Origin of the sequence: Saccharomonospora amisosensis (assembly GCF_011761185.1) — a bacterium.
Classification (GTDB): Bacteria; Actinomycetota; Actinomycetes; order Mycobacteriales; family Pseudonocardiaceae; genus Saccharomonospora_A; species Saccharomonospora_A amisosensis.
Map to the genome: position 1 here is coordinate 2429751 of NZ_JAAOYM010000001.1, position 112195 is coordinate 2541945.

Genomic DNA, 112195 nt, shown 5'->3' on the forward strand with positions numbered 1-112195 from the left:
CCGCCGGAGTCGACGTCGGGCTCGACGCGGCCGTCGGCCTGCAGGTAGCCGAGGAACACCAGTGGCCCCTTCACCAGCACCTCCCCGTCCTCGGCCAGCTTCACGGCCATGCCGGGGGTGGGCAGGCCGACCGTGCCCGCGCGGTAGCGGTCGGGGAAGTTCGTGGTTGCCGCGCCCGTGGTTTCCGAAAGGCCCCACACCTCCATGATCGTCATCCCGAGGCTGCCGAAGAACTCCAGCACCGAGGCGGGAATGGGTGCCGCGCCACTGCCCAGCCGCACGGCTTCGCCGAGCCCCAGCTTCTCCCGCAACGGTCGCAGCGCTGCCTGGTCCGCCTGCCGCAGCTTGTCGGCGAGTTCGGCGGGCAGCTCGCCGCCGTCCGCCCTGATCGCGTAGGCCTTCGCCGCGGCCTGCCTCGCCGCGTCGATGCCGGCCCGCTGCTCCTCGGCCAGCGCGGCCAGCACTGCCTGCACCCCGGCGGAGAGTTTCTCCCACACCCGGGGAACACCGAAGAACCCGTGTGGCCGCACGGCCTGCAGCGTCGCGGGCAGCGCGGCCGGGTCCTGGCACACGGTGACATGCGCGGCGCTGAACGTGGGCAGGTACATGCCGAGTACCCGTTCGGCGATGTGGGCGAGCGGCAGATACGCCACCAGCCTGGGGTTGGCGGGCGCGGGCTGGATCAGCTCCTGTGCCGCACACTGGTACAGCACGTTGTTGTGGCTGAGCACGACACCCTTGGGGTCACCGGTGGTGCCCGAGGTGTAGATCATGGCGACCGGGTCGTCCTGGTCGACCGTTTCCGCCCAGTCCCGCACCGCATCCGGGTCCCGGCCGTGCAGCTGCGCGCCCGCGGCGAGCAGGTCGGCGTAGCTGATGAACCTCGCGTCACCTTCCGGAATGGCGGAGTCGTCGAGCATCACCACGGCACGCAACGCCGAAAGCGAGTCCAGTACGGGCCGCCAGCGCCGCAGCTGTGAGGCGCCCTCCAGCACCACCACGGTGGCGGCGCTGTGCGTGGCGGCGTGCCGGACCTGCTCGGTGCTCAGCGTGGCGTAGGTGGTGCACGGGATCGCGCCGAGGTGCACCGCGGCGAAATCGACCACCCAGTGTTGCGGCCTGCTGGAGCAGTCGATCAACATGCGGTCGCCGCGATGCAGGCCTGCCGAGGACAGCCCGTGCGCCGCGGCGGCGACCCGGTCGTGCAACTCCCGCCAGCTCAGCGTTTCCGCGTCCTCGCCGACACCGGACGTCAGCGCGGGAAGCTCGCCGTACTCCTCGGCGTTTCGGCGCAGCAGCGTGGGAATCGTCCACTCACTCACCTCGCGCCACACATCGGACGCCGTGACCTGATCGACCATTGTTCGCTCCTTCTTTCCTGGCCGGGTTCGCTGCTCAAAGCAGCGCGACGTCGTCGACGAGCCAGCGGCCGTCCTGCCGCACCAACGTCATCCGCATCCGGTTGCGGTCGATCCGTGGTTGCGGGCTGTTGGTGTTGGTGATCGTCTGGTCCACGAAGAGCACCACGACGGCCCTGTCCTCTTCGAAGGACTGCACCCCCGAGGCCACCACCTCACCCTTGGACACCGCCTGGTGCTTCTTGATCAGCTCGGTGAGCTTGCTGCCCACCTGCTCGTACTGCTGAGCGAATCGGAGTGTGGCGTCCTCGGTGACCCCGCTGAAGTTCTCTTGCAGCTTGTTGAAATCGTAGGAGGACAGGTTCGCGGCGAACCTGCTCGCCGCGTCCATGGCCTGCGTGCGCGCGGCCTCCTGGGAGCGCAGCGAGAAGTATTCCCACGCCAGGTAGCCCGTGCCGCCGAGCACCGCGGCGACCAGCAGTGCGGCCAGCAGCGCCCTGGGACGCAGGCGTGACCGCCGTGCCCCGCTCGAAACCGGGTCGGGCTCCTCTGCCGCGGAGTCGGTGGAGTCGGTGGAGTCGGCGCTGCCGGTCTCCGTGTTCTCCGTGCTCTGCGTGTTGTCCGCGCTCTCCGTGGTTTCGGTGGTGTCCGTGGCCGCCTCGGTGTCGCGTTCGGACTGTTCGGCGTTCTCGTTCTCACCCCCGGAACGGGGCCAGGGCGAGGGGCGCTGGTCGGTTGGGCGGGCGCGACTCATCATTGCACTCCCTGTAGCAGGATCGAGGACCAGGAACGTGGGCCGAGCACACCCTGCTGCCCGCCACTGCTGCCGACGTCGAACGGCAACGGCAGCCCCGAACCCGGGTCGTAGGACCGGTTCTCGGGCGCGGGCGGTTGCTCGGAAGGTGAGCTGTCGGGGCGTGGCGCGTTCGCGGCACCACGCTGCGCGAGGTCCGGCCCAGGAGGGCAGTGCCACGTCAGGTCGGGTTCACGGGGCTCGGTGTCGGTCGGGGTGCGCCTTGGGGTCTCGTTGAAGCAGACCGGACCCTGCGTGGCGATGAGGTAGAAGTTCGCCGTGTCACCTTCGACGATGCTGCCCAGCTTGGTCAGTGTGTCCGGCAGCGAGATCAACGTCTGTTCCACGGCGGGGGCGCGCACACTCACCAGCTGAGCGGTGGTCACCAGGTTGCCGAGCAGGGTGGTGAGCGCGGGCTGGTTCTCGGTCATCATCCGCGCCACCCGGCGTGCCGGGTCGGGAACGTCGTGCAGCAGGTTGCGGATCGCGGGCTCCTGCTCGCGCACGGCGCCGGTGAACTGCCGCATCGCGGTCGCCATCCTGCGCAGCCGGTCGCCACTGTCGCCCAGCAGCTGCCTGCCGTTGTCGGCGAGCCGACGCAGTTGCGGTGTTCGCTCGTCGGCGAACCGCAGCAGCGTCTCGGTGTTGTCCAGGATGCGGATCAGCTCCGGGGTCGCGCCGTTGAGCCCGGTAGCCAGCGCGTCGCCGATCACGGCGACGTCCTCGGCAGGCAGGCTGTCGGCGACCTCCATGAAGTCCACCAGCAGCCGCTCCAGCGGCAGTGGCCTGCGGGTGTGCTGTCCCGGAATGACGCTGCCGTCGCGAAGGTAGGGCGGGTCCTCGTCGCTGGGACGCAGATCGAGGCGAACGATCGCCATCGGTGTCTCCTGTGTCACCACGGCGGTGGTGACGCGCGGGATGCGGGTGCCGGCGTCGAGCTCCAGCCGCACCCGCACACCGGCTGCCTCCGGGTCGAGTTGGACGTCCACTACCTCGCCAACGCTGACGCCGCGGTAGGTGACCTGGGACTGCGCGGTGAGCCCTCCGGTGTCGGGCATCCGGACGGTGACGGTCAGCCCGCCCGTGATCGCGCGTGGCCCGAGCACGTTGGAAAGGACGTAGAAGCTGCATGCCACACCGATCACGAGGAACAGCGCGAGTTGCGCCAGCGCCAGCCTGTTCTTCATCGCGTGCCGCCCTCCAGCAACAGTCCGGCGTCTCCCCGCGGCGGTTGCCGCGGCGGCTCACCATCCGTCGGTGAGGGCACCTCGCCCAGGTCGGGGTCGAGGATCTCGGCGACGGTGAGCGGCACGTTGATCGTGCCGTCCAGCATCAGGTAGTCGCCGGGGGTCGCCTGCCGCAGCAGCCTGATGAACTCCCGCGCGTCGGTGAGCGTCTTGCCGAGCCCGTCGTCGAGCGCACCGAGTTCGTTCAGCAACGGCCGTAGCTGGTGCAGCTGCTCGGTCAGCGCCGTGCCGGTCTCGTCGATCAGCCCTGCGGCGTTCTCACCGAGCGAGGAAACCGAGCGCAGCAACCGGGAGAACCGCTCGCGCTCGGCGAGCAGGGTGTCGAGGGCGGGCCGGATTTCGGTCAGCGCGGCTTCCAGCGTGGGTGTGCTCCGGGCGAGCTGACCCGACACGGCGTGCATCGAGTCGACCACGTCGACGATCTGGTCACTGTGGTCGTCAAGCGTGGCCAGCACGCGGTCCAACCGCGCCAGCAGTTCGCTGACCGTGTCGGCGCGACCGGAGAGCATGGCGTTGGCCTCGTTGACGATCGTGCGAGCCTGGTCGATGCCGGAGCCGTTGAGCAGCGTTCCCACCGCGGCGAGGGTGCTCTCCACGTCAGGGCCACGCGAAGTGCGTGCGAGCGGGATGACCGGTTCCTGCTCTAGGGTGGCCTGCCCGTTCGGCCGCGGCGGCGGCCGCAACAGCACGAACTCCTCGCCCAGTGCGGAGGTGAGTTCCAGCCGGGCCCGGGTTCCAGCGGGCAGCCGCACCCGCGAATCCAGTTCCAGCTCCACCCGCGCGCGGAAATTCTCGGTGCTGATGGCGGCGACCCGGCCGACCGTGGCCTGCCCGACGCGGACGGTGCCGCCCAGCGGCAGCCTCGGCGCGTCGGTGAAGACCGCCGTCACCCGGTAGGTGTCGTCGCCACCACCGCCGAGGCTCGCCGCGTTCTGCAGGCTGAACGCGCAGCCGGAGGTCGTCGAGGCCGCCGCGAGCAGTGCGACGACGGCGCGGGTAGCCCGCCTCATCCGCCACCCCCGTTCATCGCGCCGTCCAGGCCGAGCGCGTCGGGAATCCTCGGCGGGAACGGAATCGGGTTGACAACGCCCGCGCCCTCGCACAACGGCAGCGGGAGTTGCCTGCACAGCTTCGCGGTCGTGGGGAACTGGCTCAGGTTCGTCGAGACGTCCAGCCGGATGCGCAGCCGGTTGTCCTTGACCGCGAGCCCGAAGTTCTGCAGTGCCAGCGGCAGGGTGTCCAGGGTTTCGGCGAGTTCCCGCTGCCGCGCCACGAGCGTGGTGCTCACGTCGGTGAGCTTGGACAGGTCACCGGACAGTTGGTCACCGTGTTCGCGCAGCAGCCTGCCGAGCGTGCCCAGCGCGCGGGAGATGTGCTCCACCGAGGCCGCCACCGCGTCCTGCTGCTCGGCGAAGTCGGCCGCGGCCGCGGAGACGGTGTCGGTCACCGTGTCTACTGTGGATCGATGCTCGACGAGTAGCCTGCTGAGTGACTCCACGTTATCGAGCACGGCCCCGATGTCGGGAGTCTGCGCCGCCACCAGGTCACTGGCCTGCGCGATGTTGTGGATCGCGTCGCGGAAGCGCTGCCCGTTTCCGCCGACGGTGTCCGCGGTGGCACTGACCAGCGCCCCGATGCCACCCGCTCCGGTCTTGTCGGGGCCCAGCGCGTCCAGCAGTTGGTCGAGCGAGGCGGCCAGTTCGTCCCACTTGATCGGAGCGTGGGCGCGCTCGACGGGAATGCCGGCCCCGTCGGGCAGTTCTGGGCCCCCGGTGTAGGCGGGGGACAGCTCGACGAACCGATCGCTGATCACGGCCGGACTCATGATGTAGGCATGCACGCCCTCGGGTATGGCCACGTCGCCGGGCAGTGTCATGGTGACCCGCACCCGGCTGCCGCGAGGCTCGACACTTTCCACCGTGCCCAGTGGCACGCCAAGGATCGCCACTCTGCTGCCAGGGAAGATCCCGTCGGCGGAGGGGAACTCCGCGGACACGCGCGACTCCGATTCCGGGCGCAGCAGGACATGCCAGGCGACGCCTGCCGCCAGCGCGAGCACGCAGGCGATCGCGACACCCCGGGTGATGCGCCGGATCGGGCCGTTGCGGTTCATCGGCAGCCCTCCAGCAGAGCGACGAGGCACAGCAGGTTGTCGGGCAGCGGACCGGCGGGCCCAGCGACATCACCCCACGGGCCGTTGCCCGACGCGTTGGCGAGGTAGCGGCTGCCCGGCCCGAGCAGCCGCAGCGTCTCGGAAATGTCGCGCTCGTTGCGGCTGAGGGTGGCCGTGATGGAGTGCAGGTCCGAAAGCAGCGGGTCGAGCAGTGGTTCGTTGTCCCGCAGCAGTTCGTCGAGTGCCGTGGTGAGTTCGTTGACGTCTCGGATCAGCGCCCGGATCGTGCCCCTTCGCTCGCTCAGCACCTCCGCGACCAGCCTGGCGTCCCCGAGCAGCGCGGTGAGTGTGTCGCGCTGGTCCACCAGGGAACCGGTGAGGGTCCGCACCCCGGACAGCAGCCGCTGGAACTCCTCGTCGCGCTCGGCGATGATCCCGGTCGCGCGGTTTATCCCGTCGAGCGCGCGGCCGAGCAGTTCGCCGTCGGGCGACTGCCGTTGCACGGCGGTGGCGAGTTTCCGAAGCTGGGCCAGGTCGAGCTGCTCGGTGGTGTCGACGGCCTGGGTGGCGAGGTCGTTGAGGCTGTACGGCACCCGGGTGCGCTCCAGCGGGATGGTGCCGCCCTCGGGCAGCTCGCCAGGCCCGGCGGGCGACACGCTGAGGTAGCGGGTGCCGAGCACGGTGGCGAGCTTGACCGCGGCACTGGTGGTCTCGCCAAGCGGCTGCTCGCGGTCGAGCCGGAACTCCACGTGCACCCGGTCGCCTGCCAGCCGCACGCCGGTGACCCGGCCCGCTGGGACTCCCGCGACGTACACCTGGTCGCCTTCGGTCAACCCCGCGGCGTTGCCGAACTCCGCGGCGTAGCCGAGGGTTGCGGTCTGGAACGCCAGCCTCGGCACGGCGACGGCGGTGGCCAGCAGCAGCAGGAGCACGATCGCCCCCACCGCCCCGTCGAAAGCGGGGCCCTTGGCGCGCAGGCGGCGAAGGACACTCATCGGCAGACCTCCGAGTGCGGGCCGGCGTCGAGCTTGAAGGGTTCGCCCCCGATGTAGAGGCCGAGGTTGCACACGTAGATGTTGACCCACGAGCCGTAGTCGAGGGTGCGGCCGAGCGTGGTGGAGAACTCGGGAAGGTCGCGTACCAGCGCCTCGAAATCCCGCTCGTTGTCCACCATGGTCTTGGTGAGCGACTTCAGCGAGCGCACGTCCCGCGACAGCCCCGGCTCGATGTCACCCAGCAACCGGGTCAGCGAGTCGGCCAGCTCGGCTCCGCTGTCCAGCGCGGAGGCGATCTGCTGCCGGGACTCGGCCGCGAACGATGTCAGGTCTGCGAGGCTGGTGATCAGCGCGCGAAGGTCGTCCCTGTGCTGTGTCATCGTGTCCAGCACGCCGGTGAGGTTGGTCAGCACCTCGCCGAGCACCTGATCTCGGCTGCCGAGCGTCTCCGTCAACGAGACGACGGTGGCGAGCAACTTGTCCAGCGAGGTGGTCTCACCCTGGAAAACGGCGAGGATCTCCGAGGCCAGGGTGTTGACCTGCTTGGGGTCGATGGTGTCGAAGAGCGGCTTGAAGCCGCCGAGCAGCGCGGTCAGATCCAGCGCGGGCCTGGTGCGTTGCACCGGGATCGTCGATCCCTCGGGCAGCTGGCCCGTGCCATCGGTCAGCGAAAGGTGGCGGGCACCGAGCAGGTCGGCGTAGCGGATCACCGCGAGGCCGTCCAGGGGCACGCGCTGCTCGGCGGAGATCTCGAAGGTGACCCGCGCCTGCCCGTCCAGAAGTTCCAGGTCGGTCACCTTGCCGACGCGGACCCCCGCTACGGTCACGTTGGCTCCTGGAACGAGTCCCTGCGCGTCGGTGAACACCGCGTGGTAGGTGGCGGTGCGGCCGGGCACCGGATCGGTCAACGTGTTGATCACCAGTACCGCCGACAGCGCGCACACCACGCCGAACGCGGCCAGCTTCAGCAGTGTGGGGGTCAGCTTCCTCACCGGACCACCACCCGGTTTCCCCGCACCATGGGGCCGAGCAGCAGCGAGAGGAGGTCGCCTGAATCGTCCTGTCTGGACTGCCGTGGACCGGTGCCGGGCAACAGCGGAGCCAGTTCGCGAAGCTGTGACCGTTCCAGCTCGCTGCCGACCGGTCCGGCCGTGCCGCCGGGCAGCGGCAGCGGCGGCCGCGGCCTGCGGGCGGCACCGCAGTTGGGGCCCTCCATCCCGGGGTAGCGAGGGCAGTCGGCCGCGGTGTAGGGGTAGGGCTGGTCGAGAGTGAGGCCCGCCTCGATGTTGAACACGCCGGTGGCGAAGGTGCGGTTGGCGCCGTCGAGGAAGAGGTTCGCGGCATCCATGGTGTCGGAAAGGGCACCCGGGTGCCGCGAAAGTGCCTCCGACAGCGGCCCGGTGGCGTGCGTGAGCTGGATGAACCGGCTTGCGTTGTCTGCCAGGAACCGCTCCGAGCGGCTGGACAGGTCGATTCCGGCGGAGAGTACCGCCGACAGCGACTCCCGTTCTGCCACCACGGTGCGCGACAGCGCGACGGCGTCGTCGAGGGAACGCAGCAGTTCGGGCGAGGCCGCCGACAGGTCCCGTGCGATGCCCGCGGCCGTTGTGAGGTCCTCGCCGAGATCGTCCACGAGTGGTGACGCGTCGCGAGCCGTTTCGGCGGCCTGGTCGATCAGCTCGCCGATCCTGGCGCCCCTGCCGCGCAGGGTGTCGGCCACGGTGGTGAGCGCGACCTTCAACTGCGCCGGCTTGAGGTCGTCGATCAGGTCGTAAAGCCGCGAGTAGGCGTCGTAGAGCGCGACGGTGCGCCGGGACTCGTCAGGGGCCAGGTGCGCGCCGTCGGCCAGCGAGCCCTCGGGCCGCGCGCCCTCAGGCACGGCGAGGTCCAGATACTGGTCCCCGAACACCGTGCGCGGCAGCAACCGCACCGTCACGTTCGCCGGAACCCGCCGCAGCAGGTCGGGTTCCATCCGCAGCTTCAACCGGGCGCCGTCGGTGCCGCTCTCGACGCCGGCCAGCCTGCCGACGACGACGCCGCGGTACTGCACCGGCGAGTCGTCGCGGATCGTGCCCGCCGACGACGGCAGCGTCGCGCTCACGACGGCCCGCGAATCGACCACGTCGCCGCCCGCCACCACGGCGGCGACGGCCCCGGTGGCGAGCAGTGCCGCCATGGCGATGCCGCGCACGGCCAGCGTGGCCCTGTTCGGTTCCGCACGCACCCGCTTCGCCATGGCTACGATCCGATCCCCGGCAGCGTGGGCCGGATGCCCCAGAACGCGATGGACAGCAACACGTCCAGCACGGCCACCGACACGATGCTGGTGCGCAGCGCCCTGCCCGCGGCCTTGCCGACACCTTCGGGCCCACCGGTGGCGTAGTAGCCGTGAGCGCAGTGCACCAACGTGATCATCATGGCGAACAGCACTGCCTTCAGCAGGGAGTACAGCACGTCGCCAGGGGTGAGCAGCAGGTTGAAGTAGTAGTCGTAGGTGCCGCTGGACTGTCCCTTGAACTGCACCACGGCCAGGCTCGTCGCCGCGTAGGAGGCGAACAGTCCGACCAGATACAGCGGGATCACCGACACGAACGCCGCGGCCATCCGGGTGCTCACCAGGAACGGCAGTGAAGGCACCGCCATGGCCTCCAGCGCGTCGATCTCGTCGGAGATTCGCATCGCACCCAGCTGTGCGGTGAAGCTGGTACCGACCTTCGCCGCGAGCGCCACGCTCGCCACGACGGGAGCGATCTCGCGGGTGTTGATCAGTGCCGACATCAGCCCGGTCATCGGGGACAGGCCGATCAGCTCCAGCCCCCGATAGCCCTCCAACCCGATCTGGGTACTGGCCACGGCGGACATGGCGAACACCACGCCGATCGTTCCGCCACCCGCCAGCAACGACGCCGAGCCGAAGCTGATCTCGCTGATGTGCCGGATCACGTGCCGCCAGTAGCGGGCCAGTGCCGCAGGCAGATACAGCACGGCGCTGCCGTAGAAGGTGGCGTGCCTGCCGAGCCCGACGAAACTGTCGATGGCGGGCCGCACCGCCATCGCGGAGTTCACGGCGAGCGTTCTGGCCGGCATCAGTACTCACCCCGCGCGGGCACGATCGCCGAGTACAGCTCCGTGATCACGGTGTTGGCGACGAACACCAGGATGAACGACATCACCACGGCCTCGTTGACCGCGTCGCCGACGCCGCGCGGCCCACCCTTCGCGGTGAGTCCCTTGAAGGAGGACACCAGGGTCGCCAGCACCGCGAAAGCCGCGGCCTTCACCTCGGCGACGGCGAAGTCGGTGACGCGGGAGAACTGCGTCAGCATCCCGAGGAAGCTGCCCGGCGAGTCACCGAGCACCACGACCTGGAAGGCGAAGCTGACGCTGATGCCGACGGCCATCACCAGGCACGCCAGTGCTGTCGTCACCAGCACCGCGCCGACAAGGCGGGGCACCACGAACCGTTCCACCGCCGAGATGCCCATCACCTCGAGCGCGTCGACCTCCTCGCGGATGGTGCGCGCGCCGAGGTCGGCGCACATGGCCGAGCCGCCGACACCGGAGATCATCAGCGCGCAGATGAGCGGCGAGGCCTGCGCGACGATGACGAAAGCGACGACGGCACCGCCGTAGCCCTCGGCGCCGAGCTGGCCCGCCATCGAACCGACGTTGAGGGCGACCACGACGCCGAGCGGGATCGTCACCAGCAGTGCGGGCATCGTGGTGACCGACGCGAGGAACCACGCCTGCTCGAGGAGTTCCCGCCAGGAGAACTTTCGCTTGGCCAGCACCCGGAAGGTCGCAGCCATCGCGCGTACCGAGAAGGCGAGCAGCAGCCCGGCCTGGTTGAGCGCGTCGGTAACCGGCCCGCGCGCGGATGGCGTTTCCAAGGCCATCACGCCGCCTGCGGACTCGCGTGCCCGCCTTGCCGCTGCCCGCGGCGCCGCTTGCGTTCCCTGCGCATGATCACGTAGGCGATGGGCGCGTAGCGCAGCGGTTGCGGCAGCCTGCGGTGCACTCCACCGACAAGCCGGGCGAGCCGATCCAGCCTGCGCTGGTCGCGCTCGGTCCAGGTCAGGTTCATCCGCTGCCGCAGCACCGGAGGCAGGGTGCCCACCGTGGTGAGCCGCACCAGCCTTCCCGCGGGGGTGGCCACCAACCACCACAGCGGGTCCGGCAGGAAACGGGACGGTTTGGTGGGCCTGGTGAGGGCCTCCAGCACGTCGGTGGTGCTCTGGTTGGCCTCCAGGGTGTCGCGGACGGTTTCCGCGAACAGTTCCTCGGCCTGCCGCCAGGTGGCGGGCAGGTGATGGCCCTTGATCCCCAGCGCCGCGCCGATGGCCCGGAACTCCGTCCACATCGTCTCCAGTTCGGACTCCGTCATCGGGGTGCCGAACGTGGCCGCGGTGTCCACCATGAACTTCGCCAGTGTCAGGTGAACCCAGGCGTACGCCTGCGGGTTCAGCGCGTGGTAGCGACGCCCCCGCTGGTCCACGCCCTTGATCTGCTTGTGCAGTTCGAACAACCTGCGTCCCTCGGCGTGCGCGCCGTTTCCCATGCCGTGGACGAACCGCAGTGTCGAGATGTGGGTGTTCCACGCGCGTCGCCACGGGTGGTGGCGGAAGTCGGAGTGTTCGAGCACGCCCGCGCCGACGACCGGGTGGGCGACTTGGAGGAGCAGTCCGGTACCGGCCAGAAAGATTCCGGGCGTGGCGGCGAAGTGCTGCCAGGTGACCGATTCGGGACCGGGCAACTGCTGGGTTTCGCCGGTGACCTCTTGGTCCATGTCAGCCTCCGCGGAACCGCATCGTTTGCGAATGGCGATTAACCTAGCCGGTCGATGGCGGTCCTTGTCAAGGTTGTGTTTGCGCGCGGGGTAGAGTCAGATACCTGCTGATAGCAGTGGTTCGTCCGGCGGAGGGTGTGAGAGATGGCGGGGTCCGCGAGCGGATCGACGGCGGTGCCCGCTGGGCGAGTTGACCGCAAATCCCAGTTGGCCAAGATCGCGGCGGAGCTGTTCTGCGCGAGGGGCTACTACACGGTCGGGCTCGGCGACATCGCGATGGAGGCGGGCATCACCGGTCCCGCGATCTACAAGCACTTCCGCAACAAGCAAGCGATACTCGCCTACGCCGCGGGCGAGATCAGCGAAGCCATCGAGGGGATCGTGGCAGCCGCCCGAGAGTCGACGGGCACCGCGGCGCAGCGGCTCGACGCCGTGGTGGGCGAGTGCGTCCGGCTCGTGATCGAGCGCCGCCGTAGCGTCCCGCTGTACCAGTGGGAGAGCCGCTACCTCGAGCCCACCGAGCACGCGAGATTCACCGGCGCGCTGGCCGCGCTGGTCGACGTGCTCGCCGACGCGTGCGGGCGAGCCCGGCCCCGGCTGCCAGCCGCCGACCGGACGACGCTGGCCTCGGCGGCGCTGAGCGCGATCGCCAGCTTCGGAACCCACCGCACGCAGGTGTCGGCGCGGGTGGCCGAAGCCGAACTGCGCGCGGTGGCCACCGCGGTACTGGCTACCGGCCTGCCACCTCGGCTGGAGCGGCAGCCGAGCCGGTCGGAGCCCGCGCCGGGGGAGTTCGTCTCCCGCAGGGAACGGCTGCTGGTGGCCGCGCCACGGCCGTTTCGCGAGCGGGGCTTTCACGGGGTAACCATGGAGGATCTCGGCGCCGCGGCCGGGATCAGCGGTTCCAGCGTGTACCGGCACTTCGCCAGCAAGGCCGACCTGCTGGCCGCGGTCTACTACCGGGCGGCCGACCGGCTCGCTGCCGCGACCAGCGCGGCGGTGGACGACGCCAGTGACCCGGGAGAGGCGTTGCGCAGGCTGGTCGATTCCTATGTCGGCTTCGCCTTCCAGCACAGCGACATGGCCGCGGTGTACCTGTCGGAGTCGGAGAACCTGCCGGAAGCCGACCGGCACGCGCTGCGCAAGGCGCAGCGCGAGCACGTGGAACAGTGGGTGCGGCTGGTGGTGGCGGTTCACGAGGGCAGAAACACCACCCACGCGCGGCTTGCCGTGCATGCCGCGCTGAACATCGTGCACGATCTGTCCATGGGCAGGCGCAGGCTCGCCGACGCCGACCAGATCAAGCACCTGGTGTTCGCGGCGTTGGCGAGCTGACCTCCCGGCATGGTTAACCGGGGTTCGCGTCAGATGAGCGGCTTGCCCTTGCGTAGCCTGCGACGCATGTCCCAGAGGTAGAAGTTGTAGGGGAACTCCCGCAGCACCCTCGGCTGCCGCATGACCACGGCCGCGAGCACCTTCATGAATCGGTCGAAGCGGCGCTGGTGCCGTGGCGACCAGTCCAGCCGCATCTCCTGCCTGAACCGCTGCGGCAGGAACCCGGTGGTGACGAACCGGTTGAACGGGCCGAGCAACAGGCTGAGCGGGCGGGGCAGGAACCGCACCGTGGCCAGGTCGTACAGGTAACCGCGCACGGTGTCGTCGATGGAGATCTTCTCAAGGGCCTGTTCCCAGTACCGTTCGAACGCCGCCCGGTCGGCGGGCCACATTTCGGGGCGCACCTGCAAAGTGGTGCCCAGCGCCTCGGAGGAGGCGTAGATCTCGTCGGCGGTCTCGTCGTCCAGCTCGCCGATGAAGCTGCGGCAGACGTCCTCGATGCCTCGGTACAGGCAGGCCGCCACCCACAGTTGCAGCTCGGGGTCGAACGCTCGGTAGGACACCGGGCTGGAATCGGTGGAGTAGACCTCCTTGTGCTGCCGGTTCACGGCACGCCGGTACGCCTTGCGCTCCTCGTCGGTCCCCAGCATCGCGACGGCGAGGTAGGTCAGTGTGGTGCGGGTCCGCCGCGCCGGGTGCTTGAAGACGTTGCCGTCGTCGACCCGGCTCTCCACCACGCCGTAACCGACACCGGGGTGGGCGAGCTGCATGATCACGTTGGCGCCGCCTGCTAGCAGTCCCGCGCCGACGATCGTCTTCTCGCGGATGTCGCCCCGCGTTCGAGTGGCACTCACGGTCGTTCCCTTCTCCCGCCTCGGGGCCGCCCGCGCTCATTCTGCGAACGGCCGTTGTCAGATATGCAACAGGGTGGCCGCCGGAGATGTCAAGATGGGGTCATGGAATCGACATCGCTGCGGATCTACGGTGGGGTCGCAGGCGCCGACCGCACGGCCGAGCGTCGCGCCCAGTTGATCGAGGCGGGGCTGGAACTGCTCGGGGCGGCCGAAGGGGAGCCGAACCTGTCCGTGCGTGGCGTGTGTCGGCAGTCGGGTCTTGCCACGCGCTACTTCTACGAGAGTTTCGCCGACCGCGACGCGCTGGTGGCCGCGGTGTACGACCACGTGGTGCAGGGCCTCGCCGCCGCCACTCTGGCGGCCGTCGAGGCAGCCCCGCACGACGCCAGGCAGAAGGTTCGCGCGGGTCTGGGTAGGTTGGTGCGCTACGTCGCCGAGGACCCACGCAGGGGCAGGCTGCTGTTCTCGCCCGCGCTGGGTGGCAGCGTACTGGCCGCCAGGCGTGCCGAGTCGGCCCGGTTGTTCGTCCGGCTGCTTGGTCTGCAGGCGCGGGAGTTCTACGGCATCGACGACAGCGCGCGCCTCGCCGTGGTGTCCGAACTCCTGGTCGGCGGGCTGGCGCAGGTGCTGACCGCTTGGCTCGGTGGCGCACTGTCGCTGAGCGAGGAGGAGATCGTCGAGCAGTGCACGGAGGTCTTCGTCGGCGTCGCCTCGCAGTGACGGCTGAGCATGCCGTGCCCGAGCGGTCACCGGCGGTGCATCGCTGGTAGATACCCCGAGGGGTATAGTGGCGGGAAAGGTGAGTCCCGTCCCCCTGGAGGGGTGCATGACCAGCAGAGTCGTCGTTCTCGGCGCGGGTGCCGGCGGACTGTCGGCGGCCAACCGGTTGGCGGCGCGGGCAGGCGGCGGCCCGGATCTCGACATCGTTCTCGTCGATCGCTCGCGGGAGCACGTCTTCCTTCCCGGCTACGTGCCGATGATGCTGGACGGTGCTCCCGCCGAGTCGTTCCGTCGCCCGCTGCAGGACCTGCTGCGGCCGGGTGTGCGGCAGGTCAACGGCGAGGTCACCGGCCTGGACCCGGACGCGTCCTCGGTGCACGGCACGTTCGGCACGCTGGAGTACGACCACCTCGTGGTGGCGCTCGGGGTCGACGTCGGTTGGCCTGGGGACGCGGGCTCGGCAGGTGAGCTGGCGCCGTGGACGCTCGACGGTGCGCTCGCCGGCAGGAAGGCGCTCCACGGCCTCGGCGAGGGCGACCGCGTGGTCGTCGGTCCGAGCGGGGTGTCCTACCGGTGCCCGCCCGCCGTGTTCGACCTGGCCGTGCGCATCAAGGCCGCGACCCGAGCACGCGTCGACATCGTTCATCCCTGGCCCCGGCCGCTGGCGCCGTTCGGCGAGGGTCCGGCCGCGGCGTTCGCCGCGATGCTCGACAGCGCGGGCGTTGGCTTCCACGGCGAGTTCCACCTCGCGCAGGCCGACGGCGGCACGGTGCGAAGCGCCGACGGCCGCGAGCTGCCCTACGACGCCGCGATCCTGGTGCCACCGCACCGGGTACCCTCCGTGGTCGCGCGGTCGCCGCTGACCGGGGAGAACGGCTGGCCGGAGGTCACCTTCCCGACGTTCGGACATCCCCGCTACCCGGCCGTCTCGGTGATCGGTGACCTGGCGGCGCCCGCGCTGAAGGTCGGCATGGCGGGAACTCTCGCCGCGTTTCAGGCCGCACACGTGGCGGACCGGATCGCGGCCGAACTGCTCGCCGGTGACTCCGGCAACCCCGCCTCCCCGCCGCCGGGGGAGCCGGTGATGTCGGCGATCTGCTTCGTGGACCCCGGTGACACCGGCTCGTTCCTGCACTGCGACTTCACCGCGCCCGCGTCGGGCAGGGGGCCCGCCGACTGCACGCTCATGCCCTGGCTGCCGTACTTCCGCCACGCCAAGCGTCTCTTCGCGCGGGAGTGGTTCGAGTCGATGGTCTCCGGGGACGTCGGAGGCCGATGAGCTCGCTTGCGATATATACCCCCGGGGGTATGATTTGAGTATCCGGGAGAACCGAAGGAGGCCACCGATGGCCGACAAGTCTCACAAGCACGTGGTGATCGTGGGAGGTGGCACGGCGGGTATCACCGTGGCCGCCCGGTTGCGACGTGCCGGGATGAAGAACATCACCGTGCTCGACCCGGCGACCACCCACTACTACCAGCCACTGTGGACACTCGTGGGCGGCGGCCAGGCCGACGTGCGCATCACCGGCCGGCCGGAGTCGAGTGTGGTGCCTCGCGGCGTGAAATGGGTCCGCGAGGCGGCGTCGAAGTTCGACCCGTCGGCCAACACGGTCACCACCGAAGGCGGCAGGGTACTCAGCTACGACGCGCTCGTGCTCGCGCCAGGCCTGCAGCTGGACTTCGACCGCGTACCCGGCCTCAGCGAGGCGCTCGCCTCGGGGCCGGTCAGCTCCAACTATCGCGCCGACCTGGCTCCGAAGACCTGGGAACTGATCCGCAACCTGCGTTCGGGTACCGCGGTGTTCACCCACCCCACCGGCCCGATCAAGTGCGGGGGCGCCCCGCAGAAGATCGCCTACCTTGCCGCGGACTACTGGCGCAAGCAGGGCGTCCTCGACGACATCCGCGTTGTGCTCGTGCTGCCGGACCCGGCGATGTTCAAGGTGCCGGTGTGGTCGCGCGAGCTGGAGCGGGTCGTGGAGCACTACGGCATCGAGGTCCGGCTTTCCAGTGAGATGGTGTCGGTTGACGGGGGCGCTCGCACCGCCGAGATCGTGAACAACTCGACCGGGGAGCGGGAGACGCTGCCCTACGACCTGCTGCACGTGGTGCCACCGCAGAGCGCGCCCGCGGTGGTCAAGGACAGCCCGTTCGCCGGGCCCGACAACGCGCACGGCTACGTCGACGTCGACAAGTACACGTTGCGCCACAAGCGATTCGACAACGTGTTCGCGGTCGGGGACGTGGCAGACGTGCCGACCTCCAAGACAGGAGCGGCGATCCGCAAGCAGGCGCCCGTCGTGGTGGACAACCTGCTCGCCGTGCTCGACGGCAAGCAGCCGCAGCATCGCTACAACGGTTACACCTCCTGCCCGCTGGTCACCGCGCGCGACAAGATGCTGCTCGCCGAGTTCGACTACGACAGCAAGCCCGCGCCCTCGATCCCACTCATCGACACCACCAAGCAGCGGCGGGACATGTGGCTGCTGAAGCGCTACGGCCTACCCGCCATCTACTGGCACGGAATGCTCAAGGGCCTGGTCTGAACGGGTCCAACCCTCGGGAAAGGAACAAGAAATGATCTTTACGCAGTACTACCTCGACTGCCTGTCCCACGCCTCCTACCTCGTCGGCGACGAGCGCAGCGGCAAGGCCGTCGTGGTGGACCCGCGCCGGGACGTCACCGAGTACCTCGACGACGCGGCCGAACGCGGGCTGACCATCGAGGGCGTCATAAACACGCACTTCCACGCCGACTTCCTCGCGGGGCACCTCGAGTTGGCTGCCCGAACCGGATCGTGGATCGGCTACGGACAGCGCGCCGAGGGAGTGGAGTACCCGATTCGCAGGCTCACCGAGGGTGAGCGAATCAGCCTTGGCGACGTCACCCTCGAGATCATCGAGACGCCCGGTCACACACCGGAGTCGGTGAGCATCCTCGTCTACGAGCACGCCGACGACGACGTCGCATACGGGGTGCTGACCGGCGACGCGCTGTTCATCGGTGACGTGGGCCGCCCCGACCTGCTCGCCTCGCTGGGCTACACCTCCGCGGAACTGGCGGGCATGCTCTACGACAGCGTGCAGCACAAGCTGATGGGGCTGCACGACGACGTGCGGGTCTTCCCCGCGCACGGTGCCGGTTCGGCCTGCGGCAAGAACCTGTCCACCGAGCGGTCCTCCACGATCGGCATGCAGCGGCTGACCAACTACGCGTGCGCGCCGATGACCGAGGAGGAGTTCGTAGCCATCGTCACCGAGGGACAGCCCTCCACGCCCGGCTACTTCAGCTACGACGCGGTGCTCAACCGCAAGGACCGCGGACTGCTCGACCTCAGTGACCGGCTGCGGTCCCTCACCGCGGCGGAACTGATCGCACGCAGGGACGGCGGGGCAGTCGTCGTCGACGGTCGCGACCCGCAGGAGTTCGCCACCGCTCACGTGCGCGGCTCGCTGAACGTGCCCGCCGACGGCCGCTTCGCCGAACTGTCCGGGATGGTCGTGCGGCCGGACGCCGAGATCGTCGTCGTCGCGCCGGAGGGCCGCGAGGAGGAGATGATCACCAGGCTCGGCCGGATCGGGTTCGACAACGTCACCGGCTACCTCGCCGACGCCGAAGCAGGCTTCCTCGAGGTTCCGGAGGAGATCGTGCCCGCGAGCAGGGTCACCGTGAGCCAGCTCCGCGAGAGCCTCGACGAGCAGCGACCCCCCGTGGTGATCGACGTCCGCAACAGCTCCGAGCGGGAAGGCGGCTTCATCGAGGGTTCGATGCACCTGCCGCTGGCCGAGTTGCCGTCGCGGCTGGACGAGGTGCCGGTGGCCACGCCGCTGGTGGTCTACTGCGCGGGCGGCCTGCGCTCCTCGGTAGCGGCCAGCGTGCTGCGCAAGGCAGGCCACGAGGATGTCTCCGACATCATCGGCGGCTACGGCGCGTGGGAGCGGGCACTGACCCCCGCCTGACGCCCAGAAGTGACCCGTCCCGGGGCGCGAACCGCCCCGGGACGGTTCACGTCCGCAACTTGGGCTGCCGCAGGTCCACCCGGCGCAGCAGTTGGGCGTTGAGCGCGACGATGATCGTGGAAAGGCTCATCAGCACGGCGCCCACCGCCAGTGGCAGCACGACCCCGGCCCACGCGAGCACCCCGGCGGCCAGCGGGATCGCCACGATGTTGTATCCGGCGGCCCACCACAGGTTCTGCAGCATCTTGCGGTAGCTGGACGCCGACAGCTTCCTGACCGCCACCACGGCCCTCGGATCGTCGGAGGCGAGCACGATCCCCGCCGACTCGATGGCCACATCCGTTCCAGCCCCGATCGCGATGCCCACGTCCGCGCGCGCCAGTGCGGGCGCGTCGTTGACGCCGTCACCGACCATCGCCACCGTGCGGCCCTGCTGCTGCAATCGCGCAACCGTCGCGTCCTTGTTCTCCGGCAGCACCTCGGCGAACACCTCGTCGATGCCCAACTCGGCCGCCACCGCGTCGGCCACCTGCCTGGCGTCGCCGGTGATCATGGCCACCGCCACCCCGAGCCGGTGCAGCGTGTCGATCGCGGGCCGTGACTCCGGCCGCACGCGGTCCTCCAGCGCCAGCGCACCGACGACCTCGCCGTCGCGCAGCACGTGCAGCACCGCCGCGCCCCTTTCATGCCAGTGCCGCACCGGTTCGCTCAGCGTGTCCGGCACCGACACCTGCCGCTCCCGCAGCAGCGCGGGTCCGCCGACGGTGACGTCGGCTCCGTTCACTTCCGCGGTGATGCCGCGCCCCGCCATCGAGCGGAATCCGGTGGCGGGCGGGACCTCGGCACCGCGCTCACGCGCGGCCGCGACGACGGCGCGGGCGAGCGGGTGCTCGCTGTCCGACTCGGCCGCCGCGGCGAGCGCCAACAGTTCGGTCTCGTCGCCATCGGCCGCCGCGACCCCGGTGACCACGTGCTGCCCCTCGGTCAGAGTGCCGGTCTTGTCGAACAACACCGTGTCCACCGACCGCATCCGCTCCAGCGCCAGCCGGTCCTTCACCAAAATCCCGTTGCGTGCCGACTTGGCCGTCGAGATGGAGGTGACCAGCGGAATCGCCAGGCCCAGCGCGTGCGGGCACGCGATGACCAGCACGGTCACCGACCGCACGACGGCCGCGTCGGGGTCGCCGAGCAACGCCCACACCGTGACGGTGATCGCCGCGACAGCGACGGCCACGTAGAACAGCAACGCCGCCGCTCGGTCGGCCAGCACCTGACCACGCGAGCGTGACTGCTGCGCCTGGCTGACCATTCGCTGGATACCCGCCAGCGCGGTGTCCTCGCCGACGGCGTCCACCCGCACCCTGATCGAGTTGTCCGTGGCCACGGTCGCGGCCACCACCCGGTCGCCTTCGGATCGTGGTGCCGGGTTGGACTCTCCGGTGATCATCGACTCGTCCACGTCGGCGGTGCCGGAGACGATGGTGCCGTCGGCGGGAACCCGGCCGCCCGGCCTGACCAGCACCAGGTCGCCGACGGAGAGGTCGGTGGCGGGAACGGTCCGCACCGACCCGTCGTCGGCGACGCGTTCGGCCTCGTCGGGCAGCAGCTCCGCCAGAGCGGCCAGCGCCCCGCGTGCCTGGCCGATCGCGCGCATCTCCATCCAGTGCCCGAGCAGCATGACGACGATGAGCAGTGACAGTTCCCACCACACGTCCACGGCGAAGGCGCCCAAGCTGGCGGCCATGCTGGCGCTGTAGCCGACCGTGATCGCCATGCCGATCAGCAGCATCATGCCGGGCTGGCGATCCCGGATCTCGCGTACCGCTCCGACGAGGAACGGCCAGCCGCCGTAGCCGAAGATCACGGTGCCCAGCACTGGGGCGATCAGTTCCGAGCCGGGGAAGTCCGGTGCGGTGTATCCGAGCCAGTGCTGCACCATCGGCGCGTACAGCAGCACCGGCACGGTCAGCGCGAGGGTGAGCCAGAACCGGTCCCGAAACATCGCGGTGGTGTGCCCCGCGTGCTTGTCGTGCGCATGGTGAGCGCCGTGCCCACCGGCGTTCTCGGCCGGCTGCTGCCGCGTCGTCATCGGTGCCTCCACTACCCGCCCCAAGCGTAGGGGGGAGCCGGTGTTCACACCCGATGATCGTCACGGCAGACTTGCGGTGTCGGCGAAAGCCGGGGAAGGAGCAGACGCGATGGCGGCGGACAACACCGATCGGCTCGCCGATTCGGTGAACAAGGTGTCGGTCGGCAGGGTGTACGACTATCTGCTCGGCGGAGTGCACAACTACGCGGTGGACCAGGCTTTCGCCGAGGAGCAGTTGCGGATACTGCCCGACATCAGGGACTTCGCGCGGTCGAACCGGGCCTTTCTCGGGCGCGCCGTGCGGTTCGCGGTGTCCGAAGGCGTCCGGCAGTTCGTCGACATCGGTTCCGGGCTACCGACACAGGGCAACGTGCACGAGGTCGCCGATGAGGTCGCCCCGGGCCAGTGCCGGGTGGTCTACATCGACAACGAGCCGATCGCGCAGGCGCACGCCGAAATCCTGCTGGAACAGACCGCCGATCCGCAGCGGCACCGCGCGCTGGACGCGGACTTCTTCGACGGTGCGCTGCTGTGGCAGCGGGTACTGGACACCGGCCTGATCGACACCAGCGAGCCGGTCTGCCTGCTCGCCGTGGCGTTGCTGCACTTCATGCCACCACAGACACAGCCGCAGCAGATGCTTTCGTTCTACGTCGGCAAGTTGCCGAAGGGCAGCCTGCTGGCGTTGTCCCACATCCACGTCGATCCCGAGGACGCGGAGACGCTGGCGGCGTCGGAGAAGGTCTCGGCGTCCTACCGAGCGAAGGCGAACAACCCGGCGATGCCGCGTTCGCGGGAGGACATCGCGGCCTTCTTCGACGGGCTGGAGCTGGTGGACCCCGGACTGGTGTGGCTGCCCGAGTGGCGTCCTGCCGGGCAGGATCCCTTCGGCAAGGACCCACGACGCTCGCGCGGTCTCGCGGGAGTGGGCCGCAAGGTCTGACCGGACGGGCCCACCTGGCAGCAGCTCCCTTTCCTCGGGCAGCGCCCTCGGCGGCGCCGATGACACCGGCCCTGTGCGTGGTTACCGGGGCAGTCGCACCTCGTGCGGTCGCTTGTCGGTGCGCAGGCCGCGCCAGGACGGGTGGCGCAGCCTGCCCTCGCCGGTCCACTGCCGGTGTTCCACTTCCCCGACCAGCGTCGGCTCCACCCAGGTGGCCTCGCGCGCGCGGTCGCGAGGTACCCCGGTGCCGAACGGGCTCGATTCCCGCCGCAGCGGTCGCAGTCGTTCCCCCATGTCAAGCAATGCCGCGTCGCTGAAACCCGTTCCCACATGGCCGATGTAGACGAGCGTTCCTCGCTCGTCGTGTGCGCCCAGCAGCAGCGAACCGAGCATGCCCGCCCTGCGGCCCTCGCCCGGTGTCCAGCCGCCGATCACCACCTCCTGGGTCAGCCGCAGCGGGGTCTTGATCCAGTGCCGAGATCTCGTGCCGGGGCGGTAGCTGGAGTCGAGTCGCTTGGCGACCACGCCCTCAAGGCCGTACTCGGCGGCGACCTCGAGCAGGTCGGCGCCTGAGGTGTTCGTGTAGTGGTCGGGCGTTCGCAGCAGCGGTGGGTGGTTCAGGCCGAGCCGGGCGAGCCGTTCCCTGCGCCGCTGATACGGAAGTCCGAGCAGGTCGGCTCCGTCCAGCCGCAACAGATCGAACACGTAATAGCAGACCGGATAATCCCGCAGTAGCGCGGCGGTGGGGGAGGCAACGTGCATTCTGGACTGCAGCCTGCCGAAATCCGGCCGGCCTCGCTCGTCCAGCGTGACAAGCTCACCGTCGAGCAGCACGGTACCGGCGATCGGACCCGCCAGTCGGGACAGCTCCGGGTAGGTGGCCGTGATGTCGCGCAGGTTTCGCGAGTGGGCGCGCACGCGTTCGCCGTCCGACCCGACGATGGCGCGAACCCCGTCCCACTTCCACTCGAACGCCCATTGTTCACCGGTGGGAACCCCGCCGAGGGTGGCGAGCATGGGCGGTATCGGCTCCGGCGGTGACACCAGGAACGTCGGCGCGGACTCAGGCCACGGCCCGGTATACGCGCTCGTAGCGCTTGGCCATGGTCTCCACGTCGAAGCGGTCCTCCGCTTCCTCGCGACAGTCCTCAGCCGACAGCCGGCTCGCCCTGTGAATGGCGTCGGCGAGCTCGCCCGGCTCGTCACAGACGAATCCGGTCTTGCCGTGCGTGACGACCTCCGGGATGGCGCCCCTGCCGAGCGCGATGACGGGAGTGCCGCACGCCATCGCCTCGACCATCACGATGCCGAACGGTTCCTCCCAGCACACCGGGAACAGCAGGCAGCGGGCGGCGGAGAGCAGTTCCACCTTTTGTGCCCGCTCCACCTCACCGATCCACTCGACGTCCGGGCCGAGCAGCGGCTTCACCTCTCGTTCGAAGTACTTCAGCTCGTCCGGTTCGCGGCACTTGGCCGCGATCACCAGCTTGACCCCGGCCTCACGCGCGGCCGCGATCGCGTGCGGAATCCCCTTCTCCGGGCAGGTCCTGCCGAGGAAGAGCGCGAAGTCCGACTTGTTCTCCTGGAACGGGAACCGCTCCACCCGCACCGCGTTGTGCACCGTACCCACCCAGTTCAGGTTCGGCGCCATCCGGCGTTGCGCGTCGGAGACGGCCACCAGGTGCACGCTGTCGCCGAGGCCGCGGTAGTACTGCCCCATCTCACCGGTCACCGGCCCGTGCGCGGTCACCACCGTGGGCAAGGATCGGCCGCTGGCCAATAGCGGGCCTGCCAGGCTGTGGTCGTGCACGAGATCGGGCTCCAGCTTCTGCACGATCTCCGGCAACAGCGAGGCGTGGATGATCTCGGGCATCGCCTGTCCGAGTCGATCCTCATTGGGCTGTTCGCACGTCGGGATGAAATCCGCGGGTGTACCGTTGCGCCCCACCCCGACCAGAGTGACCGAAAGGTCGCGAAAGGTAAGTTGCTCCACCAGGTCGGCGCACATGGATTCGATTCCACCGTAGGCCTTCGGCGGTAGCTCGAACCACGGTGGCGCCACCATGGCGATTTCGAGTTGGCTCATGTTCGCCCCATTCCCTACTGAATATGGGGTGAAACAACAGCCCTTCGGACGAGGTACGCACTACCGGACAAGTTCGACATCGTCGCCAACGCCGCGCACGGTCGCTGTCTCGCCCCGCGCCTCGATGGAAATCCGCGCGTCGGCCAGCGGCACGTCGTCGATGACCAGCGCGCCGAACGACTCCGGAAGCACCGGAGCCACCCGTAGCCTGCCGTGCGGCAGGTCGGGCTCGACGCGCAGCAGCGTGCGCAGCAGGTGCACCGGCGCGGCGGAAGCCCAGGCCTGCGGCGAGCACGAGGTCGGGTACGGCACCGGATGGTCGTATTCTTCGCGATCGAACCCGCACATCAGTTCGGGAAGTCGCCCTTCGAACGCTCGGGCGGCGTCGAAGACGGCCGTGGCCACCCGCTGCGCGTGCCGGACGAAGCCGTAACGCAGCAGACCCGCCGCGATCAGCGCGTTGTCGTGCGGCCACACCGATCCGTTGTGGTAGCTCATCGGGTTGTACGCGCCCATGTCCGAGGCGAGGGTGCGCACCCCCCAGCCGCTGAACATGCTGGGCGCCAGCAGCGAGTCCGCCACCGAGGCGGCTCTGTCCTCGGCGAGGATGCCCGTCCACAGGCAGTGCCCGATGTTCGACGTCACCGAGTCGACAGGCCGCTTGTCGCCGTCCAAACCCGTCGCGTAGCGCCCCAGTTCCGGCAGCCAGAACCGCTCGTTGAACCGTTCCTTCAGCCGCGCGGCCCGGTGCCGCCAGTAGCGGCTGGTCTCGCCGTCACCGAGGCCGTCGGCGAGGCAGGCACGGGAAAGGAACGCCGCATAGGCGTAGCCCTGCACCTCGCACAGCGCGATCGGGGCCCGCGCGAGCTCACCGTCGGCGAAGTTGACGCCGTCCCAGGAGTCCTTCCAGCCCTGGTTGGCCAGGCCGCGTTCGGTGGCGCGCTCGTACTCCACGAACCCGTCGCCGTCGCGGTCGCCGTACTTGTCGATCCACTCCAGAGCACGGTCGGCGTTGGGGATGAGCGCTTCGACCCGCTCCCTGCCGATGCCCCACCGGCTCAGTTCGCCGAGCAACATCACGAACAGCGGTGTGGCGTCGACGGTGCCGTAGTAGATGTGGCTGCCGCCCAGCGCCAGCGACGCGTCCGCCCCGAACCGGACTTCGTGCAGGATACGGCCGGGTTCCTCCTCGCTGTCCGGATCGACCTCGCTGCCCTGGTGGTGTGCGAGGGTCTGCACGGTGCCCAGCGCCAGTGCCGGATCGATCGCGATGGACATCAGCGAGGCCAGAATCGAGTCGCGACCGAAAAGGGCCATGAACCACGGTGCACCCGCCGCGATGGCCACGTCGTGCGGGTAGGCGGGGTCGAAGATGCGCAGCGCGCCCAGATCCTCCCTGCTGCGCTGTAATGTCATGGCGAGTGCCCGGTTGTCGGCCCGCCGCAGCACCGGACCCTGCTCTCGCCACCGCCGTGCCCGTACGGCGGGTTCGGAGTTCTCCACCGGGTGTTCCGGAGGGAACAGCGTGGCCGCGGCGGTTTCGTTGACGACGGGAGTAACGGTCACCGACACCGACCACTGCCCGTCGGCCGGGATCGTGGCGCGGAAGGTGAGCCGGTCGCGTGAGTACTCGGCCCCCTCGGCGGTCACGCGCACACCTCTGCTACCGCCTGCCACGTACCGGGTCAGCCGCAGCTCGCTGCCGGTCACCTCCACCGCGTGCTGGCCGATTTCGCGGACCCGGTCCTCCTTGACCTCGAACAGGTCCGCGAAATCGGCGGCCACCTGTAGCGTCACGGTGCAACTGACTTGCCCGCGCCGGTAATTGCGTAACACGATGTCCTCGCGCATGCCGCCGCCGACATAGCGTTCCCTGCGAACCAGCAGGCTGCTTTCGACGCCCTCCCTGGAGTGCGCCCTGCCCACGAACCGGGCGTGGAACGGTTCCGGGGTCACAACGGTGAGGCCCTGCACCGGTTTTCCGTCGATCCGCAGGCTCCAACCCGACAGAATCCGGGTGTCCTGATAGAAGGCGCCCTGTGCGACGGAGCCGTCCAGCTCACCGTCGTCACCACAGACGCAAAACGATGTGCCGTGGACAAGGGTGACCGCCATGCCGGACCTCCTGCGGCGCTCGGTTGCGGCCACGGCGGGAACGTCCCACCGTGGGGCTGGCCACTCATTGTCCCCTCAGTGGGCGTCCCCCGGTGTCGTTTCCCGGGTGTCGTTTGTTCAGTGGTCCGGTCCTGGCCCGCCCTGCCATTGGTGCACGCCCGCGCCGAGCGCGTAGGTCAGATGACCGCCGAGCGCACCACCCACGCCGACCGCGAGCAGGCCCAGCATTCCCCACACCATGCCGGCGGTGTGGGCGCCCGCCGCCCTGCGCCGGTGCGACACCAGGTAGCAGGCCGCCGCGACCGTGTTGGCCGCGGCGTGCAGCGCGCCGACCCGCCGCTGTGTCAGCGACATGTGAGAAAGGTCGGCGACGCCGGCGGCCACGGCGGGCGGCGTGAGAGCCAGCCCGATGCCCACGAGTTCGCGCGCCGCGTCCCGTTGCCCGGTGAGGTCCAGTGCGGCCGAGCAGACCCACGCACCGATGGGCACCGTGACCACCAGCGGGTGCAGCGGGTGGCCGAGCCAGGAACCGCGCAGCGCGGCGTCGGTTCGGGTGCCCGCCAGCACGTTGTGCACGGCTCGCGTGAGTTTCGTGGACGACCGGTCGAACAGGGTGACCGATTCGGCCTTGCGCAACATCCGGTTCAGGTTCATCGCGGGGTGTGGTACCCGCGAGGTGCGGCCTCAACCGCCACGGCCGATCCCGTCACCGATGAGGGGTTGGCTTCGCCGGGTCCGGGTAGCCGCAGTGCGAGTTCCGTGACAGTTATGGAGGCAGCATGGCCGAGACGGTCGCCGACTACGTGCTCCGGCGCCTGCGGGAATGGGACGTCGAGCAGGTCTTCAGCTACCCCGGAGACGGCATCAACGGGATCGTCGCCGCGTTCGGAGCCGCGGACAACCAGCCACGGTTCGTGCAGTCCCGCCACGAGGAGATGTCGGCGCTGCAAGCCGTCGGCTACGCCAAGTTCAGCGGCAAGGTGGGTGTCTGCCTCGCGACCTCCGGCCCCGGGGCGATCCACCTGCTCAACGGACTGTACGACGCCAAGCTGGACCACGTACCCGTGGTTGCCATCGTCGGGCAGACGGCACGCAGCGCGATGGGCGGCAGCTACCAGCAGGAGGTGGACCTGCAGGCGCTGTTCAAGGACGTGGCCTCGGAGTACCTGGTCGAGGTCAACGTCGCCGAGCAGTTGCCCAACGCGCTTGACAGGGCGGTGCGCACTGCCCAGTCCCGGCGCGCCCCGACCGTGATGATCATTCCCGCGGACCTGCAGGAGGAGCCCTACCAGCCGCCGAGGCACGAGTTCAAGCACGTCCCTTCCAGCGAGCCCAGCTCCGCCCGCGCGATCGTCACCCCTGCGGAGGACGAGCTGGCCCGAGCCGCCGATGTGCTCAACGAGGGCAGCAGGGTGGCCATTCTGGCGGGCCAGGGCGCGCGCAACGCCGCCGAGGAGCTGAGGCAGGTGGCCGAGGTGACCGGGGCCGGGGTGGCGAAGGCGCTGCTCGGCAAGGACGTGCTGCCCGACGACCTGCCCTACGTCACCGGTTCGATCGGCCTGCTCGGCACCCGGCCGAGCTACGAGTTGATGCGTGACTGCGACACGCTGCTCATCGTGGGCTCCAACCTGCCGTACAGCCAGTTCCTGCCCGACTTCGGCAGTGCGCGTGCCGTGCAGATCGACATCGACGGCAGCATGATCGGCATGCGCTACCCGACCGAGGTGAACCTCGTGGGCGAGGCGAAGAGCACGCTGCGTTCGCTGCTGCCGCTGCTGCGACGCAAGTCGGATACCGCGTGGCGTTCCACCGTCGAGGGCAACGTCGACTCCTGGTGGCGGACCATGGAGCAGCAGGCGATGCTCGACGCCGAACCGGTCAACCCCATCCGGGTGGTGCACGAACTGTCCGCGCGTGCGCCCCATGACGCGGTGTTCACGGCGGACTCGGGTTCCTCGACCAACTGGTACGCCCGTAACCTGCGGATGCGGGGCCGGATGCGTGGGTCGCTCTCGGGCACGCTCGCGACGATGGGCGCTGGGGTGCCGTACGCGATCGGCGCGAAGTTCGCCTTCCCGCAGCGGCCAGTGATCGCGCTGGTCGGTGACGGTGCCATGCAGATGAACGGCATGGCCGAACTCATCACCGCCGCCAGGTACCGGGAGCTGTGGCAGGACCCCAGGCTGGTGGTGTGCGTGTTCAGCAACGGCGACCTGAACCAGGTGACCTGGGAGCTGCGCGCGTTGGGTGGGGCACCGAAGTTCGAGGAGTCGCAGAGTTTGCCGGTGGTCTCCTACGCCGACTTCGCTCGCGCGGTCGGCTTGGAGGGGGTCGCGGTGTCCGATCCCGCCGACCTGGGTGCGGCATGGGATCGGGTGCTCGCCGCCGACCGGCCCGCCGTGCTCGATGTTCGCTGCGATCCGGAGGTGCCGCCCATCCCGCCGCATGCCACCTTCGAGCAGGTGAAGTCCACCACCGAGGCGCTACTCAAGGGCGACCCCAATGCCTGGCACATTCTGGTGCAGGGAACGAAAACCAAGGCGCAGGAGGCGCTGCCCTCGGTGCGGTGAGCGGCCGCCCAGCCCCGCGAGTCCCCCGCTCCTGCCCGCGAGTCCCCCGCTCCTGCCCGCGAGTCCCCCGCTCCTGCCCGCGAGTCCCCCGCTCCTGCCCGCGAGTCCCCCGCTGCGGTCATCGGGCGTCGAGGACCCCGGAGGTGTTGCCGAACACCTGGTCGCCGACCTGAGCCACCGGCCACCGGCCACCGGCTCGGTGGTTCGTGACCTTGGGCCCTGTCGCGGGTGTCTGCCTTTCGGGCAGCCTCGACGGCGCGTACACCGCGTCGGAAAGGGTCAGCCCATGGGTTTGAAGAACGTCTGGATCAGCACGCTCAGCGACGGGCTGATCAGGGCGGATCAGGTCGTCGGGATCGAAAGCCACCGCACGCCCGAACTGACCGGCAAGGTCTCCAGGTGGCTGCTCGATGTCACGCTTGCCGTTCCCGCGGGCAGCGGGAACACCGACGGCTGGGACGTTGCGGAACTGCACCGGACGCTGGCGCAAAGCGACACCGAACCCCGCGGCGTCCCTGGGGAACTGGCCCGGACGCTGGACCGGCTGGGGGAGGAGGACGAGGGCGGTGTGCTCAGCGTGGTGGCGCGCGATGGGGCGCTGCGGCTGGAGTTCACTCCGTTCGAGCAGGAGCGCGACCGGGACTGATTTCGCGGCCGGGCTCGCCGCCGGGTCCGGCCTCAGCCGCCCGTCGTCGCGCGTTCCCCCGGACGCGGCCGAGCGGGCTTGCGTGCCCAGTACGTCGCCAGCGCCGAACCGGACACGTTGTGCCACACCGAGAACAGCGCGGCGGGCAACGCCGCCAGTGGTGCGAAGTGGGTGGTGGCGAGGCTGGCCGAAAGGCCGGAGTTCTGCATGCCCACCTCGATGCTGACGGCTCGCCGTGCGGACTCGTCCAGCCCGGTCAATGTGGCCGCGAGGTAGCCGAGTACCAACCCCACGGCGTTGTGCGCCACGACCGCGGCTACCAGCAGCGCGCTGCCCGCGGTGACCACGTCGGCGTTGGCTCCCACGACCGCGGCGACGACCACGACGATGCCGGTCACCGATACCAGCGGCAGGTAGGGCAGCACCCGTTCCACGTAGCGCGCCGCCAGCGCGCGCACGACCAGCCCCGCGACCACCGGAACCAGCACGATCTGCACGATGGACTCGAACAGCGCCCAGAATCCGACCGGCAGGTCGGAGCCCGCCAGCCACAGCACCAGCAGTGGCGTCAGCAGCGGTGCCAGCAGCGTGGCCACCGAGGTCATCGTCACCGACAGCGCCACGTCGCCCTTGGCCAGATACACGATCACGTTGCTCGCCGTGCCGCCGGGTGCCGCGCCCACCAGCACCATGCCAACCAGCAACAGACCGGACAGCCCGAACACCCAACTGATGGCCCACGCGGCGAGCGGCATGATCAGGAACTGGGCGGCCAGCCCGAGCAGCACGGTCCAGGGCCGACGCAGCACCAGAGCGAAGTCAGCCACCCGCAAGGTGAGGCCCATCCCGAACATGATCACGCCGAGCAGCAGCGGGATGTAGTCCGCGGCCGCCGCGGCCTGTTCGGGGATCACCAGTCCGGCGACACCGCCGAGTACCACCAGCACCGCGAACCAGCGGCCGGCGAAATCGGCGACCCTGCGAAGCCTGCCACGCTGCGCGGCCATGTTCACCTCACGGAGATCGTCTTGTGCCTCAACCGGGTGAGCACTCTAAACGGAGATCACCGACTGTTCCAGGGTTGTGTGCACGCCAGCACGTCACACGGCGCTGGCGCGAGCCGCCCTCGGCGAGGCAGGCGGGTATGGTCGGCTGCCAGTGGACACAGTCGACGCCGTGGTGATCGGCGCGGGGCCCAACGGCCTGGTGGCGGCGAACCTGCTCGCGGACGCGGGCTGGGAAGTGCTCGTGCTGGAGGCCACCGACCAGCCGGGCGGCGCGGTTCGCACCGCGGAACTGACCGAGCCGGGCTTCGCGCACGACGAGTTCAGCGCCTTCTACCCGCTCGCCGCCGCCTCACCGATCCTGACCGCGCTCGGGCTCACCGCGTACGGCCTGCGCTGGCGCCACGCCCCGGCGGTGCTCGCCCACGTGCTGCCCGACGACCGCTGCGCCGTCCTGCACCGTCGCGTCGAGGACACGATGGCGTCGCTCTCGGCATTCCACGCCGGGGACGGCGAGGCCTGGCACGCCCAGTTCGCCGCCTGGTCGCGGATGCGGGAGCCGTTGCTCTCCGCGCTGTTCACGCCGTTCCCGCCGGTGCGCTCCGGGCTGCGGCTGGCCCGCACGCTTGGCGCGGCGCAAGGGCTGCGATTCGCCAGGATGCTCACCATGCCCTCGGCCGCCGCCGCCGAGGAGACCTACGGCGGCGACGGCGCCAGGCTGTTGCTGGCGGGCAACGCACTGCACGCCGACCTCGGGCCCGAACAGGCGGGCGGCGCGGTGTTCGGCTGGTTGCTGTGCATGCTCGGGCAAGACGTCGGGTTCCCGGTTCCGCACGGCGGAGCGGGAATGCTCACCCGCGCACTGGTGCGGCGGCTCACCGCCCTCGGCGGCAGGCTGGAGTGCGAAAGAGAGGTCACCGGAGTGCTCACCGCGCGCGGCCGCGCGGTCGGTGTGATCGATGTCTCGGGTACCCGGGTGCGGGCCAGCCGGGCGGTACTGGCCGACGTGCCCGCACCGGTGCTGTACCGGCGGCTCGTCGGCCCCGACCGGCTACCCGCACGGCTGCTCGCCGACCTGGAGCGATTCCACTGGGACGCCGCCACCGTGAAGATCGACTGGGCGCTGTCGGGCCCGATCCCATGGCGAAACCCCGAGGCCGCGGCCGCGGGCACGGTGCATCTCGACAACGACCTCGCCGGACTCACCCGCTACAGCGCCGACCTGGCCACGGGCACGGTGCCGGACCATCCGATGCTCATTCTCGGGCAGCCATGCCGGGCCGATCCCTCCCGTGCGCCGCGCGGCGGCGAGGTCGCCTGGGCCTACACCCGCGTTCCGAGGGCCGCCGCGCTCGACGGAGACCGGCTGCGCCGCTTCGCCGACCATGTGCAGGGCATCGTGGAACGGCACGCGCCGGGGTTCAGCGGCCGCGTCCTCGGCAGGCACGTCGCGGGCCCGGCGCAGTTGCGGCGGGCGAACCCGAACCTGGTCGGTGGCGCGATCAACGGCGGGACCGCCGCCATCCATCAACAGTTGCTCTTCCGCCCCGTGCCGGGCCTCGGCCGCGCCGACACCCCGATCGACCGGCTGTATCTGGCCAGCGCTTCGGCTCATCCCGGCGGCGCCGTGCACGGCGGTCCCGGCGCCAACGCCGCGAGGGCCGCGCTGGTCAGGGCCGGACTGGGCGGGCGGCTGTACCGCGGCGTGGTGGCCGCACTGCAGGAGGCCGTCCACGCCGGTTGAGGTGACCGGCGGAGGGGTAGTCCGCGAACATGTCAGGCGACCTCTTGCTTGGGACCTACCTCAACGACCACCACGCCGCGGCTGTCGCGGCCACCGAACTGGCTCGCCGCATGGCGGCCGAGCAGCGAGGCAGCCCCGGCAGTGAGCCGCTGCGGCGACTGGCTCTCGACCTGGAGGAGGACCTGCTCGTGTTGCGCGGGATCATGGCGGCACTCGACATACCCGTCCGGGGGTACAAGGCCGGTGCGGCCTGGGTCGCGGAGAAGCTCGGCAGGTTGAAGCTCAACGGCAGGCTGCTGCGCCGATCCCCGGCCACCCCCGTGATCGAACTGGACGCACTTGCCATGGCGATCGCGGGCAAGGCGGCGGGCTGGCGTGCGCTGCTGCCGGTGAGCGATCGGGACGGCGCGGTCGGCGAGCACCGGCTGCGCGAACTGCTCGCCCGCGCCGAGGACCAGGCCGATCGAGTCCGCGACCTGCAAGGTCATTACGCGGCCGACGCGTTCGCGGCCGCCTGATCTCGCCTTGATCTCGCCGGACCACCCGTCACCTGTGCGGGCAACGCGCCGGGACGCGTGGTCGCAGACGCTGGGGTAGGTTGCCCGGCGGGCGCACGCAAAGCTCACTTCCGTCGGGCAGAAACTTGCCCTCCCGCCGAAGCGCCCTCGGGCGGGAAGAGGCATGATCCTCGTGTAGCCGTAGTGGGAGGCCAGATGAGCATCGTCGGTACCAGGGTGGTCCGCGTCGAGGACGAGAAGCTGATCACGACAGGCGGTACCTACATCGAGGATCTGCGCGAGGAGGCGCTCACCGGCGCCGTCCACGCGATGTTCGTGCGCAGCCCCATCGCGCACGCCCGTATCACGTCGATCGACACGTCGGAGGCGCTGGCGGCACCGGGAGTGGTCGCCGTCTACACCGCCGAGGACATCGACCTCGCGCCGGGTGCGGCGGGGCCCGTGGCCGAGCCGTGGCTGGCCGACGGGGTGGTGCGCTACGTCGGGCAGCCCGTCGCGCTCGTGCTCACGCAGGAGCGTTACCAACTCGCCGACGCCGCCGAGTTGGTGGATGTGGATTACGAACCGCTCGACGCGGTCGCCAGCATCGACGCGGCGCTGAGCGACGAGACCGTGATCTTCCCCGAGCACGGCAGCAACCTCATGCAGGAGCACGGGCACGAGTTCGACGACAACGCGTTCGCCGACTGCGAAGTGGTGATCACCGAGACCATCGTGAATCAGCGGGTCGCGCCCGCGCCGCTGGAGGTACGGGGCGCGGCGTGCGTGTGGGGAGAGGACGGCAGGCTGACCTTCTGGCCGTCCACCCAGAACCCGCAGATGGCGCGCACGATCATCGCGGCAGGCCTCGGCGTCGGTGAGGAATCCGTTCACGTGATCACGCCGGACGTCGGTGGCGGGTTCGGCGCCAAGATCGGGGCGGACCCCGACGCCGTCGTGATCGCCTGGGCCTCCCGCAAGGCGGGCAGGGCGGTGCGGTGGAGCGAGACCCGCAGCGAGAACATGACCGCGATGACGCACGGCCGTGCGCAGCAGAACACGGTTACCGTCGGCGGACGCCGCGACGGCACGATCCTGGCGTTTCGGCTCGACATCGTCCAGGACGCGGGCGCCTATCCGCGAACGCTGTTCCTGCCGACACTCACCGAACTGATGGCCTCGGGTGTGTACCACTTCCCGAAGGTGGAAGCCCGCAGCCGTGGCGTGGTCACCAACACCACGCCGATCTCCGCCTACCGGGGGGCCGGGCGGCCGGAGGCCACCGCGGCGATCGAACGCGCGATGGACCTGTTCGCCGCCGAGATCGGGATGGACCCCGCGGAGGTCCGCAAGGTCAACTTCATCCGGCCGGACGAGTTCCCCTACCAGACTCCGACCGGCGCGGTGTACGACACCGGCGAGTACGCGCAGGCACTGGACAAGGTGCTCGAGAACGCCGGCTACACCGAACTGCGGGCGGAGCAGGCGCGCAGGCGCGACAGCGGAGATCCGGTCGCGCTCGGCCTCGGCCTCGCCACGTACGTGGAGATCACCGGCGGTGACGGGGGAGGGGAGAGCGGCCGCGTCGACATCCACGCCGACGGTTCCGTGACCGCATATACCGGTTCCTCCCCGCACGGCCAGGGGCTGGACACCACGCTGGCCATGCTGCTGTCCGACCAGCTCGGCGTGCCGATGGACAGGATCACCGTCAGGCACGGCGACACCGACGAGGTGCCCAAGGGCGTCGGCACGTTCGGCTCCCGGTCGCTGCAACTTGGCGGGTCGGCCGTACGCCAGGCCGCCGACGAGGTGATCGAGCGCGCCAAGCAGGTGGCGGCCGAGCTGCTGGAAGCCTCCACCGACGACATGGAGCTCAACGCCGAGGCTGGCATGTGGCAGGTGCGCGGCGCGCCGTCGAGCAGGACGGTGACGTGGGCGCAGGTCGCCGAGAAGGCAGGCGAGGGGCAGCTGTCCGCGGACGTGTGGTTCGACAAGGGCACCCCGACCTTCCCGTTCGGGGCGCACCTGGCAGTGGTGGAGGTGGACACCCTCACCGGCAAGGTGGTGCTGCGCAGGCTCGTCGCCCTTGACGACGCGGGGCCGGTCGTCAATCCGGTGACCTTCACAGGTCAGCGGCACGGCGGGCTCGGGCAGGGAGCGGCGCAGGCGCTGCTGGAGGTGATGAACTACGACGCCGACGGCAACCCCACAACGGCCACGTTGGCGGACTACTCGTTCATCACGGCGACGGAGTTGCCGGACTTCGAGCTACTGGACATGGCCACCCCCACCGACCGCAACCTGCTCGGAGTCAAGGGCATCGGCGAGGCCGCGACCATCGGCTCCACACCGGCCGTGCACAACGCGGTGGTGGACGCGCTGTCGCATCTAGGGGTGAAACACATCGACATGCCAACTACGCCGATGCGGGTTTGGCAGGCACTGGCGCGAGTACGGGAGGCGGACTGAGCGTGCGCGTCACGATCGAGATCAACGGACGAACGGTAACCGACGAGGTGGAGGACCGGACGCTGCTCGTGCACTTCGTGCGCGAGAACGCCGGGCTCACGGCCACCAACATCGGCTGCGACACCACTTCCTGCGGTGCCTGCACCGTGCTGCTCGACGGCGAGTCGGTGAAGTCGTGCACCGTGCTGGCCGCGCAGGCCGACGGCCACAAGGTCACCACACTGGAGGGACTGTCGGGGCCGGACGGCGAGCAGCACCCGCTGCAGCGGTCCTTCCGCGAGCAGCACGGGCTGCAGTGCGGGTTCTGCACGCCAGGAATGATCATGGCATCGGCGTCGCTGCTGGCACACAACCCGAAACCCACCCGCGACGAAGTACGTGAGGGCCTCGAGGGCAACCTGTGCCGCTGCACGGGTTACCACAACATCGTCAGCGCGGTGATCGAGGCATCCGGTCAGGAGGTCGACAGGTGATTCCCGCTCCGTTCAGCTACCGGCGCGCGGCGTCGGTGGACGAGGCACTCGCGGTGCTCACCGAGCACGGCGACGACGCCAAGCTCCTCGCGGGCGGGCATTCGCTGCTGCCGCTGATGAAGCTGCGGCTGGCAGCGCCCGAGCTGCTGGTGGACATCTCGCCCATCGACGAGTTGCGCTACGTCCGCACCGACGGTGACGACGTCGTCATCGGCGCCATGTCGCGTTACCACGACCTGCAGGGTGACTCGGTGCTGCGCGAGCATGCGCCGTTGCTGGCGCACGTGTCCGGTGTGGTCGGTGACCAGCAGGTGCGTCACCGGGGCACCATCGGCGGTTCCATCGCACACGCCGACGCGGCCGCGGACCTGCCGGCCGCCGTGCTGGCGTGCGACGGCGTGCTGGTGGCGCGTGGCCCGAAGGGGGAGCGGCGGATTCCCGCGGCCGAGTTCTTCGTCGGCCCGTTCACGACCTCACTGGAGCCCGACGAGTTGCTCACCGAGATCAGGGTGCGCAAACAGGACGGGACCGGCTGGGGCTTCGAGAAGTTCACCCGGCGCGCCATCGACTGGGCGATCGTGGGTGTCGCGGTCGCGGGTGGCTCGGTGGCACTGATCAACATGGCGGGGACGCCGATCAGGGCAACGGCTACCGAGGAAGCGCTGGCGGGTGGCGCCTCCAATGCCGAGGCGGCACGGCTGGCGGCGGAGGGCACCAACCCGCCGGACGAGGCACACGCCAGTTCGCGCTACCGGCAGCATCTGGCGAAGGTGCTCGCCGAGCGCGCGCTGGTCCAGGCCGCGACCAGGGGCTGAGCCTGGGAGCGGACGGCGCTCAGCCGCTGAGCGCCGTCCGCTCCACAACACCGGTTTCCTCGGCACTCGCCACGGTGAGCAGGTCCCGGGTGCGCAGCAGGTCCAGCACCGCGGTGGCCGCTTCCTCGATCGTCAGATCACTGGTGTCTATCCGCAGGTCCGGGTCGAGTGGCTGCTCGTAGACATCGTCGACGCCGGTCATTCCCTTGATCTCGCCCGCGGCGGCACGCGCGTACAGGCCCTTGGGGTCGCGCCGCGCGCATTCCTCCACCGGTGTCGAGACGTGAATCTCCAAAAAGGACGTATCCCGCTGCTCGTGGTGAGTGCGGACGGCCGTCCTGGTCTCGGCGTAGGGTGCGATCACCGGCACCAGCGTGAGCACCCGGTGCCTGGACAGCAGTTCTGCGATGTAGCCGACCCTGCGGCCCTGCTGGTCGCGATCGTGGCGGGAGAAGCCGAGGTCGCTGGAGATCGTTCTGCGCAGCTCGTCGCCGTCGAGTACCTCAACCTCCACGTTCTCGCCCGCGAGCGAGGCGACAGCGCGAGCGACCGTCGACTTGCCCGCACCTGGCAGGCCGGTGAGCCAGACGGTCACGCCGCGGGACAGCCGCGGGCTGGTGGGTGGTGGCATTCGACGCTCCTTCTCGATCCGGTGCCCGTGAATTTCTGGCAGCATAGACACCTTGGCAAGGCCACCTACTACGATCCCGGGCTCATGACCCACCGATCCCAACGTGTCTACGTCCATATCGGGCTGCCGAAGACGGGCACCACCTCCCTACAGGCGTTGCTGTGGCACCACCGTGAAGCGCTGGCCGCGGATGGCGTGCTCTATCCAGGCGCCGATGACACGGCTCAGCACAAGGCCGCGATAGACGTGCACCCGCAACGTTTCCCGCAGTGGAACGAGCCAGGTGTGAAGGGCTCCTGGGACTGGCTGGTGGAGCAGGTGCGCGCGTGGCAGGGCACGTCGCTGATCTCGTCGGAGTTGCTGGCCCCGGCCAGTCCCGAGGAGGCGCAGCGGGTGCTGTCGGCGTTGTCGTTCGCCGAGATCCACGTGGTTTGCACCGTTCGGGACTTCGCGCGCCAGGTTCCTTCGGTGTGGCAGGAAAACATCAAGACCAGGGACGCCACGACGCTGGAGGATTTCCTCGCCCACCTGCGCGGCGGGGAACTGACCGATATCAGCAGGCCGTTCTGGGACTTTCAGGACCTGCCGAGGGTGTTGCGCACGTGGGGCGGCTCGCTGCCGCCGGAGCGGGTGCACGTGGTGACGGTGCCGCCGAAGGGCGCGCCGTCGGAGTTGCTGTGGCGGCGGTTCGCCGCCGTTCTCGGGGTGGACGCCGGCAAGTACACCACCGATGTGCCGCAGGAGAACTTCTCGCTGGGGCTGGCGGAGACGGAGCTGCTGCGGCGGGTCAACGTGGCGCTGGGGCCGGACATGCCGTGGCCGCGGTACGCGGGAGTGGTGAAGGACACCTTCGCGGCTCGGGTGCTGGCGGAGCTGGACGGTTCGACCCGCATCGCGTTGCCCCCCGGTGATCACGAGTGGGTGGCGGACACCGTGCGCCGGTTCGTCGACGCCGTCGCCGAGGCCGGCTACCACATCGTCGGCGACCTCGACGACCTGGTTCCCGCGCTGCGGGCCGAGGGCACCGCCACGGCGGTCGACATGCCCGACGACGCGGTGTTGCTGGAGACCGCCGTGGCGGCGATCGCGCGGCTCATCCATCGAGTGCCGTCTCCGCCCCCGCCGGGGGCCGGGCAGCGCGGCGTCCACCGAATCAAGGGCAGGCTGCGCGTTCTCTCCGAGAAGCACCCGCAGGCGATGCGGGCGCGGCGGTTCTACTGGCGTGCCAAGGCTCGGCTGCGCAGCACCTGACGACGGTGGGGAGCGCAGGACTCGCGGGCGAGAGCGGGGGACTCGCGGGTGGTCAGCGGGTGCGCCTGCGGTACCTGGCGTAGGCCCACCAGTAGCCGCCGCCGCCGAGTAGCAGCAGCCCGCCGAAGAACCACATCAGCGGCGGCACCCCGATGGTCACCGCCGACACCACCCACATCCCCAGGCCGAGGACGGTGAGCACGGCCATCGCCCACAACCGCCGCCGCGAGAACTCCTGCTGTTCCTCGGCTTCCTGTGTCATAGGCCCGATCCTGCCACCGCGGTCGTGGTCGCGCCGCACATCCGGTCAACTCCCGCCGCCGTGGCCGTCGGGTTATCGGCTGTCGAGTTGCCCGCCCGGCGCGCGGCGGTACGGTAGGGCGCCGGAGGCGAGAGGAGCAGGCCTTGCCCGACCTCAGCACGGTGTCCATCGTGGAGTTTCCCGTGGATGCCGCGGGGCCGTACGGGATCGCGGTCGGCGGTGACGACGCGGTGTGGTTCACCTACGTCCATGACGGCCGGATCGGCAGGCTGGCAGGCAACGGTCAGCACACCTCCTACCGGCTGGAAACGCCGTCGGGGCGGCCGTCGATCATCACGGCCGGGCCGGACGGCGCGCTGTGGTTCACCGAGTCGCATGCCCACCGCATTGGCCGCATCAGCACCGACGGCGCCATCACGGGGTTCGCCGTGCCCACGGCCGACGCGGGCCCGTTCGGCATCACGCAGGGTCCGGATGGCGCGCTGTGGTTCACCGAGCCGCACGCCGACCGCATTGGCCGCATCAGCACCGACGGCGCGATCACAGAGTTCCCGTTGCCGAGTTCCGGCACCTTCCCCGCCATGATCACCGCTGGCTGTGACGGCGCGCTGTGGTTCACGCTCAACCAGGCGGACGCGGTCGGCCGCATCACCACCGAGGGAAAGGTCGACATCCACCCGCTGCCAACGTCCGGCGCGGGCCCGGTCGGCATCACCACCGGCGGCAACGGCGCGCTGTGGTTCGTGGAGATCGTCGCGGGTCAACTGGGACGTATCACCGTCGACGGCGCGATCACGGAGTTCCCGCTGCCCGATCGTGAGGGCCGGCCGCACGCGATTACCTCGGCGGCGGACGGCAGCTGCTGGTTCACCGAGTGGGGCGCCAACCGGGTCGGCCGCGTCGGAGCCGACGGCCACATCACCGAATACGCCCTGCCCGCCCGGTTCAGCGAGCCGCACGGCATCGCGGCGGGGCGGGACGGCGCGCTGTGGGTGGCGCTGGAAAGCGGCGCGATCGCCCGGGTCGACGACTCTGCTGTATAACGACCTATACAATCGGGCTCTTAACTCACCTCCCTGCCGGTTCGTGCCCGGAACCTGATGTGGTGTCTGGGAACGAACGCCGTCACGACGGTGCGCCACTCGAGATCGGCCGTGAGTAGTTGATAGGTCACCATCGCCAGTGGTGCGCCGTCGACCGCGGGCATCCAGCCGCGCAGTAACCCCTTGACCTCGTAGCGGTACTGCAGGCCGTCGGCGGTGTCGTCGGTGAAGGTGAAGGCGTCACGGCGCAATGTGGTGCGCAGGTCGACCCACACCCACTGTGGTGGGTCCACCGGGGTGAACGACTCCGGCGGCTGTTCCGTGGGCGTCCATACCGGTCTGGTGGGTGTCGAGCTTTCGTCTCTGCGCCACCACCGGCACGCCGTTCGAGCTGGTTGATCCACAATGCGCTCCCCTGACGGTCTCCCGTTTCGAACAATAGTTCGAATGCTCTCGCGTATGTCAAGGGGAGTGTCGGAACCGACACCGTCTCGGTGGCGAACGAGTCGCGCGAGGATCCGGTCAGTTTCTGGCCGCTTGGTGAGAGATCCTGGGCCCATGGCGAACACGAGTGCCCGGATGCTGCGGTTGCTGTCGCTGCTGCAGACCCATCGGTTCTGGCCGGGCGGTGAGCTGGCCCGCAGGATGGAGGTGAGCGAGCGGACGTTGCGCCGCGACATCGAACGGCTGCGTGACCTCGGCTACCCGGTGGACGCCAGCCGCGGCGTCGCGGGTGGGTATCGGTTGCGATCCGGTGCGGCCATGCCACCACTGTTGGTTGACGACGAGGAGGCCGTTGCGATCGCGGTGGGGCTGTGCACGGCGGCAGGGGGTGTGGCAGGGGGTGTGGCGGAGCCGTCGATCCGGGCGCTGGGCAAGGTGATGCAGGTGATGCCGCCCAGGCTGCGACGCAGGATGGAGGCCCTGCGCGGCTACACCGTGCCCGCCTCGCTGTGGCAGGGCCCGGTTGTCGACGCCGTCGCGATGACCGTGCTCGCCCAGGCGTGCCGTGACGACGAGCGGCTGCGGTTCCACTACACCGCGCGGGACGGGCAGCACACGACACGGTTGGTGGAGCCGCACCGGCTGGTTTCGCTCGACCGCCGCTGGTACCTGGTGGCCTGGGATGCCGAACGGCACGGCTGGCGCACCTTCCGGGTCGACCGTCTGTCGGTACCCGAACTGACAGGCGCCAGGTTCCGGCAACGGGAACTGCCCGGCGGCGACGCGGCGGCGTTCGTGCGGCGAAGCATCGCGTCGTCGATCCCACGAAACGAGATCGTGCTGGATGTGCGGGCGCCTGCCGAACGGGTGCGCGCGGTCGTGGCGAGCTGGGGAACGGTGGCCGAACGCGACGCGGCGAGCTGCCGGTTGCGGATGAATGTCGACAGCTTCGCCTGGCCGGCTCTCGTGCTGGCGGCGGTGGGAGCCGACTTCGAGGTGGTCAGCCCGCCGGAACTCGGCGACTACCTGCGTGAGACAGGACAGCGATTCCTGCGAGCGGCCCAGCGGGCTAGGTCATGAGGCCGGGCAGTCCCGCCGCGGCCATCGAACGCCGTCGCCGCAGCCATACCCGGCGCGTACCGTCGGAGTACAGCCGCACGTTCGACAGCTCCCATCCGGAGAACTCCGCCTGGATGGAGAGTTGCACCGCGGCGGAAACGCGGGAAATCCCGGGTGGCAACTGCACCCTGCGGTACTCCCAATCCTCGTCGACCACCACTTCCGCATTCGTCATAAAGCGATCACCTGGATCCCTTCCCCGGCTGCCGAGCCGATGACGACCCGCGAGGTTCGTTCATCGACCGTAACCGAATTCGGCTGCCTAACGGTGGGGTAGCGGTACTTTTCTCGCGGCTCGCCGCCGCGCACGTCGAAGGCCACGACCTCGTTACGGCGGGTCAACGTCACCCAGACCAGGTCACGCCGAGAGTCGTAGGCGATGCCGTAGGCCCCGCCCGGCACCGGGTAGCGCTGCCGCAGCAGCAGCGGGTCGGCGGAGAAAGCCAGCAACGCGCCACGCCGGGTGTCGACCACGAACACCCGGCCGTAGGAGTCCGCCACCGCGTTGGTGGCTCCTTGCCCGGCCCGCAACCCCTCGCCGATGTGACCCTCCGCGACGTCGATGCTGAACAGGGCCGTGCGCTTGCGATCGAGCACGACTGCCGCGCCGTCGGCGACCAGCACGTCGTCCGCGCTGTAGAGGCCGTCGGTGATGGTTTCGCCGACCCGGTCACCGCGGAGCACCGCGACGCCCTTGCGCTCCCGCAGCGCGACCAGAGTGCGCTCCCCGTCGGCCGCCACCCCGGCAGGCCCGCCGGCCACCGGTACGGTCGTCAGCTCGCCATCGGGCAGCCGGATGCGGGCGAGTTGGCCCGCGTCCGGCAGCGCCGCCAGCAGGCTGTCGCCCGACACGGTCAGGTCTTGTGCCGGCGCGGGCAGCGACACCGACCTCGCCCGCGCGTCGAGCCGGTCGAGGTCGTACAGCAGCACAGCGGCCGGCTCGGTGACCGACACCGCGAGTGTCCTGCTGGCGGCATCGGTGGCCAGCGCGTTGACGGCACCGGGCGCGGACAGTACCCGGCCCGAGGGCTCCACCGACGCCGGTGGCGAGGCGGGCGCGACGGCGGCCCTTGGGTTCTCCACGACCTGCAACTCGTCGCCGCCCTGCTCCGAGCAGGCCGCCAGCGGCGGCAGGAGTAGCAGCAGCACTGCGATGACCCGCGCCCTCATGCCGGCCACCGCTCGGGGTAGCCGAACTCGATGGAACTCACGTCGTCCAGAGCGGACCTGATGGCGCTGGGCAGGACGAGGCCCTCGGCGGCAAGGGAACCGGACAGCTGCGCGGTGTCACGCGCACCGACCACCGGTGCCACCACGCCCGGCCGGTCACGGACCCACGCCAGCGCGACGGCCAGCGGCGAGGTGCCCAGCCCGTCGGCGGCGGTGACGACCGCCTCCACGATGCGCCCCGCACGCTCGGTGCGATGCTGCTCGACGTAGCCCGCGTAGGTGGTGGAGGCGCCGCGCGAGTCGGCGGGAGTGCCGGTGCGGTACTTGCCGGTGAGCACGCCACGGCCCAGCGGAGCCCACGGCAGCAACCCGATGCCGTGATGGGCGGCGGCGGGAACCACCTCGCGTTCGATGCCCCGTTCCAGCAGCGAGTACTCGGCCTGCGTGGAAACGATCCGGTTGTCCCGCATGGCGGCAGCCGCCGTGGCCAGTTGCCAGCCCGCGTAGTTGCACACCCCCGCGTAGCGGACCTTGCCGCTGCTGACGGCGTGGTCGAGCGCGGACAGCGTCTCCTCGATCGGCACGGCCGAATCCCAGGCGTGCAGCTGCCACAGGTCGATGTGCTCGACCCCCAGCCTTCGCAGCGAACCGTTCAGCGCGGACAGCAGCGCCCCGCGCGAGGCGCCGCCGCCGAACGGGCCGCCTCCCCGCCTGGCCACCGCCTTCGTCGCCAGCACGATGTCGTCACGCGGCACCAGCTCACCCAGCAGCGAGCCGAGGATGCGCTCGCCCTCGCCGTCGGCGTAGATGTCGGCCGTGTCGACCAGCGTGCCGCCCGCGTCGACGAACGACGCGAGCTGGTTGGCGGCTTCCTCGGCATCGGTGACGGTGCCCCAGGACATGGTTCCCAGTGCCATGCGGGACACTCTCAGGCCGGAGGCGCCGAGGTGACGGCTTTCCATGCCGCCCGAGCCTAGCGACGGTCACCGAGCGCCACGACACGTGGGCGAGGACGATACCCGTGCGGTGGGCGGCCGCGTCGCCAAGGCAGGTGTGGGCCTCCTCCGGCACGCCGATAGTGTCGGCGCTCGTGCGATTGGGATTGAATCTCGGATACTGGGGCGCGTCCGGCAGTGCGTCCGGCAGTGCGTCTGGTGTCGGGCTGGCGAAGCAGGCCGACACCCTCGGCTACTCGGTGGTGTGGGCGGCGGAGGCGTACGGTTCGGACGCCGCCACGGTGCTGGCGTGGATCGCCGCGCAGACCACATCCGTCGACATCGGAAGCGCCGTGCTGCAGATACCGGCGCGCACCCCCGCCGCTACCGCGATGACCGCCGCGACGCTGGATTCCCTTTCCGGCGGGCGCTTCCGGCTCGGTCTCGGGGTGTCGGGGCCGCAGGTGTCCGAAGGCTGGCACGGGGTGCGGTTCGCCTCCCCGCTCGGCCGCACCCGGGAGTACGTCGATATCGTTCGCGCCGCCTTGCGCCGCGAGCGGCTGCGCTACAACGGAAAGCACTTCCAGCTTCCGCTGCCGGACGGGCCGGGCAAGGCGCTGACACTGACCATCCACCCGGTGCGCGAACGGTTGCCGATCTACCTGGCCGCGATCGGACCGCGCAACCTGGAGCTCACCGGGGAGATCGCCGACGGCTGGCTGCCGGTGTTCTTCTCACCGGAACACGCGCACAGCCAGGTCGAGCGCCTGCGGGCTGGCGCGGAAAGGGCGGGGCGCTCACTCGACGGTTTCGACATCGCGCCCACCGTCCCGCTGGTTCCCGGCTCCGACTGGAAGGCCTGCGCCGATGCCGTTCGCCCCTACGCCGCGCTGTACGTCGGAGGCATGGGCAGCAGGGAGCGCAACTTCTACAACGAACTCGCCTGCCGGATGGGCTTCGAGGCGCAGGCGGCGCGGATACAGCAGCACTACCTCGCCAAGGACTACGAGGCGGCCATGGCCGAAGTTCCGCTGGAGTTCATCGATGCCACCAGCCTGCTCGGCCCCAAGGAGCGCATCGCGGAGCGGATGGCGGCTTTCGCCGAGGCCGGAGTGACCACGCTCACGGTGGCGCCCTACCTCGCCACAACCAACGCCGACACCAACGCCGCCACCGAGGCGCTGCGTACCGCGGTCGCCGCGCTTGAACTGTCGGGGGTGGCGTGATGGGGTGGTTCGAAGCGCTCGTCCTCGGGCTGGTCCAGGGGCTTACCGAGTTCCTGCCGATCTCGTCAAGCGCGCACCTGCGTATCGTCGCCGCGTTCGCGGGCTGGGACGATCCCGGTGCCGCGTTCACGGCCGTCACCCAGATCGGCACCGAAACGGCCGTGCTGCTGTACTTCAGCAAGAAGATCGGCCGGGTGCTGCGCAACTGGTTCCTTTCGCTGTACAGGCGGGAGTACCGGGGCGATCCCGACGCCAGGATGGGCTGGCTGATCATCGTCGGATCGCTGCCGATCGTGGTGCTTGGGCTGGCGTTCCAGGACCAGATCGAGCACACCTTCCGCGACCTGCGGTTGACCGCGACCACACTGATCGTCTTCGGTCTGCTGCTGCTGGTGGCCGACCGCATCGGCCGCAAGGAACGCGACCTGGACCACCTGACGGTCCCGCACGGCCTCGCGTTCGGTATCGCGCAGGCGTTCGCCCTGATACCGGGCGTGTCCCGGTCGGGCGGCACGATCACAGGTGGCCTGCTGCTGGGGTACAAGCGCGCGGACGCGGCGGAGTATTCGTTCCTGCTGGCCGTGCCCGCCGTGCTCGGTTCCGGCTTCTACAAGCTGCTCGACATCGGTGAGGGCCAGGGGCCGTCGTGGGGGCCCACGATCCTGGCGACCGTCGTGGCGTTCGGTGTCGGCTACGCGGTGATCGCGTGGCTGATGTCCTACATCAAGAAGAACAGCTTCCTGCCGTTCGTCATCTACCGGTTCGTGCTGGGTGTGCTGCTGCTCATCCTGGTGTTCGCCGGGGTGCTCGACCCGCACGCGGGCCCGGCTGTCTCCGCCGGAGGGCAGTGAGCCCGTAGGGTGGCGGCTGTGGGAACCGTCATTCTGCTGCGCCACGGCCGCTCCAGTGCCAACGGCTCCGGTGTGCTCGCGGGCAGGGCACCGAAGGTGGGTCTGGACGACCAAGGGCGCGCTCAGGCGCAGGCCCTGATCGACAGGCTCGCCGGGGTGCCGCTGGCCGCGCTCGTGGTGTCGCCGCTGCTGCGCTGCAGGCAGACGCTGGCGCCTCTGGCGAAGGACAGGGGACTCGACCGGACCACCGAACCCCGCCTGTCCGAAGTGGACTACGGGGAGTGGACGGGCAGGGAACTGAAGACGCTGGTCAAGGAACCGCTGTGGCGGGTGGTGCAGGCGCACCCCTCCGCGGCGGTGTTCCCCGGTGGAGAAGGGCTCGCCGAGGTGCAGGCCAGGGCCGTGGCGGCGGTGCGCGAGCACGACGCGCGGATCACCGCCGAGCACGGCGACGGCGCGGTGTGGTTGCTGTGCAGTCACGGCGACGTCATCAAGTCCGTTCTCGCCGACGCGCTGGGGCAGCACCTGGACAGTTTCCAGCGCATCGTCGTGGACCCCGGCTCACTTTCGGTGGTCCGCTACACCGAGACCCGGCCGTTCGTGCTGAGGGTCAACGACACGGGCGGCGACCTCGGCGGCGTTGTCCCCCCGCAACCGAAGAAGCGGCGAAAGAGCCGCAAGCTGTCCTCCGACGCGGTGGTCGGAGGCTCGACCGGCTCGGGCTCGAGGAAGGACCGATCGTGACGGGTACCGACAATCCGCTGCTGCAGCCCAGTGACCTGCCCTACGAACTGCCGCCGTTCGACCGCGTGGCCGACGAGCACTTCGCGGCCGCCTTCGAGGCGGCAATGGCCGAGCACGCCGCCGAGGTGGAGCGAATCGCGGGCCAGGCGGAGCCGCCGACGTTCGACAACACGATCGTGGCGCTGGAACGCTCCGGAAGATCGTTGAACCGGGTGTCCTCGGTGTTCTTCAACCTCGTCGCCTCCCACTCCAACGACACGTTGCGGCGGGTGCATGCCGACATCGCGCCACGGCTGGCATCGCACGCCGACGGCATCCACCTGAATCCGGCACTGTTCGCCCGTATCGAGAGCCTCTATACCCGGCGTGACGAACTCGGCCTCGACGCGGAATCCGCCTGGTTGCTGCGCCGCTACTACCTCGACTTCCAGCGCGCGGGGGCGGCGCTGACCGCGCGCGAACAGCGGGAGCTGCGCGAGCTCAACGAGGAGCTGTCCTCGCTGTCCACGCGCTTTCAGGACAACCTGCTCTCCGACACCGGCGAGCTGGCCGTGCTGGTGAGCGACCCGGCGGAGCTGGCGGGGCTGTCGCAGGACGCGGTGGCCGCCGCGGCGCAGGCCGCCAGGGAACGCGGGCAGGACGGCAAGTACCTGCTGCGGCTCGTGCTGCCGACGAACCAGCCCGCGCTGGCCTCGCTGGAGAACCGTGCGCTGCGGGAACGGGTGTACCGCGCCTCCACGGCTCGTGGAAACCGCGGCAACGAGCACGACAACACCGAGGTGCTGGCGCGTATCGCGATGTCGCGGGCACGCAGGGCCGCGTTGCTGGGGCACCCGCACCACGCGGCGTACGTGATCGAGGATCAGACGGCACGCACGGTTGAGGCCGTCATGGGGCTGCTGCACCGGCTCGCGCCGGTGGCCGTCGCCAACGCCAGGGCGGAGGCAGCCGAGTTGAGCCGCCAGATCGAGGAGTCGGGAGCCGACTTCGAGTTGCGGCCGTGGGACTGGGCGTTCTACGCCGAGCGGGTGCGAAGCCGCCGTTTCGAGATCGACGAAGCGGAGCTTCGGGAGTACTTCGAACTGGAACGCGTGCTGCGTGACGGCGTGTTCTACGCGGCCAACCAGTTGTACGGGTTGACCTTCACCGAACGGCACGATCTGCCGACCTACCACGCGGACGTGCGGGTGTTCGAGGTGTTCGACGCCGACGGTGGGCCGCTCGGCCTGTTCCTGGGCGACTACTACGCGCGAGACTCCAAGCGGGGTGGCGCGTGGATGAACACCTTCCGCGACCAGTCCAGGCTGCTCGGCGAACGGCCGATCGTGGTGAACAACCTGAACCTGGTCAAGCCCGCTGCGGGTGAGCCGACACTGCTCAGCTACGACGAGGTCACCACGGCGTTCCACGAGTTCGGGCACGCGCTGCACGCGTTGCTCTCCGATGTGGAGTATCCCCGGTTCTCTGGCACCAGCGTTCCCCGCGACTTCGTGGAGTTTCCCTCCCAGGTCAACGAGATGTGGGCACTGTGGCCGGAGGTGTTGCACAACTACGCGAGGCACTACCGCACCGGGGAGCCGTTGCCGCCGCGGCTGGTTGACCGGCTCGAGGAGGCCCGCCGCTACGGTGAGGGTTTCGCCACCACCGAGTACCTGGCCGCCGCGCTGCTGGATCTGGGGTGGCACACCATCGGTGCGGACACCCACATCGACGACGTGGGCACATTCGAGGAACAAGCGCTGGAGAAGGCAGGCGTCGCGCTGGCCACCATCGCGCCGAGGTACCGCAGCACCTACTTCGCCCACATCTTCAGCACCGGCTACGCCGCCGGGTATTACTCCTACATCTGGAGTGAGGTGCTCGATGCCGACTCCGTCGAGTGGTTCCGCGAGAACGGCGGGCTGACCAGGGCTAACGGCGAGGTGTTTCGGCGGGCGTTGCTGAGCAGGGGCGGCAGCATGGACCCGATGGAGGCGTTTCGGGCCTTTCGTGGGCGTGATCCGGAGATCGAGCCGCTGCTGCGGCGCCGTGGCCTGACAGGGGCGTGAGGGGTCAGGTGCGCCGGCTGTTCGCCGCCCTGTGCCGGTGCACGGTCCATGGCCACGTCATCAGCGCCCATGCGGCGGCGATGACCGTGATCTCAGGGAGTAGGTACCACGGCCACGGGCCGAGCAGGTCGAGCACCGAGCCGGTGTCCGGCTTGCGGTTGAGGTAGCCGTAGTTGGTGCCGGTGGCCGCGTTGAAGGTCATCGCGACCGCGACCCAGCCCAGTGTCACGGCGACGGTGATGCGGTAACCGCGCCACGTCGGTCGCAACCCCGCCCCCCAGGTGAGGTAGATCGCCGCCCAGATGACGAGCAGGTGCATGCCCCAGAACGCCAGGAACTCGTGGTGAGGGAAGTCGGGACTGGCGAGCACGGGGGAGACAAGGGCCTGCGTGCTCAGCGAGAGGCACCAGTAGTAGGTGAGCGCGAAAGCCCAGTGTCGATGTGACCACAGCGCGTACGCGGCGACGAGCCCTGCCAGGTCCGACAGGTGCAGCGGCACGGAGTCGGCGACGTCCCACCGCGCCGACGACATGGTGTAGGCCTGGATCGTCACGTAGACGGCCAGCAGCACGACGGCGAAACCGCGGCTGAAGTGGCGGTCCGCCGCGGTTTCGCGGTACTTGCGACCGAAGCCGACCAGCGCCGCCGTCCCCGCCGCGAAGATCAGCAAGACCATCCAGTGCGAGGGCCCGTAGGCGTTGAACTGGCCCTGCGTTGCCATGGGTCTCACCCTGGCAGAAGTACCCGTGCCCGGTCAGGTGGATGCGTGGCAGGGCGGAGGTGGGGGCCGGGGCGCTGGTACCCGGCCCCCACCGTGAGGGGTGTCGTCAGACGAGCCCGAGCTTGCGCACGGCGTCGCGCTCGTCGGCCAGTTCCTGCACGGAGGCGTCGATGCGCGGCCGGGAGAACTCGTTGATCTCCAGCCCCTGCACGATCTCGTAGCGCCCGCCGGTGCAGGTGACGGGGAAGGAGGAGATGAGACCTTCCGGGACGCCGTAGGAGCCGTCGGAGGGCACACCCATCGACACCCAGTCGTCCTGCGGGGTGCCGTTGACCCAGTCGAAGACGTGGTCGATGGCCGCGTTGGCCGCCGAGGCGGCCGACGACGCGCCCCGCGCCTCGATGATCTCGGCGCCACGCTTGGCTACCCTCGGGATGAACTCCTCGGCCAGCCACTTCTCGTCGTTGACGGCCTCGGCGGCGCCGCGGCCCTTGACCTCGGCGTTGAACACGTCGGGATACTGGGTGGCGGAGTGGTTGCCCCAGATGGTCATCCGCTTCACGTCGGTGACCGGTACCCCCAGCTTCTTGGCGAGCTGGGCGACGGCGCGGTTGTGGTCGAGGCGGGTCATCGCGGTGAACCGCTCGGCGGGCACGTCGGGGGCGTGTGAGCGCGCGATCAGCGCGTTGGTGTTGGCCGGGTTGCCGACCACGAGGACCCGGACGTCGTCGGCGGCGCCCGCGTTGATGGCCTCGCCCTGCGGCTTGAAGATGCCGCCGTTGGCCTCGAGCAGGTCGCTACGCTCCATGCCCTTGGTGCGGGGCCGCGCTCCGACCAGCAGTGCGATGTTGGTGCCCTCGAATGCCTGCTTGGCGTCGTCGAAGATGTCGGTTCCGGCCAGCAGCGGGAACGCGCAGTCCTCCAGCTCCAGTGCCGTGCCCTCTGCCGCCTTGACCGCCTGCGGGATCTCCAGCAGGCGCAGCCGCACCGGAGTGTCCTGCCCGAGCAGCTGACCGGACGCGATGCGGAACAGCAGCGCGTACCCGATCTGGCCGGCAGCGCCGGTGACGGTGACGTTGACAGGGGCCTGGGTCATGACGTTCTCCTGCTCGCGGTTCGTTGCTTGTGCTGTATCGGGATGCTATCCGCCGTCACGAGGAGCGGTCGGGTGCGTCGTCTCACCTGAACCGATCGAGCCAGACTGTATAACGTCCTATACGGCTTGGCTTGTAGAGACACACCTCACTTCGGCACCGCAACAGCCAAGCCGTACCTCCCAAAACAGCACGGAAGATGACAGTTTCCGCAACGGCTTGCAGCTGAGGTTTCAGCTCAGCAGCTCCCACTGCGCCAACCGCAGCCGTGGCCATGTCGTCTCCGTGATGCGCAGCCGGTGCAGCCGGCAGCGCATCGGCTCTGTGATCCGAAACGCCCTTGTCTGGCGGCGCCACTGGAACACCTCGCCGTGCCGCTCGTCCAGCACGGTCCACTCCAGACCGTCCGGGGAACCCTCAAGTACCCAACCGCTCGGGGTGCCCTCGGTGCTGCCGGAGGTCAGCGTGTACATCCTCACTGTCCCCTCGCCCTCGTGCCGAAGCACCGGGTAGGCCGTGCGGAACGCCACCTCGGTGAACGTGGTGTCGTCGGTGAGCGCGGTCACGTCCGTACCGTCGCAGCAGCTCACGGTGCCAGCGACTTCCTTGAGTGGGCGAGGCCGGTGGGTGGGGCCGCTGACAGCGCCCCACGCCGAAGGGGTGGGGCCGAGTTCGAAGTCCAGTACCGCGCCAGCGGTGAGCACCTCGTGGTCGAGCCACGGCGAGTCGTGCGGCTGCCCGTTGACGCGCAGGCTCCGCACGTACACGTTCTCTGCGCTGTTGCCGGGCGCGTTAACCACGATGTCGTTGCCGTTCTCCAGGTGCACCACCGCGCGGGTGAACAGCGGTGAGCCGATGACGTAGTGAGGGCTGCCTACCGCGAGCGGGTAGAACCCGAGCGCGCTGAACAGGTACCAGGCCGACATCTCACCGTTGTCCTCGTCGCCGGGATAGCCCTGCCCGATCTCGCTGCCCAGGTAGCAGCGGCGCAGCACCTCTCGCACGATCCGCTGGGTTTCGGCGGGTGCGCCCGCGTGCGCGTACAGGTAGGCAATGTGGTGTGAGGGCTGGTTGGAATGGGCGTACTGACCGAGCCGCACGTCCCTCGCCTCGGTCATCTCGTGCTTGACCAACCGGTAGGAACCGGTGCGGGTGCCGGTTTCCGGTGTGGCGAAGAAGGTGTCAAGGGCGGACTTCAACCCGGCGCGGCCGCCGTGCAGCGCCGCCAGCCCTTCACCGTCGTGCGGCACGGCGAACGCGGCGTTCCAGCCGTTGGTCTCGGTGTAGTCGTAGCCCCACACGGTGGGGTCGTACTCCTCGGGACTCCACCTCCATTCGCCGCGAGGCGTGCGGCCCTGGAAGAAGCCGATGCGGTGGTCGAAGTGCTCGACGTAGCCTTGCGCGCGGCTGCCGAAGTAGACGGCGTTGTCGGCCTCTTCGAGCGCCAGTGACCAGTTGGCGAGCCCGAAGTCGTTGACGCATCCCTCCAGCGACCACGAAAGGCCTTCCCGCACCGATGTGGGGGTGAAACCGAGGAAGATCGACTGCGACAGCCCGCGCCTGCCCACGCGCCACCCCGAAGGTGTGACGGTCGCGTTCTTGACGGCGGCGTCGTAGGCGGCGCGCACGTCGAAACCACGCACTCCCTTCAGGTAGGCGTCGGCGAAGGCGACGTCGGAACCGGTGCCGACCATCGAGAGCCCGTAACCGGGGCACGACCACCGCGAGATCCAGCCGCCCTCCCGGTACTGGTTGACGAAGCCCTCCAGCAGCCTGCCGCACAGCGTCGGCGCCAGCAGTGCGTAGGCCGGCCATGCGGTGCGGTAGGTGTCCCAGAACCCGTGGTTGACCGACATCGGTCCTTCGAACACCCGCGCGCCCTGCCGCAGCCTGCGACGAGCCACGGGGCTGGCGTGTCGGGTGCCCTGTGGGGTGTCCTCCTCGGCGCGGTTGGGGTAGAGGAACAGCCGGTAGAGGTTCGAGTAAAGGGTGGTCAGCTCGTCGTCGGTCGCGCCTTCGACCTCCACCCTGCCCAGCAGGTCCCGCCAGCGACTTCGGGCGCGGTCGCGGACGTCGTCGAACGTCAACGGCCGGGCCAGCTCGGTCTCCAGGTTGCGCCGGGCCTGCGGGGCGCTGATGAGCGAGGTCGCGATGCGCATGGTGACCTCGCGTTCGGCGAACCGCACGTACCCGGTGACGGTTCGCCACGGTGGTCGGCGCAACCGCCGTCCCGCGATCGGCGCCTGGTCGAAGGTGGCGTGCAGGTACATCTTGTGCGTGCCTGCCGACGACCGGCTGCGTACCCAGGTGTGCCCGGTCACCGTGCGCTGGGCGGTGTCGATGTTCACCTTGCCGAAGTCGCGCACGTTGTCGAACAGCAGCCACCCCTCCTTGTCGGGGAAGGTGAACCGCATGATGGCACCGTGGTCGGTCGGTGCGATGTCGGTGGTGATACCGCAGCGGAACCGGACGCCGTAGTGGTGTGGCCGGTCGGTCTCCTCGGTATGGGAGAAGGCGAGCGCGCGGTCCCGGCGGCGGGTGCGCAGCGGCCCGGTCCCCGGCATGACATGGAAGGTGTTGCGGTCGCCGATCCATGGGCTCGGCAGGTGGCTGAGCGCGAAGGCCTGTAGTGAGCCATGCTGGTAGTGGTAGGGCCAGGACAGGCTGCCCGCGTCGGTGACCGGAGTCCAGAGGTTGAACCCGTTGGGAACCGCGGTGGCGGGCAGGCAGTTTCCACGGGAGAAGTGGCGGCCGGAGTGGGTACCCCTGGTGGTGTGGACGTAGTCGACCGGGTCTCGGCGGGCCTGTTCGACCTCTCCGACGCGGATGTCGTCGATCCAACCGGTGATCTCCTGCTCGCCGGGCGGCGGTTCGGTGACGAGCACGATCGCCCGTGCGGTGCGCCCTGCCGCGACGGCGCCGAGCCGGTGTCGTACCAGGTTCCACTGATCGACATACAGCGTCTTCGACCGGCCCTGCTGCGCCGCGGCGGCGCCGGGTGTGAGTTCGCTGAGCGTGCTGCCGTCGTCGAACTCGATGTCGACGGCCACGTAGCTGCTGCGGTAGGTGGGGACACCGGCGCCGCGCCCGGACTCGGGCAGCACGACGTAGGACAGCTCGGTGCGCTCGGCGATGGCCAGGTCCACGGTGAACAGGCCGGCACGGGCGAGTCCGGTTGTCGTGGTGGCGTAGTGCAGGGCGTGGGAGCCGGTGAATCCGGTGCCTCGCGGCGCGGCCAGCGGCGAGGCCGGGCCGGAGCCGACGCGAAGCCGCAGCCGCGCTCCTGTGGCGGTGGGGCGGGGTTCGTCGTCCTCGAACGACGTGAAGAACTCCGTGCTGGCCACGCGCCTACCGTAGTGGCGCGTCGCGGCGGTCGCTCGATGATCGGCGACCGCGCCCGCGGGGGCGTCGCGGGCGCGCTGCTCGGGCGAAATCGCTGCTCGCGACACAGCTCGCACCTAAGGCGACCGCGTCCGGTCGCGGTGTGTAACCTCAGAGGTCAGTATGGCGACCACGACCGACCCTGTGCCGAGCGCTGAGAGCGCGGAATCGGCTGACGACGCTTCGCGGACACGGAGCAGCACCCGTGGCGGCGACGTGGCGCGCTTCCCGTTGCGCACCATCGCGATGGGTGCGTTCGGCAGCACGCTGCTGATGCTGGCTTCGCTCGGCGCGGGCGGCATCCTGATCAGAGACCCGATCCTGGGGTCGGGACCGCTGTCGTGGATCCGTTACGGCCACGGTCATGCGCTGGCGACGGCGCTGCTGTATGTCGGGTTCGGACTGGTGGTGTGGGCGTGGGTGCGGCTGGGCCGTTACGTGCTCGCGGGCCGGATCGGTAGCAGGCCGGTCGTGGTCGCGGCGCTGACGTGGATGGTGCCGCTGCTGATCGCGCCGCCGCTGTTCACCAGGGACGTCTTCTCCTATCTGGGCCAGGGCGCGCAACTGCTGTACGGGTTGGACCCCTACGCCTACGGCCCGGCCGAGTTGGACGTGTTGCCCGACGTGGTGCAGAACGTGCATCCGCTGTGGCAGACCACGCCGGCTCCGTACGGGCCGTTGTTCCTGCTCATCGCCAAGGGCATCGTGTCGGTGACCGGCAACGACGTCATCGCGGGCGTGATCGTGACCAGGCTTGTGATCCTGACCGGGCTGGCCGGGCTGCTGTGGGCGTTGCCGCGGCTGGTGCGTCATCTCGGTGGCAAGCTGCCGGTGACGATGTGGTTGGCGATCGCCAGCCCGATGACGGTGATCCACCTCGTGGGTGGTCCGCACAACGACCTGCTGATGTTGGCTTTCCTTGCCACGGGTGTGCTCGCGGCGCTGGAGCGGCGGCATGCCGCCGCGATCGCGCTGGTGACGGTGGGCATGCTCATCAAGCCGACGGCCGCGATCGCGTTGCCGTTCCTGGTGTGGGTATGGGCCAACCACCTGCCCGCGGAACAGAGCCTGGCACGCCGGTTCGGGAAGGCCGTGACCCCCTCGCTCGGGATCTTCGGCGTGGTGTTCGTGGCGGGGACGTCGATTTCGCTTGGGTCGTTCAATCTCGGCTGGGTCGGCGGGTTGCAGGCGCCGCAGATCATCGTCAACTGGCTCAACTTTCCCACCGGTATCGGGGAGATCTTCCACACGCTGGTCAACGTGGTTGTCGAGGTGCCGGCGTCGCCGTTCGTGACGGTGGCCAGGTTGCTGGCGTGGGTGGCGCTTGCCGCCATCATCGTGAGGCAGTGGTGGCTTTCGCGTCACGGCGGTAACGAGGCCATCCTGCGGATGGCGATCACACTGCTGGCGGTGGCGATTTTCGCTCCTCCGACGTTGCCGTGGTACCTGACGTGGGGTTTCGTCATCGCCTCCGCGTTCCCGTGGCGGCGGCTGCACTTGGCCGTCGTCGTCGGGGTGTCGATGGTGCTGGTGCTGGTGTATTACCCGACGGGGGAGCAGAGTCTCTACGACTGGTGGTTCATCGCGGTGGTGCTCGCCGCCAGCGTTTACGGCGCGGCGTCGTTGCTGCGGCCCGATCCGTTGGGTTTGTTGGCCGCGTGGCGGCGGCTGCCGAACGGCGGGGCGGTCGAGCGGCAGGAGCCTGGCGGCGAGGTCAGTCGGGAACAGCCGACGCCGCCCACCCGCGCCACGCCGTGACGGTGGTGCGCACGACCGGGCCGTGTGGCGGGTTGTGCTGGTAGTGCGGGTACTTGCGCTGCAATAGCGCGATGTCGGTCTCGGTCTCGACCGCCGGGTCGTCCCGCGCACGCAGGATCGTGGCCGTGCCGTCGGCGCGGACCCACCACAGGCGAGACCAGTCGTCGTCGTAGTGGTCGGCGAGGAACGAAACGTTCGGGTTGGCGGCTATGTTGCGCAGTCGCCGCAGGTCAGCGGAGGCCTTTGGTTTGGCGTCCACCGCGAACACGATCGTGTCGCCTGCGACGGCGAAGGTGACCGGGACCAGGTGGGGCATACCGCGAGCGTCGGCGGTGGCGAGCCTTGCCACCGGCTGTGCCGCGAAGCGCCGACGAGCTTGCCCCGTTTCCAGCCGCATGGCCCCGAGGCTAGCGGCGCGGTGTGGTCCGGGCAGCGGCGTATCGGCCGACGTGCCGGCGTCGTGTGAAGATCACCGCAGTTGGCCGCGAGGCTGTCGCGCTTTCCGCGGGTGACCACGTCGCGACGAATGGTTAACCTGGTCAGGTGGGGTGTGTGTGCCGTACGGGGCGGTTCGTAGCTCTGCGCTATCCATGCGAATCGGTCGCTGGAGTCCTGCCCCGGACGAGCCTGATCTTGGAAGTTGGCCTAGGGTCGTATATGCCATGGCTCGTGTCATTCACGTCTTCCGTCAACCCGACCGCTTCGTCGCAGGAACCGTCGGGGAACCCGGCGACCGCACGTTCTACCTGCAGGCGTCGGAGAGCACTCGCACTATCAGTGTGACCATCGAGAAGCAGCAGGTCGCGGTGCTCGCCGAGCGCCTGGACTCGTTACTGGAGGAGGTCGCCAGCCGGTTCGGTGCCGACGTGCCGGAGGAGGTGCCCGACGAGCTGGTCGACACCGAACCGTTGGACGTACCCGTTGAGGAGGAGTTCCGGGTCGGCACGATGGGGTTGGGCTGGGACGCCGAGAGCAAGGCCATCGTGATCGAGTTGCTGGCCATCACCGAAGGTGAGATCGACGAGACGGTGGTGCTCGACGACACCGAGGAGGGGCCCGACGCGGTGCGGGTGTTCCTCAGTCCCGCGGCGGCGCGCGCGTTCGCCGCCAGGGCCGACCGCGTGGTCAACGCCGGCCGAAAGCCTTGTCCACTGTGCGGCGAACCGCTCGACCCGGCAGGCCACATCTGCCCAAGGCAGAACGGCTACCGCCGAAACACCGACCTCACCGGCGAGGGTTGAGACCGCGTTGGCCGACTACAACCTGGACCCCACAGACCCCGGGGCGCGCGAGCTGATCGCGAACGGCAACATACGGGTGGAGGGCAGGCTGGTCGACGCGTCGAACGTGACCCTGCTGTGTTCGGTGGAGTTGGACGGCCTTGTCGCCAAGGCGGTGTACAAGCCCGTTTCCGGGGAACGACCGCTGTGGGACTTCCCCGATGGCACGCTGGCGGGCAGGGAGGTGGCGACCTACCTCGTCGCGGAGGCGGCCGAGTTGGCGCACGTACCGCCGACGGTGCTGCGGGAAGGGCCGTTCGGCGAGGGCATGGTGCAGCTGTGGGTCGACGCCGACGACGAGGATCTTGTCGACGTGTGCGCCCCGGAGGAAGCGCCCACCGATTGGCGGGTGGTGTTGCACGCCCACGACCGGCTCGGGGAGCCCGCGGTGCTGGTGCACTCGGCACGGGACGGGGTGCGCGAACTGGCTGCGTTGGATGTGGTGGTGAACAACACCGACCGTAAGGGCGGGCATGTGCTCAACGGCGCCGACGGCCGGGTCTACGGCGTCGACCACGGTGTCTGCCTGCACACCGACCCGAAGTTGCGCACGGTGTTGTGGGGCTGGATCGGTGAGCGGCTTCCTGGCGAGACAGTGGACAAGCTGCGCAAGCTGCGCTGGTCGGTGGACCACGACCTCGGCGAGGCACTGGCGCCGCACCTCACCAGGGCCGAGGTGGCCGCACTGGCGGGGCGTATCGACAACCTGCTCGCCGAGGGGGAGTTTCCCGCTCCCGGGGAGCAGTGGCGCGCCATCCCGTGGCCATTGTTCTGATGCCTGCCTGGGGAAGGCTCACGCTGTTACGGCGTGGCGGGCGGCGCGGCATCGCGAGTGTCGATACCGTCTGCGGCCGTGCGCTCTCACTCCTATGACGATGTGCTGTCCGGCCACCGTAGGCGCAGGCAGGTGCGGGAAGTGCCCGCCGAGCCGGGACTGGTGGTCGAGGACGCGGCGAGCGGCTTCTGTGGCGCGCTGATCAGGCTGGAGCATGGCGGGGCGGTGCTGGAGGACCGCTACGGCAATCACCGGCTTTTTCCACTGGGGCCTGCCGCGTTCCTGCTGGAGGGTGAGCCGGTCACGTTGGTGGCACCACGCGGGGCGGGTCCACCGCGGCGGACGCGTTCGGCGTCCGGTTCGGTCGCGGTGAGTAGGCTCAGGGCGCGGGTGGCCCGTGACTCGCGGATCTGGGTCGAGGGCAAGCACGACGCGGAACTGCTGGAGTTGGTTTGGGGTCACGACCTGCGGGTAGAGGGTGTCGTGGTGGAGCCGCTCGAGGGCGTCGACGTGCTGGCCGAGCGCATCGAGTCCTTCGGAACGGGCCCTGCGCGCAGGCTCGGCGTGCTCGTGGACCATCTGGTGCCCGGCAGCAAGGAGTCCCGGCTCGTCGATGCCGTCACCGACGACCATGTGCTGATCACCGGCCATCCCTATGTCGATGTCTGGCAGGCGGTCAAGCCCGCCGCCGTCGGTATCGCGGCTTGGCCGGAGGTGCCGAAGGGAGTGCCGTGGAAGGAGGGGGTCTGCGCGGCGCTCGGTTGGGGAGAGCCCTACGAGGGTTGGCAGCGCGTGCTGGGTGGGGTGCGCGACTTCCGTGATCTGGAGAGCCCGGTTGTGGGCGCGGTCGAACGACTGATCGATTTCGTGACGGCCGGTGGCGACGGACCAGCGGAACAAGGTCACGCGTAGATCACTTCATGTGATCCTCTCGGTGTAACCGGTCACTTTCTGGGAGCATGTGCGCATGACACCGGCACTCATCTGGCTCATCGTCGGAGTCGGCCTGATCGTCGCCGAGGTGCTGTCGGGCGACCTCGTGCTGCTGATGCTCGGTCTCGGCGCGCTGGCCGGTGCCGCGTCCGCCACGATTACCGGCAACCCGATCGTGGACGTCGCGGTGTTCGGAGTGGCGTCGATCGGCCTGCTCGTGCTGGCCAGGCCCGCGCTCAAGCGCCGGTTCCTCTCCGGTCCCAGTGTGAAGACCAACACCGAGGCGCTGGTCGGCGCGCACGCGGTGACGTTGTCTACTGTGGATTCACATGGTGGGCAGGTGAAGCTCGCGGGGGACGTGTGGTCGGCCCGCAGTCTCACGGAGGGCCAGGTGATCGAGCCTGGCACGAAGGTGACCGTCGTGGAGATCTCCGGGGCGACCGCTGTCGTGTCGGCGGAGCCGTGATCAAAAGTGGTCGCGGTGGCCATCCGGTCTGAAACAATGGAGGGGAGTAGGTTTTGACGACAGCAGGGTGGATTGTTGTCGCCATCCTGGCGCTCTTCGTGATCGTGACGGTCGCGAAGGCGCTGATGGTGGTGCCGCAGGCCCAGTCGGCGGTGGTCGAGCGCCTCGGCCGGTTCAAGACGGTCGCTTCGCCCGGCCTGAATTTCCTGGTGCCGTTCCTCGACAAGGTACGTGCCAGAGTGGACCTGCGTGAGCAGGTGGTGTCGTTCCCGCCCCAGCCGGTGATTACCCAGGACAACCTGACCGTCTCGATCGACACGGTGGTGTACTTCCAGGTCACCGACTCCCGCGCGGCCGTTTACGAGATCTCCAACTACATCGTCGGTGTGGAGCAGTTGACCACCACGACGCTGCGCAACCTGGTCGGTGGCATGTCTTTGGAGGACACTCTCACCTCCCGTGACCAGATCAACCAGCAACTGCGCGGGGTGTTGGACGAGGCGACCGGCCGCTGGGGCATCCGGGTGGCGCGTGTCGAGTTGAAGGCCATCGACCCTCCGCCGTCCATTCAGGATTCGATGGAGAAGCAGATGCGCGCCGATCGGGAGAAGCGCGCCATGATCCTCACCGCGGAGGGGCAGCGCGAGTCGGCCATCAAGACCGCGGAAGGGCAGAAGCAGAGCCAGATCCTCGCGGCGGAGGGCTCCAAGCAGGCGGCGATCCTGGCGGCCGAGGCGGAGCGGCAGTCCCGGATTCTGCGTGCGCAGGGTGAGCGGGCGGCCCGTTACCTGCAGGCTCAGGGGCAGGCCAAGGCGATCGAGAAGGTGTTCGCGGCGATCAAGGCCTCCAAGCCGACCCCGGAGGTGCTGGCTTACCAGTACCTGCAGACGCTGCCGCAGATGGCGCAGGGCGATGCGAACAAGGTGTGGCTGGTGCCGAGCGACTACGGCAAGGCGCTGGAGGGGTTCGCGCGGACGTTGGGCGCGCCCGGCGAGGACGGCGTGTTCCGCTACGAGCCGCGCGAGGAGCAGGTGGAGATGCCTCCGCTGGAGGACGAGGAGGTGTCGAGCTGGTTCGACACCTCGACCGACCCCAAGGTCGCCGAGGCGGTGCGCGAGGCCGAGGCGGTGGCGCGGCAGGAGGTGCCCGGTCCACTGGCCGGCCAGACTCCCGGTGTGCCCTCGCCGTCGGCGCTGTCCGGGCTGGTGCGCAGGTCCGAGCCCGAGGAGCCGAGTGAGCCGCCGCAGCCACCGACACCGCCGACACCACCGTCGGGCAACCCGGCTCCGCCGCCGGGCGGTCACGTCAGCGGCGGGCAGGCTCGCCCGCCACGGCAGCAGGGCGGCGGTGGGCAGTACCCGCCGCAGGGTCCGCCGTTCTCCGGACCACCGCGGTAACAGCGGTCGCGTGACGCGGGGGCGTACCCGTCGGGGTGCGTCCCCGCTGCTGGTCTCACGGCCGGATCGCGGCGTAGATCAGCATGTCGCGCCGGGTGCCGCCGATCCAGTGGTGGCCGCGCAGCAGGCCCTCCCGCTGGTACCCGGCGGCGGTGGCGACCTTGCTCGACGCGGTGTTCCACGGTTCGATGTACGACTCGACGCGGTGCAGCGCCGGGATGGTCCATGCGAACGCGGTCAGCGCCACCAGCGCACTGGTAGCCGCACCGCGGCCGCGATACTCCGGTGACACGGCGTAGCCCGCCGTGGCGCGGCCCTCCGGCAGGTCACGCAACCACAGCCCGATCGCGCCGATCGCCGTGTCGGTTTCGGCGTCGGCGATCGCGAACGAGAACCCGTCGCCGTCGGGGTGCTTCTGCCGTTGCCGCCGCACCCATTGCCGAGCCTGCTGCGTTGAGGGCCTCGCGGGCAGGCTGCCGATGAGCGGCACGTAGGGGTCCGCCCCGAGCGCGTGCGCCAGCGCGGCATCGGAGGGCTCGAATCGTCGCAGCACCACCTGGCCGTGTCTCGGCGCTGTGCGAGGCCATGGTGGGAGCGGGTCGGCTCCGGCTGGGCGCCGCGGTTCACAGGGTGGCGTCATCGGCGAGTGGCTCGAGCCGCGGTCGTTTCGGTGTCAGGCCGTCTCCGGAGGAGCGGCCACGCAGGCGGCGGCCCAGCCAGGGCACGGCGTGCTCACGTGCCCAGCGCAGATCCTGTCCACGTCGCGGCGGCGTTTCTGTCGGGGCCGGTGGCCGAGGGGAGATGTCGTGTTCCACGCCGAGCGTGTCGAGAACGGCGGCGGCGATCAGCGTGTGTCCGTGCGCGTTGAGGTGAATGCGGTCGGGTGACCACAGCCGCCTGTCGCGCAGCGCGCGCATCGACCACATGTCCACCAGCAGCGCGCCGTGTCGCGCGGCGATCAGCCTGACATGCTCGTTGTAGATGGCGGTGCGGCCGCGTAGCCGCCGAAACAGCGGGTCGTTCACGCCGTCGACACCGGTGAACAGCAATACGGTCGCGCCGGTGGCCGCCAGTTCGGCCACAGCGGCGTCGTAGCTGTCGGCCAGCGCGTCGATGTCGATCCTCGGCCGCAGCAGATCGTTACCGCCCGCGTAAAGGGTCACCAGGTCGGGTCGCATCGCCAGTGCCGGTGTCAGTTGCTCCGACAGCACCTGCCGCAACAGCCTGCCGCGGATGGCGAGGTTGGCGTAGCCGAGGCCGGGTTGGCGGCGGGCGAGTTGTTCGGCGGCCCGGTCGGCCCAGCCGCGTACACCGTTGGGTGCGGTCGGGTCGCTGTCACCGACCCCTTCGGTGAACGAGTCGCCCAGCGCGACGAACCGATGGATCATGGACGCACTCTAGCCACGCGGGTGCTGTGTTCGGGCACACGTGGCCGGTCGACGAACTCGCCAAAAAATCCGACCACTGTGTCGATTCGCTGTCGATTCGCTGCCTGCTTGTTCGACGCGTAGGTGAGAGGGCGGCGAAGAAAGCGATCGCCACGACAGAGAGCAAGGAGTGACCACCGTGCGATACATGCTGATCGTCAAGGCCAACGAGGACTCAGAGGCGGGTGCGATGCCCACGGAGCAGGAGCTGGCCGAGATGGGCAAGTTCAACGAGGAGCTGGTCAATGCGGGTGTCATGCTCGACGGAAACGGGTTGTTGTCCAGCTCCGTCGGTGCGCGGGTGAAGTTCTCGGACAAGGGCAAGACCACGGTCGTGGACGGCCCGTTCACCGAGACCAAGGAGCTGATCGCCGGCTACTGGATCCTCGACGTGAAATCCAGGGACGAGGCCATCGAGTGGGCGCGCAGGGTGCCGTTCGGCCCCGGCGGCGAGATCGAGGTTCGTAAGGTCGCCGAGGAGGAGGACTTCGGTGAGAACTTCACCCCGGAGCTTCGCGAGGCCGAGCAGCGGCTGCGCGAGCAGGTCACCAAGCAGCACGAAGGCTAGCGATCCGCTTGCCGCCTCGGAGCTGACCTGCTCTGATGGCGGCCGTGAGCGCGATCGAAACACAGCGGACCGTCGAGGCGGTGTGGCGCATCGAGTCGGCCAGGCTCGTCGCGGGCCTGGCGCGGATGACCCACGACATCGACGCCGCGGAGGAGTTGGCGCAGGAGGCACTGGTCGCCGCGCTGCAACAGTGGCCGCAGTCAGGCGTCCCGGACAACCCGGGCGCCTGGCTGATGTCCGTGGCCAAGCGCCGCGCGATCGACGAGTTCCGCAGGCAGCAGCGGTTCGAGCGCAAGGTGGCCGAGCTGGGCAGGGATCTGGAACACGACGCCTGGCAGCAGCCCGAACCCGACCTCGACCGCATCGACGGCGGCATCGAGGACGACCTGCTGCGGTTGGTGTTCACCGCATGTCATCCGGTGCTGCCGACCGAGGCGAGGGTGGCGCTCACGTTACGGCTGCTTGGTGGGCTTTCCACCGGCGAGATCGCGCGCGCGTTCCTGGCACCCGAGCCCACGGTCGCGCAACGGATCGTGCGTGCCAAGAAGACGCTGGCCAAGAAGCAGATTCCGTTCGAGGTACCTCGGGGCGAGGAGTTGGCGCCTCGTCTCGCCTCGGTGCTCGAAGTGATCTACCTGATCTTCAACGAGGGTTACTCGGCGACGGCGGGGGACGACTGGATGCGTCCCGAGCTGTGCGCGGAGGCGCTGCGCCTGGCGCGGGTGCTCGCCGGGCTGGCGAATGCCGAGCCGGAGGTGCACGGCCTGGTGGCGCTGCTGGAGATCCAGGCTTCCCGCTCGCGGGCGCGCGTCGGCGCGGACGGAGAACCGGTGCTGTTGCTGGACCAGAACCGGGCGCGCTGGGACCAACTGCTGATCCGGCGTGGGCTGGCCGCGCTGGATCGGGCCGAGTCGCTGACCGACGAGCCCGGTCCATACCAACTGCAGGCGGCCATCGCGGCGTGCCACGCGCGGGCCCGCAGACCCGAGGACACCGACTGGCACCGTATCGCCGCGCTCTACGAGGAGTTGGCGGTGGTGAACCCGTCGCCGGTGGTGGAGCTCAACCGGGCGGTGGCCGTCTCGATGGCCGACGGCCCCGCCGCGGGCCTGCAGCTGGTCGACGAGCTTCGCGACGAGCCCGCGCTGCGCAACTACCACCTGCTGCCCAGCGTGCGGGGTGACCTGCTGGCCAAGCTCGGCAGGCATGGTGAGGCCCGCGCGGAGTTCGACCACGCGGCCGCGTTGACAGGTAATGAGCGTGAGCGCGCGCTACTGCTGGACAGGGCTCGGCAGGCGCGAGGCTCGTGAGCGGTGCGTGGTCACCGCCCAGTGCTCATGGCCGATCGGCTACCGGTTCGGCCAGCCGCGAGGCCAGGCCGCGGCGGGATCGCATCGCGCGCATCGAGGCGTTCCTGCGCGAAGGGTTCGGCTACATCGACATCCAGTCCACCCGCGTAGTTCGCCGCGCTGGAGCAGCCGGGCGCGCTGATCGCCGACATCAGGGAGTTCTTCGCCGAACCCGGTCAGCTCTCCAGTAGGGTCCGACCGATCCAGCCGCCGGGTTCACAGCCGGGTGGGATCGCGAACACCGCCGAGCCGACCGGCGTGGTCCAGGTGTTGAGCGCGTCCAGAGCGGCCAGCCTGCGCTGGATGGGCACGAACTGCCGGGCGAAACTGGCCTGGTAGGACGCGAACAGCAGACCGACGTCGGGGTTGCCGTCGGTGTCCACCCCGTCGTCGTAGTTGTAGCCGCCGCGCAGGATCCGATGCCTGCCGTGGCCTGGCCTCGCCCTGCGGATGTGCGCGTCGGCGGGGATCACCAGGCCGTGGTGGTCACGCCGGGTGAAGTCGGCGGCGTCGTGCTCGCCGCCGCCGGTGAGCGGGGCGCCGTCCGACAGCCGCCTGCCGATGGCCCTTTCCTGCTCCGGTGGCGGCACCCGGTCCCATCCGTCCAGGTCCATCCGGATACGGCGCAGGATCATGGTGGTGCCGCCCGCCAGCCAGCCCTGATCCGACCACACCACCTCGTCGAAGTCGTCATCCGTTTTGGGGTTGACGGTGCCGTCGACCTGTCCCATGAGGTTGCGCGGAGTGGATCCGGGAGCGACACCGGCGTGGTACTGAAACCCCGCTTGCTGCCAGCGCACGGTCGCGAACGGCCTGGCCCCGACCAGCATCACCCGCACCGCGTGGGCCACGGTGATGCTGTCGTCGCCACGCACCTGCACCAGCAGGTCGCCACCGCTCCAGCGGTCCTGCAGGCGGTCGATCGAAAATGACGGCGCGGGCACGAACCCGGCGGGCACGGCTTCGGGCTTGCCGACCGCGTCGAACAGGCCGGGGCCGAATCCGAACGTGATGGTGAGCCCGGCGGGCCGCCGCGCGAGCGCGGGCGCGGGATCGGCGGTGGCGGGCCTGCCCGCGGTCAACGCGGCGGCGTCCTGGGTCCACAGTCGCAGCAACCTGCCCACGGCCTCGGCGCCGACGCCCTCGCGCAGGTCGAGTCCGGCGAACACCGCGCGGGCCTGTACCGGTGTGGTGACTCCGGCCTGGTGCGGGCCGTGGAAGGGGATGGTGCGGCTGCCCGCGGCGTCGGCGGGCGGTGCGGATTCCTGGGTGGCGGCGAGTGTGGTACCCGTCCCAGCACCCGCCCCGGCGACCGCGCCGCCGACGCCCACGGCGGTGTAACCGAGCAGGCGTCGCCTGCTCAGCCGGGTGGGCTCGCCGTCAGTTTCCCGAGGACTTGCCATGCTCGTGATAGGTCTCGTCGGCCCCGGTGAACTCCTTGACCGGTGCGGTGACGGTCACCGGCTCGGCTCCGGACAGTTCGAGTGTGAGTGTCACCTCGTCGCCGGGCGCCAGTTGCCGCTTCAGCTTCATGAGCATGATGTGGTCGCCACCGGGCTTCAGGTTCACTGTGCCGTTCGGCGGCACCGGCAACCCGCCCTCCTTCTTGCGCATCACCATGCTCCCCTCGGAGGGGACGGTCTCATGGATTTCCACCATGCCCGCCACGTCCGTGGTAGCCGAGGTCAGGGTGACCTCGCTGTCGGTGTTGTTGCGCAGCCGCATGAAAGCGCCGGTCATGTTCGCGCCCTGACCGGTGTCTGCGGTGGCTTTCACCCAGGCGTCGGTGATGACGACGGCGCTTTCCTCGGCGGGGGATTCCGCTTGTGACTGTGATCCGCAGGCGGCGACACCACCCGCGACGGCCAGCGCCAGCAGCGATGCCAGCCAGCCGGAAGATTTTCTACGCACGACGCTCATCGTAAACCTGATACCCCTGCCGGTATTCAGTGGCGCCGCTCACTGGTTGGCGGCCACGCCCGAGCGACGTAGTCTCGCCGCTGACCATGAGGAGGGCCTCGATGACGGCACCGACCTGGTACGACGGCAAGCCGTGGCTGGCACTTTACGACACCGGGAACCCGGCGCGGATCGAGCCCGAGCACGCTGATGCGCTCACCATGTTCCGCGTCACAGCCGGGCGCGTACCCGACGGCGACGCCATCCGCTACTTCGACGGCAGGCTCAGCTATGCCCGCCTCGACGAACTCAGTGACGCCTTCGCCGTGGGCCTGCTCGACAACGGCCTTCGTCGTGGTGACCGCGTCGCGCTGTACTTGCAGAACGTGCCGCAGTTCGTCATCGCGCTGCTGGGGACGTGGAAGGCGGGCGGGATCGCGGTGCCGGTGAACCCGATGAGCCGGGGCCGGGAACTGCGGCCACTGCTGGTCGACAGTGGTGCCGTGGCGCTGGTGTGCCTGCGTGGCCTTTACCCCGAGGCGGCGGCCGTGCTACCCGACACGCGGGTGCGAGTGGTGCTGACCACCTCGGAGCGGGAACACCAGTCGCGCGACGACCCCAGGGCGTTCGGGGCAGGTGAGCCGCCCGGGCAGGCAGAGCTGGAAGGCACTACCGATCTGTCGGCACTGCTCGAGCGGTACCGGGGTACTCGCCCGCCCTCGGTGTCGGTGTCGCCGGACGACGTCGCCGTGCTCACCTACACCTCGGGCACCACCGGCCCGCCGAAGGGCGCGATGAACACCCACCGCAACCTCGTGTTCAACGCCGAGAGTTACCGGCGGTGGTGCCGGCTCGACACCAGCGACGTGGTGCTGGGGGTGGCCCCGCTGTTCCACATCACCGGAATGGTCGGCCACGTCGCCACGGCCCTGTTGTTGGGTGCTCCGCTGGTGCTGCTGCACCGCTTCGAGCCATCGCTGGCGCTGGACGTCATCCGCGAGCAGCGCCCGACGTTCACGGTCGGTTCCATCACCGTCTTCATCGCCCTGCTCAACGCCCCGAACGCGGACCCTGCCGCGCTCGCCTCGCTGCGAAAGATCTGGTCCGGCGGTGCGCCGATTCCGCCGAGCACGGTCACCGCGTTCGGCGACCACTTCGGCCAGTACATCCACAACATCTACGGCCTCACCGAGACCACCTCGCCCTCGCACGCCGTGCCACCCGGGGTGCGGGCACCGGTCGATCCCGTGTCCGGTGCCCTTTCGGTCGGGCTGCCGATCTACAACACCGTGGCGCGTGTCGTCGGTGACGGCGGCCGTGAGCTGCCGCCCGGTGAGATCGGTGAGATCGTCACCACCGGCCCGCAGGTGGTGCCCGGGTACTGGAACAAGCCGCGGGAGACCGAGGCGGCCCTACCCGGCGGCGCGCTGCACACCGGCGACGTCGGCTACATGGACGCGCAGGGCTGGTTCTACCTCGTCGACCGCAAGAAGGATCAGATCAACGCCGCCGGGTACAAGGTGTGGCCGCGCGAGGTCGAGGACGTGCTGTACGAGCACGGCGCCGTCCGTGAGGCCGCGGTGGTGGGCGTGCCCGACCCCTACCGCGGCGAGACGGTGAAGGCGTTCGTCAGCCTGCGGCCGGGCCACCATGCCGAGCCGTCGGAACTCATCGCCTTCTGCCGCGAGCGGCTGGCCGCCTACAAGTACCCACGCCAGGTGGAGATCCTGGACGAGCTTCCCAAGACCGCGACCGGGAAACTGCTGCGGCGGGAGCTACGTCAGCGCCACGGCGAAGCGTGAGGTCGCCTCATGCGGCGCAGAACTCGTTGCCTTCCGGGTCGTGCATGACCCACCAGTGCCCTGCCGGGCCCTGATCGACCTCACGCACCCGCGTGGCGCCCAGGCTTTCCAGCCTGGCGACCAGGTCACCCAGCGCCTCGGCTTCGGCGTGGTGCACGTCGATGTGCAGCCGGTTCTTGCCGGTCTTTTCCTCCGGTACGTCCTGGAACAGCAGCCTCCTGCCCTTGCCGACGCCGGTGTCGGCGTCGAAGGGGTCATCGGGGTGGCGGATGGCGGCGAAGCCGCGAAAGATCCGGCGACCTCGGTGTTCGCCGATCTGGCCCGGCTCCACCATGCCTGCCGCGAGCAGGCGGTCGATGAGCGCGCTGTTGTCCTCCAGCTCGTAACCCAGCGCCGCCGCCCAGAAATCCGCGAGCGCGGGGGCGTTTCGGCTGTCGAGGACCAGTTTCCAGTGCAAGGCCACGTAACTAGTTATAGTGGTTACATGGCTGGGTTGGCAAGCAGCGGCTTGATCCTGCGTTCCCACACCGGTGCGAGGTACCGGTTCGATCCCGGCGCGTTGTGCCTTGAGTTGACCACCACCGGGGGGCCGGGCGAGTTTCGCCGATTCGAGGTGCTGCACACACCCGCCGACCTCGCCGCGTGGGCCGCCCGGTCCCGGCTCAGCCCAACCCCTGACCTGGACATCTCCCAGGCCGAGGTCGACACCGCACGCACCTTCCGCGACGCGCTGTTTCGGGCGGCCACCGCCCGCGCGACCGGGGTCGAACCGGTGCGGGACGATCTGGACGTCATCAACCGCACCGCCGCGCACTTGCCACTGACACCGGCCGTCGGTCCTGACGGGAAGCGAAGCTGGGCGGCGACGGCCACCGGCGCGCAACTGCTCTCCACCGTCGCCAGGGACGCGGTGGAACTGCTGACCGGCGAGTACGCCCACCGCATCCGGGTGTGCTCCGGCGAGCGCTGTCACCTGGTCTTTGTCGACACCTCACGGCCAGGAAGCCGTCGCTGGTGCTCGATGGAGCACTGCGGCAACCAGCACAAGGTTCGCGCGCTACGCGAGCGTCGTGGCGAGAAGGGATGATCCAGTATGCCTACCGGGCTCACCAGGGACGCGGGCTGGCAGATCGGCGTGTCCCACACCCTGCCCCACCCACCGACGACCGTGTGGGAGTTCGTCAGCGAACCCCCGGGGCTGGCACTGTGGCTTGGCACCGGCGTCGAACTGCGCTCACCCAGGCGCGGTACCACCTACCGCACGGACAGCGGCGTGGTCGGGGAGGTACGCGGCTACCGTCCGGGTGAACGCATCCGGCTCACCTACGGCCGCACCACCGTGCAGGTCACGCTCACCCCGGCCGAGGGCGGGCGCACCGTGCTGCGCTTCCACCAGGAGCGCATGGCCGACGCGCGGGAACGCGAACGCCAACGGGCCCACTGGCGCGAGGTGCTGGACGACATCGCCGTGGCCCTGGACGGCTGACGGCCTGGCTCAAGGGGTCACGATCGCGAAGTCGGGGTCCGGTTTGTCCAGCACCGACATCAGCCGCCGCAGCACATCCGGATCACCCTCGAGCGGCACGCCCGCGTCGGCGAGTTCGGCGGCGCCCGGGTGGCCGGACGCCAGCACGGCCAGCGCCGATCGCGGCAGCCGCAGCAACACGTCGGCCCGCGACGGTTTCGCTGCCGCGGTATGGCTGAGCACGCCGTTGCGCAGGGTGAGACGGTGCCGCTCGTGGAGGTCGGTGAAGTCGATGTCCACGGTAAGCCGTTCGTCCCAGCTGCGCGGGCCGTTGACGCGCACGGCCAGCGCGTCGAAGAGCTGAGTCGGGCTCAGCTGCGCGAACACATCCGCGGGTGCCGGTGCCGAGGCGCTTCCCAGCGAGCCGTGCCGCAACTCGTGGGCACCGGTGAGGTAGAAGTTGCGCCAGGTGCCGTTTTCCGCGCCGTACCCGAGCTGCTCGTAGGTCTCGGCCAACAGCGTGCGCGCCGCTTCGTGTTCGGGTTCGGCGAACACCACATGGTTGAGTACCTCGGCGACCCAACGGAAGTCGCCGTCCTGATAGGACGATCTCGCTTTCGCCACGACCTCGTCAGCGCCGCCCATGAACCGCACATACCGCTGGGCGGCCGCCTCCGGCGGGTGCTGCCACAGCCGCGCCGGATTGCCGTCGAACCAACCGAGGTAACGCTGGTAGATCGCCTTGACGTTGTGACTCACCGAGCCGTAGTAGCCGCGCGCGTGCCAGGCCCGTTCCAGTGCGGGCGGCAGCTGGATCGACTCGGCGATCTCGCTGCCCGTGTAGCCGCTGTTGATGAGGCGAAGTGTCTGGTCGTGCAGGTACGCGTACAGGTCGCGCTGCAGCGACAGGTACTCCACGACCTTGTCCCTGCCCCACGTCGGCCAGTGATGCGAGGCGAAGACCACGTCGGTGTGCTCGCCGAACAGGTCGATGGCCTCGGTGAGGTACCGCGCCCAGGCGCGCGCGTCTCGTACCTGAGCGCCGCGCAAGGTCAACAGGTTGTGCAGGGTGTGCGTGGCGTTCTCGGCTATGCACAGCGCGTTCAGCTCGGGGAAGTGCAGGTGCATCTCCGCGGGTGCCTCGGTTCCCGGCGCCAGCTGGAACACGATGCGTATTCCGTCGATGGTTTCCTGCTGCCCGGTGTGGCGGATGTCCACGGTGGGCGCGATCAGTGTGATGGTACCCACCGAGTTCGACGGACCCAGCCCCGTGCCCACCTGGCCACGAGGGCCACGGGGCAGCGAGGGCGCCATCATGTAGGCGCTTCGGCGCGACATCGCACCGCCGACGTATACGTTCTCCGACACCGCTGCCTCGAGAAAGCCCTCGGGCGCCAGCACGGGAACGGCTCCCGCGTCCACCTGCTGCTGCGTCGTGACACCTTTGACCCCGCCGAAGTGATCGACGTGGGAGTGGGTGTAGACGACGCCGGTGACGTCGCGGGGCCCCCGATACCGCCGGTAGAGCCGCAGCGCCGCCGCCGCCGTTTCGGCGCTGATCAGCGGGTCGATCACCAGCACACCCCGGTAGCCCTCTACAAAGGTGACATTGGACAGGTCAAGTCCCCTCACCTGGTAGATCCCGGGTGCCACCTCGTAGAGGCCCTGGCGGGCGACAAGTTCGGACTGCCGCCACAGACTCGGGTTGACGGTGTCGGGCGCCTCACCGTCGAGGAAGGCATAGGCATCGCCGTCCCACACCACGCGGCCGTCGTCGTCGCGAACCTCGCTGGGCTCCAGCCTGCCGAGAAACCCGCGGTCGGCGGCGGCGAAGTCGTCGGTGTCGCTGAACGGCAACGCCTCCCGAGTCCGTCGCTGCCGGGAGACCACATGGTCGTCGGGGGCGAAATCGGTGCTCATGGCGCGAGTAGAGGCTGGCGGCGGCGGGCACCGGTAGGGCCCAAGGACCTGACCGTGGTCCACGGTCGGGTGTCGCTGCCCTGCCGCTCGACGATCAGTGGGTGGCGAGCGTGGCCACACCCAGGCCGGTCAGTGCGACACCGCTGGCGCGTTCGAGGTGCGTGCCCACCTTCGGGCGGCGCAGCCAGCGCACCATCCTGGACGCGCCGATCGAGACCAATGCCAGCCAGCCGAACGCTACCGCCGCGTCGATGCATCCCAGCAGCAGCGTGGTCCCGATGACGCTCGCCTGCGCCTGCACGAACTGGGGTGCCACCGCCAGGAAGAACAGCCCGATCTTGGGGTTGAGCATCGCCGACAGCAGGCCGGTCCGGCCTGCTCGCCACCATGACAGGTGCTCGGGTGGGCCGGTGGTGCCGGCCTCCACCGGGCGGCGGGCACACAACGCCCGGACACCGAGGTAGATCAGGTAGAGCGCGCCGAGTATCCGCACGAGGGTGTAGCCGATGCTCCAGCTCGCCAGTAGCGCCGCGAGGCCGAGCCCTGCCGCGCCTGCCCAGAACAGCGATCCGATCGCGGCACCCGCCGCCGCGCTCAGGCTCGCTGCCACGCCGGATCGAACCGCGAAGCGCAGCACGATGAAGCTGTCCGGGCCAGGCGTGACAGCCAGCACCACGCACAACCCGGCGAAGGCGAGCAACGAGTCGAGCATCGTCCGGTTGACCTCCCGGTCCGGGGTGTCGCGGGATTCGTGTTCGATCAGGGTATTCGTTCGGCTGGCCGCGAGGAGTGCTTCTCACGGCTGCTGCCTGCTGAACGCGACCCGGGGGTTGAGGAACATCCGTGTCAGATCGTGCGCTGAGCCGACGTCAGCCCTGGTGGGCGGCTGACGGAACGTCAGCTGCCCACCAGGTACGGGCGTTCGGGAGCACCCTGCTGGGGCCTGTGCCCAGCGGTTTACTTCGCTTCGTCGCGGCGCAGTGTGATGCGCCACAGGCGCCGCGGTAGACCGCCTTCTTCGAATGCGGTCAGGTCGACCAGGGTGAAGTCGGTCGCTAGCCGGTCCACGAGTGCCCGGTCGAAGAAGTGGACGAGGAATCCGCCGTTTTCGAACATGTCGTCGCCGTGGCTGATGCCGGCGCCGTAGTGGGCGTCGCCGGTGTGGCGCACGGTGTAGACGTGCAGCCCGGCGGGGCGCAGCACGCGGTGGACCTCGGCGGTCAGGGCGTGGAGTTCCGGGGTGACCAGCGCCATGTTGAACAGCATGTGGCTAAAGACGGCATCGACGCTGGCGTCGGGCAGGGGCAGCGGCTGTCGTACGTCGTGAACCACAGTGGTCAGCCGCGAGGTGGTCCCGGCCGCATCGGCGGCCTTCTCCAAGTCGGCGAGGGCGTTGGGGGAGTAGTCCAAAGCGGTGACGGTCAAGCCGGCGTTCAAGAAGGCGCGGGTGTCGCGGCCCTGCCCGGCGCCGAGTTCGAGTATGTGGTGCGCTTGGGCGCGGGCAAACAGGTCCACTGCGTAGGCGCCTGGCTCGCTCGGCTCGGCGCCATACATCTCGGGGTTGGTCTGGAAGGTCGACTGCCAGTGCGCGCGCTGCGCGTCGCGTACCTCAGGTCCATTGGTCATTGGTGCCTCCGGTCGGGGAGTGGAATCGTTATCTTTGGCATGGAGGAGTGGGTCGGGGACGCGTTCGCCGTCACAGGGCCGCAGCGGGGGCGGCACCGGCAAAGGAACCAAGCCCAGGTCACTGACGCGCTGGACTGCCACCGGGTCGACGGTCACATCGTGGACGCCGAACGGCAGACCGCGCCCTGCCAGCCGGCCCGGCAGAACACCTCGACCACGCTGCCGGTCACCGTGCGCCCTCCTCCGGCCGGGCCAGCGGGCGCAGTGCCTCCAGTGCCTCGCTCAGCCCCTCGGTGGCCAGGCAGTAGAACACATAGCCGCCGCGCCGCTCGCCCCGCACCAGGCCACGGTCGCGCAGGATGCGCAGGTGGTGGGAGACGGTGGGCTGACGCACCCCGGTCGCCTCGACGATCGCGCTCACCGGCACGCAGGCCTCTTCCAACGCGGTCAGGATGCGCAGCCGCGTCGGGTCGCCCAGCGTCTGCAGCAGCGAGGCAAGCACCTGTGCCTCCACCACCGGCATCGGCTCACCAATGCCGGTCGTGATTGCCGCCGTCGTCATGTTCTGCACCACCTCCCAGGCGATATCGATATCAATATATCTAACTATCTAGATGTTCCCAGGTGGAGGGCGACGACAAGAACTCGATCGTTCATGCCACCAGCAACCGCGAGCGAGCGGGCGAGCAAACATGGCCGCACGGTGCCGAGCTGAAGGCTTAGCGCACGATCTGACGCGGATGTTCCTCAACCCCGACCCGGATGCCGCCTGTATTCAACTTACTGGTTGACGACTTGTTCCGGATGTCATACGGTCTTACTTAACCAATAGGTTGAATACGGAGGCGAGAGGAAAGCATCATGACCGCGAGTAAGTACCAGACCCAGATCCTTGCCGATCCCGACCTGCCGACCATCCGCATCGTCCGGGAGTTCGACGCGCCCCGCGAGCGGGTGTTCCGCGCGTTCACCGAGTCCAATCTCGTCGCACAGTGGACGGGACCAAGATCCGGCACGACCCGGATCGATCGGTGGGACTGCCGCACCGGTGGCAACTACCGTTACGCCACGGTCCTCGATGGCAGCGAGTACTGCTTCTACGGCTCGTTCCACGAGGTCAGGGCTCCGGAGCGGATTGTCCAGACCTTCACCTACGAGGACATGCCCGACGGCGTGTCGCTGGAGACCGCGACGCTGGAGGACCTCGGCGGCGGCCGTACCCGCGTCACGATGCTGTCCGTTCTGGATTCGATGCAGGCCCGCGATGGCCTGCTCGCCAGTGGTATGGAGGTCGGTGTGGTGGAGGGCTTCGAGAAGCTCGACGAACTCGTGGCCGGGTCGGCGTGACGGCGCGACGTTCGCCCGCCGAGGAACATCGGTGGGTCGCCGCGGTCTTCACCGACCGGGTGCGCGGCACGTCGCCTGCGGCCTGGGACAACCCGGCACCGGTGCGGGATTGGAAGGCGCGCGATGTCGTCCGGCACCTCCTCGAGTGGTTTCCGGGCCTCCTGGAGTCGGGGTCCCGGGTGCGACTGCCTGCCGGTCCTTCGGTCGACGACGACCCGGTACGCGCGTGGACCGTTCACAGCGAGGGTGTCCAGGCGTTGTTGGACGACCCGGCCACATCGAGCAGGACACTGTCCAATCCGCATATCGGTGAGTTGCCGCTGGATGAGGCGATCGACCGCTTCTACACCGCTGACGTCTTCATGCACACGTGGGATCTGGCACGGGCGACCGGGCAGGACGAGAAGCTCGATCCGGCCAAGTGCGCCAAGTTGCTGGAGGGTATGCGCGAGCACGAGCCCGCGATGCGCGCCAGCGGGCAGTACGGTCCGCGCGTCGAGGTGCCCGAGGACGCCGATATCCAGACGAAGCTGCTCGGATTCATCGGCCGCCGACCGTGATCGCGTAACGCCCGGTTTCGCGGGCGTTCATGGTCGGCCGCGGTAGCAGGCGGCCAGCGCGTGAAAAGCTGCCCGCGCGAGTGGGCTGGCGCCCCGGCGTCCGTATCCGCAGGGCTTGAACCGAGCGAGTCAGGCCGGAGCGGCGGACCCGCGGGTGCCTGGCTTGCGTGCCAGCAGGAAACCCTGCTGCGTTCGCTCCGGAAACGTCGGGTTGCCGTCCGGCTCACGCAGCATCGTGGCGCGCACGCCGAACCCGGCCCGTGTCAGCAACGCGACCACGTCGTCCATGCGCAGCCGGTGGAAGTCCAGCGAAATCCGGTGCTGGAGCGCATTGTCGAGGTGCAGCAGCCCGTCGCCGACCTGGAACGCCAACTGCAGGTACCCGCCGGGTGCCAACACCCGGTGCAGGTCGGCGATGACGTCCGGCAACAGCTCCCTGGGAACATGGATGATCGAATACCACGCGACCACCCCGCCGAGCTTCCCGTCCGCCAATCCGAGAGCCGTCAGCGACCCCACACCGAACCACAGCCGGGGATAGCTTCTGCGGGCGACCGCGACCATCCCGGGCGAGAGGTCGATCCCGAACGCGGGCAACCCGAGCTCGGCAAGGTGCCCCGTGATCCGGCCGGACCCGCAACCGATGTCGGCGACCGGCCCGGAACCGGCGGCGTGTACGAGTTCGGCGAAACCTCCGAGCATCGCACGGTCAAGCGGCCTGGCCGCCAGTTCAGGGCGAGCCCACTCGGCGTAGTCCTCGGCCATGGTGTCGTAGGAGGCACGCGTGTCGCGTAGGAACTGTGGTTCGGTCACGATGATCGACAGTAGTCAGTCCGGGGACGGCATGGTGCTACTTCCACATTCCGCATACCGCCCAAACGTCTCAGCCGGCGCCGATCACCCCAGGTCCAACATCCGTTACCTCGTCGCCGCGATCACCGAACTCCGCGCCGGTGGCTACGAGGCCCGCGACGACGACGCCGCCCGGCTCTCGCCGTTCGTGCGCCACCACATCAACATGCTCGGCCGCTACTCCTTCCTCACCCCTGAACTCGCGGGCGGGCCGCGCCCTTGATCGGGTCGCCGAGCTGGGTGTGGTTGGCCTCAAGGGGCACCGGGTGGCGGCAGAAGCTGTCTCGGGCGTTTATTCTAGTGCTAGAATATCTCCGTGGAGCTCACGCCCTCCGAACTGGTCGTTCTCGGGCTGATCATCGAACGCCCCCGACACGGCTACGACATCGAGCAGGTCATCGAGCGGCGTGGAATACGCCAGTGGACCGAGATCGGGTTCTCGTCCATCTACTACCTGCTCGCCAAGCTCGACAAGCGCGGGCTGGTCCACACCACCGACACCGGGGTCGCACCGAAGTCCAGGCACGTCTTCCACGCCACGGAACTGGGGCGGGGAGTGGCCACGCAGAACACGCTCGCCTACCTCCAACAGTTGCGTCCCGTCGCGCACCCGCTGCTGGTCGGCGTATCGAACCTCTCGCTGTTGCCCGATCGGCAGTACACGCGGGCGCTTCGCGACCGGCTCGCGAAAATCGAGGAGCGTATCGCCTCGGTGAGGCAGACCGAGGCGGCGCAGGCTCCGCTGCCGTTGCCCGCGCGAGAGGTCTTCTCCTACTCACTGAGCCTGCTGGAGGCGGAAAGGGAATGGCTCGCGCGGCGAGCCGAGGTTAGGTGATGACGCACAAGACCGACTTCAAGAAGGAGATCGACGCCTACCATGCCAGCAAGGGCAGGTACGAGATCGTCGATGTCCCCGACCTGCGCTACCTCATGATCGACGGACACGGGGACCCGAACACGTCCTCGGCCTTCGGCAAGGCGACCGAGGCGCTCTACCCGCTGGCCTACAAGCTCAAGTTCGCCAGCAAACAAGCACTCGGGCGCGACTACGTCGTCATGCCGCTGGAAGGACTGTGGTGGGCCGAGGACATGGACGCGTTCACGGCCTCCCGCGACAAGTCCAGGTGGGACTGGACACTCATGATCATGGTGCCCGATTGGGTCGACCATGAGATGTTCGCCGCGGCCACCGAACAGGTCGCGGCCAAGAAGTGCCCGCAGCGCCTGCATGAGGTCCGCCTGGAGACACTGTCAGAAGGGACCTGCGTGCAGACGCTGCACATCGGCTCCTTCGATTCCGAGGCCGAGGTGCTGGCGCGGATGCACCACGACTTCATTCCCGAACACGGGCTGCGCATGGTCGGCAAGCACCACGAGATCTACCTCAGTGACTTCCGCAAGACCGCGCCCGAACGACTCCGGACCATCCTCAGGCAACCCGTCACAGCCCACACACTCGCACCGCGGTCCTGAGCGTGTCGCCGACCGGCGGAGACCAGGGATGCAGCGAGGTGCCGGCGCTCCGGTTCGAGCGTCCGCACAAGGTGGTCAGCCACCACGAGGCGGCCGACCACGTCGAGTTGACGGTGCAGCCCCGTTCCTCCTGCGGCCTGGTCGGGCAGCACGGGGCGGGCAAGACCACGACGCTGTCCATGGCCGTCGATCTGCTCAGGCCGGACCATGGCAGGGCCGCCAACTCGTTCAGCACGGGGCGAAGCCTGCCAGCCCCCGCGCAGCCGAGGTAGCGCGCGCCAGTCGGCCCAGCGCCCGACCGGAGTGCACGGACGGGTGGCACCGTCGCTGTCGGGCGTTGGTGGCCGTGCGACGTTCCTAGACTCGGCGGGTGTGAACGAGGCAATTGGCCAGATTCTGCCGCTCGCCGTCGCCGTGACGATATCGCCGGTGCTGGTGATCGCCGGAATCCTGCTGCTGTTCACCGAGCGCCCGGTGTCCAACGGCGCCGCCTACCTGCTGGGAACCGTGCTGGGAATCGGCGGCGTGCTCGCCGCGCTGACCGTGGTCGCGGCCACACAGAACCTGTCGGCGGGCACCGGGGCGTCCGTCGGCGCGGCTTGGTTGCGGATCGTCGTCGGTGTGCTGTTGCTGGGCGGGTCGCTCCGGCGTTTCCGGGCGAGGCCCGGCCCGCAGGAGGAAGCGCGCATGCCGTCGTGGATGGGCGGCATCACGTCCTTCCACCCCGGTAAGTCCCTCGTCACGGGCCTGGTGCTGGGTGCGGCCAATCCGAAGAACCTCGCGATGGCGTTCAGCGCCGCCGTGGCAGTCGCCGGGGCGGGCCTGACTGTCGGCCAGAGCGTGGCCGGTGTCGCCGTCTTCACGGTGATCGCGGTGCTGGGTGTGGCCACACCGCTCGCCATGGTCCTGACGATGGGTGAGCGTGCCCGGCCGAGGCTGGACACCTGGAAGAACTGGTTGCGGCAACACAACTCCGTCGTGATGTCGGTGCTGTTCCTGGTTTTCGGCGTGGTGCTCATCGGTGAGGGAGTGCGGCAGCTGTGACGGCACGCCCGCCGGGGTAGGCCTGCTCACCCACTGACGACCTGGCACCGACGATGCCGGGCGGCACGCGGATTCCACCCCAGGCCGGCTCAACCCACCGATCGGTCCTGTGCCGCCTGTTCCAGTGTCCGCTTGTGTGTCCCGCTCGGCGCCGCGCTGGTGTCGAGCAGCGTCCGCAGGCGCTGTCGCAGTGGGCCCTCGTCGGTAGTCAGGTCGGTAGCAGGGTCGATGGTTGTGTCGAGGAGTTGGCCCAGGTGGTGCCGGAGTTCGGCGAGCTGGTCAGCGGCGGTGGCCGCCGCGCTGGATCGCTCGGCAACCTCACTGCGCAGCGCGGCCAGCTGGTCGTGCAGCGGGGCGAGGCTGGCCGCGTAGTGCTCGGTGGACCGGGTGAGTCGTTCGGTGAGGTCGGTGATGCGCTGGTCGGCCACGGTCTGGACCTCGTGTTGCCTGCGGGTGAACTGCTCGGCCTGTGCCGCCAAGCGTTGCTCCCACTGCTCGGTGAGGGTGGTGCGCAGCTCAGCCTTGGCCTGCTCCTCCTCGCGCCGGAGCTGGTCCAGCCGTTCCAGGGCGGTGGCGCGTTCGCCTGCCAGGTTGTCCTGTAGTTCGGCGATGCGCTGCTGCGCGGCGGCTGCCTGATCGAGCGCGCGCTGGCGGTCGGCGCGGGCCACCTCCGCCTCGCGGTGGGCCGCGTCGCGGGCTGCCAGCGCGTGGTCGCGCTCGGCCAGCGCCTCGCTCGCCTGCTTCTCGGCGGCGGACTGCTGCTCCCGCGCGTGTGCGGCCTGCTCGCGGGCCTGCTCGGCTTCGGCGGTGGCGTGGTCGCGCTCGGTGTGCGCGGCTTCGGCGTTCGCGACAGCGTGGTCGCGTTGCTCCTCGGCGGCCTGGCGGGCGGCCAGCGCGGCAGCCAGCTCGCCGGTCGCGTGGTTGTGCAGGGCGGCGATCTCCGCGCGCACCGGGTCGAGCACAGCCTGCGCGGCGGTGAGGCGTTCGTCCAGTGTGTGCACGTCGAGCTCGGTCATGGGCTGGTCGGCGCCGTAGACGGTGATCCAGATCTCGCGATGCTCGTCCAGCATCGCGCAGGTGATGGTCCTGGCGCCCCAGCTGCCGTAGCGGTCGGGGCCGGCGGGGCAGTAGGCGCTGGGTCTGCCGCCCTTCGGCGGCAGCGGGGGTAGTGGCGCGCCGCAGTAGGCGCAGTACGCCTGATCTCCAGCCGCCAAGGCGCGCACGGTGGCATCCCGTCGCTCGTCCCGGCTGCCTCGACGCACCGGCGGGATTCGCCGTGGCGGTTCGGTGGTCACCTCTGAATCGTCCGCGTGCTGACCTGTCACCGGCTCCAAGCCCCTCCCCGTGCTGACCTGCACCTTCGACGCTCATTTGGTTTGAATTAGGAAACTCTAACATGATCTTTGAGTTTGAATACTGATACCTCACGAGGAGTCGAGCGTCAGCTGAAGATCTATGGATAACTGGAATTATGGATATGAATCCAAGTCGAGGGTCTCGCCGACGCGCAGACCGGCTCGTGCCGTCTGTCTCGCTGAAGTCGGCACCGCCTGCGCTCGCAGGCGGCATGGGATCATGTGCGCGTGACCGCGAGTGGCCCGATTGCCGTTGATCTTGACGAGGGTGAGAGGGCGCTCCTGCGCGCCGGGCTACTCGACTGGGGCGGACCGGCGCGCCCGACTGACGCCCTCGCGGTCGCCATGGGGTTCTCAGACGCGGCACGGTTGTCACAGGAGGCTCGGGCACTCTGGCAGGAGATCGAGCGCACCGGGTCGTTGACAGCTCAGGACTGGCGGCGAGTGATGCTGGCTGTCGAGATCGTGTTCGTCAGCGATGTCGTTGGTTCAGGGCTGGACTGGCGGTTCACGTCCGGCATCAGTGACACCCAGACGATCGAGACGCTGCGGGGGCTGCAACGCAAACTGCCGCGATGGCGAGCCAGCGTCCAGTTCACCCTGGACAACGACGGACGCGTCACCGACCTCGACCCCAACCGACCACGCGCCTGAACCGGGTCCACCGCGACGTTACCGTGATGCGTCTTGGGTCCGGCACTACTCGGAACTGTGCACGCTGCTGGGGCTGCGGGATGCGCTGCGCTCCGGCGACGTCCGGGTGCCGGGCTCGCGCCGGTATTCCGACCCCTCGGTGTCACGGGCGGGCCGTCGACGTAGCGAGCTCCTCCCGGGCGCGGCGAGGGTCTGTCATCTGGTCCCGACATCGATCGGTGGGACGACGCGAGAGACGGTGTCGCGGCCTCGGTGCCGCTTGCCTCGGGACAGGTCTCGTTCGCCCTACTCCGTCGCGAGGGGCGGCGGGAACGGGGGGAGTCCGGGGAACCAGCTCGAGTCGATGACGGTCAGTCCGACGGTCATCGATTCGAGGTCTGTGTCGTCCACGTCCCAGCTCGCGCCCGCGCTCGTGTCGTACAAGGGGTCTTCCGGCGGGTTGGTTCCTTGGGACAGGGGCCACACGACGCCACGGAAACCGTCGGCTGTGAGATACCCGAGGAAACCGTAGTCGTGGGCGCGGCCCTTGACCACTGCCTTCGCCTCCGGTGTGATCACCAGCCAGGCCAGCGCGGTCGACACCAGATGCAGGTGCCCGTCCTCGGTCGGCACGGTCAAGGCGACTGCACCCAGCGGTGTGGTCGAGTTGGTGAACGGATACTTGGCGGTCGTGACGAAGCTTGCGTCCTGAACCTTGCCGGCGCCGACCAGGAGCCCAGCCCTGGGGTCGTACACGACGATCATCGTCTCCGCGTCGTCCGTGCCACCGTCGTCGTCGGTGACCCGGACGTTGATCGTGTTCATTCCCGCGTGTGTGAAGGCATGGCTGACGTCGCAGGTGTCGCCGCGGGCGTCGACGTGCGACTGTTGCCCGTCGTCCCAGGTGACCGTGCACGTGTGCGTGTCGTTGCCGCCGGGGTCGGTGAACGGTGCGCTGATGTGCACCTCGTCCTCGACTCGGTAGACGTCCCAGTCCTGCGGGCCTTCGAGGTCCAGCCTGGGGGCGACGTTGGCCACGGTGACGACAGCGCTGTCGCTGACCGGATGGTTGACGCCGTCGTCGGCGGTCAGCGTCACTTCGAACCTGCCGTCGTCGGTGCAGCGGAACCCGGTCTCCGGTTCGGTCGCTGCGGAGAAGTCGCACGTGGCGCCCTCGTCCACACCGTCGAGTGGCCTGTACGACCACTCGACGGCCGGCATACCCCCGTCATCGGCGGCGCTGCCGGTGAGAGTGAGCTCGGCCCCTTCGTCACCCGACACGTCGGGACCGGCGTCGACGTACGGGGCGAGGTCGTCCGGTTCACCGTTCACCGGCGGAACGCTTCCCCAGCCGCCGTCCCCCGTGGAGGTCCAGTTGCACTCGTGCTTCGCCACGTCCGACGGGCCGGCGACCTGGTCCCACGGGATGTTCGGGCGTTCGGCCTCCAGATCCCAGGTCGGCCCGCCGGACACACCGGGCAGCGCCCACGCCATGTGGCAGTACAGCTGCTTGTACAGCGATTGGCGCTGGTCGGTGGTGAGGTCGTCCGGGAGCGGTGTGCGGCGAAGAAGTTCCTCCCACACCTCGCTGGTCTTGTTCGGCGCCGATTCGACCGCGTTCCGGGTCGGCACCACACTGACGGTGACCGTCTTCCCGCCCTCGGCATAGTCCTCTTTGTAGACGCTCGAATGGAAGAACCACGAGGAGTCCGGGTCGTTGGAGTACGAGCCCATCCAGTCGTCCTGGTAGCCACCCTGGCCGAAGTGCTTCTGGCTTCCCTCGCTGTCCTCGACGTAGGTGTACCAGGTCATCGGCTCGAGCTGCTCGGTTCGATAGTTCGTCGGGATACTGCGGACGGACATCGGAATCGGCCCGGTGCAGTCGTCGAGCACCCTCCGCTGGATCGCGCCGCCCGCCGCCCACGTCACTCCCGGGCGCAGTTCGTCGTTGCACCGATCGATCACGACGAACGCGTTCACGCCGGGACCGGCATGACCGTGCTGGTGCCAGTAGTGCAGGCCCGAATTGAATTCCGCTGCTGCCTTGAATTTCCCGCTGTCGTCCAGGACGACGTCTGTGGTGGTCGCCGCGTCGGCGACGCCTGACAGACCTGCCGGTACCACGAGCGTGGTCACAGCCACGCAGAACGCGACCAGCAGCCGGGCCACAGCTCGTCTCATCGTTGTCCGCCTCCCCTGATCCCCCACAACGCCGTCATGACAGACCCGCCGAAACGGACATCTGCCCGGCTGAACCTGTGCACTGTAGTGGCGGGCGCCCGCGCTCCATCGACGGAATGGCAGGAAATGGCGAAGAAGGCACTCCTTTGGCCTAGTTCGGCTCCGGCACCTGGAATCCGCGGGTCTTCTGCTCGAGCAGTTCGGCCAGGCGCAGCGGGGTGCGGTCCTCGAACATCGGACCGATGAGCTGCGCAGGCCTGCGCCGAGGGAAACGAGCGCGATCGCCCGGCACGCACGGTCGACGTGGTCAGGATCAGTCCAGTCGACCGATTCGAGGAACTCCTGGCGTGTACGTGCGGCGCACGTTGCTGTCGTCGTAGGTGCAGTCTGGGTTCGGCGCGAACCCCGCATCCTGGAACGCCGCATCGATCGCAGCGACCCTGCTGTCGGTCATCAGCTGCCGGAACTGGCCGCGCGTGCTCGCACTGATCAGGTCTTTCACGGCAGGCCCAGCCTCGGGTCAGGCGAAACCACGCTGTGCCTCACGATGAGCCGCAACCCTGCGACGCCGTGAGCTCACCAGAATTTCCGAGGTACCTCCCTACATGCCAGATTCAGTGAACCAAGACCAGGGAGACCGGCTCACTGAATCTGGCACACAGCAGGTCGGGGAGCCCAGTGAATGCCAGAACCAACGAGCCAGAACAACTTCGCAGCCACGCCTCCGAACGACCGGTGGCGGCAGGGCAGGAGCCGGCCCATCAGTCTGCGTCGCTGTGCCCGGTTCGCAGTGTAGAGAGGACCTGGTCGATGCGGCGTGCGCGTGTCTGCGGCTTCTTGGCGCCTTCGACGGCCAGGATGTGCCGGCGGCGGTGGGTGTAGGACAGGCGGTTGTAGGCGGCTTGGGCCGTCGGGTCGGCGGCCAGGGCGCGAGCCAGATCCGCGGGTTCGACGAGGGTGGGCGGCTCGGCGTCAAGTTCCACCTCCACCTCCACCTCGACCTCGTCGCCGACGGCGACACCGGCGGCCCGGCGGTTCGCGTTGCTGAGGCCGAGCAGGTAGCGGCCGCGCATGATGGCGACCCTGCTGTGCCAGGAGTGTCCGTTGACGGTGATCGTCACCCTCGGTCGCGCGCCTCCGCCGAGCTCCTCGACGACTTCGGCGGGGACCTCCAAGCCTCGCATGGGCTCCGGGGGTTCGACCACGGTGTGGAACTTCATGATCTGCCCTTTCTGCCGCGCCGGACCGCCGCGGATGCGCGGGCACCGTCCGTGCCGACCGGTGCCCGCGCGCCACTCGTGCGGTCACGAGTCGTAGGTTGTGACCTTCCACAGGTACCCGTCGGGGTCGGCGAAGTAGCCGAAGTAGCCGCCCCACCGAGCGGGGGCCGCTTCCCTGACCACGCTGCCGCCTGCCGCGACGGCCTTGCGCATCACCTCGTCCACGGCGTCCCGCGAGTCGGGGTTCAAGTGGAAGGAGGCCCCACGGAATCCGGATCCCTCGGGCGAGACGCCCGCGTCCTCGGCCGCGGCGTCCCACTCGTAGAGGGCGAGTTGCGTGGAACCCTCCCCCAGGTGGAACGAGACGAAGTGCCTGGTGTCCTTGTCGATCTCGCAGCCCAGGCCTTCTGCGTAGAACCGCTTGGCTCGGTCCAGGTCGTCGACGCCGAGCATGACGGCGCTCATCTGCGGTGACACGGTGTGCTCCTCACGAGTATCAGCTGCCTGAAGCGGCGTTCTGGGATGCCCGGGCCGGTGCCCGGCATCTGGAGTGTGATCGCGTGCGCTACTCGGCGTAGGGCTGGTCCTCGCCCTGATCGCTGTAGCCGAGGCTCCAGATGTAGCCCTCGGGGTCGGCGAAGGTGCCGCCGTAGCCTCCCCAGGGCAGCGGGCCGGCGGGCTTGAGGACCGTGGCACCAGCCTTCTCGGCCTCCGCCATGACCTCGTCGACCCGTGCCTGGCTGCGGACGACGTAGGTGAGCACCAGACCGCTGAAGCCGCTGCCGTCCGGGCTCGTGCCGACCTGGTCGGCCAAGCCCTCGCGGCCGTAGAAGCCGACGGGCGAGGCGCCGTCGGAGGCGAAGAACACCGAGATGCCCCAGTCGTTCTTGATCGTCCAACCCAGTCCGTCGGTGTAGAACCGCTTGGCCCGGTCCATGTCCCTGACACCGAGCAGGATGGAGCTCACGTGAGCTTTCATGCTTGTCTCCTTCGTGTGTGAGTGGTCCGCCGGATGCGGCGGGGAGGACAGCCGGGCCCGGATGTCACATCGACGCGATCGCGCCGGTCACTTCATATGACAGAAATTTTCGCGGGAGTGTGACAGATGGCCGAGCAGGATTGGCTGAGCGCGCGGTTCGCCGAGCACCAAAAGCACTTGCAGGCGGTGGCGTACCGGATGCTGGGCTCGCGGAGCGAGGCCGAAGACGCTGTGCAGGAGGCGTGGGCTCGGGTCAGCCGCGCCGACACCAGCCAGGTGGAAAACCCCGGCGGGTGGCTGACAATCGTCGTCGCGCGGGTGTGTCTGAACATGATCGAGGCGCGCCGGAACAGGCCCGAGGAAGCTACCGGGGTGCTGCCACCCGAGCCGAAGCCGCCTCAATCGCGCGTCCATCCGGGAGGCCAGACCGGTCCCGAGGACGAGGCACTGCTGGCCGACTCGGTGGGCGTCGCGCTGATGGTGGTGCTGGACACGCTGACGCCCGCCGAGCGGCTCGCGTTCGTCCTGCACGACATCTTCGCGGTGTCGTTCGGGGAGATCGGCCGCATCATTGACCGATCGCCGGCGGCGGCTCGTCGCCAGCCGGGCGCGGCGCCGTGTGCAGGGCGCCGCCGAGGCGTCCGACGCCGCGCGTTCAGCGAAACGGGAGATCGTCGCGGCGTTCCTCGCGGCGGCGCGAGGCGGTGATTTCCACGCCCTGCTCGACCTCCTCGATCCCAACGCGGTAGCCGTCGGCGAGCTCCGCGGTGCCGAAGCCGTGGCGTCCTTCTTCACAGGCCGAGCCCAGGCCGCCCGCCTCGCCCTCGTCGAAGGCGAGCCCGCTGCCGTTTGGACCCACCACGGCGTGACCAAAGCCGTCATCGCCTTCACCGTCGAGGACGGCCGGATCACCCGCATCGCCGTCGACACCGACCCCGACCGGCTCCACACCCTCGACGTCATCCTCCTGCCCTCCACGAGAAAGAGCCGTGATGAGCAATGAAGTTCGACCGATTCGCGCCGCGACCATGAGCCTGCGGATCTCGTCCTGCTCCCTGGCCGTCGACGATCTCGATCAGGCGCTCGCCTTCTACCGGGATGCACTCGGCTTCGAGGTCAACGGCGACGTCACCTCCAGGGAGGCTCCGTGCCGGGCCGTCGCACCACCACAGCAGCCGGACATGCGGATCCTCCTCGTACCGCGCCCCACGGACCCGTCGACCGAGCGTTGGACAGCCGCGGATGACCTCGTACGCCGCATCGTCTTCGCGACCAACGACTGCGACGCCGTCTTCGAACGCTTGGAAGCCGCGGGCGCCGAGGTGATGCAGGAACCGATCGACCGTCCGGGAGTCCGCGACTGCGCCTTCCTCGACCCCTCCGGAAACCTCCTCCGGTTCACCCAGGCCACAGGTAAAGGTACGTGGGGTACAACCGGAACACGGCAGCAAGACACCGCGGGATGATCGGACGAGGTCGAGGCGATCGTGCGGGAGGTGCTGCGCTCGCGGTATCTGACCAGGCGGTGTCGGTTCCCCAGGTGATCCACAGGACCTCTGGCCTGCACTGTCCGGCAGGCCAGAGGCTGTGGTGCCGATGACAGCGCGGTGCCGACCGCCGGAGTACGGAATGCATCGGCCAGGCGCCCTGGGGCCGACTGCCGCTACCCCTGGGGTTTCGATCGGCATCGGTTACCGCAGTTGGTCGCGGCGGCGGGTCAGGTAGGCGGTCTCGGCGGTGTTGCCCGCCAGGTCGATGGCTCTGTCGTAGGCCGCGCGTGACTCTTGGCCGCGGCCCAGCCGGCGTAGCAGGTCGGCGCGGGTCGCATGGTAGGCGTGATATCCGGCCAACCTGTGCTCAAGCCGGTCGACGGACGCCAGCGCCACCTCCGGGCCGTCGAGTTCGGCCACGGCGATGGCCCGGTTGAGGGCGATGATCGGGGAGGGGTCGAGCTGGACGAGCTGGTCGTAGAGGGCGAGGATCTGCGACCAGTCGGTGTCGCGGATGTCGCGGGCGCAGGTGTGTACGGCGTTGATCGCGGCGAGGATCTGGTAGCGACCTGGGGCCGCCCCGGCGGCGGCAGCGGCGAGGCGCTGGCGCACCAGCTGGTGACCCTCGGCGATCAGTGCCGCGTCCCAGGCCCCTCGGTCCTGCTCGTCGAGGGCGACCAGTTCGCCGCTCGCTGAAACCCGGGCGGTGCGGCGGGCCTCGGTGAGCAGCATCAGCGCCAGCAGCCCGGTCACCTCACCGTCGTCCGGCATGAGGGCTCGGGTCAGGCGGGTAAGCCGGATGGCCTCGGCGGTCAGGTCGTGCCGTACGGGGTCGGTGTCGGGGCCGCTGGCCAGGTAGCCCTCGTTGAAGACGACGAACAGGACGGCGAGTACGCCGGAGACCCGAGCAGGCAGATCGTCGGCGGTCGGTACCCGATAAGGGATGCGAGCCGCCTTGATCTTGGCCTTCGCGCGGGTGATCCGCTGCTCCATGGTGGGTCCCTGCACCAGGAAGGCGCGGGCGATCTCGGGCACGGTCAGACCGCCGACCATGCGCAGCGTCAGCGCCACGCGGCTCTGCATCGCCAGCGCAGGGTGACAGCAGGTGAAGATCAGCCGGAGCCGGTCGTCCTCGATCGCACCGTCGATGGCACCGGGAGGTTCGACCGAGTCGTCGTACACCAGCCGAGCCTCCTTGTGCTTGCCGTCGCGCTTGTTCTCGCGTCGGATCCGGTCGATGGCCTTGCGGTTGGCGGTGGTGGTCAGCCAAGCGCCGGGGTTGGGCGGTACGCCGTCGACCCGCCACCGCTCCACGGCGATCGCGAAGGCCTCGGCCGCCGCCTCCTCGGCGATGTCGAGATCACCGAAACGCCTGGTCAGGGTGGCCACCACCCGGGCCCATCCCTCGTGGTGGGCCCGGGTGATCGCTTCCTCGACGCCGTTCACAGGAACGGCCGCACCTCGATCTTGCGATCGCAGACCTTCGACGCCTCGGTGGCGAGCCTGAGCGCTACATCCAGATCGGGGGCCTCCCACACCCAGACGCCTGCGAGGTACTCCTTCGACTCCACGAACGGCCCGTCGCTGAACACCGCCTGCTCGCCCCGGTTGTCGACGACCGTAGCCGCGTCGGTGTCCGCGAGACCGCCCGCGAAAACCCAGTAGCCCTCGGCGATCAGCCGTTCGTTGAACGCGCTGATGGCAAGCTGCCTGTCCGTGCTGCCGGGGTTGCTCTTGTCATCGATCACGGAAACCAGATACCGCATTTGAGATCCCTTTCCTATGGTGTCAAGCCAGCATGGTTCAGTGGGTTCAGTGGTCAGGGACTTCAGGCCGTTACATACTGCGGGCGCCCGGCAGGCCGGTAGACCTGGATCGTCACGCCCTTCGAGTCGACCCGCGACTCGACCAGGTCGAGCGCAAGATCCGGACCAGTCTCCGGGAACAATCTCGAGCCCTGGCCGAGGATCACCGGGATCACGATCAGCGTCAGCTCGTCGACCAGATTGTTCTCCAGCAGCCACCGAGTCAGGCTGCCGCTGCCGTGCACCTGCAACTCACCGCCGGGTGTGGCCTTCAGTTCACTGATGGCCGCCGCGAGGTCACGGCGGAGGACGGTCGTGTGCTGCCAACGCGGTGCGGTGAGCGTGGTCGAGGCAACGTACTTGGGGGCTTCGTTCAAGGCCACCCCGATGGGATGTGCGCGCATCTGGTCGATTGCTCCCCAGGAGCCGGCGAACAACTCGTAGGTCCGCCGCCCGAACAGGAACGCCTCCGCGCGCTGGTAGGTCCGCGTGATGAACGCCCTGGTCTCGTCGTCGCCCTTGCCCCGGGCCCATCCGCCGCGCTCGAACCCGTTCCTGCGGTCATCCGACGCGGCGCCGTTTCCCTGCATCACTCCATCAATGGTGATCTGGGTCATGGTCGTCAGCTTCATGATCGCCGTTCCTTAGCCTGGCGCCGCCCCTTGCGGGCGGCCTCACCCCTGCTACGAACGCCACCGCCCCGATCCGACACCGCTTCCCGAATTCTCTGCTTTCTCGGCGACCATCAGCTCCCGCGCCAACCTTGACGTTGACACTGTGACAAGGTCTTGACTGGGTGCAGGAGGTGGTCTCCATCAACGCGACACACCGGAACTCACCGGACACGCGGCTGCGCGACGCGCTGGGCGCCGCGGACTCCTCGACGCGGCTCGAGGTGGCGCTGGCGGTCGGCACTCGGGCCGATCCCGCTTTCGCCGACGCGCTCGTGGCACGCTGCGCGGTCGAACCGGACTTCTTCGTGCGCGACATGCTCACCTGGGCGCTGACCCGCCTGCCTGCCGAGAACACGGTGCCCAGACTCCTCGCGGAGTTGCGTTCCGAGCGTGCGCAGGCCCGAAGTCAGGCGCTGCACACGCTGTCCAAGATCGGGGACAGCAAGGCGTGGCCCGCGATCACGCGGTCGTTGCTGCACGACTCCGACGACGAGGTCGCGCGAAGCGCATGGCGTGCTGCCGTCGTCCTCGTGCCCGCGGCGAAACGCGAGGGGCTGGCCACGGAATTGGCCGCGCAACTGGGTCGCGGAGACCGGGAGATGCGGCTGAGTCTCAGCCGAGCCCTCGTGGCACTCGAAGACGTGATCGAGCCCGCCCTGCGGGCTGGACTGGACAGCGCCGACCCGGCGGTGCGAGCGCATGCCCGTGCCACGCAGCGGCTGCTGGACGATCCGGATGCCGGGTTCGACCTGGCTGTCGACGAGGCGAACCGGGTCGTGGCGCTCGGCTCGCGGCGGGTCGAGGCAGGCACGTGCTGATCGGTGAGGTCGCACGCTGCTGCGGGGTGAGTGCCCGGATGCTCAGGCACTACGACTCGCTCGGGCTGGTGCGGCCGACGGGCCGCACAGTGGGTGGGTACCGCGAGTACTCCGAGGCGGACATTCGCCGGATCCTGCATGTGGAAGGTCTGCGGTCACTGGGGTTGTCGCTGCGACAGATCGGCCGTGCCCTGGAGGATCCCTCCTTCACCCCAGCCGCACTGATCAGCGACCTCATCGGACGGACCGAGGACCGGTTGAAGCGGGAGCGGGAACTGCTCGAACGGCTTCGCGCCATCGAAACCTCGGCGCCCGCCGGCTGGCAGGGCGTCCTGCGCATCGTCGAACTCCTGCACGGACTCAACTCGCCCAGCGCGGCACACCGGCAGCAGGCCGTGCTGGCCCCGGCCGAGGACCCGACGGTCCCGGCGGAACTGCTGGCCAAAGCGGTCCTCGGCGAATCCGATCCGAATGTCGCAGGCGCTCTGCAGTGGGCCCTCGCGCGAGCAGGCGGCGACGGTGTGGCGAGTGTGGCCTCCGGGGTGTATTCGGAGAACGTCGACATCCGCCGCCGTGCGGTTCTCGCCATCGCCGAGTTGCCCGGTGACGAGTCGACCGCCGTGCTCACGGACGCGCTCGGGGACTCGGACACGACAGTGCGTGCGCGTGCCGCGCTGGCATTGGGCAGGCGTGGCGAGACCGCTGCCGTGCCGACACTCGTCGACCTGGTCCTTGCGGGCACGAACGACGTCGAGGCGGCCGAAGTCCTGGGAAAACTGTCGCTGGAGTCCGGATGCCCGGACTGGATCACGAGCGCACTTGTCGACCAACTCGCCGCGCACGCCGACTCCGCGGTGCGGATCCGCCTGACCCAGGCACTCGTCGAGTTGCCGGGAGCCAGGGCACGCAGCGCGCTGCGGGAACTGGCACAGGACGACGATCGGACTGTCGCCCGCATCGCTTCGGTCCTGGCGGGAGCGCTCGAGGAGCGTTCCGACGACTGAACGGGTCGGGCAACCTCGGTGTAGCCGCAGGACACGGGCGCGGGTTACTCCGCGGCTTCCCGCTGCGCCTCGGCGCGGCGCCCGTCGATCAACTCGGCGACCGCCGACTCCTCCTCGCCCTGCCAAGCCTGTGCGACCTCGCGGCGGGTGCGTTCCGCCAGCCGCGCGGTTGGACAATCTTCCTGCGGTCGCGGCTGCTGTGACGTCAAACTGGCAGTATGGCCGACATCATCGTGCGCCCCGCGCAGGACGATGACCTACCCGCGATCGCGGACCTGCGCTGGCGGTGGGTGCGTGAGAACGGTGAGACCCCCGCCGTCACGCGGGAGGAGTTCGCCCAATCCTTGGCGGCCTGGGCCCGCGAGAACCGCACCACCCACCGGTGCGTGGTCGGCGTGCGTGAGACGACGGTCTTGGGCATGGCGTGGTTGGCCGTCCTGCCACGCGTGCCGACCCCGAGCGTGTCTCGACGGCTGTGTGGCGATGTGCAGTGCGTGTATGTCGTGCCGGACGAGCGTGACGGGGGCCTTGGCGGCAGGCTCGTCGACTCGGTGTTGCGGCTGGCGGCGGAGTTGCGGCTGGAGCGGGTGACCGTACATTCCAGCCCACGAGCGATCCGGGCCTACGAGCGGCGAGGTTTCGCGTCATCGCCCCGGCTGCTACAGGTCTACTCGGCCGAGTAGGCAACCCGATCGCGACTTCAGGCCGCGCTTTCAGTGTTTGCGGACGACGCGCTCGGGTTCGGACGGCTTCCATATCGTGATGTCCAGGTGCCCGTCGCCGCTCTCGACCGTGGAGGCGCCGGTCAGGTCGGCGGCGTAGAAGTGTTCGAATGCCTGCCCGCGCAAGTCCAAGCCGATCTCGGCGAAGAGATACTCGGCGAACCGTTGTTGCTGGTCGCTGTCTCGTACGTCGCGCACCCGGCCCCACAACTTGGCGTCGCCCTCGACCGGGACCGTGGCGGTGGTCGCGGTGTGCAGGCAGAAGCGCGGGTCACGGGCCAGGTCGTTGAATTTCGTGGTGGCAGGCATGCCGACGATCCAGAGTCGATCCTCGAACAGTCTCGGTTCGATTGGACTGATTCGCGGGTAGCCGTCGGAACGCAGGGTTGCCAGCAGGCACAGGTTCGCGTTCGCCGCGTGCCTGCGGGCGAAGGTCGCGGCGATTCGCGGTGCGCAGGTGGCGAATTCGGACCAGCTGATCATGAACTACTCGCCTTCGGCCGGCTGATTATTTTCTCGTAGCAGCGGGATGGGACCACGACCGTGCCGCCGTCAGCGGTGGCTGCGGCGTAATCCATGGCGCCGCGGTCTTGCCAGCCCTGGCGTTCGTAGAAGCGGCGTGCGCGGGCGTTGCCTGCCACGACCGCAAGCCAAGCGCGCTGATATGTGGCCGCGATCGCACTCTCTCCGAACCGCAGCAGCTTCGCCGCGGTGCCGGTACCCCGGGCCGCCGCGTCGACGTAGAGTTGCTCGACTTCATCGGCGCGTACGGTCACGAATCCGACGAGCCGCTCACCGATGGTCGCCACCGTGGTGCACTCGAGCTGGCCGGGCATCCGGCTGCGAAAGTCAGCGGGACGTCGATAAGCCAGGAGGGTCGCTGGCACATGCCCCAGGTGGCCGTCCCGCCAGCCGTGATACCAGATGTCGGCAAGGGCATCCGAGTCGTTCGCGGTGGCTGGGCGTAGCACAGGTTCGGGAACTCGTGTCGGCATCGTGGCCCCTGCGTAACGGGTGTACATTAGTTTGACTGTGACGACAGTAGGGGTGGTGATGTGACAGGTCAAGTGCATTTCGACCGTTACGTGGATGCGGGTGCCTTCGTGGCGGCAGACCTGGTCAACCGCCTGATCCGGGAACCGTCCGGTACACCAACGGCGGCGGTGCTGGCGGATATCTTGGCCATCGATCCACCTTCTGTCGCCAAGTTGGACGTCGACGACGCACCCGGCTTCGTCGCACTGGCACACCGCTTGGACACGGTGTTCGACAGCCTCCGTCGAGGCGATCTCGATGCCGCGGCCACTGAGCTCAACGCTCTCCTGGCTAGCCACTCCGCCCATCCGCACCTGGCCAAGGAGAACGGCGAATGGCGAATGCATCACCATCCCGCCGATGCCGCCGTCCTGCCTATGTGGACCTCGATATGCTCGGAGAACCTGGCTCGCTTGATCGGGGCAGGCGAGTCGGCACGCATCGGCACCTGCGCGGGGTCAGGATGCGAACGGGTCTTTCTTGACGAGTCGAAGAATGCCAGCCGCCGCTTCTGCTCCACCACCTGCAACAACCGAGCCCGTTCCGCGGCATATCGCCGCCGTCACACGCGACGCTGACCGTCGCGGAGCCTTCCCGTAGCGTTCGATCATGGACACCGACCGCTGATCAGCCACGGAAGGGCACGCATGACCAAGGCCCTCGCCCCGCTGGGGCAGGCGGACAAGACCACCCGGGAGCGGTTCGCGGAGTTCCTGCGCATCTACGCGTCGCTGAACACCCGGCTGGCCTACGCCACCGACCTGGGCATTCCGCTGGACTGGGTGCCCGGCTACCGTGCGCCCGATCCGGCCCGCAGGCGCGGCCGCGCCCGCAAGGCCCAACCCACCGGGCTGGAGTGGCTGCCCTGGTGCCTGCGCAACGGGTTCGCCTCCTTCGCCGAAGTCCGGGTGGAGCACGTCGAACGCTGGCTGGCCGAGCTCGCCGAAGCCGGCTACAGCGACGCCACCCGCGCCAGGATGCTGTCGGCCGTGTCCGCCTTCTACCGCAAGTACCTGCTGCGCGAAGGACTCGCCCAGACCAATCCCGCCGCGCTGGTCGACCGCTCCACCCAGCACCTCAACCGGAGCAAGACCACCCCAGCCACCACCAAGATGTGGTCGTTCGAGGCCTGCCGCGCCCTACTCATGGCCGCCCACCTGCTGGCGGACCGGCACCACCACGGGCGCCGCGACCGCGCGATGGTCGAGGTACTGCTCGGCACCGGAGTGCGCGCCGAAGAGCTGGTCAGCGTCAACCTCGACGACTACCACCGGCCCACCCCCGGTGGCCCCGCGTCCCTGCGAGTACACGGCAAGGGCGCCAAGGATCGCCTCGTCGCGTTGGCCCCACCGGTGGCCGACGCGGTCGAGGCCTACCTCGCCGAGCGCAAACCCGCCACCGTCCCCGCCCGCCCCGGCCCGATCGGCCGCCCGGCACCCGAGCCGCTGTTCGTCACCCGCACCGGCGCCCGCGTGCACGTTTCCCACGTCCGAGCCGTGTTGCGGCGGCTGTGTGCCACGTTCGCGCCGCCACCGGACGCGCCGCCCCGCGCTCGCTGGCTGCGTGAGCTGCTGAGCACGGAGCGGGCAGCCTTCATCGCCACCCACCTGGCGCCGCTGCGCGACACCATCCACCCCCACTCGGCTCGGCATTCCTACGCCACTCATGCCATCTCCCGTGGCGCCGAACCCCGCCAGGTGCAGAAAGATCTCGGCCATGCCGCGCTGACCACCACCGAGGGCTACCTGCACGACGCCACCACGCTGGCCTCGTCGGCGGCCCACGAACTGTCCCCGGCGCTGCACCGTGGCTGGTTGCCGGTACCGGGCTGAACCGCGAACCGGCAAAGACCGCGGCAGCCGCACACCGTAACCGGGCGGATCACCTGGGGCGGGGCACCGGACCGCGCGACATTCACCCGGCTCAACTCGCTTGTCGGTAACGATCGAGGATAGCGGCGCGCAACGCCGGTCCCGATGCCCCCAACGCCGGCAGAATCAGCGCTCAGGACCGGCCGAGTTCCCGTGCGGGTTCGACCTGGAGGATTTCAACATATGCTGACGAACTACCGATTCGGGAGCGCCTCAGGCGGGCAGCACGTCCACCACCACACAGGCCGCGTTGTCCGGGGCGCCGTTGTCGGCCACCTGGGTAAGGATGGAGTCGGCAACCTGCTCGGCGGAACCGCCTTCGGCCAGCGTCGCGGTGATTGTTGCCTCGTGGAGCACGGCATGGACACCGTCCGAGCACAGCAGGTACCGGTCTCCGGCCTGGGCCTGTCGGATCTGCAGGTCGGGTTCGGCGTGCTCGTGATGGAGAGCTCGGATCAGGGTCGCCCGCCGCGGGTGGGTGGCGGCTTCCTCGGGCGTGAGCCTGCCCTCGTCGACGAGGGACTGCACGAGGGTGTGGTCGTGGGTGATGCGGGTCAGCTCGCCGCCTCGCAGCAGATAGGCGCGCGAGTCGCCGATGTGCACGATCGCCACCTGCGCTCCGGACCACAGCAGGGCGGTGAGCGTGGTGCCCGTGTCGGCGTGCGGTACTGGTGACCGCGCCGACCACCTGCGGTAGGCGACCGGCGGGTACCGGCGCATCCAGCGGCTCCACAGCGCGCATGACCGCGGCCCCGGCCGAGCCGCCGCCGCTGCCTGCGCCGAAACCATCGGCGACAGCGAACAGGTCGGTGCCCGCGTAGACCGCGTCCTGGTTCGTCGGTCGCACCGGTCCGCACTCCAGCCGGGCCGCCGCCCGCAGCCGCACGTCCTGGGTTCGCTCTGTCATGTCGGTGTCCTTTCGGGACAGTTGGTCGACCAGGAAAGCAGCCAGCTCCTTGCGGGCGGCCGTGTCGGCCTCCACCTGCCGCCAGTAGGAGGCGACCTCGGAGGCCGCCGCGGCCGAGGGCAGGTCGCACACCGTTCGAATCCGCGCAAGGGGCATGCCCAGCCCGCGCAGCCACGCCACCAACCGGGCGCGTTCCAGTTGCCGGTGCTCGTAGGACCGGTATCCGGAGCGCGGGTCGACGTGCGCGGGTGGCAGCAACTCGAGTTCGTCGTAGAGCCGCAGCGCCTTCGGCGTCAGCCCGCAGGCCCGCGCGAACTCGCCGATGCTCAGCCTGGCCATCTGATCTCCTCCTCGGCCGGGCGGGCGCCCGGCGACACCGACGGTGGGTGCTGCCCCAGGGTGAAGGTCAAGTTCAGGCAGGGTCGACTCCGGGTACAGCTTCGTTGCGGCGGTGCGTCGAGGCAGGGGAGAGGTCGATGGCGATCGACGGCGACTGGTACAACGAGTTCGGATCCCGCATGCGGCTGGAGTCGGTCGGCGACGGTGGTCTCAGCGGCGAGTACGTCTCGGCCGTGGGCCATGTCGCGGGTGACTACCGGCTCGTGGGGCGGTCCGCAGGGCCGACTGGAGCCGGACACGGACTCGCGCTGGGCTGGACGATCGCCTGGCACAACGACCGCGGCTCGGTGGACTCGGTGACCTGCTGGAGCGGGCAGTATCTCACCGACCCGGAGCGCATCCTCACCACCTGGCTACTGTCCCGATCCGCCGATCCGGACCAAGTGTGGGAGGCCACCGTCGTGGGGCAGGACGTGTTCACGCGGCGCCCACCCACCGACGAGGAGGTCGAGCGGTCGTTGCGCAGCGGGCGGCCGGTGCCTCATCCGCAGACACCGTGACAGGCCACGTCAGTCTCAACCCCGGTCGGTTCGGCTCAGGGTCCCGGTGATGCTGATGTCGGGGGCGATGCGGCGGGAGGTGCGGGGCAGGGAGACTTCGGTGAGCTTGCCGTCGTAGAGCATCCAGAGACCGAAGCAGTCGTCCTCCTCGTCGCGGACGAGAACCTGGACGGAGTGCGGGTCGGGCCACGGCAGGGACGCCAGGTGAACCAGCAGTCCCTGCCAGTTGTGCCGGGTGAACTGCACGACCCAGGCGTAGCACTCCTGCGAACCGGGGCCGGTGCCCGCGAAGACGGAATCGTCGACGCGGGTGAAGCACTGCTGCCACTCGCGCTCGGGGACCGGGCGGGTCAGCGGTTCCATCACTTCCTCGGCATCGCGCGCGAGGACGATGACCTCCGCGTATCTGCTCACGTCCCTAGCCCGCGCTGGTGGCCGCGAACCGTGCGGCGTGCCTGCCGGCGCGCCTGCCGAAGAACGACGCCTCACCCAGTTGGGTGCCGGAGGAGTAGCCGTGCCCATCGACGGCGATGTTGGACGCGCACGCGCCCACGGCGTACCCGCCGGGAACGACCGTGGCTGCTTCGGTGAGCAACTCGCCGTCGCAGGTGACGCGTAGCCCGCCGCAGGTGAAGCCGGAGTAGAAGGACTTGCCCGGTGTGAGGTCGTATGCTCCCCACGGCCCCTTGTCCAGCGGCACCAGGTACTCCTGTGCCTTGTGGAACGTCGGGTCCTCGCCCCGGGCGGCGTGCTCGTTGTAGGCCGCCATCGTCTGCGCCAACGCCCCACGAGGGATGCCCAGCGCGTCCTCCATCTCCTCGATCGTTTCCCACCCGTCGATCAGGGGCTGGAAGCCGTAGCTCGGCCGGACCATGGTCGCCGAGTCGAAGATCAGGTAGGCGACGCGATCGGGCTGCTCGAAAACGGCGGCCGCGGTGCGGGCATGGTAGGCGTCCTCGTTCACGATGCGCCTGCCCTGCTTGTTGACCACGATGCCGTTGAGTGCGTCCCCTGGCGGGTAGAACGGTCCGGTGATGAAGACGCCGTCCATGTGGTCGGCCACGCCACCGACGGACTGGCCCATGCGAATGCCCAGCCCGTCGTCGTGGGTGTTGCCCAGCGCCATACCGTTGGTCTGGACCGCTTTGAGGGCGGGGGCGTACTTCTCGATCATCGCGTCGTTCATGACGAAGCCCCCCGCCGCGATGATCACCGAGCCCGCCCGGATGTAACCGGAGTCGCCGTACTTCTTCCAGGCGGCGCCGACAACGCGCGTCCCGTCGCTGACCAGCGCGGTCACACCCGTCTCGAAGCGGACTTCCGCGCCCGACGCCTCGAGCTTGTCAAGGGCCAACCCCACCACCAGCGCGGCACCGCCGGTATCGCCCGGGGTCGGTGGCTTGTGACCGCGCGGGGCCGGCTGCTGTTCGACGTCGTAGGGCCAGGTCTTCTCGTTTCCGGTGAACATCAACCCCTGGGTATCCGGTTGCACGACAGCCTTGTGCGGGTAGAACGACCGCTCGAAGGAGAAGCCGAGCGACTCCAGCCAGTGGAAGTGCTCCACGCTGCCTTCCGCGTACAGCCGGATCTTCTCCGGGTCGCAGCTTGGTGACATCGCTTGGAGGTAGGCGCCCATCGCTTCGGGAGTGTCATGCCACCCGGTCGCCTCCTGGACGGGGGTGCCGCCGCCGAGGTAGAAGTGCCCACCCGCCATCGCGCTCGTGCAGGTCAGCCGGCCTCCTCTGTCGAGGACGAGCACGCTGGCCCCGGTGGCTTTGGCCTCGAGGGCCGCGCTGACGCCTGCCATGCCTGCGCCGACGACAAGCACGTCGACCTCGTCGGACCAGCCGCCCACGTCCTGAAGGTCGACGACTTCGGGGAGTTCTACGCTCATGACGATGTCTCCTGCTGACCGCCGTACGGGCATCGCTTCGGAACGAAATGCGGACGCCTCAGCGTAGTCATCGGCCGGACAAGGGCACAGACCTGTTCAGGCCGTGGGCCGCGACTCAGCGTGGCTCCTTCGGCGGCACCAGCGGCTCCGGTTCCTCGCACAGGACGGGGACGTCGATGCGGTCCAGGCCACCGCTGTGGCGTTCGTATCGTTGGGCGAGCAGCACACCTACCGGGCGGCCCAGTTCGTAACCCTCGACGAAAACCGCGTCGGTTCGCCTGCCCTCGAGCGTGAGGTAGCCGTCCCAGCACAGCGTGACGCAGTGGGCCGACCCGTTGACCTCCCGGAGTCGCTGCCGCCCAAGCATCACGCCGCCCTCGATCGTCGGGTTGTCCTCGTCGTCGACGAGGCGCGCCAGCTCCTTCGAGCCGTCCCGGGCCAGTACGGTCGCGAACGGCAAGAAGCCGTGCTCGGACTCGGCCGCGTGTTCCAGAGCGAGGTCGATCGTTTCGAAGACGAAGTCACCGGACTGTGCGTCGAGGTTGTCGAATTCGCCGAGCCGGTCAGCCGGTACCAGCGGCTCGGGCTCCTCCAACACCACCGGGTCACCGATGCGCACGACGCGGTCGTGGTCGAGCCATTCGTACTGTTGGGCCAGCAGCACGCCCGCTGGGCGGCCCAGCTCGTAGCCCTCGGCGAACACCACCCCGGCATTGTCCTCGTCCTGCAGGGCGCTGCCCCACACCAGCGTGACGCAGTGAGAGGTCCGGTCCACAGACAACAACCGTTCGCGGCCGAGCGCTACCGCGTCCCCCACCTGGAAGTTGGGGTCGTCGTCGTCGGCGAACCGCCACACGTCGCTCGAGCCGTCGTCGCCCAGGATCGCCGCGAACGGGGTGAAGCCGGGTGCGCCGCCCTCCACGTGTTCGATGCCGCGCTCGATGGCATCCAGCGTGAACTGCCTGGCTCGCGGGCCGAGGTTGGGCAGCTCGGGCGCGGATCGATCCGCCGGTACCAGCGGCTGCGTCTCGTCGTCGAAGAGCAGCGGGTTCCCGATGAGGCTGACACCACCATCGTGCCGTTCGTACCGCTGGCACATGTGCACGCCTGCCTGCCTGCCCAGCTCGTAAGCCTCGACGAACACCGCTTCGGTCCGCCCACCGTCGCCGGTGAAGTAGCCGTCATAGACCAGCGTGACGCAGTGCACCGTCTCGTCGACCTCCCGGAGTCGCTGCCGCCCGAGGTCCACCCCGCCTTCGACCGTCGAGTCGTCCCGGCTGTTGTCGAAGAGTTTCCAGACCTGTTTCGAACCGTCTTTGCCCAGGATCGTCGCGAACGGAATGAAGCCGTTCGCCTCCAGCTCGGCGTACTGCATCCCGAGGTCGATCGCATCGAAGACGAAAGCGGTGGCGAGCGGGTCGAGGTTGGCGATCCCGTCCGAACTCATGCGTTCACGACCTCACATCCGTCAATTCCGTGCTGGTGGTGCCATGCGGCAGCGTCATCACCGTGAGTGTGCGTGCCCGCCCTGGCAGAACCATCCCAGCTGTAACATCCCCAGTCTGGCGTATACGGCCAGGTGGACAGCATATGCGGACGGTAGTTGCGGAGGTGGTACGGCCCCCTCCGCATCACTCAGCGGCGGGCCTTGGTACGGGGTTGAGTCGCAGCAGGCCTTCGGCAACCTGGACGAGGTCGGCGCCGCTGACGTCGGGTGCGGTGAAGACGTCGCCGTACCGGCCTTCCAGCCGGTCACACCAGCCGGCGAGGCAGCCGGCGCGTTTGGCTCCGTGGCAGTCCCAGGCGTGCACCGCGACCAGCGCCAGGTTCTGCGGCGACGTGCCGAGTTCCCTGGCCGTCACGCGGTAGACGGACGGGGCGGGCTTCCAGATGCCGGCCTGGTCCGCGGTGACGACGTGGTCCACGTGGCGCGCCAGTCCCGCCTGTTCCAGGAACCGTGCCGTGTTCTGCGCGCTGCCGACGGTCAAGCAGCCGACCCGCAGTCCGGCTTCGGACAACATGCGCAGTGCGGGTTCGGCATCGGGGTAGGCGGGCAGTTCGGCGAACCCCGCCAGCACGTGGTCGATGTCCTCCTCGGTGGCGGTGTGGTTGGTGTCGGTGCGCAACGCCTGCCGTGCCACCGACTCGAACGTCCGGAAATCCCCGCTGAGGGCCAGCGCCATGGAGTCGCGCTGGAATCGCATGAACCATGGCTGCAGCAGCTGCGCGGGTTGGCCGATCGTCTCCAGCCGTGCGCGCAGTGGCTCCAGGTTCAGCAGGGTTTCGAGTACATCGAAGGCGACGGCGTGCGGGCGAGCGGGCACGGGACCTCCTCGGTCGGCGACACATTCGTTCGTGGCCGGTTACCCACCGGGTGTGTAGTGCCAACCGGTGCTGCGGGAGGGCCGGGGCGACGGCGACACGACCGAGTGCAGCGCAGGTCAGCGACGTGCTGGCAGCTTCGAAAGTTCCGTGCCGGGTCGAGCGGGCGCGGCGGCGATGTCAAGGGTGTCGCGCAGCGGGCGTTCCTTGAGCAGCAGCACCGCGACCACCGTCACCACGGTGATCGCGGCGGTGACGAGGAACAGGATGCCGGTCGCGTCTCCGTAGGCCGCGCGCACCACCTCGCGCACCGGCTCGGGAAGCGATGCCACGTCCAGGGTGCTGCCGCCGCCTTCGACCGCATCGCCGACCGGGATACCGCGCGCCGCCAGCGAGGATTTGATGTCGGCGGCCACGCGGCCCGCGAGCACGGCACCGAGCGCGGACACCCCGGCCGCGCCGCCGAGTGTGCGGAAGAACGTCACCGTGCCGGTCGCGGCCCCGATGTCGCGAATACCGACGGTGTTCTGCGCCACCAGTACCAGGTTCTGCAGCAGCGCGCCGACGCCCGCGCCCAGCAGCGCCAGGAACGCCCCCATCCAGCCGAGGTTGGTGGTGTGGTCCACGCTGCTGAGCAGCGCGCTGCCTGCCAACAGCACCAGTGCGCCCGCGATGAGGAACGGTTTCGTCCTGCCGGTGTGCGACACGATCCGCCCGGTGATCGTCGAGGACAGGAAGAGACTGAGCACCATGGGCAGGGTCATCAGCCCGGCGTGGGTGGGGGAGTAGCCGCGCGAGATCTGGTAGTACTGCGCGAGAAACACCGCCGCGCCGAACATGGCGGTGCCCACGGCCAGCGAGCCGAGCACAGCGAGGCTGAAGGTGCGGTTGCCGAACAGCCGCAACGGCAACACCGGTTCACTGACCTTGGTCTCGACGAACACGGCCACCACCAGCAGCACCACCGCGCCCGCCACCATGGCGGTGGTGGTCCACGACAGCCACGCGAACTGCTTGCCCGCCATGGAGAACCACACCAGCAGTAGCGTGACCCCACCCACCAGCAGCGTCGCGCCTAGCCAGTCGATCCTGACCTGCCGGGTGACCACGGGCAGCCGCAGCGTGCGGCCCAGCACGACGAACGCCAACGCCGCGATCGGCACCACGACCCAGAAGCACCATCGCCAGCCGAGCGGGGAGTCCACGATGAGGCCGCCGAGCAGCGGTCCGGACACGGTCGCCACGGCGAACGTGGCGCCGATGTAGCCCGCGTAGCGGCCGCGTTCCCTCGGAGTGATCATGGCCGCCAGCACGGCCTGGATGAGAGCCTGCATGCCGCCGAGGCTGATCCCCTGCACGGCGCGGAAAGCGACCAGTTGCGGCATCGATTGCGACAGGCCTGCGAGGACGGAGCCGATCGTGAAGATCACGATGGCGAGTTGGTACAGCAGCTTCTTGCTGAACAGGTCGGAGAGCTTGCCCCAGACGGGGGTGGTGGCGGTGGAGGTCAGCAGCATGGCCGTGACCACCCACGCGTACTGGTCCTGGGTGCCGCCGAGGTCGGCCAGGATTCTCGGCAGGGCGTTGGACACGATCGTGGAGGACAGCATTCCCACCAGCAGTGCCAGCAACAGTCCGGTGAAGGCCTTCAGGATCTGCTTGCGTGGCAGCGACCGGCCGGGTTGGCCGGACACGGGCTGGGAGATGGGCGCGGCAGTCGTCACGGACTCCTTCCACAAATCGGTTGCTTGTCAAAGCTAACTAATTAAGTTGCGTGCTGCAACTACATTGTTTGTGGCGTTCGTCGTAGCGCGGGAGCCGGTCGTCGCTGTCAGGCCCTGGCCACAGGTTCGCGCAGCAACACGAAGCCGTGCCGGTCGACCGGCGCTGAGGTGGCGGACAGGATGACGGCACCGGCTCCGGCAGCCCGGTCGAGTCCGAGCCAGGAGCGGAATCCACCTGTGCCGCCGTTGTGCCAGGTGATCCGGCGTCCCCCGGTTCTCACCGTGATCCAGCCGGCGCCGATGCGTGCACCCCTGCCGAACGGAGCGAGGGGTTCCAGGGCTGCGATCCCGGGAGCCGAGCCGTCGAGCAGGGCGGCTGTGAGGCGGGCCATGTCCCTGATCGAAGCGCGGATACCACCCGCGGGACCCAGTGCTTCGCCGGTCCACGGTTGCCGCGCCTTGCCTCGCCGGCTCCTGCCGATGAGGTCGTTCGGACCGAGCTGCTCCGCTGTCGCGGGCACGTGACACTGGTCGAGCCCCAACGGGCGGGCGATGCGCTGGTGAACCAGCTCCGCGTAGGGCAGCCCTGCCGGGTTGGCGATGGCGTGGCCGAGCAGTTCGAACCCGAGATTGGAATAGCGTGGCCGCGGCCTGCCCACCTTCACGCTCCGCGCCTGGGCAAGGAGTTGCCCCAGGTCGTCGCCGTAGGGATTGGTGCCGTGCCGCCACAGAGCGATCGTGCGCCGCACCGGGTGCGCCGCTTTGGGCAAACTGGGCAGCCCGGAGCGATGCGTACTGAGCGAGGCCAACGTTACCGACGCGGCGGGCGCATCTCCCAGCGGCAACAGGTCACCGAGCGGCGAGTCGGACCGGATCTCCGCGCGTTCGAGCGCGTCGGCGTACAGCAGCCCGGTGACGGCTTTCGAGATCGACCCGATCTCGAAAGCCGCGTCCAGGTCGGCACCCCGGCTTGCCACCCTCACCTGCCCCGAGGCGAGCAGGGCGACTGCCATCACGGGGTGCCGGGGCCCGAGCAGTTCGGCAGTTCTCGCGGCGAGCCGACCATCCCCGTGCCACACCGTCACGACCGGCCACCCAGCAGCCGGTTCCCCCGGTACTTCTTGTGCACCGCTTGCTTGGACACTCCCAACGCGGCGGCGATGTCCTCCCAGGTCGCACCAGCGTTGCGTGCTCGGCGGACCAGCGCCGCTTCGGCGCGCTCCATCTCCGTGCGAACCCTGGCCACGGCGCCCAATCCCACCAGCGGGTTCCTGTCCGTCGTGGTCACCACAAGGTCGGCAAGTTCGGCAGCATCCATGCTGGTCAACCTAAGTTGACCTGAGCCTGGTGTCAACCTAGGTTGACGAAGTGCGCGGGTTGAGCGCGCCAGATCTGTGCAAGGCTGTGTGAAACCTGGAGCCGCCGAAAAAAAGTCGCGCCGGGATGTCGAGAACCCACGTGCGGCTGCGTCCCCGGAGCGAACGCGGCCACAACGGGCCGCATCGCACCAAGGAGAACATCATGGCCAAGTACCTGTTGCTCAAGCACTACCGAGGCGCGCCCGCAGCGGTCAACGACGTGCCGATGGACCGGTGGACACCGGAAGAGGTCTCCGCCCACATCCAGTACATGCAGGATTTCGCCGCCCGGCTGGAGACCACCGGCGAGTTCGTCGACGGTCAGGCGCTGTCACCGGAGGGCACCTTCGTGCGCTACGACGGCGAGGGGCGGCCGCCGGTCACCGACGGCCCGTTCGCGGAGACCAAGGATCTGATCGCGGGCTGGATGGTGATCGACGTCGACAGCTACGAGCGGGCGCTCGAACTGGCTGGCGAGCTGTCCGCGGCTCCGGGCGCGGGCGGCAAGCCGATCCACGAGTGGCTCGAACTGCGCCCGTTCCTGACCGAGCCGCCGACCATCACGGAGTGACACGCGGTGGACGAGGCCCTGCTGCGGACCCTCACCCCCACCGTGATCGGAGTGCTCGTCCGCCGCGGAGCAGACTTCGCGGCGGCCGAGGACGCCGTGCAGGACGCCCTGGTCGAGGCCGTGCGTACCTGGCCGGAGCAGCCGCCGCGGGACCCCAAGGGCTGGCTGGTCACGGTGGCCTGGCGCAAGTTCCTCGACGCGGCCCGCGCCGATTCCTCCCGGCGGCACCGCGAGGTACGCGTCGAGTTCGAACCGGTGCCCGGCCCGGGGGAGACGGTGGACGACACTCTCCAGCTCTATTTCCTGTGCGCGCACCCGTCCCTGACACCGGCATCGGCCGTCGCGCTCACGCTCCGCGCGGTCGGCGGCCTCACCACCCGTCAGATCGCGCAGGCCTACCTGGTGCCGGAGAGGACCATGGCCCAGCGGATCAGCAGGGCCAAGCGAACCGTTTCCGGCGTGCGGTTCAACCAGCCTGGTGACGTCGCCACGGTGCTGCGCGTGCTCTACCTGGTCTTCAACGAGGGCTACTCCGGCGACGTCGACCTCGCTGCCGAGGCGATCCGGCTCACCCGCCAGCTGGCGGCCAGGATCGACCACGAGGAGGTCGCGGGCCTGCTCGCGCTCATGCTGCTGCACCACGCTCGGCGAGCGGCGCGGACCGGTCCCGACGGCAGGCTCGTTCCGCTGGCCGAGCAGGACCGCACCCGGTGGGACACGCGGTTGATCGCCGAGGGTGTCGACGTGTTGCAGGCAGCGCTGGCCCGCGACCGCCTCGGCGAGTACCAGGCCCAGGCCGCCGTCGCCGCGCTGCACGCCGACGCCCGGACGGCCGAGGAGACCGACTGGGTGCAGATCGTGGAGTGGTACGACGAGCTGTTACGCCTCACCGGCAGCCCGGTGGCACGCCTGAACCGGGCCGTCGCCGTCGGCGAGGCCGACGGCCCGCGCGCCGGTCTGGCAGCTCTGGCCGAACTCGACCCGGCGCTGCCGCGCTACCCCGCCGTCGCGGCGTATCTGCACGAGCGCGACGGGGACCTGCTCACCTCGGCACGGCTGTACGCCGAGGCCGCCAGGTCGGCGCCCAACCTCGCCGAGCGTGACCATCTCACGCGGCAGGCCGCCCGCCTGAACGCGCGGCTGCGCGATTGAGCGCGGGGGCGGTCGGCTATCGCGTGCGGCACGGTCGCTTGACCTCCACCGCACTGCAGGTGCGAGTGTGACGCCATGACACAGTCACAGCCGGACCGGTCCGGCGACGAGTGGGGTAGTGCGGACCTCGACCTGGACGCCTACCTCGACCGGATCGGGCAGACCCGTGCCGAGCCGTCGATCACGGCTCTGCACGCACTGCACGAAGCGCATGTGCGCACCATCCCGTTCGAGAACCTCGACCCGGCGATCGGCCGCAGCCCCCGGCTGGACCTGGAGTCCATCACCGCCAAGCTGGTACGGCGCAGCCGGGGAGGTTACTGCTACGAGCACAGTCTGCTGTTCGCCGCGGCTCTGGAGTCCCTGGGCTACGGGGTTTCCCGCCGCGCCGCCCGGGTCTATCCCGACAGCACCGGCGCGCGCACGCACATGAACGTCGTCGTTCGAATCGAGGGCTCGGACTTCCTCGCCGACGTCGGCTTCGGCGCCTCGATCATGCACCCCATGCCGCTGCGGGACGCGACCGTGGTCGACCAGGCGGGCTGGAAACACCGGTTGACGCGAGTTGGCGGCGAGTGGCGGTTGGAGGCCGAGACCGCGCAGGGCTGGACCGCGGTGCAGGCCATCGGGGACGAACCGCAACGGCCGGTCGACTACGAATTGGGCAACCACTACGTCGCCACCCACCCCGACTCACCGTTCACCGGCCAACTGATCGTCAAACGGCTCGACCACGGCCTGTCCACCAAGCTCGTCGGCAGGGAACTGCACATCGACCACGCCGACGGTCGCAACGAACGCTTCCCGGTGCCACCAGCGCGGCTGGAGCAAACCCTGCACGACCTCGGTGTTGTGCCCACCGACGACGAGTTGGGCGCGCTGCGAGACCTCTACGAGCAGACCACGGCGCGCTGAGCTGAGACCGGGCAGGGCGGCCCCACCCACGAGTGGGAGTCGCCGAAGCCGCGATGGTCTGCTCGCCCGGCCGGTTGGCTGGGTTCACATCGCCACGTAGTCAGGCGGCTAGCCGTCGGTTTCCGGCGCGCAAGGCTCGCGCGCGGAAATCACTGAAACGGCGTGATCACACATGCGACGAAGGCGACGAATTGGACAGCTGTCTGCTCTGTGTGCTTGACACCTGTCAACCTTGCCTCATACTGTGATCGCCGCCACAAGCTCGGAGGTTACACGGCACAACGGCGTCAGGCCATGCGCGCTGGCTGTTCGGCACAACTCACCGTCGATCAGTACCGGTCCGGCGCCCGAACTGTCCGGGGGTCATGCGTTCCCCAAGAAGGCCTCCACACGCGCCCGGGCTCAACACAGCCGAAAGCGCGGATGTCCGATCCACGTGTGCGACGCGCACCCCCGCGTCGCACCACACCGATCGAGTCCGGTTCGTTTGCCCTCGTGTCAGAAGGAGATTCATGTCGTCTGTGAAAGTGTCCGGGCGGGTCAGTTGGAAGCGGTTCGCCGCGGCGCTGGTACCGGCTGTCGCGGTGAGCGGGACCCTGGTCGTTCTCACCGCCGAGGGAGCGCTCGCCACTTCATTCTCCGTGTCCGGTGAGCCATTCCGCGCCACCGCCAGCAGCGTGTCGGGAACGGGGTACGTGCACTACGGCCAGACCTTGTCCACCCAGGACGGCAAGCAGCACTACGTCGCCACGAACGCGCTGCGGCAGGCCGACATCAAGGACTTCTGCATGGAGATCAAGACGGGCCCGATCACGACCCTGCTGAAGGCGGGCGGCGGCGACAAACCAGTCTCGGGTTCCAATGTCGCCTTCATCGTGAAGGACTTCGGCGGCAACGGCGTCATGAACGACATCGTCATGGGTCAGGACGCCAGTTCGCTCAGCGCCGTGCCCGGCTACACCGGCACCGAGGGAGCCTTCGGCATGCAGGCCTCCTCTATCACCCTGGACGGTCCTGCCATGCAGGCGAGGGAGATGGCGGCAGGCACCATCGCCATGCCCGACTTCACCATGTCCGTCACCCGTGGCGGAGCCTGCTAGTGGTGGCGGCGTCCGGCAACGCGGACCCCGCCCGCGGCGAGGCTTCCGGGGAAGCCGAGGAGGCCGCGGACGTCGCAGGCGGGAAATCGCGCAGAAAGACCTTCCGCCGGTGGCGGCGATCGCGTCCCTTCTGGGGCGGACTCCTGCTGGTCGTGGCGGGTATCGAGTTGCTGAGCCTGCCACTGCTCGACGTGTTCATGAAGGGTGCGGTAGGCCTGGTCATGCACATGGGCGTCGGAGGCATCTCCGGCGTCGTCATCGGCGCCATGCTGACCGCCTGTGGCGTGCTGCTCTGGTTCGACCCGGCACACAAGACGTTCTACGCGGTCATCGGGGTACTGGGTGGCATCGTGTCGTTCCCCGCGACGAACTTCGGCGGGTTCATGCTGGGCATGCTGCTGGGGATCATCGGCGGCTCGCTGGCGTTCGGCTGGACGGAGCGGTCGTCGGCCCCGTCGGGCGACAGCGAGCACCGCACGGCCGGGGGAACGAAGGCCGGTGAGGACACCTCCGCTGACGATGCGGCTGGAGCCGGCCGCGCCAGCGGCTCCGGTTCCGACACCACCGCGGAAAACACCGGCAACGCGCTGGGCTTCCTGCGGCGCCGTGGAGTCCGGCTGGGAAAAGGCCGAGCGCTGCTGGTATGGGGGATGGCGGCTACCGTCGTCGGCCCGCTGCTGGTGGCGGGCTCCGCTGAAGCCTCACAAGCGACACAGCAACGCTCCGCCGACGAGTGCGAGCTCATCGTCTTCTGCTCGCCGAGCACGCCCGCGCCGGAGGACCCGGATTCCTCGGGCGTCGTGCCGACCCCGTCCGTCCCTGGGCTGCCGTCGGTCGACGTGCCGCTCCCACCAGTGAACGACCTGCCAGAGGTCCCGCATGACAAGAACAAGGACACGGAGCAGGAGGACAACAAGCGGGCTTCCGGAACGGCCGGTATCCAGGCCTACACCGCACCGGTCGTCCTGAAGTCGGGAAGCGTCCACGTGACGGGCTTCGCCTACGAAGGCGTGGCCGATGTTCCGCTGGCCGGTGGCGGTTCGGTGCGGATGATGAAGTTCACCGCGACGACCTTCAGGGCCTACGACGGGATGAGAGGTGACATTTCGCAGAACGGCGGCACCACGGTCATGACAAGCCCCTCGTTCAACCTCAGCGGCGACATCGTCCTCTTCGCCACGAAGTTCTCCGGCAAGCTGATGGGCGTTCCCGTGACACTGACCCCTGGAAACGCCGAGTCGCAGCTCATGCAGGCGCTCAAGTCGCTGACCCCGAAGATGCCGATCACGATGACCGATGTCTCCGCGAACCAGCCGATCATGGTGGCCAGGTCCGCGCATGGCAACATCGCCATCAGTGCCGGTTGACCGGGCCGCGGCACGTTGATCCGGACCGGTTTGGTGGTCCCGCCCGCAGCGGAGCGGGACCACCAACCGTTCACAACTCCTCGGCGTGCTTCCAGCACCAGCCCCCGGGCTCGTTAGCCAGTTCGATGCGCATCGCACCCTTCGTTTGCTGACCTTCGGCCTCGAGCACCACATCAGCGGTCGCGGTAGCGGTGTCGCCCGATTCCCGCACCGGACCCCGCAGCTGGAACGACTCGACGAACACCGCCTCGCGCGTGAAACCACCCACCTCCGGTTCCGAACCGGCGCAGACCAACTCGTTGAGCGCGGCCGGATCCTTGTCGGCGAAGCCCTGCGCGATCCGTTCGGTCACCGCAGCCGCCGGGCCGTCGCCCGCGTCGACCTTGCCGTTGTCATCGAGCAGGAAACCCGGGGCCAGCAACCCGGTGACGAGGAAAGTCGCGACGGAGACTGCCCACGCGGACAACCCCAGCCACAGTCCGGTCCGCTTCTTCGGCGGTGGCGGCTCGTGCTGGGCTTGCGGCGCCGCCGGGTAGTGGGCGAAGGACTGTGGATAGCCACCGGGCGGCGCCTGGCCACCCTGCGGGCACGGTCCTGGCTGCCCATACGGCGGCTGTGTCGACTGTGGCGGTTGTGTCATGGTTGCGGCCTTCCGTGCCTCACGGCGCCCCGATGGTGCGCGCGGTACTGAGACGCCCGGCCGACCCGAGTGGTTCGACCACCGCCGTGCGCGGACGCCGAACGCATTCTGCCCAATCCGGTTCGGGCCGTGAGCGGAATCAGCCGGGTAGCAGTTCGGTGACCAACCGGGAGAGTTGCCGGGCGTCGCGGCACTCGTACATCGGCACCACCCGCGCGTACCGCCGCGCCGCCGAATCACCCGTGCCCCACAGACCTTCCGGTTGGGGATTGAGCCAGTACACGTGCCGGGCACGCTCGGCGATCTGACGCAACGCGGGCAGGTTCGGGTCGCCGCCGTTGGTGCGTCCATCGCCGAGGATCAGCACACTCGTGCGCGGCCCCACGGCGTCCAGCCACTCCGACACGAACGTGTCGAGCGACTCGCCGTAGTCGCTGTTGGTGCCCCACCGCGTCAGCCTCGCCTGCGACATGATGCGCGCGGCGAGGTTCTCCGGCTCTCGCGCGCCCTCGCGCACCAGTTCGGTCACCTCATCGGTCCTGCCAACGAACGCGAAACTGCGGACCTTGCTGAACTGGTCGGCCAGTGCCTGCATGAGCAGCAACGTGAACTGTGCGAACCCGGCCACCGAGCCGGACATGTCGCACAGCAGCACCAGTTCCGGCCTGCCTGGGCGACGCTGTCGCCATGCGGGCCGCATCGCGACGCCGCCGGTGGCCAGCGACCTTCGCAAGGTCCGGCGCAGGTCCACACTGCCACGCCTGGCACGCCGGGCGCGGGCTGCGAGCCGGGTCGCCAGCTTGCGCGACAACGGCTGCACGGTCCTGCGTAGTTGCTCGAGCTGCTCGCGGCTCGCGCTGGTGAACGGCACCAGCTCAGCAGGAGGGGGCACGGCGTGCCGGGCGACGCGGTCACGGCCACGGACCTCGGCGGTGCGGCGACGGGCCTCGGCCCGAACCTGTTCACCGAACCCGGCGATGGCCGCCCTCGCCTGCTGCTCGGCGAGGGCGCGCTCGAACGCGCCCCCCGACCGCATGGCCTGCAGCACCCGGCTCAACAGGGCCTGCGGCCGAACCAACTCCAGCGTCTGGTGCGCCGACCAACCGCTCAATTCCGCCGCACCACCCGAGCCGCCCTCGCCCGCAGGGCCGAACTGGCCGAACGCGTCCACCCCGGCGGCCGCCAGCGCACGCAGCCGTTCCGCGTCACCGGCGGCGAGTGCGGCCACGAGTTCGTCCCGCAACCGCGCGACCGTGTCAGGCGCGGTGTCCGACGTGGCGTCGATTGCCTCCGACTTCCCCACGGCGGCGGGGAAGTAGAGGTCGAACAGGGCGTCGAACACCTGACGCTGGCCTGATCGGCGCAGCAGTGTCGCGGCCAGCGCCTCCCGCAGCCTGGCCCGGTCGGCCAGCCCGAGCACATCCACCGCCGCCGCCGCGTCGACGGTTTCGCCGGGACCGACAGCGACACCGTGCTCCCGCAGCGCACCGGTGAACTCCACCAACCGGGCTGGCAGCGCCTCGCCGGTCACGGCGACGCCGGGTCCAGCAGGCTGTCCAACCGCAGTTCCGTCATCGCCTTGCGGTGGTCGGCCTGGTACTTCAGCAGTACGCCCAGACTGGTCCGCACCACCTGCTCGTCAACGGTGTCAGCTCCCAGAGCCAGCAGCGTGCGAGCCCAGTCCACGGTCTCGGCGATCGAGGGAGCCTTGCGCAGCTCCATCCCTCGCAGCGCCCCGACCACCCTGACCAGCGACTCCGCGAGTCGAACATCAAGCTCGGGAACCCGAAGCGTCACGATGTCGCGTTCCAGCTCCGGCGAGGGGAAGTCCAGATGCAGGAAAAGGCAGCGCCGCTTCAGCGCCTCCGACAGTTCCCTGGTGGCATTGGAGGTCAGCAGCACGAGCGGCCTGCGCGCCGCGGTGATGGTGCCCAACTCGGGCACGGTCACCTGGAAGTCACCGAGTACCTCCAGCAGCAGCCCCTCCATCTCGACGTCGGCCTTGTCGGTCTCGTCGATGAGCAGCACGGTTGGCTCCGCGTTGCGGATCGCCGTCAACAGCGGGCGGGGGAGCAGGTACTCCTCGCTGAACACCTCCTCGCGGGTGGTGTCCCACCGCTCGTCCCGCGCGGCCGTGATCCGCAGCAACTGCTTGGCGTGGTTCCACTCGTACAGCGCGCGGGCCTCGTCGATGCCCTCGTAGCACTGCAGCCGCACCAGCTCGCTGCTCGTGGCCTGAGCCAGCGCGCGCGCCAACTCGGTCTTGCCAACCCCCGCAGGGCCCTCGACCAGCAGCGGCTTGCCCAGCCGGTCGGCGAGGAACACCGTCGTGGCCACCGCGTTGGAGGCGAGATATCCGGCACCGGCGAGCCGTTCGACGACCTCGTCGACGGAGCTGAACAGTGGTTGCTGCATGCCTCATTGTCGCCACGCCAAACCGATCGGCAGCGCTGGGCGTGTCCCAGGTCACCCCGACAGCACCTGTGACGGACGGTCGGCTATAGTCACCGGCGATGATGACCGGGATGGCGTTATGCCACACACAGATTGGTGACCCGGTAGTCACCTGAGCGCCGCGCGGGCGCCGCCGCTGTCGTGATTGACCACAGGTTCGAAAGCTCAATCACAACAGGAGGAATCTTGAGCGCGCGTTTCAACCACACCATCATCGCCGCGAAGAACAAGGACGAATCCGCGGCCTTCTTCCGCGACATCCTCGAACTGGCACAGGCCCCGTCCTGGGGCGTGTTCAGCAACCTCAGCTGTGAGGACGGCGTGCTGTTGCAGTTCGCGGAACCGCCGGTCGAGGCCATCCAGATGCAGCACTACGCGTTCCTGGTGGATGACGAGTTGTTCGACCGAGCGTACGCACGGCTTGTCGAGCGGGGGATCGAGCATGCGGCCGACCCGTTCTTCAAACGCACCGGTGAGATCAACTTTGGGCACGATGGGCGAGGGGTCTACTTCTACGATCCCGCGGGGCACGGGATCGAAATGATCACCCGGCCGTACCTGTGACCAGCGGTGGCCGCGGCAATGCGGACATCCCGCCCGCCGCGGCCACCACGACCCCGCCCTCGCCACGCCTGGCGAGTGCGGGCGTCACGGCGGTCAGGAAAGCCCCGCGTACTTCGTCGCCAGTTCCATACCGATCCGGCCGAGCTCACGCCGCACCTCGTCCGGTTCGACGACCGTCACCGACGCGCCGAACCCCGCGAGGTGCTCGGCAAGCGACAGTGCGCTGTGACCGGCCAGCCTGACCCGCACCCTGCCGTCCCCGACCTCGCCGACCTCGCCGACGCCTTCGCCGCCTTCGACGTGACAGTGCCGCCCGAACTGGTTGCGCAGCACGGAAACCAGCCACGGCGGCACCAGCACGGTGACCGAAACACCGGCACGCCTGCGCTCCACCTCCCGCGCCACCCGCTCCCACGCCTGGGAGAGCTCGAAGTCGGCGGGCCGCTCACCCGCAAGGTCGCTGACCTCGACGTCGCGTACCCGGTCAAGCCGGAACGTGCGCTGACCTCGCTCGGTGCCCGCCAGCAGATACCAGACGCCGTCCTTGCTCACCAGACCCCACGGGTCCACCATCCGCCGCGTCGCCTGCCCCGTCCTGCCCTCGTAACCCAGCCGCAGCTTGCGGCGCCGAACCACGGCCGACTGGATCGTGCCCAGCACCTCCGGTCGGGCAGGGCCGAGCTCACCCCACCCCGTGGAATCCACCACCACCGCGTCCGCCGCGGCCTGCGCGTCGGCGCGGAAGGTGTCCGGCAGCGCCCGCACCAGCTTGCGCAGCGCCGACCGCGCCCCCGGTGACGATCCGGCCAACGGACCCGCCAGCAGGAACAACTCCTGCGCCTCGCCCTCGGTGAGCCCGCTCAGGTCGGTACGCGCGCCACCGACCAGCGACCACCCGCCGCCCCGACCCGGCTGCGAGTACACCGGCACACCCGCCGCCGACAGCGCCTCCAGGTCACGCCGGGCGGTGGCCACCGACACCTCCAGTTCCCCGGCCAGTTCCGGGGCGGTGACCCGGCCACGGGCCTGCATCAGCAACAGGACAGCCACGAGACGATCGGCACGCACGCCTTCGAGTCTCGCAGCAAAACAGCTCACAGGATGAGCGGTTTCGCGGGCAATCCTGGGTGCCGGATCACCGAACGGGAAGGAATCCCAACATGTTGCGAGGACTCAGCACCGTCAGCTTCTTCGCCGACGACGTGCCCGCGGCCGCCCGCTTCTACACCGAACTGCTCGGCGTCGAGCCCTACTTCGTGCGCCCTGTCGAAGGGCCGCCCGCCTACGTGGAATTCCGACTCGGCGACCTGCAACACGAACTGGGCATCATCGACAGCCGCTACGCCGCACACCGCAGCGGACCGGATCCGGCTGGTGCGGTCGTGTACTGGCACGTCGACGACGTCGGCGGCAGCTACGAACGGCTGCTGTCGATGGGGGCGAAGGCACACGAAGCACCGCAGGACCGGGGAGAGGGCTTCATCACCGCGACCGTCACCGACCCGTTCGGCAACCTGCTCGGCATCATGTTCAACCCGCACTACCTGGAGATGCTGCCCAGCCGGTAGGTGTGCCTCAGCCGGGAGGAGTGGAGGTGGGCAAGGTTGCGACCAGCACCGTCGCGCCCACCTCCTCGCACACGCGCACCGAAGGCACCAACCCGGCCTCGCCGACGAGGGTCCGCGCCGAGGGGAGTTGGGATCGCGCCACCTCGAACAGCACGTGGCCGGTCGGGCCGAGCCAGCGCAGCGCGGCGGCGGCGAGTCTGCGGACCATCGACAACCCGTCGGCGCCGCCGTCGAGCGCGCGGCGCGGTTCGTGATCGCGCGCCTCCGGGGGCATGGTGGCCACCGCCTCACTCGGCACGTACGGCACGTTGGCGACCAAGACATCGACCCGGCCCCGCAGCCCGGCGGGAAGTGGCTCGTCGAGGTCGCCCTCATACACGACCGCATCGGTGCCTGCCAGATTGCGGCGCGCGCACCCAACGGCGGCGGGCTCGAGATCGGCGGCGTGCAGTTGGATCCCCGGCACAGCCGCGAGGATGGCGGCACCGATGGCG

General features: G+C 69.3%; 117 protein-coding genes and 2 pseudogenes (2 of these 119 only partly in view). 54 read left to right on the forward strand and 65 right to left on the reverse strand.

Annotated features, from left to right (window positions below; genetic code table 11):
• The 11 genes in view from FHU38_RS11845 to FHU38_RS11895 are tightly spaced (at most 34 nt apart) and all read right to left on the reverse strand, a layout consistent with a single transcriptional unit that may run on beyond the window.
• Positions 1–1361, reverse strand: partial view of an AMP-dependent synthetase/ligase gene (locus FHU38_RS11845; RefSeq protein ID WP_167170204.1) — the 5' portion only. The gene continues 493 nt to the left of window position 1, outside the view; the window shows 1361 of its 1854 coding nt (coding positions 1–1361); the start codon lies at positions 1359–1361; its stop codon lies beyond the left edge, outside the window.
• 34 nt (positions 1362–1395) lie between these two features.
• Positions 1396–2115, reverse strand: coding sequence for a hypothetical protein (locus FHU38_RS11850; RefSeq protein WP_167170207.1), 720 nt, complete (start codon positions 2113–2115; stop codon positions 1396–1398).
• Entirely contained in the window at positions 2112–3338 is a 1227-nt protein-coding gene (locus tag FHU38_RS11855) for an MlaD family protein (RefSeq protein WP_167170210.1), read from the reverse strand. Before FHU38_RS11855 ends, FHU38_RS11850 begins: the two co-directional genes overlap by 4 nt.
• Complete coding sequence (locus tag FHU38_RS11860) at positions 3335–4408, reverse strand: MCE family protein (RefSeq protein WP_167170213.1); 1074 nt, start codon at positions 4406–4408, stop codon at positions 3335–3337. Before FHU38_RS11860 ends, FHU38_RS11855 begins: the two co-directional genes overlap by 4 nt.
• On the reverse strand, positions 4405–5511 hold the full coding sequence (locus FHU38_RS11865) for an MCE family protein (RefSeq protein WP_167170216.1): 1107 nt from the start codon (positions 5509–5511) through the stop codon (positions 4405–4407). Before FHU38_RS11865 ends, FHU38_RS11860 begins: the two co-directional genes overlap by 4 nt.
• Positions 5508–6506 (reverse strand): MCE family protein, encoded by a 999-nt coding sequence (locus tag FHU38_RS11870; protein ID WP_167170218.1) that lies wholly within the window; start codon positions 6504–6506, stop codon positions 5508–5510. Before FHU38_RS11870 ends, FHU38_RS11865 begins: the two co-directional genes overlap by 4 nt.
• On the reverse strand, positions 6503–7498 hold the full coding sequence (locus FHU38_RS11875) for an MCE family protein (protein WP_167170221.1): 996 nt from the start codon (positions 7496–7498) through the stop codon (positions 6503–6505). The genes FHU38_RS11870 and FHU38_RS11875 overlap by 4 nt, the downstream gene beginning before the upstream one ends.
• Entirely contained in the window at positions 7495–8742 is a 1248-nt protein-coding gene (locus tag FHU38_RS11880; RefSeq protein WP_167170224.1) for an MCE family protein, read from the reverse strand. The genes FHU38_RS11875 and FHU38_RS11880 overlap by 4 nt, the downstream gene beginning before the upstream one ends.
• 2 nt (positions 8743–8744) lie before the next feature.
• Positions 8745–9593: an MlaE family ABC transporter permease gene (locus FHU38_RS11885; RefSeq protein WP_167170227.1), complete on the reverse strand. Its 849-nt coding sequence runs from the start codon at positions 9591–9593 to the stop codon at positions 8745–8747.
• On the reverse strand, positions 9593–10402 hold the full coding sequence (locus FHU38_RS11890) for an MlaE family ABC transporter permease (RefSeq protein WP_167175982.1): 810 nt from the start codon (positions 10400–10402) through the stop codon (positions 9593–9595). Before FHU38_RS11890 ends, FHU38_RS11885 begins: the two co-directional genes overlap by 1 nt.
• The gene (locus FHU38_RS11895) at positions 10402–11292 is read right to left on the reverse strand and encodes an oxygenase MpaB family protein (protein WP_167170230.1); all 891 of its coding nucleotides are present in this window, start codon (positions 11290–11292) and stop codon (positions 10402–10404) included. Before FHU38_RS11895 ends, FHU38_RS11890 begins: the two co-directional genes overlap by 1 nt.
• A gap of 144 nt (positions 11293–11436) precedes the next feature.
• On the opposite strand from FHU38_RS11895, the gene FHU38_RS11900 reads away from it, so the two are divergent.
• A complete protein-coding gene (locus tag FHU38_RS11900) occupies positions 11437–12627 on the forward strand; it encodes a TetR/AcrR family transcriptional regulator (RefSeq protein WP_167170233.1) in 1191 nt (396 codons plus the stop codon).
• Between the two features lie 29 nt (positions 12628–12656).
• Here FHU38_RS11900 and FHU38_RS11905 read toward each other — a convergent pair whose 3' ends face one another.
• The gene (locus FHU38_RS11905) at positions 12657–13481 is read right to left on the reverse strand and encodes an oxygenase MpaB family protein (RefSeq protein WP_167170236.1); all 825 of its coding nucleotides are present in this window, start codon (positions 13479–13481) and stop codon (positions 12657–12659) included.
• Between the two features lie 102 nt (positions 13482–13583).
• Between FHU38_RS11905 and FHU38_RS11910 the strand changes: the two genes are divergently transcribed.
• The 4 genes from FHU38_RS11910 (at position 13584) to FHU38_RS11925 (ending at position 18164) form a co-directional block, all read left to right on the forward strand.
• Positions 13584–14201 (forward strand): TetR/AcrR family transcriptional regulator, encoded by a 618-nt coding sequence (locus tag FHU38_RS11910; protein WP_167170238.1) that lies wholly within the window; start codon positions 13584–13586, stop codon positions 14199–14201.
• A gap of 106 nt (positions 14202–14307) precedes the next feature.
• A complete protein-coding gene (locus tag FHU38_RS11915; protein ID WP_167170240.1) occupies positions 14308–15480 on the forward strand; it encodes an NAD(P)/FAD-dependent oxidoreductase in 1173 nt (390 codons plus the stop codon).
• Positions 15481–15547: 67 nt separating this feature from the next.
• Entirely contained in the window at positions 15548–16750 is a 1203-nt protein-coding gene (locus tag FHU38_RS11920) for an NAD(P)/FAD-dependent oxidoreductase (RefSeq protein WP_167170243.1), read from the forward strand.
• A 31-nt stretch (positions 16751–16781) separates the two neighbouring features.
• Positions 16782–18164 (forward strand): MBL fold metallo-hydrolase, encoded by a 1383-nt coding sequence (locus FHU38_RS11925; protein ID WP_167170246.1) that lies wholly within the window; start codon positions 16782–16784, stop codon positions 18162–18164.
• A gap of 46 nt (positions 18165–18210) precedes the next feature.
• Here FHU38_RS11925 and FHU38_RS11930 read toward each other — a convergent pair whose 3' ends face one another.
• A complete protein-coding gene (locus FHU38_RS11930; protein ID WP_167170249.1) occupies positions 18211–20253 on the reverse strand; it encodes a heavy metal translocating P-type ATPase in 2043 nt (680 codons plus the stop codon).
• Between the two features lie 109 nt (positions 20254–20362).
• On the opposite strand from FHU38_RS11930, the gene FHU38_RS11935 reads away from it, so the two are divergent.
• A complete protein-coding gene (locus FHU38_RS11935; RefSeq protein WP_167170252.1) occupies positions 20363–21196 on the forward strand; it encodes an SAM-dependent methyltransferase in 834 nt (277 codons plus the stop codon).
• Positions 21197–21277: 81 nt separating this feature from the next.
• On the opposite strand, the gene ligD is transcribed toward FHU38_RS11935, so the two are convergent.
• The 4 genes from ligD to FHU38_RS11955 all read right to left on the reverse strand — a co-directional run bounded on the left by ligD (position 21278) and on the right by FHU38_RS11955 (position 26051).
• Positions 21278–22213, reverse strand: coding sequence for a non-homologous end-joining DNA ligase (gene ligD / locus FHU38_RS11940; protein WP_167175984.1), 936 nt, complete (start codon positions 22211–22213; stop codon positions 21278–21280).
• A 46-nt stretch (positions 22214–22259) separates the two neighbouring features.
• Positions 22260–23282, reverse strand: a complete 1023-nt coding sequence (locus FHU38_RS11945) for a glycosyltransferase family 4 protein (protein ID WP_167170254.1) — start codon at positions 23280–23282, stop codon at positions 22260–22262.
• Between the two features lie 60 nt (positions 23283–23342).
• A complete protein-coding gene (locus FHU38_RS11950) occupies positions 23343–25397 on the reverse strand; it encodes an amylo-alpha-1,6-glucosidase (RefSeq protein ID WP_167170259.1) in 2055 nt (684 codons plus the stop codon).
• A gap of 117 nt (positions 25398–25514) precedes the next feature.
• A complete protein-coding gene (locus FHU38_RS11955; protein WP_167170262.1) occupies positions 25515–26051 on the reverse strand; it encodes a DUF2231 domain-containing protein in 537 nt (178 codons plus the stop codon).
• A 125-nt stretch (positions 26052–26176) separates the two neighbouring features.
• Here FHU38_RS11955 and FHU38_RS11960 point away from each other — a divergent pair, with 125 nt between their 5' ends.
• Complete coding sequence (locus FHU38_RS11960) at positions 26177–27967, forward strand: thiamine pyrophosphate-requiring protein (protein WP_167170265.1); 1791 nt, start codon at positions 26177–26179, stop codon at positions 27965–27967.
• Between the two features lie 286 nt (positions 27968–28253).
• The gene (locus FHU38_RS11965) at positions 28254–28613 is read left to right on the forward strand and encodes a hypothetical protein (RefSeq protein WP_167170268.1); all 360 of its coding nucleotides are present in this window, start codon (positions 28254–28256) and stop codon (positions 28611–28613) included.
• Between the two features lie 32 nt (positions 28614–28645).
• Here the strand turns inward: FHU38_RS11965 and FHU38_RS11970 are convergent, their stop codons facing one another.
• Entirely contained in the window at positions 28646–29620 is a 975-nt protein-coding gene (locus tag FHU38_RS11970) for a bile acid:sodium symporter family protein (RefSeq protein ID WP_167170271.1), read from the reverse strand.
• 151 nt (positions 29621–29771) lie between these two features.
• On the opposite strand from FHU38_RS11970, the gene FHU38_RS11975 reads away from it, so the two are divergent.
• The 5 genes from FHU38_RS11975 (at position 29772) to FHU38_RS11995 (ending at position 35618) form a co-directional block, all read left to right on the forward strand.
• Positions 29772–31361 (forward strand): phytoene desaturase family protein, encoded by a 1590-nt coding sequence (locus tag FHU38_RS11975; protein ID WP_167170274.1) that lies wholly within the window; start codon positions 29772–29774, stop codon positions 31359–31361.
• 29 nt (positions 31362–31390) lie between these two features.
• Positions 31391–31879, forward strand: coding sequence for a hypothetical protein (locus tag FHU38_RS11980; RefSeq protein WP_167170277.1), 489 nt, complete (start codon positions 31391–31393; stop codon positions 31877–31879).
• 195 nt (positions 31880–32074) lie between these two features.
• Entirely contained in the window at positions 32075–34330 is a 2256-nt protein-coding gene (locus FHU38_RS11985) for a xanthine dehydrogenase family protein molybdopterin-binding subunit (RefSeq protein ID WP_167170279.1), read from the forward strand.
• Between the two features lie 2 nt (positions 34331–34332).
• Positions 34333–34803, forward strand: coding sequence for a (2Fe-2S)-binding protein (locus tag FHU38_RS11990; protein WP_167170282.1), 471 nt, complete (start codon positions 34333–34335; stop codon positions 34801–34803).
• On the forward strand, positions 34800–35618 hold the full coding sequence (locus tag FHU38_RS11995) for an FAD binding domain-containing protein (protein WP_167170285.1): 819 nt from the start codon (positions 34800–34802) through the stop codon (positions 35616–35618). The genes FHU38_RS11990 and FHU38_RS11995 overlap by 4 nt, the downstream gene beginning before the upstream one ends.
• Before the next feature lie 19 nt (positions 35619–35637).
• Here the strand turns inward: FHU38_RS11995 and cysC are convergent, their stop codons facing one another.
• A complete protein-coding gene (cysC, locus tag FHU38_RS12000) occupies positions 35638–36294 on the reverse strand; it encodes an adenylyl-sulfate kinase (protein ID WP_167170287.1) in 657 nt (218 codons plus the stop codon).
• A 39-nt stretch (positions 36295–36333) separates the two neighbouring features.
• Between cysC and FHU38_RS12005 the strand changes: the two genes are divergently transcribed.
• Complete coding sequence (locus tag FHU38_RS12005; protein WP_167170290.1) at positions 36334–37500, forward strand: hypothetical protein; 1167 nt, start codon at positions 36334–36336, stop codon at positions 37498–37500.
• A 52-nt stretch (positions 37501–37552) separates the two neighbouring features.
• Here the strand turns inward: FHU38_RS12005 and FHU38_RS12010 are convergent, their stop codons facing one another.
• Positions 37553–37762 (reverse strand): hypothetical protein, encoded by a 210-nt coding sequence (locus FHU38_RS12010; protein ID WP_167170293.1) that lies wholly within the window; start codon positions 37760–37762, stop codon positions 37553–37555.
• A 143-nt stretch (positions 37763–37905) separates the two neighbouring features.
• Between FHU38_RS12010 and FHU38_RS12015 the strand changes: the two genes are divergently transcribed.
• Complete coding sequence (locus tag FHU38_RS12015; protein ID WP_167170295.1) at positions 37906–38805, forward strand: Vgb family protein; 900 nt, start codon at positions 37906–37908, stop codon at positions 38803–38805.
• A 20-nt stretch (positions 38806–38825) separates the two neighbouring features.
• Here FHU38_RS12015 and FHU38_RS12020 read toward each other — a convergent pair whose 3' ends face one another.
• Positions 38826–39209 (reverse strand): hypothetical protein, encoded by a 384-nt coding sequence (locus tag FHU38_RS12020; RefSeq protein ID WP_167170298.1) that lies wholly within the window; start codon positions 39207–39209, stop codon positions 38826–38828.
• A 154-nt stretch (positions 39210–39363) separates the two neighbouring features.
• On the opposite strand from FHU38_RS12020, the gene FHU38_RS12025 reads away from it, so the two are divergent.
• Entirely contained in the window at positions 39364–40329 is a 966-nt protein-coding gene (locus FHU38_RS12025; protein WP_167170300.1) for a helix-turn-helix transcriptional regulator, read from the forward strand.
• Here FHU38_RS12025 and FHU38_RS12030 read toward each other — a convergent pair.
• From FHU38_RS12030 to FHU38_RS12040, 3 genes are read right to left on the reverse strand one after another with little or no spacing between them, the layout of a single operon-like run.
• Positions 40319–40543, reverse strand: a complete 225-nt coding sequence (locus tag FHU38_RS12030; protein WP_167170303.1) for a DUF5703 family protein — start codon at positions 40541–40543, stop codon at positions 40319–40321. The two genes, FHU38_RS12025 and FHU38_RS12030, sit on opposite strands and share 11 nt — an antisense overlap.
• Entirely contained in the window at positions 40540–41538 is a 999-nt protein-coding gene (locus tag FHU38_RS12035) for a hypothetical protein (protein ID WP_167170306.1), read from the reverse strand. Before FHU38_RS12035 ends, FHU38_RS12030 begins: the two co-directional genes overlap by 4 nt.
• Positions 41535–42500 (reverse strand): aldo/keto reductase, encoded by a 966-nt coding sequence (locus FHU38_RS12040; protein WP_167170309.1) that lies wholly within the window; start codon positions 42498–42500, stop codon positions 41535–41537. Before FHU38_RS12040 ends, FHU38_RS12035 begins: the two co-directional genes overlap by 4 nt.
• A 128-nt stretch (positions 42501–42628) precedes the next feature.
• Between FHU38_RS12040 and FHU38_RS12045 the strand changes: the two genes are divergently transcribed.
• The 4 genes from FHU38_RS12045 to FHU38_RS12060 are packed head-to-tail and all read left to right on the forward strand — an operon-like array spanning position 42629 to position 47342.
• The gene (locus FHU38_RS12045; RefSeq protein WP_167170312.1) at positions 42629–43699 is read left to right on the forward strand and encodes an LLM class F420-dependent oxidoreductase; all 1071 of its coding nucleotides are present in this window, start codon (positions 42629–42631) and stop codon (positions 43697–43699) included.
• Entirely contained in the window at positions 43699–44550 is an 852-nt protein-coding gene (locus FHU38_RS12050) for an undecaprenyl-diphosphate phosphatase (protein ID WP_167170315.1), read from the forward strand. The genes FHU38_RS12045 and FHU38_RS12050 overlap by 1 nt, the downstream gene beginning before the upstream one ends.
• A gap of 18 nt (positions 44551–44568) precedes the next feature.
• A complete protein-coding gene (locus FHU38_RS12055; protein WP_167170317.1) occupies positions 44569–45294 on the forward strand; it encodes a histidine phosphatase family protein in 726 nt (241 codons plus the stop codon).
• Positions 45291–47342, forward strand: a complete 2052-nt coding sequence (locus FHU38_RS12060) for a M3 family metallopeptidase (RefSeq protein WP_167170320.1) — start codon at positions 45291–45293, stop codon at positions 47340–47342. The genes FHU38_RS12055 and FHU38_RS12060 overlap by 4 nt, the downstream gene beginning before the upstream one ends.
• 4 nt (positions 47343–47346) lie before the next feature.
• On the opposite strand, the gene FHU38_RS12065 is transcribed toward FHU38_RS12060, so the two are convergent.
• The 3 genes from FHU38_RS12065 to FHU38_RS12075 form a co-directional block, all read right to left on the reverse strand.
• Positions 47347–48063, reverse strand: a complete 717-nt coding sequence (locus FHU38_RS12065) for a YwaF family protein (RefSeq protein WP_167170323.1) — start codon at positions 48061–48063, stop codon at positions 47347–47349.
• Positions 48064–48169: 106 nt separating this feature from the next.
• Positions 48170–49159 (reverse strand): malate dehydrogenase, encoded by a 990-nt coding sequence (locus tag FHU38_RS12070; protein ID WP_167170326.1) that lies wholly within the window; start codon positions 49157–49159, stop codon positions 48170–48172.
• Positions 49160–49390: 231 nt separating this feature from the next.
• The gene (locus tag FHU38_RS12075; RefSeq protein WP_167170329.1) at positions 49391–52501 is read right to left on the reverse strand and encodes a GH92 family glycosyl hydrolase; all 3111 of its coding nucleotides are present in this window, start codon (positions 52499–52501) and stop codon (positions 49391–49393) included.
• 160 nt (positions 52502–52661) lie between these two features.
• Between FHU38_RS12075 and mptB the strand changes: the two genes are divergently transcribed.
• Entirely contained in the window at positions 52662–54296 is a 1635-nt protein-coding gene (gene mptB / locus FHU38_RS12080; protein WP_167170332.1) for a polyprenol phosphomannose-dependent alpha 1,6 mannosyltransferase MptB, read from the forward strand.
• On the opposite strand, the gene FHU38_RS12085 is transcribed toward mptB, so the two are convergent.
• Positions 54253–54693 carry a TIGR03668 family PPOX class F420-dependent oxidoreductase gene (locus tag FHU38_RS12085; RefSeq protein ID WP_167170335.1) on the reverse strand — a complete coding sequence of 147 codons (441 nt, stop codon included), beginning with the start codon at positions 54691–54693 and terminating at the stop codon, positions 54253–54255. The two genes, mptB and FHU38_RS12085, sit on opposite strands and share 44 nt — an antisense overlap.
• A 265-nt stretch (positions 54694–54958) precedes the next feature.
• Here FHU38_RS12085 and FHU38_RS12090 point away from each other — a divergent pair, with 265 nt between their 5' ends.
• The 5 genes from FHU38_RS12090 to FHU38_RS12110 all read left to right on the forward strand — a co-directional run bounded on the left by FHU38_RS12090 (position 54959) and on the right by FHU38_RS12110 (position 59147).
• Positions 54959–55537 (forward strand): DUF3090 domain-containing protein, encoded by a 579-nt coding sequence (locus tag FHU38_RS12090; protein WP_167170337.1) that lies wholly within the window; start codon positions 54959–54961, stop codon positions 55535–55537.
• A 7-nt stretch (positions 55538–55544) separates the two neighbouring features.
• On the forward strand, positions 55545–56351 hold the full coding sequence (locus FHU38_RS12095; protein WP_167170340.1) for an SCO1664 family protein: 807 nt from the start codon (positions 55545–55547) through the stop codon (positions 56349–56351).
• 78 nt (positions 56352–56429) lie between these two features.
• Complete coding sequence (locus FHU38_RS12100) at positions 56430–57263, forward strand: DUF3097 domain-containing protein (protein ID WP_167170343.1); 834 nt, start codon at positions 56430–56432, stop codon at positions 57261–57263.
• 55 nt (positions 57264–57318) lie between these two features.
• Positions 57319–57750 carry an NfeD family protein gene (locus FHU38_RS12105; protein WP_167170346.1) on the forward strand — a complete coding sequence of 144 codons (432 nt, stop codon included), beginning with the start codon at positions 57319–57321 and terminating at the stop codon, positions 57748–57750.
• 125 nt (positions 57751–57875) lie between these two features.
• Positions 57876–59147 carry an SPFH domain-containing protein gene (locus tag FHU38_RS12110; protein ID WP_243852544.1) on the forward strand — a complete coding sequence of 424 codons (1272 nt, stop codon included), beginning with the start codon at positions 57876–57878 and terminating at the stop codon, positions 59145–59147.
• Between the two features lie 55 nt (positions 59148–59202).
• Here FHU38_RS12110 and FHU38_RS12115 read toward each other — a convergent pair whose 3' ends face one another.
• Positions 59203–59703 (reverse strand): GNAT family N-acetyltransferase, encoded by a 501-nt coding sequence (locus tag FHU38_RS12115; RefSeq protein WP_313886748.1) that lies wholly within the window; start codon positions 59701–59703, stop codon positions 59203–59205.
• A gap of 67 nt (positions 59704–59770) precedes the next feature.
• A complete protein-coding gene (locus FHU38_RS12120; protein WP_167170355.1) occupies positions 59771–60535 on the reverse strand; it encodes an SGNH/GDSL hydrolase family protein in 765 nt (254 codons plus the stop codon).
• A 178-nt stretch (positions 60536–60713) separates the two neighbouring features.
• Here FHU38_RS12120 and FHU38_RS12125 point away from each other — a divergent pair, with 178 nt between their 5' ends.
• Together FHU38_RS12125 and FHU38_RS12130 are read left to right on the forward strand one after the other, a co-directional pair.
• Positions 60714–61142 carry a YciI family protein gene (locus FHU38_RS12125; RefSeq protein ID WP_167170358.1) on the forward strand — a complete coding sequence of 143 codons (429 nt, stop codon included), beginning with the start codon at positions 60714–60716 and terminating at the stop codon, positions 61140–61142.
• A 35-nt stretch (positions 61143–61177) separates the two neighbouring features.
• Entirely contained in the window at positions 61178–62452 is a 1275-nt protein-coding gene (locus FHU38_RS12130; protein WP_167170361.1) for an RNA polymerase sigma factor, read from the forward strand.
• 215 nt (positions 62453–62667) lie between these two features.
• Here the strand turns inward: FHU38_RS12130 and FHU38_RS12135 are convergent, their stop codons facing one another.
• Positions 62668–63894, reverse strand: coding sequence for a Dyp-type peroxidase (locus tag FHU38_RS12135; RefSeq protein WP_167170364.1), 1227 nt, complete (start codon positions 63892–63894; stop codon positions 62668–62670).
• Complete coding sequence (locus tag FHU38_RS12140) at positions 63872–64402, reverse strand: copper chaperone PCu(A)C (protein WP_208415644.1); 531 nt, start codon at positions 64400–64402, stop codon at positions 63872–63874. The genes FHU38_RS12135 and FHU38_RS12140 overlap by 23 nt, the downstream gene beginning before the upstream one ends.
• A 110-nt stretch (positions 64403–64512) precedes the next feature.
• Here FHU38_RS12140 and FHU38_RS12145 point away from each other — a divergent pair, with 110 nt between their 5' ends.
• Positions 64513–66192, forward strand: a complete 1680-nt coding sequence (locus FHU38_RS12145) for an AMP-binding protein (RefSeq protein ID WP_167170370.1) — start codon at positions 64513–64515, stop codon at positions 66190–66192.
• A 7-nt stretch (positions 66193–66199) separates the two neighbouring features.
• Here FHU38_RS12145 and FHU38_RS12150 read toward each other — a convergent pair whose 3' ends face one another.
• Positions 66200–66655 (reverse strand): VOC family protein, encoded by a 456-nt coding sequence (locus FHU38_RS12150; protein ID WP_167170373.1) that lies wholly within the window; start codon positions 66653–66655, stop codon positions 66200–66202.
• A 21-nt stretch (positions 66656–66676) separates the two neighbouring features.
• Between FHU38_RS12150 and FHU38_RS12155 the strand changes: the two genes are divergently transcribed.
• Both FHU38_RS12155 and FHU38_RS12160 read left to right on the forward strand, forming a co-directional pair.
• Positions 66677–67279 (forward strand): CGNR zinc finger domain-containing protein, encoded by a 603-nt coding sequence (locus FHU38_RS12155; protein WP_167170376.1) that lies wholly within the window; start codon positions 66677–66679, stop codon positions 67277–67279.
• Positions 67280–67285: 6 nt separating this feature from the next.
• Complete coding sequence (locus tag FHU38_RS12160; protein ID WP_167170378.1) at positions 67286–67678, forward strand: SRPBCC family protein; 393 nt, start codon at positions 67286–67288, stop codon at positions 67676–67678.
• A gap of 9 nt (positions 67679–67687) precedes the next feature.
• Here the strand turns inward: FHU38_RS12160 and FHU38_RS12165 are convergent, their stop codons facing one another.
• From FHU38_RS12165 to FHU38_RS12180, 4 genes are all read right to left on the reverse strand, one after another.
• A complete protein-coding gene (locus FHU38_RS12165; protein WP_167170381.1) occupies positions 67688–69577 on the reverse strand; it encodes an alkyl/aryl-sulfatase in 1890 nt (629 codons plus the stop codon).
• Positions 69578–69671: 94 nt separating this feature from the next.
• Positions 69672–70289 carry a LysE family translocator gene (locus FHU38_RS12170; RefSeq protein ID WP_167170384.1) on the reverse strand — a complete coding sequence of 206 codons (618 nt, stop codon included), beginning with the start codon at positions 70287–70289 and terminating at the stop codon, positions 69672–69674.
• 245 nt (positions 70290–70534) lie between these two features.
• Positions 70535–71359: a class I SAM-dependent methyltransferase gene (locus FHU38_RS12175; protein WP_313886749.1), complete on the reverse strand. Its 825-nt coding sequence runs from the start codon at positions 71357–71359 to the stop codon at positions 70535–70537.
• Positions 71360–71429: 70 nt separating this feature from the next.
• Positions 71430–71765 carry an ArsR/SmtB family transcription factor gene (locus tag FHU38_RS12180; RefSeq protein WP_167170387.1) on the reverse strand — a complete coding sequence of 112 codons (336 nt, stop codon included), beginning with the start codon at positions 71763–71765 and terminating at the stop codon, positions 71430–71432.
• Positions 71766–72064: 299 nt separating this feature from the next.
• Between FHU38_RS12180 and FHU38_RS12185 the strand changes: the two genes are divergently transcribed.
• On the forward strand, positions 72065–72550 hold the full coding sequence (locus tag FHU38_RS12185) for an SRPBCC family protein (RefSeq protein ID WP_167170390.1): 486 nt from the start codon (positions 72065–72067) through the stop codon (positions 72548–72550).
• Positions 72547–73110 (forward strand): TIGR03086 family metal-binding protein, encoded by a 564-nt coding sequence (locus FHU38_RS12190; RefSeq protein ID WP_313886750.1) that lies wholly within the window; start codon positions 72547–72549, stop codon positions 73108–73110. Before FHU38_RS12185 ends, FHU38_RS12190 begins: the two co-directional genes overlap by 4 nt.
• 129 nt (positions 73111–73239) lie before the next feature.
• Here the strand turns inward: FHU38_RS12190 and FHU38_RS12195 are convergent, their stop codons facing one another.
• A complete protein-coding gene (locus FHU38_RS12195) occupies positions 73240–73923 on the reverse strand; it encodes a class I SAM-dependent methyltransferase (RefSeq protein ID WP_167170393.1) in 684 nt (227 codons plus the stop codon).
• Between the two features lies 1 nt (position 73924).
• On the opposite strand from FHU38_RS12195, the gene FHU38_RS28175 reads away from it, so the two are divergent.
• The 5 genes from FHU38_RS28175 to FHU38_RS12220 all read left to right on the forward strand — a co-directional run bounded on the left by FHU38_RS28175 (position 73925) and on the right by FHU38_RS12220 (position 76479).
• Positions 73925–74185, forward strand: a complete 261-nt coding sequence (locus FHU38_RS28175; RefSeq protein WP_167170396.1) for a Tn3 family transposase — start codon at positions 73925–73927, stop codon at positions 74183–74185.
• A gap of 93 nt (positions 74186–74278) precedes the next feature.
• On the forward strand, positions 74279–74797 hold the full coding sequence (locus FHU38_RS12205; protein WP_167170399.1) for a PadR family transcriptional regulator: 519 nt from the start codon (positions 74279–74281) through the stop codon (positions 74795–74797).
• Positions 74797–75435, forward strand: coding sequence for a GyrI-like domain-containing protein (locus FHU38_RS12210; protein ID WP_167170402.1), 639 nt, complete (start codon positions 74797–74799; stop codon positions 75433–75435). Before FHU38_RS12205 ends, FHU38_RS12210 begins: the two co-directional genes overlap by 1 nt.
• A 38-nt stretch (positions 75436–75473) precedes the next feature.
• Positions 75474–75707, forward strand: coding sequence for an ATP-binding cassette domain-containing protein (locus FHU38_RS27370; RefSeq protein WP_167170405.1), 234 nt, complete (start codon positions 75474–75476; stop codon positions 75705–75707).
• A 100-nt stretch (positions 75708–75807) separates the two neighbouring features.
• Positions 75808–76479, forward strand: a complete 672-nt coding sequence (locus FHU38_RS12220) for a GAP family protein (RefSeq protein ID WP_167170407.1) — start codon at positions 75808–75810, stop codon at positions 76477–76479.
• Positions 76480–76568: 89 nt separating this feature from the next.
• Here FHU38_RS12220 and FHU38_RS12225 read toward each other — a convergent pair whose 3' ends face one another.
• Positions 76569–77774 carry a hypothetical protein gene (locus tag FHU38_RS12225; protein ID WP_208415645.1) on the reverse strand — a complete coding sequence of 402 codons (1206 nt, stop codon included), beginning with the start codon at positions 77772–77774 and terminating at the stop codon, positions 76569–76571.
• A 288-nt stretch (positions 77775–78062) separates the two neighbouring features.
• Between FHU38_RS12225 and FHU38_RS12230 the strand changes: the two genes are divergently transcribed.
• Positions 78063–78488, forward strand: coding sequence for a hypothetical protein (locus FHU38_RS12230; protein ID WP_208415646.1), 426 nt, complete (start codon positions 78063–78065; stop codon positions 78486–78488).
• A 285-nt stretch (positions 78489–78773) separates the two neighbouring features.
• On the opposite strand, the gene FHU38_RS12235 is transcribed toward FHU38_RS12230, so the two are convergent.
• The 6 genes from FHU38_RS12235 to FHU38_RS12260 all read right to left on the reverse strand — a co-directional run bounded on the left by FHU38_RS12235 (position 78774) and on the right by FHU38_RS12260 (position 82847).
• Positions 78774–80648 (reverse strand): DUF2599 domain-containing protein, encoded by a 1875-nt coding sequence (locus FHU38_RS12235; RefSeq protein ID WP_167170411.1) that lies wholly within the window; start codon positions 80646–80648, stop codon positions 78774–78776.
• Between the two features lie 151 nt (positions 80649–80799).
• Complete coding sequence (locus FHU38_RS12240) at positions 80800–80940, reverse strand: hypothetical protein (protein ID WP_167165477.1); 141 nt, start codon at positions 80938–80940, stop codon at positions 80800–80802.
• Positions 80941–80961: 21 nt separating this feature from the next.
• Positions 80962–81150: a hypothetical protein gene (locus tag FHU38_RS12245; RefSeq protein ID WP_167170415.1), complete on the reverse strand. Its 189-nt coding sequence runs from the start codon at positions 81148–81150 to the stop codon at positions 80962–80964.
• Between the two features lie 259 nt (positions 81151–81409).
• Complete coding sequence (locus tag FHU38_RS12250) at positions 81410–81868, reverse strand: YdeI/OmpD-associated family protein (RefSeq protein WP_167170417.1); 459 nt, start codon at positions 81866–81868, stop codon at positions 81410–81412.
• A gap of 84 nt (positions 81869–81952) precedes the next feature.
• Entirely contained in the window at positions 81953–82345 is a 393-nt protein-coding gene (locus FHU38_RS12255) for a VOC family protein (RefSeq protein WP_167170420.1), read from the reverse strand.
• Positions 82346–82433: 88 nt separating this feature from the next.
• Positions 82434–82847: a VOC family protein gene (locus tag FHU38_RS12260; RefSeq protein ID WP_167170423.1), complete on the reverse strand. Its 414-nt coding sequence runs from the start codon at positions 82845–82847 to the stop codon at positions 82434–82436.
• Positions 82848–82973: 126 nt separating this feature from the next.
• On the opposite strand from FHU38_RS12260, the pseudogene FHU38_RS12265 reads away from it, so the two are divergent.
• Together FHU38_RS12265 and FHU38_RS12270 are read left to right on the forward strand one after the other, a co-directional pair.
• Positions 82974–83850, forward strand: a pseudogene (locus FHU38_RS12265) (sigma factor).
• The gene (locus FHU38_RS12270; RefSeq protein ID WP_243852242.1) at positions 83840–84313 is read left to right on the forward strand and encodes a VOC family protein; all 474 of its coding nucleotides are present in this window, start codon (positions 83840–83842) and stop codon (positions 84311–84313) included. The pseudogene FHU38_RS12265 and the gene FHU38_RS12270 overlap by 11 nt, the downstream one beginning before the upstream one ends.
• 225 nt (positions 84314–84538) lie before the next feature.
• Here the strand turns inward: FHU38_RS12270 and FHU38_RS12275 are convergent, their stop codons facing one another.
• From FHU38_RS12275 to FHU38_RS12285, 3 genes are all read right to left on the reverse strand, one after another.
• Positions 84539–85783, reverse strand: a complete 1245-nt coding sequence (locus FHU38_RS12275; protein ID WP_167170425.1) for an RNA polymerase sigma factor — start codon at positions 85781–85783, stop codon at positions 84539–84541.
• Positions 85780–86103, reverse strand: coding sequence for a YciI family protein (locus FHU38_RS12280; protein ID WP_167170428.1), 324 nt, complete (start codon positions 86101–86103; stop codon positions 85780–85782). The genes FHU38_RS12275 and FHU38_RS12280 overlap by 4 nt, the downstream gene beginning before the upstream one ends.
• 62 nt (positions 86104–86165) lie before the next feature.
• Entirely contained in the window at positions 86166–86774 is a 609-nt protein-coding gene (locus FHU38_RS12285) for a dihydrofolate reductase family protein (protein WP_167170431.1), read from the reverse strand.
• A 173-nt stretch (positions 86775–86947) separates the two neighbouring features.
• Between FHU38_RS12285 and FHU38_RS12290 the strand changes: the two genes are divergently transcribed.
• Both FHU38_RS12290 and FHU38_RS12295 read left to right on the forward strand, forming a co-directional pair.
• The gene (locus tag FHU38_RS12290) at positions 86948–87634 is read left to right on the forward strand and encodes a HEAT repeat domain-containing protein (RefSeq protein ID WP_313886875.1); all 687 of its coding nucleotides are present in this window, start codon (positions 86948–86950) and stop codon (positions 87632–87634) included.
• Entirely contained in the window at positions 87628–88638 is a 1011-nt protein-coding gene (locus FHU38_RS12295; RefSeq protein ID WP_167170437.1) for a HEAT repeat domain-containing protein, read from the forward strand. Before FHU38_RS12290 ends, FHU38_RS12295 begins: the two co-directional genes overlap by 7 nt.
• 44 nt (positions 88639–88682) lie before the next feature.
• On the opposite strand, the gene FHU38_RS12300 is transcribed toward FHU38_RS12295, so the two are convergent.
• Positions 88683–88847 carry a hypothetical protein gene (locus tag FHU38_RS12300; protein ID WP_167170440.1) on the reverse strand — a complete coding sequence of 55 codons (165 nt, stop codon included), beginning with the start codon at positions 88845–88847 and terminating at the stop codon, positions 88683–88685.
• Between the two features lie 9 nt (positions 88848–88856).
• On the opposite strand from FHU38_RS12300, the gene FHU38_RS12305 reads away from it, so the two are divergent.
• Complete coding sequence (locus tag FHU38_RS12305; protein ID WP_167170443.1) at positions 88857–89321, forward strand: GNAT family N-acetyltransferase; 465 nt, start codon at positions 88857–88859, stop codon at positions 89319–89321.
• 30 nt (positions 89322–89351) lie between these two features.
• Here FHU38_RS12305 and FHU38_RS12310 read toward each other — a convergent pair whose 3' ends face one another.
• Positions 89352–89843, reverse strand: a complete 492-nt coding sequence (locus tag FHU38_RS12310; protein ID WP_167170446.1) for a pyridoxamine 5'-phosphate oxidase family protein — start codon at positions 89841–89843, stop codon at positions 89352–89354.
• Positions 89840–90382 (reverse strand): GNAT family N-acetyltransferase, encoded by a 543-nt coding sequence (locus FHU38_RS12315; RefSeq protein WP_243852243.1) that lies wholly within the window; start codon positions 90380–90382, stop codon positions 89840–89842. Before FHU38_RS12315 ends, FHU38_RS12310 begins: the two co-directional genes overlap by 4 nt.
• A gap of 81 nt (positions 90383–90463) precedes the next feature.
• Between FHU38_RS12315 and FHU38_RS27990 the strand changes: the two genes are divergently transcribed.
• Both FHU38_RS27990 and FHU38_RS12325 read left to right on the forward strand, forming a co-directional pair.
• Positions 90464–90973, forward strand: coding sequence for a CGNR zinc finger domain-containing protein (locus FHU38_RS27990; RefSeq protein WP_208415647.1), 510 nt, complete (start codon positions 90464–90466; stop codon positions 90971–90973).
• Between the two features lie 69 nt (positions 90974–91042).
• Positions 91043–92227, forward strand: coding sequence for a tyrosine-type recombinase/integrase (locus tag FHU38_RS12325; protein ID WP_167170449.1), 1185 nt, complete (start codon positions 91043–91045; stop codon positions 92225–92227).
• Between the two features lie 252 nt (positions 92228–92479).
• Here the strand turns inward: FHU38_RS12325 and FHU38_RS27380 are convergent, their stop codons facing one another.
• Both FHU38_RS27380 and FHU38_RS27385 read right to left on the reverse strand, forming a co-directional pair.
• A complete protein-coding gene (locus FHU38_RS27380) occupies positions 92480–92986 on the reverse strand; it encodes a PP2C family protein-serine/threonine phosphatase (RefSeq protein ID WP_243852244.1) in 507 nt (168 codons plus the stop codon).
• A gap of 370 nt (positions 92987–93356) precedes the next feature.
• Positions 93357–93512: pseudogene (locus FHU38_RS27385) on the reverse strand (MerR family DNA-binding transcriptional regulator); the annotation flags it as partial.
• A gap of 137 nt (positions 93513–93649) precedes the next feature.
• Here FHU38_RS27385 and FHU38_RS12335 point away from each other — a divergent pair.
• Positions 93650–94072: an avidin/streptavidin family protein gene (locus FHU38_RS12335; protein WP_167170452.1), complete on the forward strand. Its 423-nt coding sequence runs from the start codon at positions 93650–93652 to the stop codon at positions 94070–94072.
• Between the two features lie 15 nt (positions 94073–94087).
• On the opposite strand, the gene FHU38_RS12340 is transcribed toward FHU38_RS12335, so the two are convergent.
• The 7 genes from FHU38_RS12340 to FHU38_RS12370 all read right to left on the reverse strand — a co-directional run bounded on the left by FHU38_RS12340 (position 94088) and on the right by FHU38_RS12370 (position 101330).
• Complete coding sequence (locus FHU38_RS12340) at positions 94088–94486, reverse strand: hypothetical protein (protein ID WP_167170455.1); 399 nt, start codon at positions 94484–94486, stop codon at positions 94088–94090.
• Positions 94487–94490: 4 nt separating this feature from the next.
• Positions 94491–95966 carry an FAD-binding protein gene (locus FHU38_RS12345; RefSeq protein ID WP_167170458.1) on the reverse strand — a complete coding sequence of 492 codons (1476 nt, stop codon included), beginning with the start codon at positions 95964–95966 and terminating at the stop codon, positions 94491–94493.
• Positions 95967–96081: 115 nt separating this feature from the next.
• The gene (locus tag FHU38_RS12350) at positions 96082–97413 is read right to left on the reverse strand and encodes a hypothetical protein (protein WP_167170461.1); all 1332 of its coding nucleotides are present in this window, start codon (positions 97411–97413) and stop codon (positions 96082–96084) included.
• Positions 97414–97597: 184 nt separating this feature from the next.
• The gene (locus FHU38_RS12355) at positions 97598–98290 is read right to left on the reverse strand and encodes a haloacid dehalogenase type II (protein WP_167170474.1); all 693 of its coding nucleotides are present in this window, start codon (positions 98288–98290) and stop codon (positions 97598–97600) included.
• 117 nt (positions 98291–98407) lie between these two features.
• The gene (locus tag FHU38_RS12360; protein ID WP_167170477.1) at positions 98408–100012 is read right to left on the reverse strand and encodes an MDR family MFS transporter; all 1605 of its coding nucleotides are present in this window, start codon (positions 100010–100012) and stop codon (positions 98408–98410) included.
• Positions 100013–100119: 107 nt separating this feature from the next.
• Positions 100120–101097, reverse strand: coding sequence for a serine hydrolase domain-containing protein (locus FHU38_RS12365; protein WP_313886751.1), 978 nt, complete (start codon positions 101095–101097; stop codon positions 100120–100122).
• Positions 101094–101330, reverse strand: a complete 237-nt coding sequence (locus tag FHU38_RS12370; protein ID WP_167170480.1) for a helix-turn-helix domain-containing protein — start codon at positions 101328–101330, stop codon at positions 101094–101096. Before FHU38_RS12370 ends, FHU38_RS12365 begins: the two co-directional genes overlap by 4 nt.
• A gap of 203 nt (positions 101331–101533) precedes the next feature.
• Between FHU38_RS12370 and FHU38_RS12375 the strand changes: the two genes are divergently transcribed.
• The 5 genes from FHU38_RS12375 (at position 101534) to FHU38_RS12395 (ending at position 106475) form a co-directional block, all read left to right on the forward strand.
• Entirely contained in the window at positions 101534–101941 is a 408-nt protein-coding gene (locus FHU38_RS12375) for a YciI family protein (RefSeq protein WP_167170483.1), read from the forward strand.
• 6 nt (positions 101942–101947) lie between these two features.
• On the forward strand, positions 101948–103093 hold the full coding sequence (locus FHU38_RS12380; protein WP_167170484.1) for an RNA polymerase sigma factor: 1146 nt from the start codon (positions 101948–101950) through the stop codon (positions 103091–103093).
• 75 nt (positions 103094–103168) lie between these two features.
• Complete coding sequence (locus FHU38_RS12385; RefSeq protein ID WP_167170487.1) at positions 103169–104008, forward strand: arylamine N-acetyltransferase family protein; 840 nt, start codon at positions 103169–103171, stop codon at positions 104006–104008.
• A gap of 512 nt (positions 104009–104520) precedes the next feature.
• A complete protein-coding gene (locus FHU38_RS12390; RefSeq protein ID WP_167170490.1) occupies positions 104521–105108 on the forward strand; it encodes a DUF6230 family protein in 588 nt (195 codons plus the stop codon).
• A complete protein-coding gene (locus FHU38_RS12395; protein WP_167170493.1) occupies positions 105108–106475 on the forward strand; it encodes a DUF6114 domain-containing protein in 1368 nt (455 codons plus the stop codon). The genes FHU38_RS12390 and FHU38_RS12395 overlap by 1 nt, the downstream gene beginning before the upstream one ends.
• 70 nt (positions 106476–106545) lie before the next feature.
• On the opposite strand, the gene FHU38_RS12400 is transcribed toward FHU38_RS12395, so the two are convergent.
• The 3 genes from FHU38_RS12400 to FHU38_RS12410 form a co-directional block, all read right to left on the reverse strand.
• The gene (locus tag FHU38_RS12400) at positions 106546–107115 is read right to left on the reverse strand and encodes a hypothetical protein (protein WP_167170496.1); all 570 of its coding nucleotides are present in this window, start codon (positions 107113–107115) and stop codon (positions 106546–106548) included.
• Between the two features lie 139 nt (positions 107116–107254).
• The gene (locus tag FHU38_RS12405; protein ID WP_167170499.1) at positions 107255–108646 is read right to left on the reverse strand and encodes a vWA domain-containing protein; all 1392 of its coding nucleotides are present in this window, start codon (positions 108644–108646) and stop codon (positions 107255–107257) included.
• Positions 108643–109530, reverse strand: coding sequence for an AAA family ATPase (locus FHU38_RS12410; protein ID WP_167170502.1), 888 nt, complete (start codon positions 109528–109530; stop codon positions 108643–108645). The genes FHU38_RS12405 and FHU38_RS12410 overlap by 4 nt, the downstream gene beginning before the upstream one ends.
• Before the next feature lie 225 nt (positions 109531–109755).
• Here FHU38_RS12410 and FHU38_RS12415 point away from each other — a divergent pair, with 225 nt between their 5' ends.
• Complete coding sequence (locus FHU38_RS12415; RefSeq protein WP_167170504.1) at positions 109756–110133, forward strand: VOC family protein; 378 nt, start codon at positions 109756–109758, stop codon at positions 110131–110133.
• Positions 110134–110226: 93 nt separating this feature from the next.
• Here the strand turns inward: FHU38_RS12415 and FHU38_RS12420 are convergent, their stop codons facing one another.
• Complete coding sequence (locus FHU38_RS12420) at positions 110227–111201, reverse strand: helix-turn-helix transcriptional regulator (RefSeq protein ID WP_167170507.1); 975 nt, start codon at positions 111199–111201, stop codon at positions 110227–110229.
• Positions 111202–111293: 92 nt separating this feature from the next.
• Between FHU38_RS12420 and FHU38_RS12425 the strand changes: the two genes are divergently transcribed.
• Positions 111294–111701: a VOC family protein gene (locus FHU38_RS12425; RefSeq protein ID WP_167170510.1), complete on the forward strand. Its 408-nt coding sequence runs from the start codon at positions 111294–111296 to the stop codon at positions 111699–111701.
• Between the two features lie 7 nt (positions 111702–111708).
• On the opposite strand, the gene FHU38_RS12430 is transcribed toward FHU38_RS12425, so the two are convergent.
• Positions 111709–112195, reverse strand: partial view of a putative protein N(5)-glutamine methyltransferase gene (locus FHU38_RS12430; protein ID WP_167170513.1) — the 3' portion only. It continues 311 nt past the right edge of the window; the window shows 487 of its 798 coding nt (coding positions 312–798); its start codon lies off the right edge, out of view; the stop codon is at positions 111709–111711.

Coding starts and splice junctions, on each gene's coding strand:
- FHU38_RS11850 (WP_167170207.1), bottom strand. CDS start 2,115: ATGATGAGTCGCGCCCGCCCAACCGACCAGCGCCCCTCGCCCTGGCCC.
- FHU38_RS11855 (WP_167170210.1), bottom strand. CDS start 3,338: ATGAAGAACAGGCTGGCGCTGGCGCAACTCGCGCTGTTCCTCGTGATC.
- FHU38_RS11860 (WP_167170213.1), bottom strand. CDS start 4,408: ATGAGGCGGGCTACCCGCGCCGTCGTCGCACTGCTCGCGGCGGCCTCG.
- FHU38_RS11865 (WP_167170216.1), bottom strand. CDS start 5,511: ATGAACCGCAACGGCCCGATCCGGCGCATCACCCGGGGTGTCGCGATC.
- FHU38_RS11870 (WP_167170218.1), bottom strand. CDS start 6,506: ATGAGTGTCCTTCGCCGCCTGCGCGCCAAGGGCCCCGCTTTCGACGGG.
- FHU38_RS11880 (WP_167170224.1), bottom strand. CDS start 8,742: ATGGCGAAGCGGGTGCGTGCGGAACCGAACAGGGCCACGCTGGCCGTG.
- FHU38_RS11885 (WP_167170227.1), bottom strand. CDS start 9,593: ATGCCGGCCAGAACGCTCGCCGTGAACTCCGCGATGGCGGTGCGGCCC.
- FHU38_RS11890 (WP_167175982.1), bottom strand. CDS start 10,402: ATGGCCTTGGAAACGCCATCCGCGCGCGGGCCGGTTACCGACGCGCTC.
- FHU38_RS11895 (WP_167170230.1), bottom strand. CDS start 11,292: ATGGACCAAGAGGTCACCGGCGAAACCCAGCAGTTGCCCGGTCCCGAA.
- FHU38_RS11900 (WP_167170233.1), top strand. CDS start 11,437: ATGGCGGGGTCCGCGAGCGGATCGACGGCGGTGCCCGCTGGGCGAGTT.
- FHU38_RS11910 (WP_167170238.1), top strand. CDS start 13,584: ATGGAATCGACATCGCTGCGGATCTACGGTGGGGTCGCAGGCGCCGAC.
- FHU38_RS11915 (WP_167170240.1), top strand. CDS start 14,308: ATGACCAGCAGAGTCGTCGTTCTCGGCGCGGGTGCCGGCGGACTGTCG.
- FHU38_RS11920 (WP_167170243.1), top strand. CDS start 15,548: ATGGCCGACAAGTCTCACAAGCACGTGGTGATCGTGGGAGGTGGCACG.
- FHU38_RS11925 (WP_167170246.1), top strand. CDS start 16,782: ATGATCTTTACGCAGTACTACCTCGACTGCCTGTCCCACGCCTCCTAC.
- FHU38_RS11930 (WP_167170249.1), bottom strand. CDS start 20,253: ATGACGACGCGGCAGCAGCCGGCCGAGAACGCCGGTGGGCACGGCGCT.
- FHU38_RS11935 (WP_167170252.1), top strand. CDS start 20,363: ATGGCGGCGGACAACACCGATCGGCTCGCCGATTCGGTGAACAAGGTG.
- ligD (WP_167175984.1), bottom strand. CDS start 22,213: ATGCTCGCCACCCTCGGCGGGGTTCCCACCGGTGAACAATGGGCGTTC.
- FHU38_RS11945 (WP_167170254.1), bottom strand. CDS start 23,282: ATGAGCCAACTCGAAATCGCCATGGTGGCGCCACCGTGGTTCGAGCTA.
- FHU38_RS11950 (WP_167170259.1), bottom strand. CDS start 25,397: ATGGCGGTCACCCTTGTCCACGGCACATCGTTTTGCGTCTGTGGTGAC.
- FHU38_RS11955 (WP_167170262.1), bottom strand. CDS start 26,051: ATGAACCTGAACCGGATGTTGCGCAAGGCCGAATCGGTCACCCTGTTC.
- FHU38_RS11960 (WP_167170265.1), top strand. CDS start 26,177: ATGGCCGAGACGGTCGCCGACTACGTGCTCCGGCGCCTGCGGGAATGG.
- FHU38_RS11965 (WP_167170268.1), top strand. CDS start 28,254: ATGGGTTTGAAGAACGTCTGGATCAGCACGCTCAGCGACGGGCTGATC.
- FHU38_RS11970 (WP_167170271.1), bottom strand. CDS start 29,620: ATGGCCGCGCAGCGTGGCAGGCTTCGCAGGGTCGCCGATTTCGCCGGC.
- FHU38_RS11980 (WP_167170277.1), top strand. CDS start 31,391: ATGTCAGGCGACCTCTTGCTTGGGACCTACCTCAACGACCACCACGCC.
- FHU38_RS11985 (WP_167170279.1), top strand. CDS start 32,075: ATGAGCATCGTCGGTACCAGGGTGGTCCGCGTCGAGGACGAGAAGCTG.
- cysC (WP_167170287.1), bottom strand. CDS start 36,294: ATGCTGCCAGAAATTCACGGGCACCGGATCGAGAAGGAGCGTCGAATG.
- FHU38_RS12005 (WP_167170290.1), top strand. CDS start 36,334: ATGACCCACCGATCCCAACGTGTCTACGTCCATATCGGGCTGCCGAAG.
- FHU38_RS12010 (WP_167170293.1), bottom strand. CDS start 37,762: ATGACACAGGAAGCCGAGGAACAGCAGGAGTTCTCGCGGCGGCGGTTG.
- FHU38_RS12025 (WP_167170300.1), top strand. CDS start 39,364: ATGGCGAACACGAGTGCCCGGATGCTGCGGTTGCTGTCGCTGCTGCAG.
- FHU38_RS12030 (WP_167170303.1), bottom strand. CDS start 40,543: ATGACGAATGCGGAAGTGGTGGTCGACGAGGATTGGGAGTACCGCAGG.
- FHU38_RS12035 (WP_167170306.1), bottom strand. CDS start 41,538: ATGAGGGCGCGGGTCATCGCAGTGCTGCTGCTACTCCTGCCGCCGCTG.
- FHU38_RS12040 (WP_167170309.1), bottom strand. CDS start 42,500: ATGGAAAGCCGTCACCTCGGCGCCTCCGGCCTGAGAGTGTCCCGCATG.
- FHU38_RS12050 (WP_167170315.1), top strand. CDS start 43,699: ATGGGGTGGTTCGAAGCGCTCGTCCTCGGGCTGGTCCAGGGGCTTACC.
- FHU38_RS12065 (WP_167170323.1), bottom strand. CDS start 48,063: ATGGCAACGCAGGGCCAGTTCAACGCCTACGGGCCCTCGCACTGGATG.
- FHU38_RS12070 (WP_167170326.1), bottom strand. CDS start 49,159: ATGACCCAGGCCCCTGTCAACGTCACCGTCACCGGCGCTGCCGGCCAG.
- mptB (WP_167170332.1), top strand. CDS start 52,662: ATGGCGACCACGACCGACCCTGTGCCGAGCGCTGAGAGCGCGGAATCG.
- FHU38_RS12085 (WP_167170335.1), bottom strand. CDS start 54,693: ATGCGGCTGGAAACGGGGCAAGCTCGTCGGCGCTTCGCGGCACAGCCG.
- FHU38_RS12090 (WP_167170337.1), top strand. CDS start 54,959: ATGGCTCGTGTCATTCACGTCTTCCGTCAACCCGACCGCTTCGTCGCA.
- FHU38_RS12105 (WP_167170346.1), top strand. CDS start 57,319: ATGACACCGGCACTCATCTGGCTCATCGTCGGAGTCGGCCTGATCGTC.
- FHU38_RS12110 (WP_243852544.1), top strand. CDS start 57,876: ATGGTGGTGCCGCAGGCCCAGTCGGCGGTGGTCGAGCGCCTCGGCCGG.
- FHU38_RS12120 (WP_167170355.1), bottom strand. CDS start 60,535: ATGATCCATCGGTTCGTCGCGCTGGGCGACTCGTTCACCGAAGGGGTC.
- FHU38_RS12130 (WP_167170361.1), top strand. CDS start 61,178: ATGGCGGCCGTGAGCGCGATCGAAACACAGCGGACCGTCGAGGCGGTG.
- FHU38_RS12135 (WP_167170364.1), bottom strand. CDS start 63,894: ATGGCAAGTCCTCGGGAAACTGACGGCGAGCCCACCCGGCTGAGCAGG.
- FHU38_RS12145 (WP_167170370.1), top strand. CDS start 64,513: ATGACGGCACCGACCTGGTACGACGGCAAGCCGTGGCTGGCACTTTAC.
- FHU38_RS12155 (WP_167170376.1), top strand. CDS start 66,677: ATGGCTGGGTTGGCAAGCAGCGGCTTGATCCTGCGTTCCCACACCGGT.
- FHU38_RS12160 (WP_167170378.1), top strand. CDS start 67,286: ATGCCTACCGGGCTCACCAGGGACGCGGGCTGGCAGATCGGCGTGTCC.
- FHU38_RS12165 (WP_167170381.1), bottom strand. CDS start 69,577: ATGAGCACCGATTTCGCCCCCGACGACCATGTGGTCTCCCGGCAGCGA.
- FHU38_RS12170 (WP_167170384.1), bottom strand. CDS start 70,289: ATGCTCGACTCGTTGCTCGCCTTCGCCGGGTTGTGCGTGGTGCTGGCT.
- FHU38_RS12180 (WP_167170387.1), bottom strand. CDS start 71,765: ATGACGACGGCGGCAATCACGACCGGCATTGGTGAGCCGATGCCGGTG.
- FHU38_RS12185 (WP_167170390.1), top strand. CDS start 72,065: ATGACCGCGAGTAAGTACCAGACCCAGATCCTTGCCGATCCCGACCTG.
- FHU38_RS28175 (WP_167170396.1), top strand. CDS start 73,925: ATGATCGACAGTAGTCAGTCCGGGGACGGCATGGTGCTACTTCCACAT.
- FHU38_RS12210 (WP_167170402.1), top strand. CDS start 74,797: ATGACGCACAAGACCGACTTCAAGAAGGAGATCGACGCCTACCATGCC.
- FHU38_RS12235 (WP_167170411.1), bottom strand. CDS start 80,648: ATGAGACGAGCTGTGGCCCGGCTGCTGGTCGCGTTCTGCGTGGCTGTG.
- FHU38_RS12250 (WP_167170417.1), bottom strand. CDS start 81,868: ATGAAGTTCCACACCGTGGTCGAACCCCCGGAGCCCATGCGAGGCTTG.
- FHU38_RS12260 (WP_167170423.1), bottom strand. CDS start 82,847: ATGAAAGCTCACGTGAGCTCCATCCTGCTCGGTGTCAGGGACATGGAC.
- FHU38_RS12270 (WP_243852242.1), top strand. CDS start 83,840: ATGAGCAATGAAGTTCGACCGATTCGCGCCGCGACCATGAGCCTGCGG.
- FHU38_RS12280 (WP_167170428.1), bottom strand. CDS start 86,103: ATGCGGTATCTGGTTTCCGTGATCGATGACAAGAGCAACCCCGGCAGC.
- FHU38_RS12285 (WP_167170431.1), bottom strand. CDS start 86,774: ATGAAGCTGACGACCATGACCCAGATCACCATTGATGGAGTGATGCAG.
- FHU38_RS12305 (WP_167170443.1), top strand. CDS start 88,857: ATGGCCGACATCATCGTGCGCCCCGCGCAGGACGATGACCTACCCGCG.
- FHU38_RS12310 (WP_167170446.1), bottom strand. CDS start 89,843: ATGATCAGCTGGTCCGAATTCGCCACCTGCGCACCGCGAATCGCCGCG.
- FHU38_RS12315 (WP_243852243.1), bottom strand. CDS start 90,382: ATGTACACCCGTTACGCAGGGGCCACGATGCCGACACGAGTTCCCGAA.
- FHU38_RS12325 (WP_167170449.1), top strand. CDS start 91,043: ATGACCAAGGCCCTCGCCCCGCTGGGGCAGGCGGACAAGACCACCCGG.
- FHU38_RS27380 (WP_243852244.1), bottom strand. CDS start 92,986: ATGCGCCGGTACCCGCCGGTCGCCTACCGCAGGTGGTCGGCGCGGTCA.
- FHU38_RS12335 (WP_167170452.1), top strand. CDS start 93,650: ATGGCGATCGACGGCGACTGGTACAACGAGTTCGGATCCCGCATGCGG.
- FHU38_RS12345 (WP_167170458.1), bottom strand. CDS start 95,966: ATGAGCGTAGAACTCCCCGAAGTCGTCGACCTTCAGGACGTGGGCGGC.
- FHU38_RS12350 (WP_167170461.1), bottom strand. CDS start 97,413: ATGAGTTCGGACGGGATCGCCAACCTCGACCCGCTCGCCACCGCTTTC.
- FHU38_RS12370 (WP_167170480.1), bottom strand. CDS start 101,330: ATGGATGCTGCCGAACTTGCCGACCTTGTGGTGACCACGACGGACAGG.
- FHU38_RS12375 (WP_167170483.1), top strand. CDS start 101,534: ATGGCCAAGTACCTGTTGCTCAAGCACTACCGAGGCGCGCCCGCAGCG.
- FHU38_RS12385 (WP_167170487.1), top strand. CDS start 103,169: ATGACACAGTCACAGCCGGACCGGTCCGGCGACGAGTGGGGTAGTGCG.
- FHU38_RS12390 (WP_167170490.1), top strand. CDS start 104,521: ATGTCGTCTGTGAAAGTGTCCGGGCGGGTCAGTTGGAAGCGGTTCGCC.
- FHU38_RS12400 (WP_167170496.1), bottom strand. CDS start 107,115: ATGACACAACCGCCACAGTCGACACAGCCGCCGTATGGGCAGCCAGGA.
- FHU38_RS12410 (WP_167170502.1), bottom strand. CDS start 109,530: ATGCAGCAACCACTGTTCAGCTCCGTCGACGAGGTCGTCGAACGGCTC.
- FHU38_RS12425 (WP_167170510.1), top strand. CDS start 111,294: ATGTTGCGAGGACTCAGCACCGTCAGCTTCTTCGCCGACGACGTGCCC.